This is a genomic window from Pseudomonas sp. EZ-C24, assembly GCF_014525325.1.
GTDB classification, from domain to species: Bacteria; Pseudomonadota; Gammaproteobacteria; order Pseudomonadales; family Pseudomonadaceae; genus Aquipseudomonas; species Aquipseudomonas shirazensis.
The window spans coordinates 241,194-330,834 of record NZ_JACDIU010000012.1; the positions used below are offsets into that span (position 1 = coordinate 241,194).

Sequence of the window (89,641 nt, forward strand, 5' to 3'; positions counted from 1 at the left end):
GTGCTACCAAAGAGCGCGTGACCGAAGCTTTCAAGATCATCCTGTCCGACAGCAATGTCGCGGCCGTACTGGTCAACATCTTCGGCGGCATCGTTCGCTGCGACATGATTGCCGAAGGCATCATCGGCGCTGTGAAAGAAGTCGGCGTCAAGGTACCGGTTGTCGTCCGTCTGGAAGGCAACAATGCCGAACTCGGCGCTAAAGTACTGGCAGAAAGCGGTTTGAACATCATTGCTGCAACCAGCCTGACCGACGCTGCTCAACAAGTTGTCAAAGCTGCGGAGGGCAAGTAATGAGCGTCCTGATCAATAAAGACACCAAAGTCATCTGCCAGGGCTTCACCGGCTCGCAGGGCACTTTCCACTCCGAGCAAGCCATCGCCTACGGCACCAAGATGGTTGGCGGCGTGACTCCGGGCAAGGGCGGCACCACTCACCTGGGCCTGCCAGTGTTCAACACTGTGAAAGAAGCTGTAGAAGCTACCGGCGCTGACGCTTCGGTCATCTACGTTCCAGCTCCTTTCTGCAAGGACTCGATCCTTGAAGCAGCCCTGGGCGGCATCAAGCTGATCGTCTGCATCACCGAAGGCATTCCTACCCTGGACATGCTGGATGCCAAGGTCAAGTGCGACGAACTGGGTGTTACCCTGATCGGCCCTAACTGCCCAGGCGTGATCACTCCGGGCGAGTGCAAGATCGGCATCATGCCAGGTCACATCCACTTGCCAGGCAAGGTCGGTATCGTGTCGCGTTCCGGCACCCTGACCTACGAAGCTGTCAAGCAGACCACCGACGCCGGCTTCGGCCAGTCGACCTGCGTCGGCATCGGCGGTGACCCGATCCCAGGCTCGAACTTCATCGACATCCTGAAGCTGTTCCAGGAAGACCCGCAGACCGAAGCGATCGTCATGATCGGCGAGATCGGCGGTTCGGCTGAAGAAGAAGCCGCTGCCTACATCAAAGCCAACGTGACCAAGCCGGTCGTTTCCTACATCGCTGGTGTTACCGCTCCTGCGGGCAAGCGTATGGGTCACGCTGGTGCAATCATCTCTGGCGGCAAAGGCACTGCAGACGAGAAGTTTGCAGCGCTGCAGGACGCAGGTGTTAAAACCGTGCGTTCGCTGGCCGACATCGGCAAGGCCCTGGCCGAGCTGACTGGCTGGGAAGCCAAGAAGTAATACGCTAGACCCCCCACGCGCACAGAGGCCACCTTCGGGTGGCCTTTGTCGTTTCAGCAGTACCGCAAGTCAGCTCACTGGGGCTGTCGTTCATAACCGCGACAGCCAATTGCATTGGCGAGACACCTCGTCAGCCAGCCGTGCAGTCGGGGTGCAACTTGGTTACACTGTCGCCCACTTTCGTGTCGGCGCCCCAAAAGGGTGCGGGTATGTCAAAAAGGTCTGTCCCACCCGGACGGTCCCATATTTCCCTCATCCAAGGGGAAATCCCTCTCTAAATCCCGATTTCAGTAGTGTGGTATTTCCTTAAATGAAAGTTCTCAAAGGCCAGGATATTCTGGCGCTTGGCTTTATGACGTTTGCGCTGTTCGTCGGCGCCGGCAACATCATCTTCCCGCCGATCGTTGGCTTGCAGTCAGGCCCGCACGTGTGGATGGCAGCCTTGGGCTTCCTCGTCACTGCGGTAGGCCTGCCGGTCATCACCGTGGTTGCCCTGGCCAAGGTCGGCGGCGGCATGGACGCGTTGAGCAGCCCGATCGGCAAGTTCTTCGGTGGCCTGCTGGCGGCGGTCTGCTACCTGTCGGTCGGCCCGCTGTTCGCTACCCCACGTACGGCGACGGTGTCGTTCGAAGTGGGCGTAGCGCCGTTGACCGGTGAAAGCCCGCTGGCGTTGTTCATCTACAGCCTGGTCTACTTCATCATCGTGCTGGCAGTGTCCATGTACCCCGGCAAGCTGCTCGATACCGTGGGCCGCTTCCTTGCACCGCTGAAGATCCTCGCCCTGGCGGCCCTGGGTATCGCTGCGTTTGCGCTGCCTGCCGGGACCATCGGCGAAGCACAGCCGGCTTACGTTGCCGCGCCGTTCTCGCAGGGTTTCATCAATGGCTACCTGACCATGGACACCCTCGGGGCGCTGGTCTTCGGTATCGTCATCGTCAACGCGATCCGCTCGCGTGGCGTAGAGTCGCCAAAGCTGATCACCCGCTATGCAGTCATCGCTGGCCTGATCGCCGGGTTAGGGCTGGCACTGGTGTACATCAGCCTGTTCCGCCTCGGTGCCGGCAGCCATGACATCGCCGCTGACGCTACCAACGGCGCGGCCGTGCTGCATGCCTACGTGCAACACACCTTTGGCTCGCTTGGTAGCGGCTTCTTGGCGGTTTTGATCGCGTTGGCCTGCCTGGTGACTGCGGTTGGCCTGACCTGCGCCTGTGCCGAGTACTTCAGCCAGATTCTGCCGCTGTCGTACCGCACGCTGGTGGTGATCCTGGCCGGTTTCTCGCTGGTGGTTTCCAACCTTGGCCTGACCAAGCTGATCATGTTCTCGATCCCGTTGCTGACGGCAATCTATCCACCATGCATCGTGCTGGTGGCGCTGAGCTTCTGCAAAGGGATCTGGAACTCGCCGGTGCGTATCATGGGTCCGGTGATGGCGGTGTCGTTGTTGTTCGGCATGGTCGACGCGATCAAAGGCACTTCGCTCGCGCACATCCTGCCGGATGCCGTAGCGCATCTGCCGCTGAGCGAACAAGGCCTGGCGTGGTTGGTACCTTCGGCGCTGACCCTCGGCGCGGCGATGCTTTGCGACTGGATGCTGGGCAAGCCGCGCGAGGTCCTGGCGTGAGGCACTGACAGCTTCTGGCGAGCGCTGGCCACAAGCCGCTTGGGCGTTTGCTGCAGCTGAATGACAAAACCCCGTGTCCGTCAGGATCCGGGGTTTTTTTATGCGTGGCTTACAATGTGCAACTAGGAGCGTTCCAGAATCTGCGGGCCAGGGCCTGCTTCACCGAGTACATCACCTGGGTTGCGCAACGGGCAGTCATCCAGCGATAGACACCCGCAACCTATGCAACTGTCCAGTTCGTTCCGCAATCTCGTCAGCCGTTCAATGCGCTCATCGAGGTTGGCCTTCCACTGCGACGACATCACCTTCCACTGCGCCGCGGTGAGTTTGCTGCCGACCGGGTACTGGCTGAACGCTGCGCGGATGGAGTCAAGGGAAATCCCGGTGCGCTGTGCCACTTTGATGATGGCGATATAGCGCAACATGATTGCCGAGTAGCGGCGCTGATTACCTTCGCTGCGCGTGCTCGTGATCAACCCTTTGGACTCATAGAAGTGCAGGGTAGAGACCGCTACGCCGCTGCGCCTGGCCACCTCGCCGACGCTCAATGTCCGGTAGGGGCTAATCGATTCCAGTTCTTTGTCCATGGTGCTTGACCTCAAGATAACTTGAGGTATTAGAGTGCCTCGCGCTGCATTTGGCAAATCTGCGTGCGCGCCGTGGGATCGGCGCGTGCTCCCGTGCGGGCTGGCTGCAATGGCAGCCGTCTGCAGCGGCAACGGGCAATAGCACTACTACGGATAAAGGCACTTCTATGAGTTTGGATAGTTCTGTGTGGCTGTTTCAGTCGCTGTACGCAGTCGGCCTGGCCATTTGGCTGACGATCGCTGTGATCGATAACCTGCGCGGGTTTCGTGAGTTGGTCCACGCGGTGGGGGTGACGATGTCGATGACGTCGCTGCAACAACCACCCGCTATCCATTCGATCCTGTCGGAGCGTGCGCTGACCTCCGTGCGCTGGCATCGCCTGGCCGTGTCCGTGCTGCTGGTGCTGAAGTGCGTTGCTTTGCTTGCGTGCTGGATCGGGTGTTACCTGTTGCTTATCGGCGGCGGCCTGGAGCAAGCCCGTCCTTGGCTCAACGTTGCCCTGAGCGCTTTCACTGGCTGCCTGTTGGCCATGCATCTGGGCGGCCTTTGGTTCGCTTACTGGATTCGCGAAGACGACCTGCAACGCGGTCACCTGGAGTTACTGATCTGGACGTTGGGCAGCTTTTTCCTGTTCAACGGCCGCTGGGCATGAACCGAACCAAGTCCGAGACCAAGAGCCTCTTCGCCATGCATACAAAAACGACCCGTGCCCTCGCCATCGCAGCGTGTGCCCTCATCCTGTGCGCTGCGCTCTACGCAGCGGGTAATTTCAAAGACACTGCAGACACAGCTGGAGTGACTGCATTGACCAAGGTCGCGCTCGCTACCGTCGAGCACGGCAACGCTTCGAGTAGCATCTCCGCAATCGCCGGGCTGGAAGCCGCTCGCCAGGTGCAGGTGCCGGCGGAGGTCGGTGGTCGGGTGACCATGATCTCGTTCACCTCGGGGCAGGCGGTTGCCGCGGGTCAGTTACTGCTGCAACTCAATGACGCACCCGAGCAAGCCGAGCGCATACGCCTTCAGGCACAGCTGCGTAATGCGCAGACAGCGCTCGCACGCACCCGCAGCCTGGTCGCGCAAAACGCCGCGACCCAGGAGCAGCTCGACGACGCACGCGCGGCACATGACATGGCCCTCGGCGCGCTACGGCAGAATGAGGCGTTGATCGCACAAAAGGCTATTCGTGCGCCATTCTCCGGGGTGGTTGGCATCCGCCGTGTGCATGAAGGCCAGTACCTGAACGCTGGTGATGCAATTGTCAGCCTGGTCGACGCGCGCACGCTTCACGCCAACTTCTCGCTCGCCGAGCAAAGCAGCCCAGGCCTCTACGTCGGGCAGCCGGTCGAGCTACTGGTCGATGCTTATCCTGGTCGCAGTTTCCAGGCAAAGGTAAGCGCGATTGATCCGTTGATCGACCGCTCGCGTACGGTCCAGGTGCAAGCCACGCTGACCAACCCCGACAGCCTGCTCAAGGCCGGTATGTACGCGAGCATCCAGGTGGCGCTCGCCGAGAAGCAGCCGGTGCTCACCATTCCGGAAACGGCGGTGACTTACACAGCCTATGGCGACACGGTATTCGTGGCGGAACGCAACGACCAGCAGATGCTGGTGGTCAAGCGTGTCGCCGTCGAGGCCGGCGAGCGGCGCGATGGTCGCGTGGAGATCGACAAGGGCCTGCGCGAAGGAGATCGGGTGGTCACCTCCGGGCAGCTCAAGCTCAGCGATGGCATGGCCGTCGAGGAGGTCACGCATGACACCTTGGCCGCACCAGATCCGCTTGCCAGCGATATCGCACAGGTGTCGCCATGAAATTTACCGATGTTTTCGTGCGCCGCCCGGTGCTCGCCTTGGTGGTCAGCACGCTGATTCTGCTGCTGGGCTTGCTCGCAGTGGGCAAGCTGCCGATCCGCCAATACCCCATGCTGGAAAGCTCGACCATCACGGTCATGACCGAGTATCCGGGAGCATCGTCGGAGCTGATGCAAGGCTTCGTTACCCAGCCGATTGCGCAAGCGGTGTCGTCCGTCGAGGGCATTGACTATCTATCGTCCTCCTCGGTGCAGGGGCGCAGCCTGGTCACCCTCAGGATGGAGCTCAACCGCGACTCGACCCAGGCGCTGACCGAGGTCATGGCCAAGGTCAATCAGGTTCGCTACAAGCTGCCGGCGCAGGCCTATGACCCGGTGATCGAACGCTCGTCCGGCGACTCCACCGCCGTCGCTTATGTTGGTTTTTCCAGCGCAACGCTCGCTACGCCAGCGATGACCGACTACCTGGCGCGGGTGGTGGAGCCGATGTTCTCCACCATCGAAGGGGTTGCCAAGGTCGAGGTATTCGGCGGGCAACGGCTCGCGATGCGGTTGTGGCTGGACGCCGACCGCTTGGCTGCACGTGGGTTGACCGCTGCCGATGTCGCGCAGGCTGTGCGGCGCAACAACTTTCAGGCCGCACCCGGCAAGGTCAAGGGCCAGTACGTGGTGTCGAGCGTGCGGGTCAATACCGATCTTGCCAGCGTCGCCGAATTTCGCGAGCTGGTAATTCACAACGACGGCAACCGCCTGGTGAAGTTGAAGGACGTCGGCACGGTCGAGCTGGGAGCAGCAGCGTCGGAAACCAGCGGCTTGATGGATGGCACGCCCGCGGTACACCTGGGGCTGTTTCCGACCCCGGCTGGCAACCCGCTGGTGATCGTCGCAGGGATCAGGGAGCTGCTGCCGCAGATCCGCCAGACCCTGCCGCCTGGCGTGCAGGTCGAACTGGCCTTCGAGACTTCGCGGTTCATTGAGGCGTCGATCGATGAGGTCATGCATACCTTGCTCGAAGCCTTGCTCGTGGTCGTGGTGGTGATCTATCTGTGCCTTGGCTCGTTGCGCACCGTGTTGATCCCGGTGGCGACCATTCCGCTGTCGATGCTGGGCGCCGCAGGTTTGATGCTGGCTTTCGGCTTCAGCATCAACTTGCTGACGCTGCTGGCCATGGTGCTGGCCATCGGGCTGGTGGTGGACGATGCCATCGTGGTGGTCGAAAACGTCCATCGGCACATCGCGGCGGGCAAGTCACCGGTCGCCGCTGCGTTGATCGGCGCGCGTGAGGTGGCCGGGCCGGTGATCGCCATGACCATTACCCTCGCGGCGGTGTATGCGCCGATTGGGCTGATGGCCGGCCTGACGGGCGCATTGTTCAAGGAGTTTGCTTTGACCCTGGCCGGCGCGGTGGTGGTGTCGGGCGTGGTTGCCCTGACCCTGTCGCCGGTCATGAGCTCGTTGCTGTTGCCAGCCAGACAGCAGGAAGGGCGCATGGCGCATGCCGCCGAGCAGTTCTTTGCTGGTTTGACGCGACACTATGGCCAGCTGTTGAGTATTTCGCTGAGCCACCGCTGGGCCACTGCCGGGTTCGCCCTGCTGGTGTGCGTGAGCCTGCCGCTGCTGTATCAGTTGCCGCAGCGCGAGCTGGCACCCGCTGAGGATCAGGCCAACGTGCTGACTGCGATCAAGGCGCCGCAGCATGCAAATCTGGACTATGTGGAACGTTTTGCCCATAAACTCGATGCCGTCTACGCAAGCATCCCGGAGACCGTCAGCACCTGGATCATCAACGGCAGCGACGGCGTGGCCTCCAGCATCGGTGGCATCAACCTGTCGACCTGGGGCGAGCGCGAGCGATCAGCCGCGCAGATCCAGGCGCAACTGCAGGGCGCCGTCAATGAAGTCGAAGGCACCAGTATCTTTGCCTTCCAGTTAGCGGCGTTGCCCGGTTCTACCGGCGGCCTGCCGGTGCAGATGGTGCTGCGCAGTCCACAGGGCCATGCGCTGCTTTACCAGACAATGGAGGAGATCAAACAGCGCGCACGAGACAGCGGCCTGTTTGCCGTGGTCGACAGTGACCTCGATTACAACAGTCCGGTGGTGCAGGTGCGCATTGATCGCGCCAAGGCCAACAGCCTTGGTATAAGCATGCAGGACATCGGTGAATCGCTGGCGGTACTGGTCGGTGAGAACTACGTCAACCGTTTCGGCCTGGAGGGCCGCTCCTATGATGTAATTCCGCAGAGCGTGGGCAATCAGCGCCTTACTCCGCAGGGGTTGGCGCGCCAGTTCGTGCGCACACAGGATCACACGCTGGTGCCGCTGTCGACCGTTGTGCAGGTAGCGATGCAGGTAGAGCCCAACAAGTTGACGCAGTTCAACCAGCAAAATGCCGCTACCTTGCAGGCCATCCCTGCGGCGGGTGTATCACTTGGCGAGGCCGTGGCCTTTCTCGAGGGGGTGGCGAGTAGCCTGCCGGCCGGCTTCAGCCATGACTGGCAATCCGATGCCCGCCAGTACGTGCATGAAGGCAGCGCGCTGGTGTTCGCGTTCCTCGCGGCGCTGGTGATCATTTACCTGGTGCTGGCCGCACAGTACGAAAGCCTGATCGACCCGTTGATCATCCTGATCACCGTGCCGCTATCGCTTTGCGGCGCATTGCTGCCGTTGGCGCTGGGCTTTGCCACCTTGAACATCTATACCCAAATCGGCCTGGTGACCCTGATTGGTCTGATCAGCAAGCACGGCATCCTCATGGTCGAGTTCGCCAATGAGCTGCAGGCGCATGAAGGGCTGAACCGGCACACGGCCATTCTGCGTGCGGCACAGATTCGCCTGCGGCCGGTGCTGATGACCACTGCGGCAATGGTGGTGGGGCTGGTGCCGTTGTTGTTCGCCAGTGGTGCGGGTGCTAATAGCCGCTTCGGGTTGGGTGTGGTGATCGTGTCGGGGATGCTGGTCGGTACGCTCTTCACCTTGTTCGTGTTGCCCACGGTGTACACGCTGCTGGCCCGCAACCACTCGGCCAGCGCCACGACCCTTCGCGCACGACAACTTGCCGAAGTCGATACTTGTGAGGGCGCAGCGGAGCAGGGGAGCGCATCATGAAAAAACTGTACCCATGGGTCTTGATGGCCAGTGTCAGCGCGGTGCTCGGCTGCGCGGTAGGACCGCAATACGTTCAACCTGTCACGCCGCCGATTGCAGTGCAGAGCAAGCAGGCGAGCCAGTTCAATGCGGCGCTGAGTCAGGCGCCGTGGTGGACGTTCTTCGATGAACAGCGGCTTACTCAGCTTATCTCCACGGCACTGACGCACAACCATGACATTCGCCAGGCCCAGGCCAACCTGCAGGCTTCTCGCGCGGTGTCCGATGAACGCCGCCTGGATCGACTGCCCACCGTCACCGCGCAAGCTGGCTATCTGCGCAGCATCGCGCAACAAGCCGACGCTGACGGTAAGGTCGAACGCAGGCTGAGCGAAAGCTGGCGGACAGGTTTCGATGCTCAGTGGGAGATCGATTTGTTCGGGCGTCTGAACCGCCTGAGCCAGTCGGCACAAGCTCGTTCGCAGGCAATGCAGGCAGAATTGGACTTGATCCAACTGACCATTGCCGCCGAAGTTGCGCGTGCCTATTACGAGGGCCAAGGCGCGCAGCACAGACTGCAACTGGCTCGAGCGCAGGCACAGAGCTGGCAAGAAACGCTGCAGTTGGTCCAGGCCCGCGTAATGTCGGGCAGCGGCTCCCCGGAGGATCTGGAGAACGCCCGCGCCAACCTGTTGCGCAGCGAGGCCGCCATTCCGCCGCTGGCAGTAATGCTTGAGCAAATGCGCTTACGGCTCGATGTGCTGACGGGTTATCGGCCAGGCCACCATTCAGTCAACTTCGACGCGCCATCACCGCCACCTCTGGTCAGGCAATTACCGCTGGGCGACGTTGATCGCCTGATCCGCGCCAGGCCCGACGTGGTGCGTGCCGAGCGCTTGCTGGCAGCGAGCACTGAAGACGTCGGCGCTGCGACTGCCGAACTGTACCCGCGTGTGGACCTGGGTGGCTTCATCGGGTTCATCGCCCTGGGCGGCAACACCATCGGCAGCGCATCACGCGCATTCGAGGTTGCGCCTGGCGTCAGCTGGCCTGCACTGCGCCTGGGCAGCGCGCGTGCGCGCTTGCGCGGGGCGCAGGCGCTATCGGAGGGCGCCCTGGCAGGCTACGAGCAGTCCTTGCTGCAGGCTCAGGAGGAGGTTGAGCACGCTGTTACCCAGCTCACCCAGCAACAAACGCGTGTGGCCAGGATGCTGCAATCGGCCACTCATGGCCAGGCAGCACTCGACATCGCGATGGCGCGCTATCGCGCGGGCTCGGGCAGCTACTTGGCAGTGCTGGAAAATCAACGCGCCCTGTTCGAGATCCAGCAGGAGCTTGCCCAGGCGGAGACAGCCTCGTATGTCCACGTTATCGCCCTTTACAAGGCACTGGGTTGGGGTGCAGCAGGCCCTGGTCATGCGCCGCAGGCGCTCACTGCAGGTGCAGGCGTGTGAGCCGAAGCGTGGCGACCTGGGTGGTTGGTGAGGGGGCGCAGCTTTTGTAGTTCAACGCGTGTCTTTTGCCACATTCGGGCGTCGAAACCGATATCCTTTTGTGCACCTGAACGGTCGAGAACCTGCATGAGCTTTATCCAAAGCAACCTGAGCAACCTGTTGGCAGTCTGCTGGTTTGCCCTGTGCTGGGGTGGTTACACCCGCTACGCAATCTGGAAGGGCCGCGATACGGCCTGCCTGGCCAGCGTTCTGCACCTCTATCGGGAAGACTGGATGCGGCGCATGCTGCTGCGCGACAACCGCATTGCCGATGCCAGTGTGATCGGCAACCTTGAGCGCAATGCATCGTTCTTCGCTTCCAGCACGTTGATCATCCTTGCCGGTATCCTCACGGTGCTGGGGGCGTCGGACCGCGCCGTATCGCTGCTGGCCGACCTGCCGTATGTGCAGGTGGCTTCGCAGGGCATGTCGGAAGTGAAGCTGTTGGGCCTGGCGGCGGTGTTCGTCTACGCCTTCTTCACCTTCAGCTGGTGCATGCGCCAGTACAACTTTGCAGCGGTGCTGGTGGGCTCGGCGCCGATGATCGGCGAGCGCCTGGTCAACGAGCTTGAGCGCAAGGCATTTGCCGCGCGGGCAGCACGGGTGCTGTCACTTGCGGCCAACCAGTTCAACTTGGGCTTGCGCGCCTATTACTTCGGCATGGCCATGTTGACCTGGTTCATCAACCCGTGGCTGTTCATGGTCGTCAGCCTGGGCGTAGTGCTGATTCTTTATCGCCGCGAGTTCCACTCCGATGTATTGGAAGTGATGGTGTTCACGCCGACTGAAAGTGTCCCTGCTGACGCGCCGAAAGAGCCGACCGCGGTGTTGACTGAAACGGTTAATCGTTAAACTTCAGGCATAAAAAAACCCGACAATGTCGGGTTTTTTAATGTGCTGCGATTACGGCTTGACTGGTGCAGTCGGGGCCGGCTCGCCTTTGTCAGCAGCTTCTTCGGCTGCTTTTTGCTGCGCTTCAGCCTGGTCTTTGGCAGCTTCGGCGTTTTCCTTGGCAGCTTCATTCATCTTATCCTGAGCTTCGCCCGCTTTTTCCTGGGCTTGCTCAGCGTGTTCCTGTGCATCTTGAGCCTTGTTTTCGCTTGCCTTGTCGCAAGCAGCCAGGCCCATGGCAGCAGCCAGCATCAGAGCAAAAGCAAAAGGTTTACGCATGGGGTGTCTCTCCTTGGGTGGAATAACTTACTTGAACCTTCGAGTTCAAGTGCGCGAAATTAGTTCCACAGAGATTACAGATATATAAGTGCGCGTCCACTCTGGAATTTTCAACGCGCTTGTGCTGTCACGCCAACGAGGGCTTACCGGTGATCGATTCATCTCTGACGGCCATGGCTGAACGCTTTCTGTCGGCACTCCGGCATTGCCAGTTATTGAACATGCGCGTGCATCAAGCTGATGCTGGCGGCATGACCCTGGTGCTACCTTGGTCGCCGCTGCTGGTTGGCAATCCACAGACCGGTGCAGTCCATGGCGGCGCGCTGACCACGTTGATGGACACCACCTGCGGCATGGCCACTTTGTGTTCTTTGGCGCAGTTCGAAGTGTGCCCGACCCTGGATCTGCGCATCGACTATATGCACCCCGCCGAGGCCGGCAAGGATATCTACGGCCACGCGCATTGTTATCGTGTCACCCGCGATGTGATTTTCACCCGTGGCATGGCCTATCAGGATGACCCCGAGCAGCCTATCTGCCAGGTGGTGGGGACTTTCATGCGCCTGGGTCAGCAGGCCAGGGGTGGTATCCGCTTTGCTGGCAAGCTTGATGGAGGGCAGGGCTGATGATTCCGGCAGACGTTCGCCAGCGCCTCAATCAGGCCCACGCTGTGGGTGATTACGCACCACTGCTGTCATTGATTCCTTATGCAGGGCTCATCGGTATCGAGTGCGAGCGCCAGGGCGAGCAGCTGTTGTTCCGCTTGCCAGCCAGTGCCGACAATGTCGGCAATCCGCTGTTGCCGGCCATTCATGGTGGTGTCATCGCAGGTTTCATGGAGCTCTCGGCAGCGCTCTACCTGCTGGTCTATAGCGAAAGCGCGAGCATTCCGAAAATCATCGATTTCTCCATCGACTACCTGCGTGCCGGCTATCTGCGCGACACCTACGCCAGCTGCCAGCTCTGGCGTCAGGGGCGGCGGGTGACCAATGTCGCGATCAGTGCCTGGCAGGACGATCGCAACCTGCCGATCGCCATGGCCCGTGCTCATTTCAAGATCGAACCGGAAAAGCCCTTGAAATAGTCCGCCATGCCCCCATCTGTTGGACATCCCGCCGTAAACGCCGGCCACCGCGGCCTGCCAGGCGACCATTGCCATCAGATCGGAGTTTTGAAGACCATGAGTGTGGAGACACAAAAAGAAACCCTGGGCTTCCAGACCGAGGTAAAGCAACTGCTGCACCTCATGATCCACTCGCTGTACTCGAACAAGGAAATTTTCCTTCGCGAGCTGATTTCCAACGCCTCCGACGCCGCTGACAAGCTGCGTTTTGAAGCCCTGGCCAAGCCAGAGCTGCTCGAGGGCGACGCCGACCTGAAAATCCGCGTCAGCTTCGATGCCGAGGCCGGCACCGTGACCCTGGAAGACAACGGCATCGGCATGAGCCGTGAAGATGTCATTGCGCACCTGGGCACCATTGCCAAGTCGGGCACTGCCGATTTCATGAAAAACCTCAGCGGCGACCAGAAAAAGGATTCGCACCTGATCGGTCAGTTCGGCGTGGGCTTCTATTCGGCGTTCATCGTCGCCGACCAGGTCGACGTCTACAGCCGTCGTGCTGGTCAGCCAGCTGCTGAAGGCGTGCACTGGTCGTCGAAAGGCGAGGGCGAGTTCGAAGTTGCCACCATCGACAAGCCACAACGCGGCACGCGCATCGTTCTGCACCTGAAGAAGGAAGAACAGGAGTTTGCTGACGGCTGGCGCCTGCGCAACGTCGTGAAGAAGTACTCCGACCACATTGCCCTGCCAATCCAGCTGCCTAAAGAGCAGGCCGAAGCCGCTGAAGGCGAAGCCGCACCGGCGCAGGAATGGGAAACCGTCAACCGCGCCAGCGCCCTGTGGACCCGTCCGCGTACCGAGGTCAAGGACGAGGAATACCAGGAGTTCTACAAGCACATCGGCCATGACTTCGAAAACCCGCTGGCCTGGAGCCACAACAAGGTCGAAGGCAAGCTCGAATACAACTCGCTGCTGTACGTCCCGGCCCGCGCGCCGTTCGACCTGTACCAGCGCGAAGCGCCGCGTGGCCTGAAGCTGTACGTGCAGCGTGTGTTCATCATGGACCAGGCCGAGTCGTTCCTGCCGTTGTACCTGCGTTTCATCAAGGGCGTGGTTGACTCCAATGACCTGTCGCTGAACGTTTCGCGCGAGATCCTGCAGAAAGACCCGATCATCGACTCGATGAAAACCGCGCTGACCAAGCGTGTGCTGGACATGCTCGAGAAGCTGGCGAAGAACGAACCCGAGCAATACAAGGGCTTCTGGAAGAACTTCGGCCAGGTCCTCAAGGAAGGCCCGGCAGAAGATTTCGCCAACAAAGAGAAGATCGCCGGCCTGCTGCGCTTTGCTTCAACCCACGACGACAGCGGCGAGCAAAGTGTGTCGCTGGCTGACTACCTGGCCCGTGCCAAAGAAGGTCAGGACAAGATCTACTACCTCACCGGCGAAACCTACGCGCAGGTCAAGAACAGCCCGCACCTTGAGGTCTTCCGCAAGAAAGGCATCGAAGTGCTGCTGCTGACCGACCGTATCGACGAGTGGCTGATGAGTTACCTGAGCGACTTCGACGGCAAGAGCTTTGTCGATGTTGCCCGCGGTGACCTTGACCTGGGCAAGCTGGATTCGGAAGAAGACAAGAAAGCCCAGGAAGAAGTCGCCAAGGAAAAAGAAGGTCTGGTCGAGCGTCTGAAAGCTGCGCTGGGTGACAGTGTTGCTGAAGTGCGTGTTTCCCATCGCCTGACCGACTCGCCAGCCATCCTGGCCATCGGTGAGCAGGACCTGGGCCTGCAGATGCGTCAGATTCTCGAGGCCAGCGGGCAGAAAGTGCCGGATTCGAAGCCTATCTTCGAATTCAACCCGGCTCACCCGCTGATCGAGAAACTCGATCACGAGCAGAGCGAGGATCGTTTCGGCGAGCTTTCGCACATCCTCTTCGATCAGGCTGCCTTGGCCGCTGGCGACAGCCTCAAGGACCCTGCGGCGTATGTGCGTCGCCTGAACAAGCTGCTGGTCGAGCTGTCTGCTTGAGATAAGCGCTGAATAAGCCCGCTTCGGCGGGCTTTTTTATTACGGTCTTTTGTACCAGGACAAGGAGAAGCTTGATGAGCAAAGCAATCGTCGAATCGTTGGTCTATCACCACGCCGGCAAGGTTTACGAGAGCCGCTTGGTATACGCCCCAGGCGCAGAAGCAAAACCTGCTCTGCTGATGGCGCCGAACTGGATGGGCATCGGCGAAGGTGCCGAGCGCATTGCCAGGGAAGTCGCCGAGAAGGGCTATGTGGTGCTGATCGCCGACCTCTATGGGCAGTCGGTGCGGCCGACCAATGCAGATGAAGCGGGCGCCGCCATGATGCCGCTGAAAAACGATCGTGGTGAGCTGCGCAAGCGCATGCATGCCGCCCTGGCCCAGTTGCTGGGGCAGTCCAGGGCGCTGCTGGCGCCGGGCAAGGTGGCGGCGTTCGGCTTCTGTTTTGGTGGTTGCTGTGCACTGGAGCTGGCCCGCAGTGGCGCTGATCTGAAAGCCACTGTCTCCTTCCACGGCACCCTCGACACACCTGATAGCGCTGATGCCGGCAACATCAAAGGTTCGGTACTGGTGCTGCACGGCGCCAGCGATCCACTGGTACCCCGCGAGCAGCTACCTGCCTTCGAGCAGGAAATGAACGCGGCCAAGGTCGATTGGCAACTGGTCAGCTACGGCGGTGCGGTGCATTCGTTCACCGACCCGGCGGCAAACGTACCGGGCAAGATGCAGTTTGACTGGCGCACCTCGCAGCGCGCGTTCAAGGCTATGCATAATCTGCTCGAAGAAGTGTTCAAACCGGATCCTGCTTCGCTAGCGGGGTAACTCGATCCGCTGGGTTTCTCCGGCTACCACTGGCCATTGCCCGGCTGCCCAGTTGGCCCGTGCCTGTTCGATCAGTGCCGGGTCGCTGGCAACAAAGTTCCAGTTCATCCGCCGTGGCCCATCCAGAGGGGCGCCGCCGATCAGTGCCAGTTGGCATTCACCTTGCGCGTACAGCGTCAGTTCCTCGCCTTCTGGCAGCACCAGCAAGCTGTGCGGCTCGACCGGCTCATCATCGAGCAACACCTCGCCCTCCAGCAGATACAGCGCACGCTGAGTATGTTCAGTGGGGATCAGCAGGCTGGTTGCCGGTTGCATGCCGATGTGCGCGTACAGGGTAGGGGAGAGCACCGGTACCGGCGATTCAAGGCAAAAGCCTTGACCGGCAATCAGACAGATACGCACCCCCAGGGTGTCGCTGACCGGCAAGCTCGCTGCGCAGTGATGGCTGTAGCTGGGCAGTGCCTGCTCGTGTTCACGCGGCGCCGCCAGCCACACCTGCAGCCCATGCAGGCGTGAGCCGCTTGCGACCAGCTCGGCCGGCGTGCGCTCGACATGGGCCACGCCACGACCGGCGCTCATCCAGCTGACCTCGCCAGGCCGCACACGTTGATCAGAGCCAATGCTGTCCTTGTGCAGCAGTTCGCCTTCGAACAGGTAGGTCAGGGTCGCCAGGCCGATGTGTGGATGTTGGTGGATATCCATGCCACTGCCCGCAGCGTAGTCGGTTGCCAGCATATGGTCGAAGAACACAAACGGGCCGACGCTGCGGCACTGCGCCGAGGGTAGCAGCCGCAGAATGGGCTGGCCTGCGATGGTTTCGGCGCGTGGGCGGATGATCAACGGGCGGCTCATGCATGGCTCCAGGCACAGGGCTGAGGCTGCAAGCATAGCGGTTTGCCAGCCATTGCTGAACCGTGGCCACCAGGCGCGGGTCTACTCTGTTCGAATCAGCTCAAGGAAACTGCCATGATCGCCAGAGCACTGGCTGCGGTGCTGGTCTCGGGCCTGCTGTGCCACGCGGCGCAGGCGCGCGACTACCGCTACAGCGATGCCCATCTGCATTACGTCGACTTTTTCCAGGAATCCGAGGGCATGCCGGCCCTGCTTGCGGCGATGGACGATGCCGGTATCGACCAGTCGATGATTTCCGGGGTGTCAGTGGCGAAGAAGTGGCACGAGGACGAACCCAAGCGCCCGCGCTACTACGCCGGTGATGATGCCGATGCCTACTGGTACAGCGCCACTGACGTCTATGTGGCGGCCGCATTGGAAAAGCTGCCGGCCGAACAGCGCAAGCGCTTCCATCCATTCCTGACCGGCTTCAATCCGGTCGACAAGAATGCAGCCAGCCACATCGAGCGTATGCTCGAGCTGTACCCGGGAATGTGGCAGGGCATCGGCGAGGTGTTCACCCGCCATGACGACCTTACTGCGCTGACCAGCGGCGATACGCCGAGGGCCAACAACGAGGCCATGACACGGATTTATCACCTGGCCGCAGAACGTGACCTGCCCGTGCTGATCCACTCCAACATCACCTCCAAGCGCGAGCGCAACCCACTGTACCTGGCCGAGCTGGAAGAGCCCCTGCGCAACCATCCGCACACACGATTCATCTGGGCGCATGCCGGTACCAGCATGGAGATTCATCGCCATCAGACGCAGATGGACTTTCTCTTGCCGGTAGTAACGCGATTGTTGAAGGACTATCCGAACCTGTACATCGACTTGTCCTGGAGTGTGCTCGAGCCGTATCTGCTCGACGATGCAGGCAAGCCGCGCAAGGCCTGGGTCGAGTTGGTCGAGCAGTACCCTGACCGGTTCATGTTGGGTTCGGATGTGGTTGGTCGGTTCGACAGCCTGGGCAAGGAGCTGCATGGCTTCGATCCATTCCTGGATGCCTTGAGCGAAGAGGTGGCGCACAAGGTGGCGCGGGACAACTTCCTGGCGGTGCTGCCCAAGGGGCACTGAGCCGCGCCAGGCAACGCAAACGCCGAAAACAAAAACGCCCCGAACCAGTCGGGGCGTTTTCAGTGCAGCAGTCAGGCCTTATTTGCCTTCCCAGCGCTTGAGCACTAGGGTGGCGTTGGTGCCGCCGAAGCCGAAGCTGTTGCTCATGACGGTGTCGATCTTCGCGTTTTCGATGGTTTCACGCTGGATCGGCAGGTCAGCAACTTCCGGGTCCAGCTCATCGATGTTGGCGGAGCCGGCGATGAAGTTGTTTTCCATCATCAGCAGGCAGTAGATCGCCTCGTGCACGCCAGCGGCGCCCAGCGAGTGGCCGGACAGGCTCTTGGTCGAGCTGATCTTCGGTGCCTTGTCCTTGAACACTTCACGCACACCTTTCATCTCGGCGACGTCGCCGACCGGAGTCGAGGTGCCGTGAGTGTTGAGGTAGTCGATTGGTGTATCAACGGTCGACAGCGCCTGCTGCATGCAGCGGATCGCGCCTTCGCCGCTCGGAGCGACCATGTCGTAACCGTCGGAGGTGGCACCGTAGCCGACGATTTCAGCGTAGATCTTGGCACCGCGGGCGAGGGCGTGTTCCAGCTCTTCGACCACGACCATGCCGCCGCCGCCAGCGATGACGAAACCGTCACGGTCAGCGTCGTAGGCGCGCGAAGCCAGCTCAGGCGTTTCGTTGCGCTTGGTCGACAGGGCGCCCATGGCATCGAACAGGAACGACTGGCTCCAGTGCTCTTCTTCACCGCCACCGGCAAAGACGATGTCCTGCTTGCCCCACTGGATCTGCTCCAGAGCGGTACCGATGCAGTGTGCACTGGTGGCGCAGGCCGACGAGATCGAGTAGTTGATACCCTTGATCTTGAACGGCGTGGCCAGGCACGCGGAAACGGTGCTGCCCATGGTGCGGGTAACCCGGTACGGACCGACGCGCTTGACGCCTTTCTCGCGCAGGGTGTCCAGCGCTTCCATCTGGTTCAGGGTCGATGCGCCGCCGGAGCCTGCTACCAGGCCGGTGCGTGGGTTGGAAACCTGCTCTTCGCTCAACCCCGAATCCTTGATCGCGTCCTGCATCGCCAGGTAGGCGTAGGCAGCGGCGTGACCGACGAAGCGGAACACCTTGCGGTCGATCAGTTCTTCGAGGTTCAGGTCGATGGAGCCGGAAACCTGGCTGCGCAGCCCCATTTCCTTGTATTCCGGGTTGAAACGAATGCCCGGACGGCTCTTGCGCAGGTTTTCGGTGACGGTCTCTTTGTCATTGCCCAGGCACGATACGATGCCCAGACCAGTGATAACGACGCGGCGCATGCGAATAACCCTTAGAAATTGTCAGTGGAGGTGAACACGCCGACCCGGAGGGCTTCGGCCGTGTAGATCTCGCGGCCGTCGACACTGACCGAGCCATCGGCGATGGCCATGTTCAGCTTGCCTTTCAGGACGCGCTTGATATGAATGTTGTAGGTGACTTTCTTCGCAGTAGGCAACACCTGGCCGAAGAATTTCACTTCGCCAGAGCCCAGTGCGCGACCGCGACCCGGCAAGCCCTGCCAGCCGAGGAAGAAGCCGACCAGCTGCCACATGGCATCGAGGCCCAGGCAGCCCGGCATGACCGGATCACCTTCGAAGTGGCAGGCAAAGAACCACAGGTCTGGAGTGATATCCAGCTCAGCGACCAATTCACCTTTGCCGAACTTGCCGCCTTCCTCGCTGATATGCGTGATGCGATCAACCATCAACATGTTGGGGGCGGGCAGTTGCGCGTTACCTGGGCCGAACAGCTCACCGCGACTGCAGCGCAGCAGGTCTTCCCGAGTAAAGGCGTTTTGTTTGGTCATGCGAGCTCCTCAATAATCCCCATGCGGCAGGGGATGAATCTTCCCGGCCATCCCTGAGCACCAAAGGGCTCAAGGCGGCAGCCTACAGATAGACTATTGCGTTGTGGTGAAAGTCACAGTGATCCTGGTAAATGAGTACAGGTGTTCACTGAAACCGGTATTTTCAGGCCCAGCGGCGCGCCTGTCCAGCATTAAGACTGCCGCACTTTAACATTTATCGCCAGTCACGGCTGTCTGGCCGGGTGGCTCGCGGCTGCAAGCGTCAGCGGTATTTCCAGGGTGAACGTCGAGCCTCGCCCCGCGCGGCTCTGTGCGTGCAGGCGGCCGCCCATGCGCTCTGCCAGGGTTCGCGCGATGGCCAACCCCAACCCGGTGCCGCCGTAGCGGCGCGAGATCGAACTGTCGGCCTGCTGGAAGGCAACGAACATGCTTTCCAGATGCTGGTCGTCGATGCCGATGCCGGTGTCGCGAACCGCGCAGGTGAACCATAGCCCACCCGTATCGGCCAATTGCCAGCGCGGCTCGATTTCGACCCTGCCTTGCTCGGTAAATTTCAATGCATTGCCAATCAGGTTGAGCAGGATTTGGCGAATCCGCGTCGGGTCGCCATAGACGCGCATGTGCTCGGCGCCAGCGGGCAACTGCAGGTGCAAGCCCAGGCCACGCTGCTGGGCGCTGTGCTGGAAGGCTTGCACACTGCTGGTGATCAGTTCGCCAAGGCTGAATTCGATGTGTTCCAGCTCAAGCTGGGTGCGCTCGATACGCGAGAAATCGAGGATGTCGTTGATGACTTTGAGCAGATGCCCGGTCGATTCACTGGCGACAGAGGTGTACTCGGCCTGCTCGACGGTCATCTGGGTGGTTTCCAGTAACTGCAACATGCCGAGCACGCCGTTCATCGGTGTGCGCAACTCGTGGCTCATCATCGCTAGAAAGTCCGACTTGGCGCGGTTGGCCTGTTCGGCTTCCTCACGCGCCTGGGTCAGTTGCGCGATTGCCTGACGCTGCTCCTGGCTGGCCTGCTCAAGGGCGCTGGCGAGGTTGTTGATGTGCCGCGCCAGGTTGCCCAGTTCGTTGTCATCGACCACCGGCACCGGGGTATTGAAGGTGCCTTGCTGAATCGCCTTGACGGCAAGCCCCATGTCGCTGATCGGCTCGGCCAGGCTGCGTGCCAGGCGCCGCGCCACCAGGAACGTGAAGAGCAGGGCAAACAGGGCGAGGATGCCGGCCTTGATCACAATCTCCTGCTGGCGCTGGTTGAAGGCATCGTCGGACATGCCGACGATGACCCGGCCCAGGTAATCATCGGTGATGCCCGGCAAGGTGGTCTTGGTGGGTGGCAGGAAGTCACTGTCCAGGCGGATCTGCTGCAGACGGATCGGCGCCTGGAACACCTCGACCCGCTGTGCGCGGTTGGCGCTCTCATCGGCCTGCTCGACATACACCAGAATATTGTTGCGGCCATCCTGAACCTCGAGGAAGCGCACATGGGGGATGCTCAAAGTGGCGCGCATCAGGCTGTCGAGCACTTCATTGTTGCCTGAGATAACCCCGTATTCGGAAGCCGGGGCCAGCTGATTGGCGATCAGTTGCCCGGTGTGATTGAGCTCCTGACGCAAATCCTGAATGCGCACGAAGGTGAAGAAGCTGATCAGCAGCAGCGTCAGCAGCAGGGCCGGCCCCAGGCTGATGATCTGGGTGCGGGTATGGATATCCCAGCTCAGGCGTTTACTCATGGGGTGGACTCTCCTGCGGCCAGGGCCAGTGCGGCGGCCTGCGGGTCGATCGGTTCGAGGCCCAGCGCGCGCGCCACCTGTTGGTTGCCGCTGACGCCGAAATGGACAGGGTACAAGCTGCGTGGCCAGCGAGCTGGCGGCTGATCGAGCAATTGGTCGAGCACTGCCAGCCAGTCGTCCTGGTCGCTATAGGTGCTGGCCAAGGCGCCGGCACGGACAAAACCGGCGTTGGGGCCGATCAGCGCCATTTGCCGGCCGTAGCTACTGAGCAAGACGTTTTTCGCGGTCTTGGCGTTATACAGATCAGGGTCATCCAGGCCGAGCAGTACGTCGCTGTCAGCCAGCACTTGCTGTAGCGGGCGGCTGTCGCGCAGGTCTGGCCAGGGCTGGGCAACGATCTCAAGCCCCAGTGGCCGTGCGGCCTGGCGCAACTCATTGAGCAAAAAGTGGCTGTGCTGGCCATAGAGCACGCCGATTCGTCGTGCCTGCGGCATCAGCAAGCGGGTCAGGCGCAACTGCCGGGCCAACGGTGGATCGTTCCAGAGCAGGCTCAGGTAGCCCGGGCGATCTGCCCCCAGCAGATGTTCGGCCTCGACGCGGCTGACCCGCATGAGCAATGCACGCGGCCCGGCGGATTCGCTCATGCGCCATTGCAGCGCGGCGCGGTCGAGCAGGATCAGGCGCAGGTCACGCGGCAGTTGGCTGGGGGGCGGCAAGCTTGAGACGGGTTGGAAGTGCACCTGATCATTGCCACGGCGAACTTGCAGTGCCTGGGCGAAGCTGCGCATTCCAGCCTGGTCGCTGGCGCCGACCACCAGCACCTCATTGGCCGACAGGGTCGCCAGTGGCCACAGGCAGATCAGCAGCAGACCGAGCAAGCGCGCCATCAGAACTCCAGCTCCGCGCTGACGCTCAGGCGCTGACGACTGTCGTAGCGGTTCTGCGCGAGGGTGATCGGTTCATCGTCCAGACGCTGCTGCCACAGTGCGGCCAGCTCAAGGTTGCTGCGCCGAATGCGCCAGCGCTTGGCCAGGCGCAGGTCAACCCGCTCATAGCGATACTGGTTAAGCGCGTCATCGCCGTAGTAGAACAGCGCACTCGACCAGCCATCGCCCCAGTCGCGCAACCAGCCGGCAGAGCCGCTATTGCGCGCACTGGCTTCGCTGTCGTTGCGGTTGCTGGCCCAGGCGTCGACATAAGCGTAGGTCAGGCGCAGCCGGTCACGCTGGCCAAGGTGCCAATCGAGCTGCAGCTCACTGCCGCTGAAACGGGCCTTGTTGCTGTTGCTGGCGATGTACTGGTTATTGCGCAGCGGCTCGCTGATCATGCCGCTGATTTCGTCGTAGAAGACCTTCAGGTCAAGGTTCAGACCGATTTCGCTGAAGCTGCCGTTGTAGCCCAGTTCACGCGAGCGCATCCGCTCCTGATCGAGATCACCTGGGCCGCGGGTCTTGACGAAGTACTCGCCCCTGCCCAGGCCAGGCTGATAGGGGCTGAGGTTATTGACCGTATAGCTCCAGTTGACGTTGTTCTCGAACATGTCGGGTGAGCGCACTGCTTCGGAATACACCGCACGCAGGCCATGACGCGGGGTGATCAGGTAGTTGACCGCCAGGCGCGGCGTCAGCGAACTGCCGGACAGGCGGCTGTCCTCGAACATGGTTCCGCCCTGGATGATCCAGTGCTCGTCGGCGCGCCATTCCAGCTGGCCGAACAGGCGCCAGGTGTGGTCGCTCAGGGTGCCATTGAAATAGGTCTGCGAGTCAGCCTGGTCATAGCGAAAGTTGGCGCCGCTGAGCAGGCGCAGGTTGTCGGTCAGGCTCAGGGTGTCCTGGATTTCCAGGTCGTAGCGGGTTTCCCGGGTGCTTTGGTCGACATCACCGCACACGACCTGGCTGCCGCCCTGGCTGTCCCACTGGGTCTTGACCTGATCGCGCAGTGCCTGCAGCGCAGGATTGTTGTTGGCCGGCGGGTTGACGATGTTGCGGGCGACCTGCTCGGCGTAGTTCGAGTCGAGCTGCCACAGTCGAGTCAGGGCTGGGCTGAACGACAATGCCGCATCGCAGGCACGCCACACTTGCTGGCGGTCGAAGTGCTGCGCCGAGCCCTGTACATAGAGACTGTGCTGGTCACTGAAATCAATGTTCCAGCGCAGCGAGCCAGCGTAGTCCTTGGCCTTGACGTCTGCGTTGTTGCCACGGGCGGTGACGTAGGGAAACACCGGCTGATAGGTGTAGGGGCGCTGATTGCTGCCTTCCTTGGCCGCCAGTTGCCACTCCAGCGTCTGGTCGCTCGCCAACTGCTGCAGCACGCTCAGGTTGATCCGGTTGAGCCGGCGGCTGTCGCGGTAGTCAGCGCCCGACTGGTCGTGATCGAAGCCGTCATCCTCCTGGCCGGACATTGACAGACGCAGGTCGCCGCCCTCCCAGCCCAAGCCCTGGCTGGCGTAAAAATCGTTGACGCCATCCGCCCCGCGGCTCAGCTTGAGGCGCGTGCCCTGGCTGTCGGCAGGGCTTCGGGTGAGGATGTTGACCACCGCCATCAGGGCATTGGCGCCATAACTGACCGTGTTTGGCCCGCGAAACACCTCGATCCGCTCAATATCCTCAAGTGCTACCGGGATATCGCTCCAGTCGACGGTGGCCAGGCCTGCGCGGTACACCGAGCGGCCGTCGATCAGCACCTGCATGCGCCGCGCCTCGCTGACGTTGCTGCCATGGTAGTTGACCGTCGGCTGGTTGCTGGCGCCGTAGCCGATCATCATGCCCGGCACCAGCCGCAAGAGCTCGGGGATGTCGCGGGCGCCGCTGGCGCGGATCAACTGGCTGTCGAGCACAGTCATGCTGCCCGGTACGCCGGCTGCAGATTGTTTAAGTCGGGTGGCGGTGAGAACTTGCGGCAGGTCCTGGTTGTCAATAAACAGGTCGTCGGCTACAGCTGGCCCGCCAAGCAGGGCAGTCAGTAATAGCAGGCGAGGGAAGGGCGGCGTGCCAGACAACACGTTACAGCCTTGTTTCAGCAGGAAACGCGCATGTTAACCGACCGCCGAGGTTTTTCCAGCAGCCCCATCCATGCTGGCTACGCCGTCAGCGAGTAACAGGCTGACACCGCGTGCCTCTGGTTATGCCGCATCTGGCCCGTATAATGCGCCCGTCGCCACTCAACTTTGGCTTTAACGGACTGGATATGACTGAACAGCAACCTGTTGCAGTTCTTGGAGGCGGCAGCTTCGGCACCGCCGTGGCCAACCTGCTGGCCGAAAACGGCAACCCTGTGCGCCAGTGGATGCGCGATCCGGACCAGGCGCAGGCGATGCGCGTCAACCGCGAAAACCCGCGCTACCTCAAAGGTATCCGCTTGCAGGACGGCGTCGAGCCGGTCAATGACCTGCTGGCCACCCTGCAAGCTGCACAACTGATTTTTGTTGCGCTGCCATCCAGCGCCTTGCGCAGCGTCCTGGCGCCGCATGCCGAGCTGCTGCGCGGCAAGTGCCTGGTGAGCCTGACCAAGGGCATCGAGGCGCAGAGCTTCAAGCTGATGAGCCAGATTCTCGAAGAAATCGCCCCCGAGGCGCGTATTGGGGTGCTCTCCGGGCCCAACCTTGCGCGCGAAATCGCCGAACACGCACTGACCGCCACGGTGGTCGCCAGCGAAGACGAAGCGCTGTGCCTGAGCGTGCAAGAGGTACTGCATGGGCGCACCTTCCGCGTCTATGCCAGTGCCGACCGCTTCGGTGTCGAACTGGGCGGCGCACTGAAAAACGTCTACGCGATCATTGCCGGTATGGCCGTGGCGCTGGGCATGGGTGAAAACACCAAGAGCATGCTGATCACCCGCGCGCTGGCCGAAATGACTCGGTTCGCCGTCAGCCTGGGCGCCAACCCGATGACCTTCCTCGGCCTTGCCGGGGTCGGTGACCTGATCGTCACCTGCTCGTCGCCGAAAAGCCGCAACTACCAGGTCGGCTATGCGCTGGGCCAGGGTTTGTCGCTGGAAGAAGCGGTGAGCCGGCTGGGCGAAGTGGCCGAGGGCGTGAACACCATCAAGGTGCTCAAGGCCAAGGCCGATGACGCCCAGGTGTACATGCCACTGGTAGCCGGGCTGCATGCGATCCTGTTCGAAGGGCGCACCTTGAATCAGGTCATCGAACACCTGATGCGCGCGGAACCGAAAACCGACGTCGACTTCATTTCCACCAGCGGCTTCAACTAAACGCTGAGCACAGCAAGGAGCAATACATGAGCGATACCCCCGAGCGCGTGGAGCGCGAATCGATCATCCTGCGGGTGCTGTGGATGCTCGTGTTCCTGGTGGTCTGGCAGTTGGCCGAATTACTGCTGGCCGGCCTGGTGCTGGTGCAGCTGATCTACCGTCTGGTCTACGGCGCGCCGAGTGCCAGCCTGATGAACTTTGGCGACAGCCTGAGCCAGTTTCTGGCGCAGATCGGTCGCTTTGGCACCTTTCACAGCGATCGCAAGCCGTGGCCGTTTTCCGATTGGCCAACCCCACGCGCACCCGAGGGTGAGGCGCCACACGTTGTAGCGGCCGCGCCCCATCCGGTGCGTGATGAGGAGCCCAAGCTGTGAAACTGTGGATCCTGCGTCACGGCGAAGCCGAGCCACGTGCTAATAGCGATGCCGAACGGCGCCTGACCAGCCACGGCCGCGAGCAGGTCCTGTACAGCGCAGCGCGGCTGCTGGGGCAACCACTGCAGGCGATTCTGGTGAGCCCTTACGTGCGTGCTCAGCAAACCGCTGCATTGGTGCAGGAAACCCTCGATTTTGCTCAGCCGCTGCGTACGGTGGCCTGGCTCACCCCAGAAAGCAGCGTGCGTGAAGCCATCACCGAGCTTGAACAATTGGGCTTTGAGCACGTCTTGCTGGTCAGCCACCAGCCGCTGGTAGGCGCATTGGTCGGCATGCTTGAGCACGGCCATTTGCAACAGCCGGCAGCCATGAGCACCGCCAGCCTGGCCGAGCTGGAAGGGGACTGGCCGTTGCCTGGTTTGATGTCACTGAAAGCCTTGAGTCATCCCGGCTAGCCTGCGGCAACTGGCATTTTTGCCAGTTGCCTGGGCGTTCGGCTGATTACTAGCGTTGATCGCGTGAGAGTCGAACCGTGTAACAGGGAGTAGTGGATGAGTAGTCGACGTCTTGAATTGGTGAGCTCGGTGAGCCCACAGCGTGTGCTGGACAAACTGAACGAGCATGGCGTGCCGGACTTTGCCGAGCACCGTTTGCTGCAGGATTGCGCGGATGCCAGCTTCAATCGCCTGCTGGGCAAGTGCGAAGGCCAATATGAGCTTGAGCAACTGCGCCAGGCGAGCATTCGTATGGCGCATCTGCTGCAGACCAGCTGCCTTGCGCTGCGCCGCTCCAAGCTGGAAGAAGCGGACAAGGCCCAGGCTCGCGAGGCACTCGAGTATCAATTGGCCTACATGCAGGCGTGCCTGCGCCGGTCGATGGCCAGCTTCGATTGAACCGGCGATGACCTGAACGCCCTTGGCGATGACCTATCCGGACGTTGCCGCCGCCGCTGCGCTTGCCGACAATGGGCACTCTTTTCGTGAGAGCAGGCGGCCATGTCGCAGCAAATCTTCTTCGCCCACGCCAATGGCTTCCCCTCGGCCACCTACGGCAAGCTGTTTGCTGCGCTCGCGCCGGACTATCAGGTTCAGCATCTGCTCCAGCACGGCCACGACCCGCGCTTCCCGGTCGATGACAACTGGCTCAACCTGGTCGATGAACTGCTCCACCACCTGGCCCAGCAGCCAGGGCCGGTGTGGGGTGTTGGCCATTCTCTGGGCGGGGTATTGCACCTGCACGCGGCGCTGCGCTGCCCGCACTATTACCGCGGCGTGGTCATGCTCGATTCGCCAGTGTTGACCCGCGCCGATCAGTGGCTGCTGCGCACGGCCAAACGTTTTGGCTTCATCGACCGCATTACCCCGGCCGGGCGTACCCTGAACCGCCGCGCTGTGTTTGCTGATCGGGACAGTGCGCGGGGCTACTTCACTGGCAAGACGCTGTTCCGTCATTTTGACCCAGACTGCCTCGAGGCCTATCTGGAGCATGGCTTGGAAGCAGCTGAGGGCGGCCTGCGCCTGCGCTTCGATCCCGCCACCGAGATCAGCATCTATCGCAGTATCCCGCACTTGAGCCCGGCACCGGCGCGCCAACTGCAGGTGCCGCTGGCCATGGTTCGCGGCGATCGCAGCCGGGTGATCCGCCGTCATCACGCCTTTGCCGTGCGCAGCATGCCGCTGGGCGAATACCACAGCGTGCCGGGCGGGCATATGTTCCCGCTGGAGCGCCCCGCTGATACCGCCAGCTTGATCAAAGGACTGTTTGATCGTTGGGGGCAGCCATGAGCGCGCAGGTCGAGGAAATCCGGCTCAATCTGGGCCACATCGAATTGGCAGCTCATCTGTTTGGCCCGGAGGATGGCGAGCCGGTGATCGCGCTGCACGGCTGGCTGGACAATGCCAACAGCTTCGCCCGGCTGGCGCCGCTGCTGCGCGGGTTGCGTATCGTTGCGCTGGACCTGGCTGGCCATGGCTATTCAGAGCATCGCCCGGCGGGTGCCAGCTATGCGCTGGCCGATTATGCCCACGATGTCGTTCGGGTTGCCGAGCAGCTCGGCTGGCAGCGCTTTGGCCTGCTCGGCCATTCGCTGGGCGCAATCATTTCGGCGCAGCTGGCCGGAGCGCTGCCAGAGCGGATCAGTCGCTTGCTGCTGATCGACGGCGTGCTGCCGCCTACCGGCGCCGAGCAGGATGCTGCGCAGCGGCTGGGCATGGCCCTGCAGGCGCAGTTGCGCCTGGACAGCAAGCGCAAGTCGATCTATCCGAGCCTCGAACAAGGCATCGAGGCGCGTATGAAGGGTATGGTCGCGGTCAGCCGTGAAGCCGCCGAACTGCTCGCTCAACGCGGCCTGATGCCGGTGCCGGGCGGCTACAGCTGGCGCAGCGACAGCCGTCTGACCCTGCCGTCGCCAGCGCGCTTGAGTGATGCGCAGGCCATGGCCTTTGTTCAGCGCATCGAATGCCCGACCTGCCTGGTGGTTGCGGCGGATGGCATGCTCGCGCGGCACACGGCGCTGCTGGAGCAGCTACCCTTCGAGCAGGTGCGCCTGCCTGGCGGTCATCACTTGCACCTGAACGACGAGCAGGGCGCGACCCTTGTCGCAGACTGTATCAATCGCTTCTGCGGGTTTTCTTGACTTGCTTCGGACAAGTGCCGAGGCTTGGCAGGTTGAACAGGGAGACAACCATGGACATGCCTGACATTTACCCCCTCGCCACCCACGCCGCCAGCGGCAAGGGAGGCCGATGAGTATTCGAATTCTGGTTGCCGGCTGCCTGGGTCTTGCCAGCCCGCTGCTGTGGGCCGGCAGCCTGCCAGTGCCGCTGGACGCCAAGATAGTCGATCAGCGCCCGGCGCTGGAGCAGGAGCGGGTTTACCCACTCGGCCCGTTGCGCAAGATCAGCGGCCGGCTGCGGGTTGACGACAAGGTCGAGAGCCGTGGCCAGGTCAGTTCCGTGACCTACCAGCTGCCCGCCGAACGCACCGCACGCGAAGCCTTTACCAGCGCCCGCGAAGCACTGCAGGAGGAGGGCGGTTATCCGCTGTTCTGGTGTGAAAAACGCGACTGTGGCGAAGCCAGCCTGTGGGCCAACGAGGTGTTCAAGAACGCCAGGCTCAACGGTGGCGATGAGCAGCAGGCGTTTATCCTGCTGCGCCGCTCGGCTGAGGAAGCCGATACGCTGGTTGCCTTGTACAGCGTCACCGCGGGCAACAAGCGGGTCTACCTGCACGTCGAAGAGTTCGTTGCCGAGTCGCCATTGGGCGAGCTGCTGCCGACCTCGGCTACGGTCATGCGTGAGCTGCGCGACACCGGCAAGCTTGACTATCCTGACCTGACGGCACCGTTGCCGGCCTGGGTGACCCTGCTCGGTCGCAGCCTGAATCTGGACAGCACTTTGCGCGTCAGCCTGAGTGGCAAGCAGGCTGAAGATTGGCGCGAGCAGTTGGTCAAGATGGGCGTACGCGCTGCACGGCTGGAGGTCGGCACTGCCGAGACCGAGGGGTTGCATCTGGAATTGATTCGTTAAATGAGTGCACCTGTGGCCAACAATGATCGCCTGCTGGTACAGATTCTGCTGTTGGCGCTGCTGGGCGCCGGCTTGTGGGTAATGGCGCCGTTCATCTCGGCACTGCTGTGGGGCGCAATCCTGGCGTTTGCCAGCTGGCCGCTGATGCGCCTGCTCACCCGTTGGCTGGGCGGACGTGAAACCCTGGCTGCGGCGGTGCTGACCACCCTGTGGATTCTGATCGTGGCGCTGCCGCTGGTGTGGCTCGGCTTCAACCTGGCTGACCATATTCGCGATGCCACGGCGTTTATCCGCGATGTGCAGGTCGATGGCCTGCCCGAGGCACCGGCCTGGCTGGGCAGCATTCCGCTGGTCGGTGAGCGCCTGCTAACCTGGTGGAACTCCCTTGACCAGCAGGGTGCGGCGCTGCTGGCATCGGCCAAACCTTACTTCGGCCAGGTCGGCAACTGGCTGCTGGCGCGCAGCGCGCAAATTGGCGGCGGCGTGCTCGAGCTGTCGTTGAGCCTGGTCTTTGTATTCTTCTTCTACCGCGACGGCCCGCGGCTGGCGGCATTTGTCCTGCGCCTGCTGCAGCGGCTGATCGGCGAGCGCGCCGAGTACTACCTGGAACTGGTCGCCGGCACCGTGCAGCGCGTAGTCAACGGCGTGATCGGCACGGCGGCGGCGCAAGGCCTGCTGGCGATGATCGGTTTCCTCATCGCTGGCGTGCCGGGGGCGATTGTGCTCGGTCTGGTGACCTTCATGCTCAGCCTTATTCCGATGGGGCCGCCGCTGGCGTGGCTGCCCGCCACCGCGTGGCTGGTGTGGCAGGGGCACTACGGCATGGCAGTGTTTCTCGGTATCTGGGGCACCTTCGTCATCAGCGGCGTGGACAACGTGCTCAAACCGTACCTGATCAGCCGTGGCGGCAATCTGCCGCTGGTGATCGTGCTGCTCGGGGTATTCGGCGGCCTGATCGCGTTTGGCTTCATCGGCCTGTTCATCGGCCCGACCCTGCTCGCCGTGGCCTACAGCCTGTTGCTGGACTGGAGCCGCAGCACTCAGCCGAGCGTGCAACCCTAGCAGGCTTTACGCTTTCTTTATGCGCTGAACCAGCGCTCGCTCTCGTTCCTTTACGGCCATCCCCCGGACAATCCTTGCAAAGCGGCCCACGCCGCATTCCGGGGAGATTGGCTCATGTACATGCTTGAAGGCGTGTCACTGCTCTTGGCAGTGGCGTTGGCGGTTTACCTGCTGGTCGCGCTGTTGCGCGCCGACCACAGCTAGGGAGCGGCCATGCACAGTTATGACTTCGCCTTGCTGCTGGCGTTTTTTGCCATCGTGCTGCTGCCCGCGCCTTGGCTCGGGCGCTTCTACTACAAGGTCATGGAAGGCCAGCGCACCTGGCTGTCGCCGGCGCTCGGCCCGCTGGAGCGCGGCTGCTACCGGCTGGCGGGCGTCCAGGCCGAGCAGGAGCAGAGCTGGAAGCAGTACGCGCTGGCCCTGCTGACGTTCAACCTGGCCGGGTTTGTCCTGCTGTTCGCCGTGTTGATGCTGCAGGGTTACCTGCCACTCAATCCGCAACGCTTGCCGGGCCAGGACTGGTCATTGGCATTGAACACGGCGGTGAGCTTTGTCACCAACACCAACTGGCAGGCCTACAGTGGCGAAGCGTCGCTTAGTTACCTGAGCCAGATGCTCGGCCTGACCGTGCAGAACTTCGTCAGCGCCGCGACCGGCCTGGCCGTGCTGGTCGCGCTGTGCCGCGGGATTGCCCGGCGTTCGGCGACAACGGTCGGCAACTTCTGGGTCGACATGACCCGCGCCACCCTCTACGGCCTGTTGCCGCTGTGCCTGCTGCTGGCGCTGTTGCTGGTGTGGCAGGGCGTGCCACAGACCTTTGCCGATTACGCCCATGCCGTGACCCTGCAAGGCGCTGACCAGACTATCCCGCTCGGGCCGGCCGCAAGCCAGATCGCAATCAAGCAACTGGGCACCAATGGCGGCGGCTTCTTTGGTGTCAACTCGGCCCATCCGTTCGAAAACCCCACGGCCTGGAGCAACCTGTTCGAGCTGGGGTCGATCATCCTGATCCCGGTGGCGCTGGTGTTCACCTTCGGCCACTACGTCAAGGACCTGCGCCAGAGCCGGGCGATTCTCGCCTGCATGCTGGCGCTGTTCCTGATCGGCGGGGCTACTGCGCTGTGGGCCGAGTACCAGCCCAATCCAGCGCTGATCAGTGAGCAGGTGCAGCAGTCGGCACCGATGGAGGGCAAGGAAAGCCGCTTCGGTACCACCGGCTCGGTGCTCTGGACAGTCACCACTACCGCCGCTTCCAACGGCTCGGTGAACGCCATGCACGACAGCCTCAACCCGCTGACCGGGATGGTCGCGATGCTCAACATGATGGTCGGCGAGGTAATCTTCGGCGGCGTGGGTGCGGGCCTCTACGGCATGCTCCTGTTCGTCTTGATTGCAGTGTTTCTGGCGGGGCTGATGATCGGTCGCACGCCTGAATATCTGGGCAAGAAGCTGCAAGCGCGGGAAGTCCAACTGCTGGTGGCGACCTTGCTGGTGATGCCGCTTGGTGTGCTGGTGCTCGGCGCCCTCGCAGCCAGCCTGCCAGGCCCTGCCGGTGCGGTCAGCAACCCCGGCGCGCACGGCTTCAGTCAGCTGCTCTACGCCTACACCTCTGGCACCGCCAACAACGGCTCGGCCTTCGCCGGCTTTGGCGCCAACACGGTGTACCACAACGTCATGATCGCTTTGGCCATGCTCATTGGCCGCTTCGGCTACATCCTGCCGGTGCTGGCCCTGGCCGGCAGCCTGGCGGCGAAGAACCGCGCACCGCAAGGGCAGAACAGCTTCCCCACCCATGGCCCGCTGTTCACCGGTTTGCTGCTGGTGATCATCCTGCTGATGGGCGGCCTGACCTTCCTGCCAAGCCTGGCCCTGGGGCCGATTGCCGAACAACTGAGCCTGGGTTTCTGAGGAATCAACATGAACATGCCTATTGCTCAAGTCCAGGCGCCACGCCCTGGCACTGATCAGACCCGCTTCGCCGCACTGTGGCGGCCCGCCCTGATCCAGGCGCTGGTCAAGCTCGACCCGCGTCAGCTCAAGCGTTCCCCGGTGATGCTGGTGGTGGCGCTGACGGCGCTGCTGACTACGCTGCTGTGTTTTGCGCCAGAGAGCGGTGTCAGCACTGCGGTAGCGATCCAGATCGCGCTGTGGCTGTGGTTCACCGTGCTGTTCGCCAACTTTGCCGAAGCGCTGGCCGAGGGGCGCGGCAAGGCACGCGCCGACAGCCTCAAGGCCGGCAGCCAGGGCTTGAATGCGCAGCGCCGGCGTGCCGATGGCAGCTTCGAAACGGTTGCCGCCAGCGCGCTACGCAAAGACGATGTGGTCAAGGTGGTGGCCGGCGAGCTGATTCCCGGCGACGGCGAGGTGCTCGAAGGCATCGCGGCGGTCAATGAGGCGGCCATCACTGGCGAATCGGCGCCGGTCATCCGCGAGTCCGGTGGGGACCGCTCCGCCGTCACCGGCAACACCCGGCTGGTCTCCGACTGGCTGCTCATCCGCATCACCAGCAACCCGGGCGAATCGACCCTGGACCGCATGATCGCCCTGGTCGAAGGCGCCAAGCGACAGAAGACCCCGAACGAGATTGCCCTCGACATCCTGCTGATCGGCTTGACCCTGATCTTCTTGATCGTAGTGGTGACCTTGCAGCCCTTCGCCCGCTTTGCCGGCGGCAGCCTGCCGTTGATCTTCCTCGCCGCGCTGCTGGTGACGCTGATCCCGACCACCATTGGTGGCCTGCTTTCGGCTATCGGCATCGCCGGCATGGACCGGCTGGTGCGGCTCAACGTGATTGCCCGCTCCGGGCGAGCAGTGGAGGCGGCCGGTGACGTGCATACGCTGATGCTCGACAAGACCGGCACCATCACCTTCGGCAACCGCCGCTGCAGCGCGCTGCACACAGCGCCGGCGGTAACGGCCAAGGAGCTGGGCGAGGGTGCCTTGCTGGCGTCGCTTGCCGACGACACCGCCGAGGGCAAGTCGATTGTCGAATACCTGCGCCAGTTGCACGACTTCAACGAGCCGAGCGCCGATCAATTCAGCCCGGTGGCGTTCAGCGCCGAGACACGGCTGTCGGGCGTCGACTTCGAGCAGCGCCGCTACCGCAAGGGCGCCGTCGATGCGGTGCTGGGCTTTGTCGGTATCGAGCGCTTGCAGATGCCATCGGCGCTGGCCAAGGAAGTCGAGCGCATTGCCCAGAGTGGCGGCACGCCGCTGCTGGTGTGCGTCGACCAGCGCCTGCTCGGCGTGATCCACCTCAAGGACGTGGTCAAGCCAGGCATCCGCGAGCGCTTCGCCGAACTGCGCAAGCTTGGCATCCGCACGGTGATGGTGACCGGCGACAACCCGCTGACCGCTGCTGCCATCGCCGCCGAAGCCGGCGTCGATGATGTACTGGCCGAAGCCACCCCGGAGAAAAAGCTGGCGCGCATTCGCCAAGAGCAAAACGACGGCCGCTTGGTCGCCATGTGCGGCGACGGTGCCAACGATGCGCCGGCGCTGGCCCAGGCCGATGTCGGCATGGCCATGAACGACGGCACCCAGGCCGCGCGTGAGGCGGCCAACATGGTCGACCTCGACAGCGACCCGACCAAGCTGCTCGACGTGGTCCAGGTCGGCAAGGAGTTGCTGGTCACCCGCGGTGCGTTGACCACCTTCTCGATCGCCAACGACGTGGCCAAGTACTTCGCCATCCTGCCGGCGCTGTTTGCCGCGATCTACCCGCAACTGGGCGTGCTCAACCTGATGCAGCTGGCCAGCCCGCAGAGCGCGATTCTCTCGGCGATCGTGTTCAACGCACTGATCATTGTCGCGCTGATCCCCTTGGCACTGCGTGGGGTGAGGGTGCAGGCAGCGAGTGCCGCCCATCTGCTACGGCGCAATTTGCTGATCTACGGTGTCGGCGGCCTGATCGTGCCGTTTGCCGGGATCAAGCTGATCGACATGCTGCTCAATGCCCTGCACCTGGTCTGAGGAGGCCGTTATGACTACTTACCTTCGCCCGGCCCTGAGCCTGGTTGTATTGATGACAGTGATCACTGGCGCGCTTTATCCGCTGGCGGTGACGGCGGTTGCGCAAGTGGCCTTCCCCACGCAGGCCAACGGCAGCCTGGTGCACGACGAGCAGGGCCAGGTGCGCGGCTCGGCGCTGATCGCCCAACCGTTCACTGGCGATGGCTGGTTCCACCCACGTCCGTCTGCGGCGGCGTATGCCACCGTGGCCAGTGGCGCGAGCAATCTGGCGCCGAGCAATCCGGCTCTGGCCGAGCGGGTCAAGGCAGACGCAGGCACGCTGTATCGCGCCGAGTTGGGGCCGGTACCGCAAGCCCTGCTGACCACCTCGGCCAGCGGTCTCGACCCGCACCTGTCGCCGCAAGCGCTGGCGTATCAGATCCCCCGAGTGGCGGCGGCGCGCAAACTGCCGGTAGAGCGCTTGCAAGGGCTGATCGAAGAGGCCACCCTGCAGCCATTGATCGGCCCACCGGTGGTCAACGTGCTGGCGCTGAATCAGGCGCTGGAGCAATTGACCCGCTGTGCTGATCACCGCAATTGTGAAGGATGAAACATGAGTGACTCTGCCCGCGCCGACGCGCTGTTGGCCAACCTGCCGCGCGCCGGGCGTGGCCGGCTCAAGGTATTTCTCGGTGCAGCGCCCGGGGTGGGCAAGACCTACGCCATGCTCCAGGCCGCCCACGCCCAGCAGCGCCAAGGGGTGCAGGTGGTGGCCGGGGTGGTCGAAACCCACGGCCGGGCCGAGACCGAGGCGCTGCTCGGCGGCTTGCTCCAGCAGCCGCTGCTGCGCAGCCAATACCGGGGAGTCACTCTTGAGGAAATGGACCTCGACGGCTTGCTGCGCGCCAGTCCCGAGCTGGCTCTGGTCGACGAACTGGCCCACAGCAACGCCCCCAACAGCCGCCATGCCAAGCGCTGGCAGGATGTGCAGGAGCTGCTCGCGGCCGGCATCGATGTCTACACCACGGTCAACGTGCAGCATCTGGAAAGCCTTAACGACAAGGTTCGCGACATCACCGGTGTGCAGGTCCGCGAAACCCTGCCCGACTGGGTGCTGCAGGAAGCCTTCGAACTGGTGCTGATCGACCTGCCACCGCGCGAACTGCTGCAGCGCCTGCGCGAAGGTAAGGTCTACGTGCCCGAGCAGGCCCGCGCCGCCATCGATGCGTTCTTCTCGCAGACCAACCTCAGTGCCCTGCGGGAGCTGGCCATGCACACCGCCGCGGCGCAGGTGGATGCCGACCTGGCCCACGGCTATCGCCAGCTTGGCCAGGAAGCGCCGGCCCTGCGTGGTCGCTTGCTGGTCGGCGTCGACGGCGATCAGCAAGCCGAGCGGCTGGTCCGCCACGCCTGCCGCGTGGCCCAGCGCCGGCATTTGCCGTGGAGCCTGGTGCATGTCGACAACGGCAAGCTGCGCGACGAAAGCGCCCGCCAGCGTCTGCAAAGCGCGCAGCAACTGGCTGAGCGGCTGGGTGGCGAGGTAGTGCTGTTGCGCGCCGGCGAAGTCGCGAGGACCTTGCTCCAGCATGCCGCCGAGCGCCGTGCCAGCCTGGTGCTGGTGGGGCAGTCGCGTGATCGTCTGCGCCGGCGCCTGTTCGGTGCCGGTGTCGCTGCGCGGCTGCTGCGCGAAAACCACGGCCTGGAAATCAACGTGCTCGACCGCGAGGCGCAGCCACCCGCACCGCGCACGGCAGCGAAGCGGGTGTGGATCTGGCGGCACTATCTGCTGGCGCTACTCGCCACTGCGCTTGCCGCAGGCCTGGCCTGGGCGGTGTCCAGCGTGCTGGCGTTGCCGAATATCTCGCTGGTATTCCTCGCCGCCGTGCTGCTGGTGGCGGTGCGCAGCAGCCTCGGCCCGGCGCTGGCGTGCGCGGTGCTGTCGTTTGTCAGCTATGACTTTCTGTTCATCCCGCCCAACTTCTCTCTGAGCATTCAGCGCGAAGAGGATGTGCTGACGCTGGTGTTCTTCCTGCTGATGGCCGCGCTCACCGGCAACCTCGCCGCGCGCCAGCGGCGCCAGTTGCAGGCCTTGCGCGAGACCCAGGCGCAGACCAGTCAACTGCTCGACCTGTCACGCAAGCTCACCGTCGCCACCGACCGCCAGGCAGTATTCAGCGCCGCCAGCCAGCACCTCGACGGCTGGCAGGATCTGCACGTATGCCTGCTCGAGCGAGGTAGCGAAGGCCTGCTGCAAGCTGCCAACGGCCAGTTGCCCGGCTTGAGCGACACCGAGCGCGCTGCCGCTGACTGGGCCTGGCAGCACGGCCAGGCCGCTGGCCACGGTAGCGACACCTTGCCCAATGGTCGCTGGTGGTGGTGGCCGCTGTTGGTCGATGAGCAACCGCTGGCCCTGCTCGGCGTACGTCCACGTGACAACGCGGCCCTCACAGCCCAGCGCCGACGCCTGCTGATGGCGCTGGCCCAGCCGCTGGCGCAGGCCCTGGCCCGTGCGCGCCTCGGCGAACAACTCGAAGCTGCGCGGCTGCACGGCGAAACCGAACAGCTGCGCAGCGCCTTGCTGGCCTCGGTGTCACACGACCTGCGCACACCGCTGACCGCTATGCGCGGCGGCATCGATAGCCTGCTTGCGCTCGGCGATGCGATCCCGCCCGACGACCGCCGCGAATTGCTCGAAGGCACCCGCGATGAAGCCGAGCGCCTCGACCGCTACATCCAGAATCTGCTCGACATGACCCGCCTCGGTCACGGCAGTCTCAAGCTCGCGCGTGACTGGGTGGCCCCGGCCGATATCGTCGCCAGCGCCCTGCAGCGTCTGCGCGCGGTGCTGGCGCCGCTGCGGGTCAGCACCGATGTGCCGAGCGAGCTGCCGCTGCTGTTCGTGCACGCTGCCTTGATCGAACAGGCGCTGGTCAACGTGCTGGAAAACGCCGCGCGCTTTTCACCCCCAGATGGCCGCCTGCAACTGCAGGTCGACGTGCGTGATGAGCAACTGTGCCTGGCCGTCAGCGATCAAGGCCCCGGCATCCCCGAAGCTGAACGCGAAAAGATCTTCGACATGTTCTACACCGCCGCCCGCGGCGACCGCGGCGGGCAGGGCACTGGCCTCGGCCTGGCCATCTGCCAGGGCATGATCGGCGCCCACGGCGGCAGCATCCAGGTGGCTGACGGCATCGATGGCCACGGCACCTGCATCACTCTATGCTTGCCATTGCCCCCACAGCCCACCGCCGAAAGCCAGGACTCATGAGCCAAACTGCCACCTTGCTGGTCATCGACGACGAACCGCAGATTCGCAAGTTCCTGCGCATCAGCCTGAGCTCGCAAGGCTACAAGGTCATCGAAGCCGCCACCGGCGGCGAAGGCCTGGCCCAGGCGGCCTTGGCCAAACCCGACCTGATCGTGCTCGACCTCGGCCTGCCAGACATGGATGGCCAGCAGGTGCTGCGCGAATTGCGCGAGTGGAGCTCGGTGCCGGTGATGGTGCTGTCGGTGCGGGCCAGCGAGCTGCAAAAGGTCGATGCCCTGGATGGCGGCGCCAACGACTACGTCACCAAACCGTTCGGCATTCAGGAGTTTCTCGCCCGCATTCGCGCCCTGTTGCGCCAGGTGCCACAGGGTAGCGCCGCGCTGGCCAGTGCCAGCTTCGGGCCGCTGCTGGTGGACTTCGCCTACCGCCGCGTGACCCTCGATGGCAGCGAAATAGCGCTGACCCGCAAGGAGTACGCACTGTTGGCGCAACTGGCCGGGCACCCCGGGCGAGTGATCACCCAGCAGCAACTGCTCAAGGATATCTGGGGGCCGAGCCACGTCGACGATACGCACTACCTGCGGATCGTGGTTGCGCATGTGCGGCAGAAGCTGGGCGATGACCCTACTGCGCCACGGTTTATCGTGACTGAGCCTGGGGTGGGGTATCGGTTGTTGGTGCCGTAAGCCCGTACTTTGCAACACCGCTTCGGCGCTTGATCGCGATTGAGTAATACGAGTTGTGGATACTCGTGAACCGCATTTGCATGCAGTCCCGAGCATTCCGATTCAATTGTGACGAAGATGTGCAGCCTAGAAGTCGACCGTCAACCCCGCATACAACGCTCGCCCATCACCAGGCGAGTGCAGTGAGTCTTTAGCCCCATCCGGGTCATACCAGGCATATTCGTAATAACGGTCGGTGAGGTTCTTGAGCTGCAGGTCAACGCTCAACGTCTCGGTGAACGTGTAAGTCGCTCCGATATTCATCAACACATAACCGCCGTACGTACCTTGAGTGTTTTCCCGCTCAAGATAGTAGTTGGTCTGCCCATTCATCCACGCAGTCAACTGCAACGCTTGCGTCGCCTGGTAACTGATACCGGTATTCCACAAATGATGCGGAACATGGTCAATTTCCTTGCCTTTACTCTGTGGCAAGGCGCTACTCGGCTCGAGGATTTTCGAGTATTGCCATGAATACGAAGCCCACACTTCGGTACGTTCGTCCGGGTGCAGGTTGACCTGCAGGTCGTAACCCCAGCGGCGGGTTTCACCGACGTTGTCGGACTCCCCGCTGGGGTCGTTGAGGCGGCGGCTGACTTCGCCGGTGGCGTCCTGGCGCCAGTAGGCGACGCGGCCATCAACCCAGCTGGCGGGGGTGAACTTTATGCCGGTTTCCCAGCCTTCGTTGATCGACGGTTGCAGGTCTTCATTGCGCGGCGGCACCTTGTAGGCTGCAGCGCCGCTGCCGACCTGGAACGTGCGGCCCCAGTTGGCGTAGACGCTGGCATACTGCCAGGGCGAATAGACCACACTGAGCTTGGGTTGCTTGATCAGCCCGTAGTCGTTGATGTCGGAGGTTTGCCCGGTGAGTTGGTTGGTGAAGTTGCCGCTGATCTTGTCGACGCGATAGGCCGGCACGATCTTCAGCGACTCGATCGGTTCGATCTCGGCCTGTACGTAAGCGCCGACCGTGTTGAAATCGAAGGCCTGGTCGCGGGTCTGTGCCTGGCGTACGCGCTGGACGGTGCGATAGCGCTCGCTGCGGTTGTCCTGCTTCTGCACGTCGCTGCCGCCTTCCAGGGCAAAGCCGTGCAGCCAATCTACTTCTGGCCGCCAGGTCAGCGAGGTGAGGGCGCCGTACTGGGTTTCATAGGCATCGCGCTCTTGCTGCGCGCTGGTGCGCCAGTACTGGGTCCAGCGCCGATCATCGAAGGTATTCAGGTAGGTCTTGGCCGACCAGGCGAGGGTCTCGGCCAGGTCGGTGTCGAAGTGCACGCTGAGCTGGTTCATGCGCCGGGTGCCTTTGTCGCTGGCGTTGAAGTCGTTGCTCATGCGCGGGTGCTGGCGGGCATCGGCTTCGCTCAAGTAACCCGCTTCCTGTGCGTCGGCTTCGTAATGGCGGGCGCTAAGGCCGAGACGGTAGCTGCCGTCGTCGGGGGTATAGAACCACTTGCCGCTGAAGCTGTAGCGCTCGGTATCTGCATGCTCGCGATAGCCGTCGACCTGCTGGCGGGCGAAGAAGTAGTTCTGCGTCCAGTTGCTGGTTTCGATGCCCTTGGCCAGTTGCACTTCACGGGTGTTGAAGCTGCCGTAGCGCAGGCGTGCCTTGTTGTAGTTGCCGCCACTGCGGGTATTGATATTGACGTTGCCGGCGATGTTGTTGAGGCCATAGCGCGGATCGCTGGTACCGCGCACGACCTCGACGCTGTCGATGTCCAGCGGGAACACCGAGTCGATGAAGGGCATGTTGCCGTCATTGGTATTGCTCGGGATGCCGTCGATCAGCAGCTTTACGGCGTTGACTTCGCCTTCCCCATTGAAGCCGCGAAACGACAACTTGCCCGAGGTGGTGCCTTGGTTGAAGCCGGTGAGCATCACGCCCGGTGCACGGTTGAACAGCTCCCAGCTGTAGGCAACGGGCATCTTCTCGAGAATGTCGCCGCCAAGAATATCTACTGAACTGAGCACACTGCTGGTCGCCAGCGGCCCGCTACCGGTGCCGGAGACGGTAACGGCGCCGAGGGTCAGGGTGGAATTGTCGGCAGGCACAGCCTGAGCAATGGCTTGGGACAGTGGGCAGAGCGTGGCGGCACAGGTAATGGCAAGCACGGGCACGACGCTACGTGCAGTACGAAGGTACGCAGGCATGAATAAAGGTTCCTGACAGAAAAGCCGGAGACGACCGTGCTGCGCAGTTCGCGCGCACGATCATTTGCTTGGCGACGATTCAGGTCAGCGGCGGGGCGCGTGGGGTGAGGTTCGGCCACTGCTGGCGCGGCAGCGGCAACTCCGGGCGCTGGCCGAGCAACAGGGCGTCTGGCCAGAAGCGCGGCAACAGGTGTTTGAAGTAGGCGCCTGGCAGCGCCGCTTGGCCGGTATGGCCACAGCAGCAATCACCGGCCTGGGGCTTGATCTCGCCGTGCCCGGAGAAGTCTGGCAACTCCAGCTTGAGTTGCGCCAGCACCGATTTGGGCAAACTCTGCCCGCCATGCAGGCTGCAGAAGCTGCCGAAGATCAGTGATTCATCCAGGGGGGGCTCACGCAGGGCACGGTCGAGCGGCATCGCCAGCAAGTTGAACAACACTGCGCAACAGGCGAGTAGCAAGAGGTAAGGGTGCAGGCGTGACCGCATCGGCGTTACCAGAAAAGTAGGCGCGCATTAAGCCGCATTTGGCTGGGCCTGTAAAAGTGTCTTGATGCGCTATGTTGTCACGGGTGAGCGCGATTGGTGCCGGCTGCTCCAGGCAAAGCCAGGCGTCGAGCGCTCGACACAGGCGACCACTGCGCAGACAATCATGCCTGCCGGCATCGGCTGCGCCCTGGAGCAAACGCCAGGTGCCCAAAGCGGCCGTCAACCACGCCTCTCGCAAGGTTTCGCTAGCTCGACAGCTGCGAACAGGCTAAGCGCCAGCCGGTGAGTTGAGCAAATGCTCAACGCTGGCCCTAAGCTGCTCGATGGTGAACGGTTTGGCCAGCAACCGCGACTGATCCTGCCGCTCAGCGCTGCCGTTCGCGGTATCGACGCAGCCTGAGATGAACAGCACCTTGAGTGTTGGCCGTACTGCCCAGGCGGCTTCGGCGATTTTGTGGCCACTGCTGCCGCCGGGCAAGATCAGGTCAGTAACGATCAGCTTCAGATCAGGCAACTCGGCGATACGCTGCACGACCTGATCAGCGCTGGGCATTTCAGCCACTTCAAAACCTGCCTCGTGAAGCGTTTCGGCAACCAGCTCACGAATAGCGGCTTCGTCGTCGATAACTATTGCCGATCCGCGGCTGCCGCCAGGCGTTGCTTGCAGCAGGTCTGCCTGCTGCGTTTGCGCTACAGGGGCGCTGCCTTGGTAGACCGGCAGGAACAGGCACACCGCGGTGCCTTTGCCCAGCTCTGACTCAATACGAACAGCCCCGCCGGCCTGGCGTGCGAAGTCCTCGACCATCGACAGCCCCAGCCCGGTCCCGGAGCCCAGCGGTTTGGTGGTGAAAAACGGCTCCAGCGCGCGCTCGACAATGCTCGTCGGCATGCCCATACCGGTGTCCGCCACGCAGATCCGTACATAGTCACCCGCTTGCACATGCAGAGTGCCCGGGTCGGTCACCGCCAGCGTACTGACCTCGATTCGCAGCCTGCCGCCTTGAGGCATTGCGTCACGCGCGTTGATGCACAGGTTGAGCAGGGCGTTCTCGAGTTGGTGGGCATCGCAGTGGCACAGCGTGGGTGCGCCAGGGGCGAGCAGTTCGATGTTGATCAGCGGCGTCAGCGTGCGTGCAATCAACTCTTCCATGTTCTTGATCAACACCGCCGGATCGACGCTAGCTGCAACCAAAGGCTGTTTTCTGGCATACGCCAGCAGCCGATGCGTCAGTGAACTGGCTCGTTGCGTGGCGTTTCGGGCGAGGGTGACATAGCGCTCGATCCCTGCCAGGCGGCCTTGGGCGATGCGTTGTTCGATCATGTCCTGGCTGCCGCTGATGATCGTCAACAGGTTGTTGAAGTCATGGGCTAAGCCTCCGGTCAGTTGCCCCAGCGACTCCATTTTCTGGCTCTGCTGCAGCTGCGAACGGACTTGATCGAAGGCCAGCTGGCGCTCGCGGTACAATGTGACATCGCGGGCCACGGCAAAAAACCGACCCTGGCGGCCGGTGATACGCCAGTTCAGCAGCAGAGGCTGGCCGTTGTTGCGTACGCTTTGCGTGTCGAGCTCGGCAATCTGCCGATCATGCAGGTTGCGCACGGAGTCGGATAATTGCGCAGGCGAAATATAGCTGTAGAACGCGCCATCTTTGAGCTGCTGCTCGGTCCAGCCGGTCTCGGCCTGCCAGGCCGGGTTCATCGCCAGCACTTCACCCTGTGCCGACAAGGTGCAGATCAGGTCGGGTGATAGTTTCCAGATGTCATCGCGCTCATCGGTACGCCGCTCGACTTCGTCCTCAAGGTTTTGATTGAGCCGGTCCAGTGCCCTGATGCTGCGCCGAAACAGCGCGCACACCACTGCCATTGCCAACGTCACCAGGCCAAAACTCAGGCTGTTGATCCAGTCGGTCCAGTCGGCGCCAAAGCCGACCGGCCCGATGAAGAAATATTGTGCCGTCAGCACCGCCATGATGCATCCCAGTACCGCTGGCCCCGCGCCGAACCAGAAGCCGATGAACATCAGCCCCGGAATGAAGAACAGGTAGGGCAAGGCTGTAGCGGGCAGTTGCGCTCGCGCGAAAGCGCACGCCACGACCACCACTACGGTGCCCAGATAGCGCAATGCAGGCGAGAGCTGCTTGCGCTCCAGGCGCAGCAGGGCAGCGGCGGTCAATCTAGGCAAACGGGTCAAAAAACACTCCGAACAGTGGTAGCCAGGCATGCAGGTACAGGGCGTATATAGCGCTAAAGCACTGCTTTAGGCGCCTTCCCGGACTGATAGGCTAGTTACGCCTGGTCGTCCAATAGTTTTTTTTACGGTCGGCCGGTGCGAGGTTTGATTGTCCTCGCGCGCTCGGGCTGACTAAGCTGGCAATGTGCCTCATAGGTAAGTCTTTTGGATAGTGCTACAGGAGTTACGGTGGGTAATTCGTCAATTATGCACGATGAGCGGTTGCGTCTGGCCGAGGTCGATCGGCTGACGTCCAACCTGGTCAGTGGCTCGGACCCGGTGCTGAACAGTGTCGTGGCGATGCTCTGTGCCCATTTTCAAGTGCCTACCGCGCTGGTCAGCATCATCGACCGTAACTATCAAGTGTTCAAGGCGCGGGTAGGCATGGTCGCCGAGCGCACGCCCAGAGAGATGTCGTTCTGCGCCCTTGAACTTGAGCAGGATACTGTACTGGAAATCTGCGACGCCTTGACCGATGCGCGCACTGTCGATAACCCGCTGGTGCAGGGTGACCCCTACATTCGCTACTACGCTGGCGCACCGCTGGTGATCAAGCCAGGACTCAACCTAGGGCGGCTGTGCATCATCGACCAGGCGGCACGTCCGTCGTTATCTGAGCGCGACCAGGCGCTGTTGCGCAGCGCGGCGCAGATTGTTGTATCGCGGTTGCAGTCGATCCATGATCAATATTTCTACGACAGTATGACCGGCTTGCCCAACCGGCGCCGTTTCGAAGCCGACTTCGCCGACTGCGCCAGCGTCGCTGGCCAGGTCGCAGTGTTCATCGAGCCTATTTCAGCAGCCGGCATGGACCGCCTGGTGAAGGCACTGGGCATCGAGTTTTTCGCAAGCTTCATGCTGGCCGTGAAAGAGGCCTTGCTGGCAGCCCTGCCGCCGGGGTCGCGCCTGTACCGCCCGAGCACGCTGGGTTTTCTGACCCTGATCGAATGCAATGACGTGGCCTCATCGCCGGCCAGGCTTGACGCTATCGTTGCGGCGCTGAGTGGGCCGTTGCACAGCGGCAATGTGCCGGTGTTCGCCGATGTCGGCATGAGCGTGCTCGAGCCGGATGCAGACACCGATGCATCGCTGGATACCCTGCGTTTGATGGCGAGCATGACCGATGCGGCGCGCCGCAGCGAGCGACGCTGGCTGGTCTATGACCCGCTGGTCGATACCAGCCAGCGCCGCAGTACGGCCTTGCTCATCGCTCTGGAACCGGCGCTGGTAGCTGCCGACCAACTTCGTCTGGTCTATCAGCCAAGGGTTGATCTCAACAGCAAACGCTGCGTGGCAGTAGAAGCGCTGTTGCGCTGGAAGCATCCGACCATGGGCGAAATCAGCCCGGCTGAATTCATCCCATTGGCTGAAACCACTGCTTCGATTCGCGGCATCACCCGGTGGGTGATCTGGCATGTCTGTCAGCAAATGCGCAGGTGGCGGGCGGAGGGGCTGCAGATGACCGTGTCGCTGAATATCTCCGCGCTGGATCTCGCCGATGGGCACCTGTTCGAGTACCTGAGCCGTACGCTCGGCGAGTTCGGCGTGGACCCGCGGCGCATCGAGCTTGAGTTTACCGAAAGCGCTCTGGTCACTGACTTCGACCAGGTGCAGCAACAGCTTCAGCGTTTTCGCACACTCGGGGTGGCGATTGGCATCGATGACTTCGGCAGCGGCTACAGCAACTGGGTCTACCTGCGCATCATCCCGGCCACCAGCGTCAAGCTTGATCGCTCGCTGCTGGCCAACCTGCAGCCGGGCAACAACGATTGGCACATCATTCGCGGGCTGGTCAGCCTGCTGCGCGACCTGCGCCTGACGGTGGTGGCCGAAGGTATCGAGACCGACCTACACCACCATTTGTTGAGTGGCTGGGGCTGTGAGCAGGGCCAGGGCTATTTTTACGCGAAGCCGATGCCGCCCGCAGAACTTGAAACCTGGCTGCAGAAGGACTGCTGCGTGCCGATGACCTGACAAGGACGATGTTCAATCTCACAGCTGCACCTGCAAGATCTTCGACAACCCCCTGCCATTTCGGCCGCGTCGCTAACCACCGAGAACACCATGTTCAACTCAAAGCTAAAAAACCAGCTACAGCGACTGCAGGACGAAATAGACGCGCTGCAGCGCGCGCAGGCCGCAAGAACTCACGAGATGCTGGAAATAACGGTTGATCGGAACCTGCTGATCACCGCGGTCAATCGCAACTTTGCTCGATGGGTTGGGCGTGAACAGTCGCAATTGCTTGGACAATCGCTGGCTAGCATCGCGCCCAGCTATGTCAAAGAGTTGCCATGCTTCAAGGATTTTCAGCAGGCCATGAGCACTGGCACCGGGGTCAGCGACGAGTATCGCTATATCACCGCCGACGGCAGGATGGTCTGGATGAGAGCGGCCTGGTGCCCGGTCAAGTCAGCAGCGGGTGCAGTCACCCATATGTCGGCCTACGGCACCGATGTCACCGCGAGCATCGATAAAGCGCGTGAAAACGACGAGTTCATAAAGGCGCTGTACCGCTCGACCGCGGTCATCGAGTTTGAGCTGGACGGTACTATCGTTGCTGCCAACGACAACTTCTTGAGGACGGTGAACTATTCGCTGGCAGAGATCGTGGGCAAACATCACCGTATTTTCTGTGACCCCAACTATGTCAATTCGCCTGCCTATCAGCAGCTATGGCGCAGCCTCAACGAGGGGCAGTTCGTCGCCGAGCGCTTCCTGCGCTTTGACAAGTCAGGGCGCGAGCTCTGGCTGGAAGCATCCTACAACCCGGTGCGCGACACCCGTGGCCAGCTCTACAAGATCGTCAAATTCGCGGTCGATATCAGCGAGCAGGTCAAGCATGAGCAGGAAGTCAGCGCGGCCGCTGGGGTTGCCTATGACGTTTCTCGCAAAACCGATGACTCGGCGAGAAGGGGGGCGGTGGCCGTAAAGGATACCGTCGAGACGATGAACCGTATCGTCTCGCAGGTCTCCACGGCCTCCGCCGGGGTCGAGGCGCTGGGGCAGCAGTCGCAGTTGATCACATCGATTGTTTCCACCATCGGCGGCATTGCCCAGCAGACCAACCTGCTCGCCCTCAACGCGGCTATCGAAGCCGCGCGCGCAGGCGAGCAAGGTCGGGGCTTTGCCGTGGTGGCCGATGAGGTGAGGAAGCTGGCCGGCCGCACCAGTGCCGCCACTCAGGAAATCGTAGAAGTGGTGCAGAAGAACAACACCCTTGTAGAGGCCGCAGTGGTCAGTATGGGTGAAAGCACGCATCAGGCTGAAATCGGCTTGGCGCTGGCCAGCCAGGCCGGCCATGTCATCACTGAAATTCAGTCGGGTGCGCAGGAAGTGGTAACAGCGGTCGGCCGATTCTCATCGCAGATTGCCGGTCAGTCACACCTGTGAAAGTGTGACCGGTAGCGCCGGCACGCCATCAGGCAGCCGGCTCGACCTCCAGAAACGCCGCTTCCAGCAGCTGCCGGGTGTAGGGATGCTGCGGCGCATGGAAGATCTCCCGCGCGTCGCCTTGTTCCACCACCTGCCCCTGTTTGATCACCATCAGCTGATGACTCAGCGCTTTGACCACCGCTAGGTCATGACTGATGAACAGGTAGGTCAGGTTGTATTTGAGCTGCAACGAACGCAACAGCTCCACTACCTGCCGCTGCACGGTGCGGTCAAGCGCAGAGGTTGGCTCGTCGAGCAGAATCAACGCCGGTTTGAGCACCAGCGCGCGAGCGATGGCGATGCGTTGACGCTGGCCCCCGGAGAACTCATGGGGATAGCGGTGGCGGGTGGCCGGATCGAGGCCTACTTCCTGCAGCGCGGCAATGATCGCCGCCTCTTGCTCTTGGGCGGTGCCGATGCGATGAATGCGCAGGCCTTCGCCGACGATATCGGCGACACTCATGCGCGGGCTGAGGCTGCCGAACGGGTCCTGAAACACCACCTGCATTTCTCGCCGCAGCGGCCGTACCTCCTGCTGGTTCATGCCCTGCAGGTTTTGCCCGTGAAAACGGATGTCGCCCTGGCTCGAGATCAGCCGCAGGATCGCCAGGCCCAAGGTCGATTTGCCCGAGCCGCTTTCGCCAACGATGCCCAGGGTCTGCCCTTGGGGCAGGCTGAAATTGATCCCGTCGACTGCCTTGACGTGGTCTACCGTACGCCGCAGCAGGCCTTTCTTGATCGGGAACCAGACGCGCAGATCATCCACCTCCAGCAGCGGCGCCCCAAGCGGGTTGGCCGCAGGCTGGCCGCTGGGTTCGGCGTTGATCAACATCTGCGTATAGGGATGCTGCGGGGCGGTGAACAGCGTCGTGCACTCGGCCTGCTCGACGATCTTGCCTTGCTGCATCACGCAAACACGGTGGGCGATGCGCCTTACCAGGTTGAGGTCATGGCTGATCAGCAGCAGGGCCATGCCCAGTCGTGCCTGCAGCTCTTTGAGCAGATCAAGAATCTTCAGCTGTACGGTGACGTCGAGCGCAGTGGTCGGTTCATCGGCGATCAGCAGTTCCGGCTCGTTGGCCAGGGCCATGGCAATCATCACCCGCTGGCGCTGGCCGCCGGACAGCTCATGCGGCAGCGCCTTGAGGCGCTTGTGCGGTTCAGGGATGCCGACCAGGTCGAGCAGTTCCAAGGTGCGCGCCGTCGCCTGCTTGCCGGTTAAACCCTTGTGCAGGAGCAGGATCTCGTTGATCTGCTTCTCGATACAGTGCAGCGGGTTGAGCGAGGTCATCGGCTCCTGGAAGATCATTGCGATGCGGTTGCCACGGATGCGCTGCATTGGCTTTTCGCCAAGCTTGAGCATGTCCTTGCCGCCATACTCGATGCTGCCACTGGGGTGGCGCGCAAGTGGGTAGGGCAACAGGCGCAGGATCGAGTGGGCAGTGACCGACTTGCCCGAGCCGCTCTCGCCGACCAGGGCCAGGGTCTCGCCCTTGCGGATGTCGAAACTGATGCCATCGACAACGCGGTTGACCTGGTCACCGCTGAGGAACTCGACCGCAAGATCACGGACTTCGATCAGGTTAGGTTCGCTCATGTCATTTCCTCGGGTCGAAGGCGTCGCGGGCGGATTCGCCGATAAACACCAGCAGGCTGAGCATCACGGCCAGCACGGCGAAGGCACTGATGCCCAGCCATGGTGCCTGCAGGTTGGATTTGCCCTGGGCAACCAGCTCACCCAACGACGGTGAACCGGCGGGCAGGCCAAAGCCGAGGAAGTCCAGCGCGGTCAGGGTACCGATGGCGCCGGTGAGGATGAACGGCATGAAGGTCATGGTCGAGATCATTGCGTTGGGCAGAATGTGCCGGTACATGATCGCGCCGTTGCGCATGCCCAGGGCGCGCGCCGCGCGCACATACTCCAGGTTACGCCCACGCAGGAATTCGGCGCGGACTACATCGACCAGGCTCATCCACGAGAACAGCAACATGATCCCCAGCAGCCACCAGAAGTTGGGCTGGACGAAACTGGCCAGAATGATCAGCAGGTAAAGCACCGGCAAGCCTGACCAGATCTCCAGGAAGCGCTGGCCGGCAAGGTCGACCCAGCCACCATAAAAGCCCTGCAGAGCCCCGGCAATGACGCCGATGATTGAGCTGAGGATGGTCAGGGTCAGGGCAAACAATACCGAAACGCGGAAGCCGTAGATCACCCGCGCCATGACATCGCGGCCCTGGTCATCGGTGCCCAGCCAGTTGTCCGCCGAGGGCGGCGCGGGGGCTGGCACCTTCAAGTCGTAGTTGATGCTCTGGTAGCTGAACGGGATCGGCGCCCACAGCACAAAGCTGTCTTTCTTCTCCAGAAGATCGCGGATGTAAGGGCTCTTGTAGTTGGCTTCGAGCGGGAATTCACCGCCAAAGGTGGTCTCGGGGTAGCGCTTGAACGCCGGGAAGTACCACTCGCCGTCGTAGCGCACGGCAATCGGTTTGTCGTTGGCGATCAGCTCGGCGCCAAGGCTCAGGCCGAACAGGATCAGGAACAGCCACAGCGACCACCAGCCTCGGCGGTTGGCCTTGAAGCGCTCGAAGCGCCGTCGATTGAGCGGGGACAGGGCCATTGGTCAATTCTCCCGGCTGGCGAAGTCGATGCGCGGATCGACCAGGGTGTAGGTCAGGTCGCCGATCAGTTTCACCACCAGCCCGAGCAGGGTGAAGATGAACAGGGTGCCGAAGACCACCGGGTAATCGCGGTTGATCGCCGCTTCGAAACTCATCAGGCCAAGGCCGTCGAGGGAGAAGATCACCTCGATCAGCAACGAGCCGGTGAAGAAGATGCCGATGAATGCCGAAGGGAAGCCGGCGATCACCAGCAGCATGGCGTTACGGAACACATGCCCGTAGAGCACCCGCTGCCGGCTCAGGCCTTTGGCTTTGGCGGTGACCACATACTGCTTGTTGATCTCATCGAGGAAGCTGTTTTTGGTCAGCAGGGTCATGGTGGCGAAGTTGCCGATCACCAGTGCAGTGATCGGCAGCACCAGGTGCCAGAAGTAATCGAGGATCTTGCCAGTGGTGGACAGCTCGTCGAAGTTGTTCGAGGTCAGCCCGCGTAACGGGAACCAGTCGAAGTAACTGCCGCCGGCGAACAGCACGATCAGCAGAATGGCGAACAGAAACGCAGGGATGGCATAGCCGACCACGATCGCCGAGCTGGTCCAGACATCGAAGTGGCTGCCGTGGCGCACCGCCTTGGCGATCCCCAGCGGGATCGACACCAGGTACATGATCAGCGTGCTCCACAGCCCGAGCGAGATCGACACCGGCATCTTTTCGGCAATCAGGTCGATGACCTTGGCATCACGGAAGAAGCTGTCGCCGAAGTCGAGCTGGGCATAGTTCTTGACCATGATCCACAAGCGCTCCGGGGCGGACTTGTCGAAGCCATACATGTGTTCGATTTCAGCGATCAGCGCCGGGTCCAGGCCCTGTGCGCCGCGGTAGTTGGAGCCGGCCACCGAGACTTCGGCGCCGCCGCCGGCGATGCGGCTGGTCGCGCCGTCAAAGCCTTCGAGTTTGGCGATCATCTGCTCGACCGGGCCGCCGGGCGCGGCCTGGACGATGATGAAGTTGATCACCAGGATGCCGAACAGGGTCGGGATGATCAGCAGCAAGCGCCGCAGGATATAGGCGAGCATGTCAGTTGGCCTCGCTCGGCGTGGTCTCTGGCGCAGGCTGCGTGGTCACGGCCGGTTTCACATCAGGCTTGATCCACCAGGTGTCGATGCCGACATCGTACTTGGGCGAGACCTTGGGGTGGCCGATGTGGTTCCAGTAGGCCACCCGCCAGGTCTTGATGTGCCAGTTGGGGATCACGTAGTAGCCCCACTGCAACACGCGGTCGAGGGCGCGGGCGTGGTTGATCAGGCTCTGACGTGAGTCGGCGTTGATCAGTTGCTCGACCAGTTGGTCAATGGCCGGGTCGCGCAGGCCTATGAAGTTGCGGCTACCGGGGTTGTCGGCGGCGCCCGAAGTCCAGAACTCGCGCTGTTCGTTACCCGGCGAGCTGGACTGGGGGAAGCCGCTGACGATCATGTCGAAGTCGCGCGAGCGCAGACGGTTGATGTACTGCGGCACCTCGACCCGGCGCAGGGTCAGCTCGATGCCGAGGTCTGCCAGGTTGCGTTTGAACGGCAACAGCACGCGTTCAAACTCCGTCTGTGCGAGCAGAAACTCGATCACCACCGGCTTGCCCTGGGCGTCGACCATCTTGTCGTCGACGATTTTCCAGCCCGCTTCCTGCAGCAGCTTGTAGGCCTGACGTTGCTGCTCGCGGATCATGCCGCTGCCGTCGCTGACCGGGTTCTTGAACACCTCGGTAAAGGCCTGCTCGGGAATCTTGCCGCGCAGCGGCTCGAGGATTTTCAGTTCATCCGGCGTGGCCGGCTGCGTGGCCGCCATGTCGGAGTTCTCGAAGTAACTGCTGGTGCGGGTGTAGGCACCGTTGAACAGCTGCTTGTTGGTCCACTCGTAGTCGAGCAGCAGGCTCAGCGCCTTGCGCACGCGCACGTCCTGGAACATTGGCTTGCGCAGGTTGAAGACAAAGCCCTGCATACCGGTCGGGTTGCCGTTGGGCAGCTCTTCCTTGATCAGGCGGCCTTCGCGTACGGCGGGCACGTTGTAGGCGTTTGCCCAGTTCTTTGCCGCCACCTCCAGGTTGTAGTCGAACTGGCCGGCCTTGAGCGCTTCAAGGGCAACGGTGCTGTCGCGGTAATAGTCAAAGGTCATGACGTCGAAATTGAACATGCCGCGGTTGATCGGCAGGTCCTTGGCCCAATAGTCCTTGACCCGCTCGAAACGTACCGAACGACCGGCCTTGACCTCGGCAACCCGGTAGGGACCGCTGCCCAAAGGAATTTCCAGGTTGCCACGGTTGAATTCGCGGTTTTCGTACCAGTGCTTGGGCAGTACCGGCAGTTGGCCAAGGATCAGCGGCAACTCACGGTTGTTCTTGTGCTTGAACTTGAACAGCACTTTCAGCGGGTCTTCGGCAATGACCTCGGCGACGTCACCGTAGTACACCTTGTACAGCGGGGCGCCTTGGCTGACCAACGTGTTGAAGGTCCAGACCACGTCATCGGCACGCATGGGGTGGCCGTCATGGAAACGTGCTTCCGGGCGCAGGTAGAAGCGCACCCAGCTGTTGTCCGGGGCCTTCTCTATCTTGCCGGCAACCAGGCCGTACTCGGTAAACGGCTCGTCCAGGCTCTGGCGCATCAGCGTGTCGTAGATGCTGCCGACGTTTTCTGCAGCCACGCCTTTGTTGATGAACGGGTTGAGGCTGTCGAAACCGCCAAAGCCGGACTGGCGAAAGGTGCCGCCTTTGGGCGCATCTGGGTTGACGTAGTCGAAGTGTTTGAAGCTGGCCGGATACTTGGGCGGCTCGTCATACAGGGTCAAGGCGTGCTGCGGGGCAGCCAGCACGGGAAGGCTCAGGCAGGCTAGCAGCAGGCTGCCGGCCAGTTGGCGCAGGCGGTGCGGCATCATTTGGCTTTCTCCGAAGTCTTGAGCCACCAGCTGTTCAGGCCCAGGGTGTAGGGCGGCGTGGTGACGAAGGCGAACCGATTGCGGTAGGCCAGGCGATGATTGTCCAGATACCAGTTGGGGATCATGTAGTAATGCCACGACAGCACCCGGTCCAGCGCACGCGCGGCGGCGACCTGGTCATCGCGGGTGCGGGCAGCGAGCAGGGTGTCGAGCAGGTGGTCGACCACCGGATCTTTGACCCCCGCATAGTTCTTGCTGCCCTTGGTCGAAGCCTGGCTGGAATGGAAGTACAGCCATTGCTCGAGGCCTGGGCTGAGGGTCTGGTTCAGGGTCATCAGGATCATGTCGAAATCAAACTGGTCCAGCCGTTGTTTGTACTGGGCGCGGTCTACCGTGCGCAAGCGCGCATCGATGCCAATGCTCGCCAGATTTTCGACATAAGGTTGCAGGATCCGTTCTAGATTGGGGTTCACCAGCAACAACTCCATCTGGAACTGCTTGCCCTTGGCGTCCACCAGGCGTTGGCCGTCCAGCTTCCAGCCGGCTTTGCCCAGCAGGGCCAGGGCCTCGCGCAAGGTCTGGCGGCTGACGCCGCTGCCGTCGGTATGGCTGACCTGGTAGGGCTCGGTGTACAGCTTGGCCGGCAGTTCGTCGCGGAACGGCGCCAGCAGCAGCCACTCCTTGCCGGTCGGCAGGCCGCTGGCAGCAAACTCGCTGTTTGGGTAATAACTGGTCGAGCGCCGATAGGCGCTGCTGAACAGGGCGCGGTTGGTCCACTCGAAATCCAGCATCAAACCCAGCGCCTGGCGTACTTGCGGGTCGCTGAACGTGGCGCGGCGGCTGTTCATGAACAGCCCTTGGGTCTGGGTCGGGATGCGGTGCGGGATCTGCGCCTTGATCACCTCGCCACGGCGCACTGCAGGGAAGTTGTAGCTGTTGGCCCAGTTCTTCGCCTGATGTTCGATGTAGATGTCGAACTCGCCGGCCTTGAACGCTTCGAAGGCGACCGTGGCGTCGCGGTAGAACTCATATTCGACGCGGTTGTAGTTGTACTTGCCGCGATTGACCGCCAGGTCCTTGCCCCAGTAATCCTTGACCCGCTTGAATACCAGGCGCCGCCCCGGCTGCACCTCGGTGATGCGATAGGGCCCGCTGCCCAGCGGTGGCTCGAAGGTGGTGGCCTTGAAGTCGCGCTTCTGCCAGTAATGCTTGGGCAGTACCGGCATCTCACCCAGACGCAGGATCAACAACGGGTTGCCGGCACGCTTGAACACGAAGCGAATGCGCAACGGCCCGAGAATGTCGACTCGCTGCACTTCCTGCAGGTTGGTGCGGTACAGCGGGTGGCCGTCCTTGAGCAGGGTGCGATAGGAGAACGCCACGTCCGCCGAGGTGATCGGCTTGCCGTCGTGAAAGCGTGCCTCTGGGCGCAGGTTGAACACCACCCAGCTGCGGTCTTCGCTGTACTCGACCGAGCGCGCAATCAGGCCATAGCTTGAGGTTGGCTCATCGCCGGACGGATCGTACATCCCCGTACCGACCATAAGCGTCTCGTTCAGCTCGCTGACACCGTATTGCAGGAAGTTTGGCGTTGTGACCGGGCTCGACCCTTTGAAGGTGTAGGGGTTGAGCGTGTCGAACGTGCCAAATGCCATGGCCCGCAAGGTTCCGCCCTTGGGCGCTTGCGGGTTGACCCAATCGAAGTGGGTGAATGTGGCTGGGTATTTGAGCGTGCCGAACTGCGCGTAACCGTGGCTCTCGCTGACGGTGGCGGCGGCGGGGAAGCTCAAGGCCAGGCTGAAGGACAGCAGGAGGGGACGTATCAAATCGGCATCCGATCCAGAAGGCGTTGGGCTTTGGTCGGGCTACAGTAACAGCTTGGCGGGATTGGAAAAAGAGTGATGCGAGAGGGGGCTGCAAGCGGGGCTGGGTGACAGCCCCGGGAGGATCAATGGCCGAGGTAGACGGTCAGGGTCTGGCCTGGTTTGAGGGCATGCCCGCTGCGCGGATTCCAGCGCTTGAGGTGCTGCATTTCGACGTTGAAACGCTTGGCCACCAGGTACAGTGAATCGCCCTTGCGGACCTTGTACTGAGTCGAGCGCTGCTTGGCCGAAGCAACCCGGTTGGCGGCTGCAGAGGGCGCATTGCCACCGCGCATGGCCAGGACCTGGCCGGCCTTGAGGCGATTGCCGGAGATCTTGTTCCAGCGCTGGATATCCTTGACCGAAACCCGGTTGGCCTTGGCGATGCTGCCCAGGTTGTCACCGCGCTTGACTCGGTAGCTGCGCGTGGCCGGTGCGCTGGCTTCGGCGACAGCGGCTTCGAACACGGCCTTGCGTGGTTGCAGGCTGAGCAACTGTTCAGGGTTCAGGTTGGACAGGCTGGCCGAGAGCAACTGCGCCTTGGCAGTCGGCACCAGCAGTTGTTGCGGGCCGTCGACCGTCATGCGCTTCTTGAATGCCGGGTTGAGCTGGATCAGCTCGTCTTCATCGATATCGGCAAAGGCTGCGACCCGCGACAGGTCGAGGCGGTCATTGATGGCGACGGCGGCAAAGTACGGTTCGTTGGCGATCGGGTTGAGGTTGACGCCATACGATTCAGGCGTTGATACCACCTGCGACAGGGCCAGCAGCTTGGGCACGTAGTCGCGGGTTTCCTGCGGCAGCGGCAGGTTCCAGTAATCAGTCGGCAGGCCGAGTTTTTCGTTGCGTTCGATAGCGCGGCTGACGGTGCCTTCACCGGCGTTGTAGGCCGCCAGGGCCAGCAGCCAGTCGCCGTTGAACATGTCGTGCAGACGGCTCAGATAATCCAGTGCAGCGTTGGTCGATGCTTTGACGTCGCGGCGGCCATCGTAGAAGTTGGTCTGGCGCAGATTGAAGTGGCGCCCGGTCGAGGGGATGAACTGCCACATGCCGGCCGCATGGGCACGGGAATACGCCATCGGGTTGTAGGCGCTCTCGATCGCTGGCAGCAGGGCCAGCTCCAGCGGCATGTCACGTTCTTCGAGGCGCTCGACGATGTAATGCAGGTACAGGCTGCCGCGCTCGCCGGCGGTTTCAACGAAACGCGGGTTGCTGGCGAACCACAGGCGCTGTTGCTCGATGCGCGGATTGACGTCGATGGTGTCCTGCAGCGCGAAGCCCTGGCGCATGCGTTCCCAGACATCCTGGGGCGCCTGCTGCTTGGGCTTGGCCATGATCAACGGGGCCGGCTTGTGCTTGATCCGGGCCTGATAGTTGTGCGCGCGAACGCTTTCGGATTCATCTACCTGACGGGTGCTCTGGCAGCCCACCAAAGTGGCAGCCAGGGCCAGCGCACTGATCTGTGCGAGGCGCGTCAAAGCGACGGATTGCGAGGTTCTGCGGCTACTGGAAGGCATCGGCTGGGGCAGGTATCCGGGTGAAAAAGTTGGGCGATTCTAGGAACCGCTTTTGCCCGGGTCAACCTTTGCCCCTCAATTACGATATATCTTGAGGTTATCAGAAGCCGTCTTTCCAAGACCTCAAGGCAGCAAAAACAGCAGCTTGGCCTTCGTTTGAATGTCCCTTCCATTCGTCTGCTTTTTGTTTAACGGATGTTTCTGCGGTACGCAAAAAAGGGTTGGTGAGGCGTTCCAGGCCAATGCTGGAAGGCAGCGTTATGCGCTCATCTGCGCGCAGTCTGGTCACCTCCTCAAAGCGCGCGAGCACATCCGAATTGCTCGGTTCGACGGCCTTGGCGAAGCGCAGGTTGCTCAGGGTGTATTCATGGGCGCAGTAGACCTCGGTGGCGTCAGGCAGGGCGGCGAGGCGCTCAAGCGAGTTGTGCATCTGCGCAGGCGTGCCCTCGAACAAACGGCCGCAACCGCCGGCAAACAGCGTGTCGCCACTGAACAGCACGGGTGTCGGCGTCTGTGCGGTATAAAAGGCGATGTGGCCAAGGGTGTGCCCGGGCATCGCCAGCACCTCGAAGGTCAGCCCCAGCGCGGTGACCTGGGCATTGTCCTCGAGCGCCAGGTCACGGCCTGGGATCTGCTCGCTGGCCGGGCCGCTGACCCGCGCCCCGGTGGCTCGCTTGAGCTCGGCAACGCCGCCGACATGATCGTGGTGATGGTGGGTGATGAGGATATCCTTCAGCTCCCAGCCTGGGTTGGCCTCAAGCCAGTCCAGTACCGGTTGGGCGTCACCAGGATCGACCACCGCACACTGGCGTTTGGCAGTATCCTGTAACAACCAGATGTAGTTATCAGAGAAAGCGGGTAGTGCATCGATCTGTATCATGTGCGGATCCGAATCATCTGCCGTGGGACATAAGGGCATCTTAGCCGCGATGGTGCGGCGGGAGAACCTTGGAGGGAAGACGCAATGACCGACCAAGCCTTTGCCCAGGCCGACCCTGAATGGGTCGAGCTGATCAGCCTGGCCCGCGAATGGTTTCAAGGCCCTGTTGGGCAGTTGATGCTGCGCGAAGAAGAAAAGTTGCTTGAAACTGAACTCGCGCGTTTTTTTGGTGGTTATCTGGTGCATTACGGGCCAGGGGCGGAGGCGCCGCCGCATGCCAAGCAGGTGCATCGCAATGTGCGCCTCGGTGCGCCGTTGCCAGGGGTTGAAATCGTCTGCGAAGAACAGGCCTGGCCGCTCGCCGAACATGCGGCGGACGTCGTGGTGCTGCAGCACGGGCTGGACTTCAGCCTGTCGCCTCACGGCCTGCTGCGCCAAGCCGCCAGTGCGGTGCGTCCGGGTGGCCATCTGCTGATCGTCGGTATCAACCCATGGAGCAGTTGGGGCATGCGCCACCTGTTCAGCAAAGGCGCCTTGCGCAAGGCACGTTGCATCCCGCCGTCGCGGGTCGGTGACTGGCTCAACCTGCTCGGCTTTGCGCTGGAGAAACGCCGCTTCGGCTGTTATCGTCCGCCGCTTGCTTCACCAGCCTGGCAGCAGCGCCTCACCGGGTGGGAGCGGGTAGCCGGTGGCTGGCAGATGTCAGGTGGCGGCGTCTACCTGCTGATAGCGCGCAAGATGGTAGTCGGCCTGCGGCCACTGCAACCGGCCCGGCGTGAGCCGATGGGCAAACTGCTGCCGCTGCCCCTGGCCAAGGTCAATCGCGACCCGGCCAACCGCGACCATCATCCGGGTCGATAAATTACAGCGAATTAAGGCAGTACATGAGCGAAGAAAGCATCGAGATGTTTACCGACGGCGCCTGCAAGGGCAATCCGGGCCCTGGCGGCTGGGGCGTGCTGATGGTGTACAAGGGCGTCGAAAAGGAACTCTGGGGTGGCGAGCTGGAGACCACCAACAACCGCATGGAGCTGATGGCGGCCATCGAGGGCCTCAAGGCGCTCAAGCGTGAATGCGAGGTTGTGCTGACCACCGACTCGCAGTACGTCATGAAAGGCATCAACGAGTGGATGGCCAACTGGAAGAAGCGCGGCTGGAAGACCGCGGCCAAGGAGCCGGTGAAAAACGCCGACCTGTGGCGCGAGCTAGACGAGCAGGTCAACCGGCACAAGGTCACCTGGAAGTGGGTGCGCGGGCATATCGGCCATCATGGCAACGAACGCGCCGACCAGTTGGCCAACCGCGGCGTCGACGAAGTTCGCGCGCGTCACAAGTAATCCGACGCTGGGGTATACTCCCGGCTCTTTTTTGTCGTAGCAGTTGGAGCCACCGCCCGTGGAGCAGCAGAACACCCGATACGTCGTCCTCGATACCGAAACTACCGGCATGCCGGTTGGCGAGGGTCATCGAATCATCGAAATCGGTTGCGTCGAAGTGCTGGGCCGGCGCCTGACCGGGCGCCATTTCCATGTTTATCTGCAGCCTGACCGCGAGAGTGACGAGGGCGCGATTGGCGTCCACGGCATCACCGACGCATTCCTGATCGGCAAGCCGCGCTTCGCTGAAGTGGCTGACGAGTTCTTCGACTTCATTCAGGGCGCGCAGCTGGTCATCCACAACGCGGCGTTTGACGTTGGCTTCATAAACAACGAATTCGCCCTGCTTGGCCAGCATGATCGCGCCGATATCTCCAAACACTGCGGCATCCTCGATACCCTGATGCTGGCGCGTTCGCGCCACCCAGGCCAGCGCAACAGCCTCGACGCCTTGTGCAAACGCTACGGTATCGACAACTCCGGACGTGAGCTGCACGGCGCGTTGCTCGACTCGGAATTGCTGGCGGATGTCTACCTGGCCATGACCGGTGGCCAGACCAGCCTGTCGCTGGCCGGGCATGGTGCTGATGGCGAGGAGGGAAGGGACAGTGACGGCAGTGAGATTCGCCGGATCGTCGGGCGTCAGCCGCAGCCTGTGTTGATGGCTTCTGCTGAAGAGCTGGAGGCGCATGCTCAGCGTCTCGCGGCGGTGGCCAAGTCTGCCGGCGGCCCGGCGCTGTGGCAGAGTCTGAGCGAGGCCTGATCAGGCCTGCATGCGGGCCCTCCGTGGCCTGCTGGTTGCCGCAAGGCTGAATCAAGGAATGCGGATGATCTCGACGCCACTCTGGGTCAGCTCGAAGCGATCTTCACCCAGGTGCCGAACGCGATCGCCAATAGCCAGTCGATAGCTGGTAATCGGTTCACCATGGGCACTGCCGTCGTCCTGAAAGGTCGATTCCTGGAATTCGTGCACGGGGTAGATTCGGCCTTCGGCGTCACGGGCGTGAAATTGGCCGACCAGTACTGCTGCCATTTTGGGGGGAAACCTCTGAAAAATTGGAGAAATGTCTGCAGTCATAGACCAGTGAAACCGCCGGGAAGTTTTCTTGCAATGGGAAAAAAACCTCGGCGGCGAAACACGGTCATCTATAACTACTAACTCCATCAACCAGCAGAGGTTGTAAAACGCCATGAGCCAGGTGTATTCGGTAGCAGTTGTAGTCGGCAGCTTGCGCAAGGATTCCTACAATCGCAAGGTGGCCAAGGCCCTGGGTGAGCTGGCGTCCTCCAGCCTCAGCTTGAAGATCATCGAGATCGGCGATTTGCCGCTGTACAACGAAGATGTAGAGAGTGCCGGTGCGCCGCAGCCCTGGCAGCGTTTTCGTGACGAGATCAAGCGTAGTGACGCGGTGCTGTTCGTCACACCGGAGTACAACCGCTCGCTGCCCGGTTGCTTGAAGAACGCCATTGACGTTGGCTCGCGGCCTTATGGGCAAAGTGCCTGGGGCGGCAAGCCAACGGCTGTGGTGAGCGTTTCGCCCGGTGCAGTGGGTGGCTTTGGCGCCAACCATGCGGTGCGCCAGTGCCTGGTGTTCCTCGATATGCCATGCATGCAGATGCCCGAGGCATATATCGGCGGGGCGGCGACCCTGTTCGATGATGCCGGCAAGCTCAATGACAAGACTCGGCCGTTCCTGCAGGCATTCATCGACAAGTTTGCAGCCTGGGTGAAGCTCAACCGCGCGGTATAACGCCGCTCCTACGCGGACTGGGGCATTTCGCCTTTGGCCAGGCGCTGGTTGATATCGGCAACGACCTCGGGGAGGTCGTTGATGGTGTCGACCAGGTAGTGCGGTCGCGCGCTTTCAAACAGTGCGTGAATCCGCTGCCGTTCACGCGCGAGTGTGCCCGCATCCAGCGCCTGGTACTCCTCCCAGGTCAGCCCCAAGGCATTCCCTGAGCAGACCAGCGCCACTGTCCACATACCGGCGCGGCGGCCTTCGAGGATACCTGGCACGGTGTCATCAACCTTGACGCAAGCACCGACGTCATCGATGCCCAAGGCAATCACATTGGCCAGCGCCTGCGCCGGCCAAGGGCGGCCATTGGGCGTTTCATCGGTCGCTACCACATGGTCGGCAACATAGCCGTTGCACTTGGCCAACTCGACCACCTTGTCCATGACTACCTTGGGGTAACCCGAGCACGAGCCAATCTTCAGGCCATCTGCACGTAGCCCAGTCAGCGTTTGCAGTGCGCCGGGGATCAATGCCGAGTGCACGGCGATCTTGTCGATTTGCAGTGGCATGAAGCGTTGATAAATGGCGGTCACGTCGTCATCGCTTGGCGTGCGGCCAAATACCTTGCGGTAGCGTTCGGCAATTGCCGGCTGATCGCACAAGGTGCGGATATGGTCCCACTTGCCCATGCCCATCGGCCCGCGGGCCTCTTCAATGGACACTTCGACGTCGAACTCGGCGAACGCCTCAACAAAGATCTGCGTGGGCGCGAACGAGCCGAAGTCGACCACGGTGCCCGCCCAGTCAAGAATGGCGGCTTGCAGGCGGGTTGGGTTGGTGTAGTTCATGTCACAGAGCCTCGCTCAAGAGTTGACTGCTGGTGTGCACCTGCATTTCCCGCAGCACCTGGGCCACGGCATCGACTGCTGCCTGCATGCCCTGCGCACCGACGGCACCGATGCAGCCAACGCGGAAGGTTTCGACCTGGGTCAGCTTGCCCGGGTAGAGGATGAAGCCTTTGGCCTTGACCCGTTCGTAGAAGTCCTGAAATCGGTAGCGTGGATCATCCGGTGCATGGAAGGTGACGATGATCGGCGCCTGAATGGCAGCCGGGAGGAAGCTGCGCAGGCCGATCGCCGCCATACCGTCGAGCAACGTCCGGCAGTTGTCGGCGTAGCGCTGGTGTCTGGCCTGCAGGCCGCCTTCTTCGGTGTATTGCTTGAGTGCCTCGTGCAGGGCGGCGACCACGTGGGTAGGCGGGGTAAAACGCCACTGGCCGGTCTTGGCCATGTAGGCATGCTGGTCGTACAGGTCCATGGCCAGCGATTGGCAGTTACCCTCGGCGGCTGCCAAGGCGGTTTTTTCCGCGAACACGAAGCCCATCCCGGGGACGCCCTCAAGGCATTTGCCGGAAGCGGCGATCAGCGCTTCGAACGGCACTTCTCGAGCGTCGATCGGCAATGCGCCAAACGAGCTCATCGCATCGATGATCAGGTGTTTGCCATGGCTATGCACTACATCGGCGATGGCTTTGAGCGGGTTGAGGATGCCGGTGCTGGTCTCGCAGTGGATCAGCGCCACGTGGGTAAGTTCGGCATCTGCTGCCAGCAGCCGTTCGACATCGGCGGCGGTAGTGGGCTGGTCCTCGGCGGTTTCGAAGGTGCTGTAACGACGGCCAAGCACTTTGCAGATTTTGGCCAGGCGCTGACCGTAGGCGCCGTTGATCAGCACCAGCACCTTGCCGTCGCGCGGTACCAGTGTGCCGATGGCCGCTTCTACGGCGAAGGTGCCGCTGCCTTGCAACGGTACGCAGTGATGGCTGGCGCTGGCATCGAGAATGGCTAACAACTGTTCGCAGACGCTGGCGGTAAGTTGGTTGAAATCACGGTCCCAGGAACCCCAGTCCACCAGCATCGCTTGGCGGGTGCGCAGAGAGGTAGTGAGGGGGCCTGGGGTCAGCAGAATCGGGGCATTGCTCATTGCGTGAATCCTCGCAAGCGGTGGGCTGAGACTGCGAGATCAAGGTTGCAATTGGGCGTGCTATCAATCAAATTGTTTGTTGTTATGCCAGCCATAAGTCAGGCCGATAGCTATGAACCTGTTCCAGTTACGTGCGTTTGATGCTGTTGCCCGTGAAGGCAGCTTTACCCGCGCCGCAGCACGTCTGTTCATCAGCCAGCCGGCTGTGACCGGGCACGTCAAGGCGCTGGAGGAGCACTACCAGATCACCTTGCTGCGGCGTACCGCCCGACGGGTGGAACTGACTGAAGAAGGCACGCGGCTGGCGGCCATTACCCGCGCGATGTTCGGCCTGGCCGAAGAGGCGCAGACTATGCTTGAGGCCAACCGCCAGTTGTTGACCGGGCGCCTGGAGGTGGCCGCCGATGGGCCGCACCGGGTCATGCCAATGCTTGCCCAGTTACGCGCTCGTTATCCCGGTATCACCGTCAACCTGCGCTTGGGCAACGCTCAGGAAACGTTGGCGGCACTACTTAGCGAACATGCCGATGTCGCAGTGCTTACCGAAGTTGAGCCGCGCAAGGGGCTCTATCTGCGTAGCCTTGGCCAGTCGCAACTATGCGCATTGCTGCCGGTTGCGCACCGATGGGCGGCAACTGCAGCTGCTCAGGCGCTGCCGCTGGAGGCTCTGGACAAACAGATCATGGTGTTGCGCGAGCCTACTTCAATTACCCGCCGCACGTTTGACCGCGCCTGCGCTCAGGCGGGGCTGCAGCCGCGGGTGCTGCTTGAGCTGGACAGCCGCGAGGCGGTAACCGAGGCAGTTGCGGCGCAACTGGGTATTGGCATCGTCTCGTCGATGGAAGTCGCGCATGATCCGCGGGTGGTGGCTCGGCCGCTGGCCGGCGACGGGTTGCTTAATCAACACATGCTGGGTTGCCTCGAGCGGCGTCGTGAGTTGCGCTTGATCCAGGCCTTTATCGAACTTGCCGTTGCCCCCTGAGAGACCGGCAGGGTCAGTCAGTTACAGCTCAGAGTGGCAATCGACGGTTTTTTCTACTGCCGGTCTAAGACGCCAGCAGCCTGTTACGGACAGACAATGAGCGAGAAAGACACTATTTCCATGCAGCTGGTGCGCGAAGCGTTGCTGCAGACAAGCACAGACAAGATCGCCGACCATGCGTTGCTGGCGCGCGCGGGCATCGATGCCAAGCAATTGGGGCAAGCCGAGGCGCGGGTGCCTGCTCAGGCCTATGCACGTCTGTGGCGGCTGTTGGCACGTCGTTGCAATGATGAGTTTTTCGCGATGGATGCGCGTGGGCTGCGCCGTGGCAGTCTCGCTTTTGTCTGCCGAGCGAGCATGTTGCAGCCCACTGTCGGAGCGGGCCTGCACACCGTTCTGGATTTTCTTGCACTGATGCTTGAAGACTTGCGGCCGGCATTGGCTGGCGAGCACGGGTTGGCGGAGATCGTGATCCAGGAGCCGCTGCAGGCGCCTCGTCGCGCTTTTACCTATTTCACCTTGTGGATGATAGTGCATGGCGTAGCGTGCTGGCTGGCCGGGCGCCGTATCCCGATCCTGGCCATAGATTTGCGCTGCAGCGAACCGCCGTTCTGCGACGACTACCGCGTCATGTTCTCGCAGAGCCTGCACTTCGACCGACCGCGCACACGTATGGTGATTTCCAGTGAGTGCCTGCAATGGCCGGTCAAGCGCAGCGCGGATGACCTGCAACGTTTTCTTGGTGAAGCGCCCGGCAATATTCTGGTCAGGTATCGCGATCCGGACAGCCTGGCGCGGCGCATCCGCAGTGACCTGTTGCGGCTGCCGCCAGCTGACTGGCTGGATGCCGACAGCCTGGCGCGGCAACTGCATCTGTCCGCTTCGACCTTGCGTCGGCGTCTGGCGGAAGAAGGACAGACATACCAAGGCTTGAAGGACAGTGCGCGGCGCGAGCTGGCAACAGCCTGGCTGACCGATCCGGGCGTCGCGCTGGATGAAGTCGCCGAACGCTTGGGCTTTGCTGATTCCAGCTCTTTTTATAAAGCGTTTCGCAAATGGTTTGGCTGCAATCCGGGACATTACCGGACGCTGATCCTAGGCCGCCACTCCAGTCCCTGATTTCCCCTGCAATTTCGAGGCGCCACGCCCCATGGTTGCTGGATTCCGACTTCAGGATCCAGTCCCAGGCCGCATGCCATCCTCCCTGCAAAAATCGAACAAGCGACTGATCAGTTCATCGGGACTATCCTTGCGGACTGGCTGAGGCGGGCTTCTGCCACGCACCTCTGTGCCCTGCGCGATGCCTATGGCGAGCACATGCACAGCCAGACGCAGATGGCGGCTTTGCTTGCCCGGGTTTACCGTTGCACGATTTTGCCAGTCTCAGGCTCGAGCGTGCTCTGGCAATCCAGATGGAGTTGGCAGTGGACCTGAACCAGGCGTGTTGGCAGGTCGTGCGCCGTCATTTCACCCCTCAATCCTGGCAGCTTGCCGAGCGACGGACCTTATCTGGTCAGCGAACCCGCCCTGCAAAGGTTACTGCAGAACTTCGCGAGAGATGAGTCGTTTTACGAGGGCACTGGTCTGGTCTATCCGGCCGTGCAGGCCACTGGGGCAGGCGTGTAGGTTGTGAGCAGAGACCACGCACGTATCGTCGAGGTTTGCCGTCAGGTAGATGTAGGCAAAGCCTACCAGACTCATCTGGATGAGGTACTGGACGCACGCGCTGCGTCAGCCCTGGCAGAGGATGCGCGTTGTGCATTTGATCTGGCGACCCAGCTTGTGCGGGCGAAGCACCTGCTGCCAGAGGCTGAAGCTAGCCTGAGTCAGCGGGACTTCTGGCAAGCCTACCTGCGGGAGCGCCATGAAACCACGTTCGATGCGCTCATCGCCGAATATGCAGCGCAAGGCGAGCAACTGGATCAGGAGCGTGAGCAACTGACCAGCCAGGACTACACCCAGCGCTGGCAGGATTTGCTTGATGCCCGTGAAGCTGCACTGCAGGCCTTGAGCCTTGAACTGACCCGTGAAGCGCTGGAGCAGGACGCGACGCGCCTGAGCAGTACCTCGCCGGCTCAGGAGTGACCGTTCAGACCAGTCAACCGAGTTGACGCTTTTGGCCATTGCCGGCTGGGCATAGCGGCGCGAACATCGTCGGACCGCACATCAACAATAACCAAGCAGTCCGACGATGCGCATTGCCTGCCCGGTCCATACCGGGCTTCTTGCGGTCGAACCAGCAAGGAACCTACCCATGCATGTACAAGGCAAAAATTTCATTGTTACCGGTGCAGCCTCCGGGCTCGGCGCTGCCACCGCGCAGTCGCTGGTCCAGGCTGGCGCTCGAGTAATGCTGGTCGACCTCAATGCCGAGGCGGTTTCGGCCAAGGCCAGTGAGCTCGGCGACAATGCCCGCTTCACGGTTGCTGATATCTGTGATGAGCAGGCCGCCCAGGCTGCAGTCGCTGCGGCAGTCGCTGCCTTTGGCAGCCTGCACGGGCTGATCAACTGCGCCGGTATCGTCGGCGCTGAAAAAATCCTCGGCAAGCAAGGGCCGCATGGCCTGGCGAGTTTTGCCAAGGTCATCAACGTCAATCTGCTCGGCAGCTTCAATATGCTGCGCCTGGCCGCTGCGGCTATTGCCGATACCGCGGCGGATGCAGATGGCGAGCGCGGTGTGATCATCAATACCGCGTCGGTGGCTGCCTATGATGGGCAAATCGGCCAGGCCGCCTACGCCGCATCCAAGGGGGCGGTTGCCAGCCTGACGCTGCCGGCAGCACGCGAACTGGCACGTTTTGGTATCCGCGTGATGACCATTGCCCCAGGCATCTTTGAAACGCCGATGATGGCCGGCATGACTCAGGAGGTGCGCGACTCGCTGGCCGCCGGCGTGCCGTTCCCACCGCGCCTCGGTCGCCCCCAAGAGTACGCCGCGTTGGCCCTGCACATCATTGAAAACAGCATGCTCAACGGTGAGGTGATCCGCCTCGACGGCGCCCTGCGCATGGCTGCCCGCTAAGGAGAAGCACAGATGACCCTCGCCAACGATCCAATTGTCATTGTGAGTGCCGTGCGCACGCCCATGGGCGGCTTGCAGGGCGATCTGAAGAGCCTGACTGCACCGCAACTGGGCGCCGCGGCAATTCGTGCCGCCGTCGAGCGAGCCGGTGTCGAGCCGGCCAGTGTCGACCAGTTGTTGTTTGGTTGCGTACTGCCAGCCGGCCTGGGTCAGGCCCCGGCGCGTCAGGCTGCCTTGGGTGCAGGGCTGGATAAAAGTACCACCTGCACCACGCTGAACAAGATGTGTGGCTCAGGGATGCAGGCCACCATCATGGCCCACGATCTGCTGCTGGCCGGCAGCGCCGATGTGGTGGTGGCTGGCGGCATGGAAAGCATGAGCAATGCACCGTACCTGCTGGACAAGGCCCGCAGTGGCTACCGCATGGGCCATGGTCGGATGCTCGACCACATGTTCCTCGACGGCCTCGAAGATGCCTACGACAAAGGCCGCCTGATGGGCACCTTCGCCGAAGACTGTGCCCAGGCCGGTGGCTTTAGCCGCGAGGCCCAGGATGCCTTCGCCATCGCCTCGCTGACCCGCGCGCAAACAGCGATCAAAGAGGGCCGTTTCGCTGCTGAAATCGTTGCCGTTGAAGTGACCGAAGGCAAGCAGACGCGGCTGATCAGCGACGACGAACAGCCGCCCAAGGCGCGTCTGGACAAGATCCCGCAGTTGCGCCCGGCATTTCGCGAGGGCGGCAGCGTGACCGCAGCCAACTCAAGCTCGATCTCCGATGGCGCGGCGGCACTGGTGCTGATGCGTCGCTCGCAGGCAGAGCAACGCGGCCTCACCCCGCTGGCGGTAATCCACGGCCATGCAGCGTTCGCCGATGCACCGGCACTGTTCCCCACTGCCCCCATCGGTGCCATCGACAAGTTGCTCAAACGCACCGGCTGGAGCTTGGCCGAAGTGGATCTGTTCGAGATCAACGAGGCCTTCGCCGTGGTCACTCTGGCAGCCATGCAGCAACTCGATCTGCCCCATGACAAGGTCAATGTCCACGGCGGCGCCTGCGCGCTCGGCCACCCGATCGGTGCCTCTGGCGCGCGGATTCTGGTGACCCTGCTATCGGCTCTGCGCCAGAACAACCTGCGCCGTGGTGTGGCTGCGATCTGCATTGGCGGTGGCGAAGCGACTGCGATGGCCGTTGAATGTCTGTACTGAGGTGAACCATGCTGGTAACTGACGAGCAACAACAAATTGCCGATGCGGTACGAGATTTCGCCCAGGAGCGGCTCAAACCGTTTGCCGAACAGTGGGACAAGGAGCACCGCTTCCCCCGTGAGGCGATTGCCGAGATGGCCGAGCTTGGTCTGTTCGGCATGCTGGTGCCCGAGCAATGGGGCGGCAGCGATACCGGCTACGTCGCCTACGCCATGGCGCTGGAAGAAATCGCCGCCGGCGATGGCGCCTGCTCGACGATCATGAGCGTGCACAACTCGGTGGGCTGCGTGCCAATCCTGAAGTTCGGCAGCGAGCAACAGAAGCAGCAGTTTTTGCAACCGCTGGCCAGCGGCGCCATGCTGGGCGCTTTTGCCCTGACCGAACCGCAGGCCGGCTCTGACGCCAGTAGCCTGAAAACCAGAGCACGGCTGGATGGCGACCACTATGTACTCAACGGCAGCAAGCAGTTCATTACCTCCGGCCAAAATGCCGGGGTGGTGATCGTGTTTGCTGTCACCGACCCGGCTGCCGGCAAGCGTGGTATCAGTGCGTTCATCGTGCCTACCGATGCGCCTGGATACCAGGTTACTCGGGTCGAGGAAAAGCTCGGTCAGCATGCCTCCGACACTTGCCAGATCGTCTTCGACGATGTGCGCATACCGCTGGCCAATCGTCTGGGCGAGGAGGGTCAGGGCTACAAGATTGCCCTGGCCAACCTCGAAGGCGGGCGCATCGGTATTGCCTCGCAAGCGGTCGGCATGGCTCGCGCGGCTTTCGAGGTAGCGCGTGACTACGCCCGCGAGCGGCAAAGCTTCGGCAAGCCACTAATCGAGCACCAGGCCGTGGCGTTTCGCCTGGCCGACATGGCCACCCGCGTCGCCGTCGCCCGGCAGATGGTGCTGCACGCCGCAGCGTTGCGCGACGCCGGCCGGCCGGCGTTGCAGGAGGCTTCGATGGCCAAGCTGTTCGCCTCGGAAATGGCCGAAAAGGTCTGCTCGGATGCCTTGCAGACGCTCGGCGGTTATGGCTATCTGAGCGACTTCCCGCTGGAGCGGATCTACCGCGACGTGCGTGTCTGCCAGATTTACGAAGGCACCAGCGACATTCAGCGCATGGTCATTGCGCGCAACCTTTGAAGGAGCAACCTGCATGGCATTCGAAACCATACTGCTGGACATCCACGGCAAGGTCGGCCTGATCACCCTTAACCGGCCGCAGGCGCTGAACGCCCTTAACGCGCAGATCATCGCCGAGATCAACCAGGCGCTGGACCAGTTGGAGCAAGACCCACAGATCGGCTGCGTGGTCCTCACCGGTTCAGCCAAGGCCTTTGCTGCGGGTGCCGACATCAAGGAAATGGCCGAGCTCAGCTACCCGCAGATCTACCTTGACGATCTGTTCAGCGAGTCCGATCGGATCGCCAACCGGCGCAAGCCGATCATCGCCGCGGTGTCTGGTTTTGCCCTGGGCGGTGGCTGTGAGCTGGCGATGATGTGCGACTTCATTCTCGCCGCCGACAACGCCAAGTTCGGTCAGCCAGAAGTCAACCTCGGCGTGTTGCCGGGCATGGGTGGCACCCAACGCCTGACCCGCGCCGTGGGCAAGGCTAAAGCCATGGAACTGTGTCTGAGCGGTCGCTTGATGGGCGCCGAGGAAGCCGAACGCGCAGGGCTGGTGGCACGCGTCATCCCTCAGGCCGAGTTGCTTGAAGAAGCCTTGAAGGTGGCGGCAAGCATCGCCGCCAAGTCGATCCCGATCAGCATGATGGTCAAGGAGAGCGTCAACCGTGCCTTTGAAGTCACCCTCAGCGAAGGTGTGCGCTTCGAGCGTCGGGTGTTCCATGCAGCCTTTGCGACTCACGACCAGAAAGAAGGCATGGCGGCGTTTATCGGCAAGCGCGAGGCGCAGTTCAAGGACGCCTGAACACGGCGCGCGGTCGCAGGCACGGCGCATGCCTGCAACCGCTCCCACTCAGTACCAAGGATCCGCCGCCGACCTGCGACCAAGGAAGCACAGCGTTTCGCCCTTCGCATCATTCAAGCAGGCCTTCGCACTGCTTAGTATCGGCTCATTGCCTGTCGCGCCGACGGGCCATGGACAGTCGAGGCTTTCATGATTTACGCCGCTCCCGGCACCGCCGGAGCCCTAGTGCAGTTCAAGCTGCGCTACGGTAACTACATCAACGGTCAGTTCGTGCCGCCGATCAAGGGCGAGTACTTCACCAACACCTCGCCAGTCAATGGCCAGCCGATTGCCGAATTCCCGCGCTCAGGCGCCGAGGACATCGACGCTGCACTGGATGCAGCGCACGCAGTGGCCGAGTCCTGGGGGCATACGTCGGTACAGGACCGTGCGTTGATTCTTCTGAAGATCGCCGACCGCATCGAAGCGCACCTCGAACAGCTGGCGATCACCGAGAGCTGGGACAACGGCAAGCCAATCCGCGAAACGCTCAACGCCGATGTGCCGTTGGCCGCCGACCATTTCCGCTACTTCGCCGGGTGCATCCGAGCTCAGGAAGGCGGCGCGGCCGAGATCAACCAGAACACCGTGGCCTACCACCTGCATGAGCCGTTGGGGGTGGTCGGGCAGATCATTCCGTGGAACTTCCCGCTGCTGATGGCCGCTTGGAAACTCGCCCCGGCGCTGGCTGCCGGTAACTGCGTAATCCTCAAGCCTGCCGAGCAGACGCCTCAATCGATCACTTTGCTTGCAGAGCTGGTAGGCGATCTGCTGCCCGCCGGTGTGCTCAATATCGTCCACGGCTATGGCCGCGAAGCGGGCGAGGCGCTGGCCACCAGCAAACGCATCGCCAAGATCGCCTTTACCGGTTCCACCCCGGTGGGCTCGCACATCATGAAGTGCGCTGCCGAGAACATCATTCCGTCCACTGTGGAACTGGGTGGCAAGTCGCCGAACATCTTTTTCGAAGATATTCTCCAGGCCGAACCGGCCTTTATCGAAAAAGCCGCCGAAGGGCTGGTGCTGGCGTTCTTCAACCAGGGCGAAGTGTGCACCTGCCCATCGCGGGCGCTGGTGCAGGAATCGATCTATCCGCAGTTCATGCAGGTAGTGCTGGAGAAGATCCGCAAGATCAAGCGTGGCAACCCGCTCGACACCGAGACCATGGTCGGCGCGCAGGCTTCGCAGCAACAGTTTGACCGGATTCTTACCTACCTCGAAGTTGCCGAGCAGGAAGGCGCCGAGCTGCTCACCGGCGGTCAGGTCGAGCGGCTTGAAGGTGAGCTCGCTGGCGGTTACTACCTGCAGCCGACCCTGCTCAAGGGCCACAACGGCATGCGCGTGTTCCAGGAGGAAATCTTCGGCCCGGTAGTCAGCGTGACCACCTTCAAGGATGAGGCCGAGGCGCTGGCAATTGCCAACGATACCGAGTTCGGCCTGGGCGCCGGGGTCTGGACGCGTGATATCAACCGCGCCTATCGCATGGGCCGCGGGATCAAGGCTGGGCGAGTCTGGACCAACTGCTACCACCTGTATCCAGCGCATGCGGCGTTCGGTGGCTACAAGAAGTCTGGCGTGGGCCGCGAAACGCACAAGATGATGCTCGACCACTATCAGCAGACCAAGAACCTGCTGGTCAGCTACGACATCAACCCGCTCGGGTTCTTCTGAACCTGCGGTAACAACCGGTTCTAAAGTAGCAATGGCATTACACCGGAAACGGTGTATCAATAGACGCACCGCAATCCTGTGGTGCCAGAAGAGGATGAACCCATGTGGAAAAAGCCCGCGTTCACTGATCTGCGTATTGGTTTTGAAGTCACGATGTATTTCGCCAACCGCTGAATCTTCTGGGGCCGCTACGCGGCCCTTTCCGCGATAGCAGGCCGCTGCGAGGGCGCGCCGATCCGATTGCAAACCCTTCAGGATGCTTTAGGCTGAGCTTCACCTTCAAAAAGAACAATAGGCGTTGCATGAGCGCGAATCCGAGCCAGTTGCGCAAGTTCGTTTCCCCGGAAATCATTTTTGGTGCCGGCTGCAGGCATCACGTTGCCAACTATGCGCGGACCTTCGGCGCGCGCAAGGTACTGCTGGTCAGTGACCCCGGCGTGCTGGCTGCCGGCTGGGTCGCCGACGTCGAGGCCAGTCTTCAGGGGCAGGGTATCGACTACTGCCTGCTTACCGATGTCTCGCCCAATCCTCGCGTTGAAGAAGTCATGGCCGGCGCCGAGCGCTACCGCAGCGAACAGTGCGACGTGATCGTCGCCGTCGGTGGCGGCAGCCCTATGGACTGCGCCAAGGGCATCGGCATCGTCGTCGCCCATGGCCGGCATATCCTCGAATTCGAAGGGGTCGACACCATTCGCGTGCCGAGCCCGCCGCTTATTTTGATCCCTACAACAGCAGGCACCTCAGCGGATGTGTCGCAGTTCGTGATCATTTCCAACCAGCAGCAACGGATGAAGTTTTCCATCGTCAGCAAGGCCGTGGTGCCAGACGTGTCGTTGATCGATCCGGAAACAACCCTGAGCATGGACCCGTTTTTATCCGCCTGCACCGGCATTGACGCCCTGGTGCATGCCATCGAGGCGTTCGTGTCGACCGGCCATGGCCCGCTGACCGACCCACATGCGCTGGAAGCGATGCGCCTGATCAACGGCAATCTGGTACAGATGATCGCCAGCCCCAACGATATTGTCCTGCGCGAAAAGGTTATGCTCGGCAGCATGCAGGCGGGGCTGGCGTTTTCCAATGCCATTCTTGGCGCCGTGCACGCCATGTCGCACAGCCTTGGCGGGTTTCTCGACCTGCCCCATGGGTTATGCAATGCGGTGCTGGTCGAGCATGTGGTGGCGTTCAATTACAGTGCGGCGCCAGAGCGCTTCAAGGTGATTGCGCAGACGCTGGGGATTGATTGTCGTGGGCTCAATCATGAACAGGTGCGCAAGCGTCTGGTCGATCACCTGATCGCGTTGAAGCATGCGGTGGGGTTTCACGAAACCCTTGGCCTGCATGGCGTCGGCAGCAGCGATATCCCGTTCCTGTCGCGCCATGCGATGGGCGATCCGTGCATTCTGACCAACCCGCGCAGCTCGAGCCTGCGAGATGTCGAGGTGGTCTATGGCGAGGCCCTCTGAGCCTGGCGCCGATGCCCTGGCCGGATTATTGGGGTTGTCCAACCACACGGTGCGCAAGAGCCACTACCCTGAGCTGGCGGTGCGCCTGGAAGAGCTCGAGGCGGAGCGCAATCGCTACACCTGGCTCTTCGAGCACGCCGTGCACGGCATCTTTCAGGCCAGCCTGGAAGACGGCATGCGCGCAGCCAATCCGGCGCTGGCGCGCATGCTCGGCTACGACCACGCGCAGGCGTTGCTGTTCTCGCGCAGCGATCTGGCCAGCTTGCTGTTCGATCGGGGCACCGATGAGTTGGCCGAGATCGTCGCCACCCTCCAGCGCGAGCGCGCTTTGCTGGCCTATGAGACCCGCCTGCGCCGCCGTGATGGCAGCAGTGTCGATGTACTCATGAACCTGCTGTCGCGTCCGGACGAACCCGGCGTGGTCGAAGGTTTCGTGGCGGATATCACCGAGCGCAAGCAGGCTCAGGCACGCCTGCAGCAGCTCAATGACCAGCTTGAACAGCGGGTTGCCGAGCGCACCAATGAGCTGATCGAGGCGCGCGACGCCGCGCAGGCTGCCAACCTGAGCAAGGACAAGTACCTTGCTGCGGCCAGCCACGATTTGCTGCAGCCGTTGAATGCCGCCAGGTTGTTGATTTCGACCTTGCGCGAACGCGACCTGGCCGCAGCCGAAGGCCTGCTGGTCGAGCGTGCGCACCAGGCACTGGAAGGCGCTGAAGACTTGCTCAGCGACCTGCTGGATATCTCCCGCCTGGATCACGCGACCATCCAGCCCGATTTCGACTGTTATCGACTCGATGATCTGCTGTTACCGCTGGAGTCGGAGTTTCAGCCGGTTGCCGAGGCAGCCGGGCTGTCGCTGCGGGTGCGTGGTGGTCCGCCGGTGATACGCACCGATTTGCGCCTGCTGACGCGGATACTGCGCAACTTTCTCAGCAATGCCTGCCGTTACACCGAGCAGGGGCGGGTGCTGCTGGGCTGGCGGCGGCGCGGTGACAAGCTGAGCATCGAAGTCTGGGACAGCGGCCGTGGCATCGCCGCCGAGCGCTTGCAGTCAATCTTTCTCGAATTCAACCAGCTGGATGTCGGCCGGGCTGCCGACCGCAAAGGTGTCGGGCTGGGGCTGGCAATCGTCGAGCGGATCGCACGTATCCTTGAGTGCAAGATCGGCGTACGTTCCTGGCCGGACCGCGGTTCGGTGTTCAGCATCGAGGTGCCTATCTCCAGTCAGGAGCCGGCGCCAGCGAGCCTGCCGATTACGCAGGCTAGTGTCGGCGACCCTTTGCCTGGGCGGCGCCTGCTGGTGCTGGACAACGAGCTGAGTATCCGCCAGAGCATGGCGGCACTGCTCGGCCAGTGGGGCTGCGAGGTGTTGACCGCAGGGGATCTGCATGAATCGCTGCAAGTCCTGCAGGGGCGGCCACCGGAACTGGTGCTGGCGGATTTTCACCTTGATCATGGCCTGACGGGTTGCCATGTTGTTCGCGACCTCAGGGCGCACTTCGCCTGCACGATTCCGGCGGTGATGATCACGGCTGATCGCAGCGAGCAGAGCCTGAGGGCCATGCAGCGGCTGAAGGCACCGCTGCTGAACAAACCGGTCAAGCCAGGCAAGCTGCGCGCTGTGCTCAGCCAATTGCTGGCACAGTGACTGTGGCTGGAGCAGGGGATACTAGTGCACCTTGTACATCATTTCAGACAATTGCCCGGTAATCCCTGTTGCCCGTTGCGCCTTGGCGCCTTAGACTGCCGCCCCCTGTAAAAGAGTGCCGGTTGGCGCTTGAAGAATTCTGTTGCGCAGGCACTGGCCTGAGCGACACCCGAATCGCCCAATGCACATTTTTTCATAGAGAAATCGATGACCAAGGAACAGTTGCTGGCCATGTCGGCCGATGACTACATGAACGCTGCTCAGCTGGAGTTCTTCACCCAGCTGCTGCAAGCGATGAAGGTAGAAACCCACGAGCGCATCGAACAGAGCCGCATCACCATCGAGAGCCTGGATACCCCTTCGGATCCTGCCGACGTGGCGTCGGTCGAGGAAGAGCGTCACTGGCTGGTCAACGGTATCGAGCGCGATCAGCGCCTGCTGCCGCAGCTGGAGATGGCCCTCGGTCGTATTGGCGACGGTGATTTTGGCTGGTGCGAAGACAGCGGCGAGGCGATTGGCCTGCAGCGTCTGCTGATCAGCCCGACCACCAAGTACTGCATCGAAGCGCAAGAGCGCCACGAACAGATCGGTCGCCACCAGCGCCAGATCTGATCGATCGCAGCATGCATGGCCCCACGGAGCGATCCCTGGGGCTTTTTGCATTTGTTCTGCGCTACCTTGGTTGCGGGGCGCCTTGATGGTTGCTCTGCATCAAGTCTGTGCCCGTTAAGCCGAAGGAAGTATAGATAGTGGCGTTATAGTGGCGTTTAATGGGGGGCAATAATGCACTAGAGGATGGACCCTCAACATGATGCGTGACGGATCTGTGCCCACCTGTGACATGCCGCAACCCGCAAAACGCCTGGTACTGCCAGCAATTGCCGTGTTGCAGGGGGCAGCGCTGGCTGCCGTGCTGGCCGCCATGGCGTTTGCTCAGTTGGCGTTCTATCTGGCCCTGCCGCTGGCATTGTTGGTGCTCTGGTTACCGGGCTGGCGACGCAAGGCGGCCCAGCCAGGAAGCGCCGAGCGGTCTTCACCGGCGCACGATGAGCTGACCCAAACCTTGGCGCGCAGCACCAGCCGTAACGCCTTGTCTGCCGCCTCCATGGCTTTTTCGGTACAACAGTTGGCCACTCGGTTGCAGTCACAGCTGGGCGCCGCCGATCAGATCGTTGACAGTGCACAGATCATGATCGGTACCGAGAAAGCCACCTCTCAGCTCAGCCAGCAGGCGTTGCAGGCGGCCCGTTCAGCACATTCCAGCAGCGCGGCAGGGCAGCAGGTACTGGCCGAGTCGATCCAGCGCATGCACCAGTTAAGCGCCCGGGCCACGGCCAGCCGCGAGTTGATCGAAGCCCTGCACCAGCGCAGCGAAGATATCGCTCGGGTCACCTTGGTGATCCAGGCCATCGCCAGCCAGACCAACCTGCTCGCGCTCAACGCGGCGATCGAGGCGGCCAGGGCAGGCGAGCACGGGCGTGGTTTTGCAGTGGTTGCCGATGAAGTGCGCGGCCTGGCCGGGCGAACCGCAGCCGCTACCGGCGAAGTGGGCGCGATGGTCGCCGATATTCAGGCCCGCACCGCTGAGGTGGTCGAGCAGATTCGTAGTCTGGCCGGGGATTTGAGTGCTGACCTGGTTCAGGTCGAGCAAACAGGCGAGCAATTGACCTTGATCGCCAAGCTGGCGGCCTCTGTGGAGATGCAGGTTGACGAGATCGCCGAGGGCACCCAGATCAACCAGCAACAACTGGATAACCTGTTCCAGGCGGTTGGGCAGGTGCGCACTGATCTGGAGCTCAGCGATGGGCAAACGCGCAGTCTTGCCCAGGCAGCGGTGCACATGGAACGACAAGCGGAGGCGCTTAGCGAGCGGCTGGCTGAAGTTGGCCTGGATGACTATCACCAGCGCATTTTTGCGCTTGCCGAGCAGGGCGCGAGGAGTATCGCTGCCCGCTTTGAGCAGGATATCGAGCAAGGTCTGATTAGCGAAGAGGCGCTGTTCGATCGGCGCTACCAACCCATCCCGAACATGCAGCCGCCGCGCTTCACCACCCGCTTTGACCAGTACACCGATGCGGTGCTGCCGCAATTGCAGGAGCCGCTGCTGGCCCAGCATGAGGGGCTGGTCTACGCGATTGCCTGCACTGGCGAGGGCTATGTACCGACGCACAACGCGGCGTTCAACCTGCCCTTGACCGGCGACCCGCTGCATGACACCGCGCACAACCGCAGCAAGCGCAAGTTTGACGACCGCACCGGTATCCGCTGTGGCAACCATCAGCAGCGGTTGCTGTTGCAAACCTACAGCCGCGATACCGGTGAACTCATGCATGACCTGTCGGTGCCGCTGTTCATCAACGGTAGACACTGGGGCGGCCTGCGTCTGGGCTACAAGCCCGAGCCTGGTATGAACTGAACGGAGTTTATTGCCGCTGATGCAATACAGATGTACCAGGGCCGCGCTGTTTGTAGTTTCGGTTGATGCGTATCATGACTACATCGTTAGGTTGCTAATTAAATTCCGGAGGGGATGATGAATAGCCAGATCGATGTCGCAGTGATGATCGGCTCCGGTGTGCCGGCAGCATTGCAGGCGCGTGGCCTGCGGGTCTGCTGGGTTGTGCTGGTGAATGGCGAACGTCGTGGTACCGCCTTTGCCAGTCGCCGTGAGGCGCTGGAATGTCGAGCTGCCTGGCAGGCCCAGCTCGGCCGAACACAGGCAGCCTGAAAGCCTTTTCAGCTCTCCAGAAAGCGCGCCAGTTCACACGCATCGCTGTGCCGGCGCCGAAAACCTCTTACCCGGCCGGTAGCGCTGTCGGTTACGTGAAAAAAGGCGATGCCGGCAGCCACGACCCGAAATCTGGGTCGGTCTGCAGCGCTGGTCAGGCAATAAATGTCGCTTGGGCCTCGACGGATTTCAGTATTTTCGTGCATATTTCTCCCGTGTAACGCGCAGAGGGTTGCCTTGGGCCGTCAGGCCTGGGACCTGTCGCTATCTATTGCATGTCTACCGGCAGTGTTGAAGTCAGCATTTACGCCTGCGTTGTGGGAAAATTGCCGAAATGCGATGTGCGGATCTGGCTGGCACAGCGGGGTTAAAAATCCTGCCTGCTGCGTAGTCGTTATGTACGGGCCGCTCGTGCTCTATTTCATTAGTCTTTCAGCAGCGATCTGAAATGGCTGCGCCGCCGATCAATTCGGGTGTGGCGCTTGTAACCCTGTTTGAGGATTTGAGATTGGCAGTCAGTACTCTTGATACCCATGCGTTATTTGCATTGGGCGACTTGCGTGGCAAGTTGGCCCAGTTGTTTCACGGGCGTTTCGTTTATGTCACCGAGCAAAGCCCCGACGGTTTGTACATGGCCGAAATCGACACCGACAGCTCATTGGTGGTGGATGACAAACAGCGGCTTGAGTTGAAGGTAGGCGATCACTTCCGCGCCGCAGTTCTGCCCAGTCGCGAAGGTGGCAAGCTGGAGCTGCGTTTTCGCGAGATCAAGCTGAATATCTACGGCGGCGACTATGCCTTCGTCAAGGTGGCGGAAGGTGAGGGCATCGTGTTTCGTAACGGCCAGGGCGTGATGTTGGTCTTTGCCGCCCAGCAACAAGTGCAGGAAGGCCTGGGCAAGCTGCTCAAGGCTGTGACCGGCAAGGTCGCCAAGTGGCGCAAGGGCGAGCTGACCACATTCAAGGCCAGTGAGTGAGTGACGATACCTTGTCTGCCCAGGGACGGGCGGAGTTTCACCGCCAGTTCGAATCACAGGCGCAGGCGCATGCCGAGCGGCTGCTGGCCCAGCGCGTAGTGATGGGCAGCGCCTGGCTGAGTTGGGTTGCCGGCCAGTTGTATGAGATTACGCCCGCGCCCTTGGCTGCAATGGTCCGGCGCGAACTGCAGCGCTTGAATCGCTAAGCCCAGGCTGGCTTGGCGGGTATCTCAATTGCCCTGGTTATTGCCGCCGCTGATTTCAGCAGGTACGTCTTCGCCTGCCGCACGTTTACGAAACAGCGCTGCGCGGGCCAGTAGCAAGGTGGTAACCGGCACGGTTATCGACAGCAGAATCGGGATCAGCCAGGCATGCACGATTGGCCCCTGCTTCAACCATGAAAAATACAGGATCGATGCCAGGCTCACGCACCAGGCGCCGATAGTTGAAGCCAGTGCAGGCGGGTGCATGCGTTGGAAGTAGTCTTTCAGCCGCACCAGGCCGATCGCACCAATCAGCGCGAACAGGCTGCCGATCAGCAGTAATGCTGCGGTCGTGAGTTCGAGCCAGAACGGCAGTTGCAGAGCTTCGGTCATTCTATTACCTCACCGCGCAGGAGGAATTTGGCCAGGGCGAATGAGCCTACGAAGCCGAACAAGGCAATCAGCAGTGCGCCTTCGAAATAGGTATCGCTGGCATAGCGAATGCCCAGTACGAGCATCATCAACATGGCCAGGATGTACAGGTAATCCAGCGCCAGGACCCGGTCCTGAGCGGAAGGGCCGCGGAACAACCTGACCAAGGCCAGCGCCATGGCGATGGTGAAGATGAACAAGCTGGCGAGAATGGCGTTGGCGAGCAGGCCTGTCATTCGAATATCTCCATCAGCGGGCGTTCATAGGTGTGCTTGAAGTGTTCGATGAACTGCGCCTCATCACGCAGATCGAACACGTGCAGCAGCAGCATGCTGCGGTCCAGGGCAAGTTCTGACCAGACCGTGCCGGGCACCACCGTAGTGATCATCGACAGAGCGGCCAGGCCGTGTACATCGCGCAGTGCCAGTGGAATGTGGACGAATGCCGATCGTGGCGGCCGGCGCTTTGCCGACAGTACGCTGCGGGCAACGTGCAGGTTGGAGGTGATGACATCCAGGCCAACACGGCCGATCAGTTTGGCAACCACCCACGGCCGTTTCACGTGCGCATGTTGCGGGCGCAGTGGGGCCAGCAGGATGGGGGCGAGAATCGCCAGCAAGGCGCCGAGCAGAAGATTGCCTGGGCTGACCGAGAGATTCAGCAACAGCCACAACGCGAACAGCGCAATGGACAGTAGCGGAGCTGGTAACAGACGGTTCATGGCTGTTCCTCGGTGTTGAAGGAGGTTGGGCCAGGAATCGGCATCGAGCTCATTACTGCCTCGATGTAGGCTTGCGGTGCCTGCAGGCTTGCAGCGGTGTCCTGGGTATAGCGCAGCAGCGGTTCGGCCCTGACGCTTAGGAACAGGCACAGGCCGAGCAGAATAGCGATCGGCAGGCACTCGTAGCGGCGCAGCAGCGGCGAAGGGCGCTCTTCGGGCTTCCAGAAGCGCTGGATGCCAACCCGGCCAAAGGCGATCAGTGACGCCATGCCGGAAAGCACCAGTAACGCGACCAGGCACCAGCCGGCCGCCGACAGTGGCTGCTCCGGCGCAACGCCCAAGCCCAGCGGGTTGAACAGCGCGCTGATCAGGCTCAGCTTGCCGATAAAGCCCGACAGCGGCGGCATGCCGATGATCAACAGCGCGCAGGCAATAAAGCTCAAACCCAGGAATGCCATGGTCCACGGAATGATCTGACCGATTACCGCCTTCTGCTGATCGTCCAGGTTGATGCCCTTGGGTGGATGCAGAGACTCCAGCAGAGGCGGCGACAGGCCTTCGTCATCATCCAGCGGCGTCTCGTTGGCCGAGCGCGAGCGCTCGATCAATTCCGCCAGCAGGAACAACGCGCACAGGGCCAGGGTCGAGCTGACCAAATAGAACAGCGCGCTGCCGGTCAGAATTGGCTGGCCGAAACCTATCGCTGCCATCAAGGTGCCGGCTGAAACCAGAATGCTCAGCGCTGCCATGCGCTCCAGGCGCTGTGCGGCCAGAATCGACACGGCGGCGACCGCCAGGGTTGCCAGGCCGCCGTAGACCAGCCATTCGCCGCCAAAGTGCGCCGACGCGCCGGCTTGCCCGGAAAACAGCAACGTCCACAGCCGCAGCACGGCGTACAGGCCGACCTTGGTCATGATTGCGAATAGCGCGGCAACCGGTGCGCTCGCCGAGGAGTAGGCCGGTACCAGCCAGAAATTCAGCGGCCAGATCCCTGCCTTGGCCAGGAAGGCCATCGCCAGAATGGCTGCGCCGGCGTGCAGCAGGCCACGATCAGCCTCAGGTACCAGCGGGATCTTCAAGGCCAGGTCGGCCATGTTCAGCGTGCCGGTGACACCATAGAGCATGGCTGCACCGACCAGAAACAGCGAAGAGGCGAACAGGTTGATGGCGATGTAGTGCAAGCCGGCTTTGACTCGAGCCCGACCTGAACCGTGCAGGAGCAGGCCATACGACGCTGCCAGCAGCACCTCGAAGAAGACGAACAGGTTGAACAGGTCGGCGGTGAGGAATGCGCCGTACAGGCCCATCAGCTGGATCTGGAACAACGCATGAAAACTCGCCCCGGCGCCGTCCCAGCGCGCCCGGGCGAACAGCAGGGCGCTGACGCCGATCACGCCGGTCAGGCTTAGCATCAATGCCGAGAGGTGGTCGACCACCAGTACGATGCCAAATGGGGCTGACCAGTTACCGGGCAAATAGACACCGATCGACTCGGCCTGGCCTTGGCTGCGCACCCAGTTCAGCAGGGTCAGCGCAATCGCCAGGCCGATGATGCTCGACAGCAGGTTGAGGTGGGCCTTGATCCGGCGATGTTTCTCACCCAGCAGCAACATTATCGCTGCTGTCACCAGCGGCAACAGGATTGGTGCGACGATCAATTGATTCATCCAGCTCATTCTTCACGCTCCCGGCCATCGACGTGGTCAGTGCCGGTCAGCCCGCGCGAGGCCAGCAGCACAACCAGGAACAACGCGGTCATGGCAAAGCTGATGACGATCGCGGTCAACACCAATGCTTGTGGCAATGGGTCTGTGTAGTGCAGCAAGTCTTGCGTCACGCCTTCCTTGATGATCGGCTCCTTGCCGATGAACAGGCTGCCCATGCTGAAGATGAACAGGTTGACCCCGTAGGACAGCAGGCACAGCCCCATGATCACCTGATAGGTACGTGGCCGCAGGATCAGCCAGACCCCGGACGCGGCCAAGACACCGATGGCTACTGCAATTACTTCTTCCATCAGGCGGCTCCTGTCTGGCTGGATTTCTGTGCGCTGCCTGGGCGATAGGCGCGCACTGATTGGTGGGCCAAGGCCGTCAGAATCAGCAAGGTCGAACCTACCACCACGCTGTAAACGCCGATGTCGAAGAACAGTGCACTGGCCACGTGCACGTCACCCAGCAACGGCAGGTGCAGGTGCGCGGTATGGGTGGTCAGGAACGGATAACCCAGCAGCATCGCGCCAGCGCCGGTAAGCGTTGCGCAGAGCAGGCCGGTACCCATCCAGCGCAGCGGCCGCAGGCTCATCTGCGCCTCCACCCATTGGGTGCCCGCCACCATGTACTGCAGGATGAACGCCACCGACATCACCAGGCCGGCGACGAAGCCACCCCCAGGTTGGTTGTGACCGCGCATGAACAGGTACATCGACACCATCAGGGCCACCGGCAGCAACAGCCGCACCAACGCCGCGGGCACCATCATGAAGCCCATTGCCGTGTCGGTGGCATGCCGCGGATTGATCAGGTCGGTAACCACATCCGGGGCCAGCTGGCGCTGCTGCGCCGGCAGTTGCATGCTTTCCTTGGGTGGGCGGAAGCGGCGCAGCAGGGCGAATACGGTCAACGCCACGGCAACCAGCACGGTGATCTCGCCGAGGGTATCGAAGCCGCGGAAGTCCACCAGCATCACGTTGACCACATTGGTCCCGCCGCCCTGGGGTAGTGCACGGCTCAAGTAGAATGAGGAGATATCGTTGGGCGTAGGCCGGGTCAGCATCGAGTAGGACAGCAGAGCCATTCCGCCACCGACCAACACGGCCAACAGCAGGTCACGCAGGCGGCGCAAGCGTGCTCGTTCCAGACTGCCGGGCAGAGGTGAGACACCTTCGATACGGCGTGGCAGCCAGCGCAGACCGAGCAGGATCAGTACCGTGGTAACGACTTCAACCGCCAACTGAGTCAGGGCCAGGTCAGGCGCGGAGAACCAGACAAAGGTGATGCAGGTCATCAGGCCGCAGACGCTGACCATGGTCAGTGCCGCCAGACGATGATATTTGGCCTGCCAGGCAGCCCCGATGGCGCAGGCAATAGCAATCAGCCACAAGGCTACAAACACCCCGGAGCCAGGTATCTTGGGTCGATCACCCCAGCTCAGGCCGCTATACAGCAGCGGCGTCAGGCCAGCGATAAACGCCGCCAGCACGAGCATGAACAGTTGTTTCTGCAAGCGTCGGGTAGTCAGCGCTGCCTCCACGTGACGCGCGATCAGCATCAACCGGACCAGCCCATGTTCGAACAGGCGCTTGCCATTGAAGCGTTCGATCAGTGGCGGATACGGAAACCTGCCTAGGCGCAGTTGCTTGCGCAACAGCAGGTACAGCACCACGCCACCGCACATGGCCACCAGGCTCATGATCAGTGGCGCATTCCAGCCGTGCCAGATGGCCAGGCTGTACTCGGGCAGCGTGCCGCCGACCACCGGTAGCGCCGCTGCGGCGAGCAGGGGGCCGACCGATTGGGCCGGGAAGATCCCCACCACCAGGCAGGTCAGCACCAGCAGCTCGACCGGTGCCCGCATCCAGCGCGGTGGTTCGTGGGGGGTATGCGGCAGGTCCTGGGCAGGTGGGCCGAAGAATACGTCTACGGTAAAGCGCAGGGCGTAGGCAACGCTGAAGGTGCCCGCCAGGGTGGCGATGACTGGCAGCGTGGCTTCAACCCAGGCGGTAGAGGAAATGAACACCGTTTCGGCGAAGAACATTTCCTTGGACAAGAAGCCGTTCATCAACGGCACGCCGGCCATCGACGCACTGGCAACCATGGCCAGGGTCGCGGTGTAAGGGATCAGCCGCATCAACCCGCTGAGACGGCGGATATCGCGCGTTCCGCTCTCATGGTCGATGATGCCCGCGGCCATGAACAGCGACGCCTTGAAGGTCGCGTGGTTGAGGATGTGGAACACTGCTGCGACCGCCGCCAGCGGGCTGTTCAGGCCGAGCAGCAAGGTGATCAGGCCCAGGTGACTGATGGTCGAGTAGGCAAGCAGGCCCTTGAGGTCATTTTGAAACATCGCTGCGAAGGCGCCCAGAAGCAGGGTAATGGCACCCGCGCCGCCGACAATCCAGAACCATTCCTCGGTGCCAGCCAGGGTTGGCCACAGCCGAGCCATGAGGAACACGCCTGCCTTGACCATGGTTGCCGAGTGCAGATACGCCGAAACCGGAGTCGGCGCCGCCATGGCGTGGGGCAGCCAGAACTGGAATGGAAACTGCGCACTCTTGCTCAGCGCGCCAATCAGTATCAGCGGCAGCAATACCGGATACAGCGCATGCTGGCGCACGGTTTCCCCGGCAGCGAGCACTTTGTCCAGGTCATAGCTGCCGACCACATGGCCGAGCAGCAGGGCACCCACTAGCAGGCACAGGCCCCCGGCGCCGGTCACCATCAGCGCCATATAAGCGCCGCGGCGTGCATCAGCGCGGTGGTGCCAGTAACCGATCAGCAGGAACGAGAACAGACTGGTCAGTTCCCAGAAGAACACCAGCTGGATCAGATTGCCGGAAATCACCAGCCCGAGCATTGCGCCCATGAACGCCAGGAAAAACGCGAAGAAGCGCGGCACCGGGTCTTGCGGCGACATGTAGTAGCGCGCATATAGCGACACCAGCGTGCCTATGCCCAGTACCAGCAGCGAGAACAGCCAGGCGAAGCCGTCCATGCGCAGCACCAGATTCAAGCCCAGGCTTGGCAGCCACAGAAACTCCTCGCGGATTACTCCGCCGTGAGCGATCTGAGGGTAGAGCAGCGCTACCTGAACCGTGCCGATGAGGGCCACCAGCCCGGCGAGAATCGACTCGGCGTTCCTAGCGTTGTGCGGCAGGACGGCCGCCAGGCAACTGCCAACGAAGGGCAGAAGCAATAGCACTATCAATGACATAGCGACCTAATCTGGAGGAGTTTGGTAAGGATAATACGTGCCGAACGGTTGATCACCAACACGCAAGCTGTGCCAGAATCCTACAAATGGGGTGTGACAAGCAGTTTTTTTATAACAGCTTTTTACAAAGCATAGCTGTTCTTTTCTCGGTTACTGGCTGGTTTCGCCGTCCACTGGCGCGTTATTTGCCTGCTGAGAACGATCACTGCGGCGGATCTTCAGTTCGCTGACGACCACGGCGATCACGATCAGCAACCCGCCAAGCAAGGCCATCCCGGGCAGACGCTCGCCGGCGAGGCGCCCGACTACGCCCGCCCACACCGGTTCGCCCGCATAGATCAGGGTTGCACGAGTGGGCGAAACCGATTTTTGCGCCCAGTTCATGGCCACCTGAATGATTGCGCTCATCAGGCCAAGGCCGAGGGCGCTGGCCAGCAGTAGCCAGGAAAAATCAGGCAATGATTCTCTGGTCGGCAGGATCATCGCAAATGACAGCAGCGAGGCAGTGGCCAATTGCACCACCGTCACCCTGCGTACATCGACCTGGCCGGCATAGCGGCTGATCAGAATGATCTCTGCGGCTATTGCCACGGCGCTGACCAAAGTCAGCAGTTCGCCTTCACTGAAGTGCAGGCCCGCACTGCTGGGGCCGGCGAGCAGCATCAGGCCGACAAATGCCAGGCAAATGCCGATGCTTGGCATCAAACCGGGGCGTCTGCCCAGCACCAGCCACTGCAATAGTGGTACGAACGGTACGTAGAGCGCGGTGATGAATGCCGACTGGCTGCTGTTGATCGTCTGCAGGCCCATCGTCTGCAAACCGTAACCGAGCATGATGGTGATGCCGATCAAAACGCCGGCCTTGAGTTCGAGCATGGTCAGGCCCGCCAATGCTCTTGCGGAGACCAGGCCCACGAACACGGCTGCCGCAGCGAAGCGCAGGCCGACAAAGAACATCGGGCCGCTGACGCTCATGACGTTGTGCACGATGAGAAAAGTGCCGCCCCACAGCATGGTAATGAACACCAGCACCAGCTCTGCCTTGCTCAGGCGGAAACTGACAGTGGTCTTGGACTGACTGGGGGCTTGGCTCATGGTTGCACGCTCGACAGGGGCGGCGCACAATCGCCGCAAAGTGGGCAGTATACTGCGCAAGGCATACCGATGAGCAATATAGTGCACAAATCCTCGACGCACCGCGCTTCCGTGCTTCAGCACGTCAGTCAGAACATTCGCCAATTGCGTGGCGCGGCGGGTCTCAGCCAGAGTGCCCTGGCCGAGCGCTCCGGAGTCAGTCGGCGCATGCTGGTAGCCATCGAAGGCGGTGAGAAGAACGTCAGCCTGACCACCCTGGACTTGATCGCCGAGGCCTTGGGAGTCGCGTTCAGCCAGTTGATTCAGGCTCCGGAGCAGCGCGATCCGAGCCGTATTGAAGAGCTGGCATGGGCCGGCGAGCATCCCGGCAGCAAAGCCTTGTTACTGGGGAGTAGCCCGGCGCGGCGCGAGGTGGAGTTATGGGAGTGGACGCTGGCCCCTGGCGAATCCTACGCCAGCGAGGCAGATGCCGAAGGCTGGAGCGAGCAGATCTACATCGCCGAGGGTTGCTTGACGCTGATTATCGAAGGTCAGGCCCAGCAGTTGGCGACGGGGCAGTTCCACATCTTTGCCAGCAACCGCCGCTATGCCTATCGCAATGACGGCGAGCTGCCCGTGCGGTTCGTGCGCAATGTGGTGATCTGAAGCTCACTGCTGGTAGGTCGCCAGGCATTCTTCAGTGTTTTGCACCGTTGCGTAAGCGAATGCCAGTGAGGCCATGAACGCTGCATGCACCTGAGCGGCTGGCACTTCCTGGCCATTGAATTCCAGCGCTCGTGTGGCGCACGCATCATGGGCGACTGTGACGCTGTAGCCAAAATCGGCGGCAGCGCGCACTGCAGCATCGATGCACATGTGGCTCATGCTGCCGACAATCGTCATGGCTTGCACTGCATGCTCATCAAGCAGTTCTTTCAGGCCGGTCTCCTGGAAGGCATTGACCTGTTGTTTGAGCAGCAACGGCTCATCACCGAGGGGAGCAGCCTTGGGGTGAATTTCGGCTCCGGCTGAGCCCGGCGCAAAGAATGGCGCGTCGGCGCTGGCAAATTCATGGCGAACATGCACGATCAGGTCGCCGCGCTTGCGCGCTGCATGGAGCAGCAACGCTGCGTTGTCGGCGGCCGCATCAGCGCCGTCGAGGGACCACTTGCCTCCTGGAAAGTAGTCTTTCTGGATATCGATAACGATCAGTGCTTGTTTGCTCATGCTGCCTCCTGCGGCGGGTGCCAGGTTGAACACTAGTTATAGATGCGAATTGCCTGGCAGGTGCGATACCGAAACTTACAGCAATGTTGTTAGCGGCTCTGACGGATGCGGCCCAGGGCCGCCAAGCGCCAGATGATCGTGATTGTTGCGCAGCGGGCACTCCTTCAGCGACATGCAGCCGCAGCCTATGCAGCCGTCCAGTTGGTCGCGCAGCAGAGTCAACTCTGCGATGCGCTGGCTGAGATCGTCTCGCCACCCGGCCGACAGGCGCTGCCAGTCAGCTGCATTCGGGGTATGGTCCAGCGGCAGGCTGGATAGCGCTTTGGCGATGGTGGCTAGCGGGATGCCCAGACGCTGGGCCATCTTGATCACCGCCACCCGGCGCAGCATCGCACGCGGGTAGCGGCGTTGATTGCCGGCGTTGCGGCTGCTTTGGATCAACCCCTTGGTTTCGTAGAAGTGCAGGGCGGTAACCGCGACACCGCTGCGGCTGGCCAATTGGCCAACGCTGAGCTGGCGCTCGGCTTCCCTAGTAGGGGGGGCAGGCATGCTAATTAATCCTTGACCTTGACTTAACTCGAGGTTTTACCCTGCCGGCCATGATGACTGCAAGTACTGCATAAAGGAGATAGCCTGTGGCCGCTGCGATGCATTCCCTATGGTTTACCCAAATGATCGAATATGAAGTGCCGGCTAGCCGTCAGGCTGCTCTGGCCAACGCGCTGGTGTTGCGCAGCGAGCAACTGGCCACGCGCTGGCCGGCGTTGCTGAGGGTAAGCGTTCAAGCCAGCGATGACGGCTGTCGGGTCCTGCAACATTTGCAGTGGCAGACCCGTGAACAGTGGCAAGCGGCCTGCGGCTATTTCACTGATGAGCCATTCCTCGAGCTGCTTCAGCAGCATCAGGCCAGAAGTGTCAACTTCGCCGCGTACCAAGCTGTGCGAAGTCTGGTACGCGGTAATGATGGCGGCCTGCATTGTGAGGTTGGCGCGGTCGCTGATAGCCAACGCTAATCATCTGTTACCTGTGCCGATTGCGAGTGACGGGAGGCTGCTCCATTATCAACGGCTTGATCGCCGATGAAGTCGCTATCGCAGGAGTGTGCATGACATGAATAGCCAGTCCCAGTTGCAGCAGAACGTGCCGACGCGTCTCGCCCGTGTGCGCGAGGTCATGGCCAGCGAAGGCGTGGACGCGCTGTTGGTGCCATCGGCAGACCCGCACCTGTCCGAGTACCTGCCGGGCCACTGGCAGGGTCGTCAGTGGCTGTCTGGTTTTCATGGTTCGGTGGGTACATTGGTGGTTCTGGCGGACTTCGCTGGGTTGTGGGTAGACAGCCGTTACTGGGAGCAGGCTGCAAACGAACTCGCCGGCAGCGGCATAGAATTGATGAAGCTGATGCCAGGTAGTGCGGGCCCGTTCGATTGGCTCGGCAGCAATCTTCAGCCGCAGGCGACGGTTGCCGTTGACGGCGCTGTGCTGTCCTTGACCGCGTCTCGGCAACTTCAGCAGAGTTTGCAGGCCAACGGAATACGGTTGGTGACTGACAAGGATTTGCTTGATCAGGTCTGGGGGACACGCCCGGCGCTGCCGGCTGCTCCAATCTACGAGCACTTGCCGCCCCAGGCCACAGCCACCCGAGCGGAAAAACTGGCCGCGCTGCGCAGCACCTTGAGCAGCAAAGGTGCCGATTGGCATTTCATTGCCACTCTGGATGATATCGCCTGGTTGTTCAATCTGCGTGGCAGTGATGTTTCCTATAACCCGGTGTTCGTCGCATTTGCATGGATTGGTCAGCAGCAGGCGGTGCTGTTCGTCGACCTGAACAAAGTCGATGCCCAACTGCGTCAGGCGCTGACGGCCGACGGTGTCGAGCTGCAGGACTACCACCAGACAGGGCGCTTGCTCGCCTCGATTACGGATGGCAGCACTGTGTTGATCGATCCGGCTCGGGTCACCTGTGGCCTGGTTGGTCGGCTCGGGGCTCAGGTGAAGCTGCTCGAGCAGATCAACCCGACGTCGTTGAGCAAGTCGCGCAAGAGCGATGCTGAACTGGCGCATGTTCGTCAGGTCATGGAGCAGGACGGGGCGGCGCTCTGCGAATTTTTTGCCTGGTTCGAGGCCAACCTTGGCAAGCAACAGATCACCGAGTTGACCATCGACGAGCGCCTGACTGCAGCGCGAGCGCAGCGACCTGGCTATGTTTCACTGAGCTTCTCGACCATTGCCGCTTTCAATGCCAATGGCGCCATGCCGCACTACCGTGCTACCGAGCAGTCCCATGCGGTAATCAAGGGCGACGGGCTGCTGTTGATCGATTCGGGCGGCCAGTACCTGGGCGGCACTACCGACATTACCCGGATGGTCCCGGTAGGTCAGCCGACCCGGGCACAGCGTGAGGATTGCACTCGCGTGCTCAAAGGCATGATCGCGTTGTCGCGAGCGAGTTTCCCGCGCGGCATCTTGTCTCCGTTGCTGGATGCAATTGCGCGGGCGCCGCTCTGGGCTGATCAGGTCGATTACGGCCATGGCACTGGCCACGGCGTCGGCTACTTCATGAATGTGCATGAAGGGCCGCAGGTCATTGCCTATCAGGCCCAGGCGTTGCCGCAAACGGCGATGCAGGAGGGCATGATCAGTTCGATCGAGCCTGGCACCTATCGCCCAGGCAAGTGGGGCGTACGGATCGAAAATCTGGTGGTCAATCGCGCTGCGGGCAAGAGCGAGTTCGGCGACTTCCTTGCGTTCGAGACTTTGACCCTATGTCCGATCGATATACGTTGCCTGCTGGTCGAACGGCTCAATGATGAGGAAAGGCGCTGGCTCAACCAGTATCACGCCCATGTCTGCGAGCGGCTGGCACCTCTGCTGGCGGGTTCTGCACTGCAGTGGTTGCGAGATCGTACGGTGGCTGTCTGAGTCTGCGCTCCAACGTAAAAAGGGCAGCCATTTGGCTACCCTTCAGCGTTATTACTTGCAGATGACGATCATGCTGCGGCTGGTATAGCCAGCCGGGTTGATTCCGAACAGGTAGTCACCCGGTTCTTCATCAGTATCGCCCGAGCGGGCCACTACTCTATAGCCGCGAGTGCTGCACGCACTGGCCGCCTTGGCATTGCACTTTTCCCACGAAGAGGAAAGGCCGGAGCAATTGATGTGTAAACCCTTTTTCCCGCGCTTGACTTCGGTCTGTGCGGTGGCGGCACACCCTGCGATGGCCATTACAGCCAGGATGAGCAAAATACGTTTCATGCCTGTCCTTAAATGTGGGGGCGACTGCATGCCTGCTCCCATCGTCCTCGCCTGATTCTTCCTGAATTTACCTCAGCGTCCGTGTTCGGCACAGTAGATAGCGTAGAGATTATGATTTTGTGACAGCTTAATCAGGCCTGCGGGTCGGTACAACCGCTAAACACGGCAAATGAAAATATTTCTCAATTCAGTCGGCGACGACCGCCGGTGTACGTTCCTTGCGCATTGTCAGCGTGGCTCCAGCAGAAGCGGTGATGATCGCAGCGATAGCCAGCCACTGCCCAGAGGTGAGCTTCTCGCCGAGGAATAGTAAGCCCGACAGCGCACCAAAGGCTGGCTCGATACTCATCAAAGTCCCGAACGTGCGCGCTGGCATTCGGGTCAATGCAACCATCTCCAGGCTGTAGGGGAGGGCCGTTGATAACACTGCCACGCCGAGGGCGATAGGCAGCAGTGCCGGGTTGAGGAGTGCGGTGCCTGCATGAATGACACCGATCGGCGCAACGAACAAGGCGGCGATCACGACACCGAGTGCGGCTGTCTGCACGCCGTGCTCGGCGCCGGCCTTTTGCCCATAAAGGATGTACAACGCCCAGCACACGCCGGCACCAAGTGCGTAGCTGGCGCCAACCAGGTCAACAGCGCTTGCACTTTGCCCAACTGGTATCAGCAAGAGCAAGCCTGCAATTGCCAGCGCAATCCAGAGAAAGTCGATGGCGCGGCGCGAGGCAAAAATGGCCACCGCTAGTGGACCTGTGAATTCCAGTGCCACGGCGATGCCCAGTGGCACTGTGCGCAGCGACATATAGAAGAGCAGGTTCATCCCGCCCAATGCCATCCCGTAGATCAGCACATTGCGCCAGCTGCTGCTGTCCATGCGTGCCCGCCATGGGCGCAGGATGAGCAGCATGATCACGCTGGCAAAAACCAGGCGCAGGGTGGTGGTGCCCTGGGCGCCGATCAAGGGGAACATTCCCTTGGCCAGGGATGCGCCTGACTGGATGGATGCCATGGCTATTAATAGCAGGCCAATCGGGAACAACGTGGTGGCCATGCTGCGGGGCGTGGTGCTCATGATTCGGCAGGGATCCTGTGGTGGGCGCGATGCGCACTATAGTGCGCAGGTTGCTCGATTTGTCGCAAGCACGCTGTGCAGAGTGATCTTTGATGTCAGGCGATGAATTAACGCTTGACGCATTCCTGTGAGCCCTTATAATGCGCCCCACTTCCAGCGTAGTTGGAACGGAAAACTCCTTGAGTTTCAAAGAGTTAGAAGTTTCAGAGGTGCTGCAAGGGCTTCGATCGAAAGATCGTCAGCGGTGAAAAAGGCAGTTGACAGCAGGTTTTAACGCTGTAGAATTCGCCTCCCGCTACGAGAGATCGCAAGCGAGTCAAGTGTTTGAAGTTGAACGAGTTTCTCGCAAAATACTTCGAAA

Annotated in this window: 83 protein-coding genes and 1 pseudogene (1 of these 84 running past the window's edge); 52 read left to right on the forward strand and 32 right to left on the reverse strand. The window is 61.8% G+C overall.

From position 1 onward, the window contains the following. The 3 genes from sucC to brnQ all read left to right on the forward strand — a co-directional run. Positions 1-293, forward strand: the 3' portion of a protein-coding gene (sucC, locus tag IDM28_RS07845) for an ADP-forming succinate--CoA ligase subunit beta (RefSeq protein WP_008091914.1). The gene continues 874 nt to the left of window position 1, outside the view; only the last 293 of its 1,167 coding nucleotides appear in the window; its start codon lies beyond the left edge, outside the window; the stop codon is at positions 291-293. Then, positions 293-1,177 carry a succinate--CoA ligase subunit alpha gene (sucD, locus tag IDM28_RS07850; RefSeq protein WP_101318141.1) on the forward strand — a complete coding sequence of 295 codons (885 nt, stop codon included), beginning with the start codon at positions 293-295 and terminating at the stop codon, positions 1,175-1,177. Before sucC ends, sucD begins: the two co-directional genes overlap by 1 nt. 310 nt (positions 1,178-1,487) lie before the next feature. Further along, a complete protein-coding gene (gene brnQ, locus IDM28_RS07855; protein WP_150573381.1) occupies positions 1,488-2,801 on the forward strand; it encodes a branched-chain amino acid transport system II carrier protein in 1,314 nt (437 codons plus the stop codon). Positions 2,802-2,923: 122 nt separating this feature from the next. Here brnQ and soxR (IDM28_RS07860) read toward each other — a convergent pair whose 3' ends face one another. Further along, on the reverse strand, positions 2,924-3,388 hold the full coding sequence (soxR, locus tag IDM28_RS07860) for a redox-sensitive transcriptional activator SoxR (RefSeq protein ID WP_188035661.1): 465 nt from the start codon (positions 3,386-3,388) through the stop codon (positions 2,924-2,926). A 167-nt stretch (positions 3,389-3,555) separates the two neighbouring features. Between soxR (IDM28_RS07860) and IDM28_RS07865 the strand changes: the two genes are divergently transcribed. The 5 genes from IDM28_RS07865 to IDM28_RS07885 all read left to right on the forward strand — a co-directional run bounded on the left by IDM28_RS07865 (position 3,556) and on the right by IDM28_RS07885 (position 10,626). Next, complete coding sequence (locus IDM28_RS07865; protein ID WP_188035662.1) at positions 3,556-4,041, forward strand: DUF2165 family protein; 486 nt, start codon at positions 3,556-3,558, stop codon at positions 4,039-4,041. A gap of 35 nt (positions 4,042-4,076) precedes the next feature. Next, a complete protein-coding gene (locus IDM28_RS07870; protein WP_188035663.1) occupies positions 4,077-5,198 on the forward strand; it encodes an efflux RND transporter periplasmic adaptor subunit in 1,122 nt (373 codons plus the stop codon). Further along, positions 5,195-8,302 carry a MexW/MexI family multidrug efflux RND transporter permease subunit gene (locus tag IDM28_RS07875; RefSeq protein ID WP_188035664.1) on the forward strand — a complete coding sequence of 1,036 codons (3,108 nt, stop codon included), beginning with the start codon at positions 5,195-5,197 and terminating at the stop codon, positions 8,300-8,302. The genes IDM28_RS07870 and IDM28_RS07875 overlap by 4 nt, the downstream gene beginning before the upstream one ends. Beyond that, positions 8,299-9,735, forward strand: a complete 1,437-nt coding sequence (locus tag IDM28_RS07880) for an efflux transporter outer membrane subunit (RefSeq protein WP_188035665.1) — start codon at positions 8,299-8,301, stop codon at positions 9,733-9,735. The genes IDM28_RS07875 and IDM28_RS07880 overlap by 4 nt, the downstream gene beginning before the upstream one ends. Before the next feature lie 126 nt (positions 9,736-9,861). Beyond that, positions 9,862-10,626: a DUF599 domain-containing protein gene (locus IDM28_RS07885; protein ID WP_150573387.1), complete on the forward strand. Its 765-nt coding sequence runs from the start codon at positions 9,862-9,864 to the stop codon at positions 10,624-10,626. A 51-nt stretch (positions 10,627-10,677) separates the two neighbouring features. Here the strand turns inward: IDM28_RS07885 and IDM28_RS07890 are convergent, their stop codons facing one another. Then, positions 10,678-10,944, reverse strand: coding sequence for a hypothetical protein (locus IDM28_RS07890; protein WP_101318157.1), 267 nt, complete (start codon positions 10,942-10,944; stop codon positions 10,678-10,680). 149 nt (positions 10,945-11,093) lie between these two features. On the opposite strand from IDM28_RS07890, the gene IDM28_RS07895 reads away from it, so the two are divergent. The 4 genes from IDM28_RS07895 (at position 11,094) to IDM28_RS07910 (ending at position 14,853) form a co-directional block, all read left to right on the forward strand. After that, positions 11,094-11,570 (forward strand): PaaI family thioesterase, encoded by a 477-nt coding sequence (locus IDM28_RS07895; protein WP_150569693.1) that lies wholly within the window; start codon positions 11,094-11,096, stop codon positions 11,568-11,570. Beyond that, a complete protein-coding gene (locus IDM28_RS07900; RefSeq protein WP_101318160.1) occupies positions 11,570-12,028 on the forward strand; it encodes a PaaI family thioesterase in 459 nt (152 codons plus the stop codon). Before IDM28_RS07895 ends, IDM28_RS07900 begins: the two co-directional genes overlap by 1 nt. 96 nt (positions 12,029-12,124) lie before the next feature. Further along, on the forward strand, positions 12,125-14,032 hold the full coding sequence (gene htpG, locus IDM28_RS07905) for a molecular chaperone HtpG (RefSeq protein ID WP_101318162.1): 1,908 nt from the start codon (positions 12,125-12,127) through the stop codon (positions 14,030-14,032). Positions 14,033-14,106: 74 nt separating this feature from the next. Then, positions 14,107-14,853: a dienelactone hydrolase family protein gene (locus tag IDM28_RS07910; RefSeq protein ID WP_188035666.1), complete on the forward strand. Its 747-nt coding sequence runs from the start codon at positions 14,107-14,109 to the stop codon at positions 14,851-14,853. Here IDM28_RS07910 and IDM28_RS07915 read toward each other — a convergent pair. After that, the gene (locus tag IDM28_RS07915) at positions 14,842-15,705 is read right to left on the reverse strand and encodes a pirin family protein (RefSeq protein ID WP_188035667.1); all 864 of its coding nucleotides are present in this window, start codon (positions 15,703-15,705) and stop codon (positions 14,842-14,844) included. The genes IDM28_RS07910 and IDM28_RS07915 overlap by 12 nt on opposite strands. A gap of 114 nt (positions 15,706-15,819) precedes the next feature. Between IDM28_RS07915 and IDM28_RS07920 the strand changes: the two genes are divergently transcribed. Next, a complete protein-coding gene (locus tag IDM28_RS07920; protein WP_188035668.1) occupies positions 15,820-16,824 on the forward strand; it encodes an amidohydrolase family protein in 1,005 nt (334 codons plus the stop codon). A 78-nt stretch (positions 16,825-16,902) separates the two neighbouring features. Here IDM28_RS07920 and fabB read toward each other — a convergent pair whose 3' ends face one another. The 5 genes and pseudogenes from fabB to IDM28_RS07945 all read right to left on the reverse strand — a co-directional run bounded on the left by fabB (position 16,903) and on the right by IDM28_RS07945 (position 23,387). Further along, positions 16,903-18,123 carry a beta-ketoacyl-ACP synthase I gene (gene fabB, locus IDM28_RS07925; RefSeq protein ID WP_101318171.1) on the reverse strand — a complete coding sequence of 407 codons (1,221 nt, stop codon included), beginning with the start codon at positions 18,121-18,123 and terminating at the stop codon, positions 16,903-16,905. A gap of 11 nt (positions 18,124-18,134) precedes the next feature. Beyond that, positions 18,135-18,650, reverse strand: coding sequence for a 3-hydroxyacyl-[acyl-carrier-protein] dehydratase FabA (gene fabA, locus IDM28_RS07930; RefSeq protein ID WP_101318173.1), 516 nt, complete (start codon positions 18,648-18,650; stop codon positions 18,135-18,137). Between the two features lie 227 nt (positions 18,651-18,877). After that, positions 18,878-20,386: pseudogene (locus IDM28_RS07935) on the reverse strand (ATP-binding protein); the annotation flags it as partial. Continuing rightward, positions 20,383-21,273: an ABC transporter substrate-binding protein gene (locus IDM28_RS07940; protein WP_188035669.1), complete on the reverse strand. Its 891-nt coding sequence runs from the start codon at positions 21,271-21,273 to the stop codon at positions 20,383-20,385. The gene IDM28_RS07940 and the pseudogene IDM28_RS07935, both read right to left, overlap by 4 nt. After that, positions 21,273-23,387 carry a TonB-dependent receptor plug domain-containing protein gene (locus tag IDM28_RS07945; RefSeq protein WP_188035670.1) on the reverse strand — a complete coding sequence of 705 codons (2,115 nt, stop codon included), beginning with the start codon at positions 23,385-23,387 and terminating at the stop codon, positions 21,273-21,275. Before IDM28_RS07945 ends, IDM28_RS07940 begins: the two co-directional genes overlap by 1 nt. Before the next feature lie 185 nt (positions 23,388-23,572). Between IDM28_RS07945 and IDM28_RS07950 the strand changes: the two genes are divergently transcribed. From IDM28_RS07950 to IDM28_RS08015, 14 genes are all read left to right on the forward strand, one after another. Beyond that, a complete protein-coding gene (locus tag IDM28_RS07950; RefSeq protein WP_150569687.1) occupies positions 23,573-24,598 on the forward strand; it encodes an NAD(P)H-dependent glycerol-3-phosphate dehydrogenase in 1,026 nt (341 codons plus the stop codon). 26 nt (positions 24,599-24,624) lie between these two features. Further along, complete coding sequence (locus tag IDM28_RS07955) at positions 24,625-24,972, forward strand: DUF4389 domain-containing protein (RefSeq protein ID WP_101318181.1); 348 nt, start codon at positions 24,625-24,627, stop codon at positions 24,970-24,972. Beyond that, a complete protein-coding gene (gene sixA / locus IDM28_RS07960) occupies positions 24,969-25,427 on the forward strand; it encodes a phosphohistidine phosphatase SixA (RefSeq protein ID WP_188035671.1) in 459 nt (152 codons plus the stop codon). Before IDM28_RS07955 ends, sixA begins: the two co-directional genes overlap by 4 nt. A 96-nt stretch (positions 25,428-25,523) precedes the next feature. Then, positions 25,524-25,865, forward strand: a complete 342-nt coding sequence (locus tag IDM28_RS07965; RefSeq protein WP_101318185.1) for a hypothetical protein — start codon at positions 25,524-25,526, stop codon at positions 25,863-25,865. Between the two features lie 102 nt (positions 25,866-25,967). Next, on the forward strand, positions 25,968-26,756 hold the full coding sequence (locus IDM28_RS07970) for an alpha/beta fold hydrolase (RefSeq protein WP_188035672.1): 789 nt from the start codon (positions 25,968-25,970) through the stop codon (positions 26,754-26,756). Next, complete coding sequence (locus IDM28_RS07975; RefSeq protein ID WP_188035673.1) at positions 26,753-27,607, forward strand: alpha/beta hydrolase; 855 nt, start codon at positions 26,753-26,755, stop codon at positions 27,605-27,607. The genes IDM28_RS07970 and IDM28_RS07975 overlap by 4 nt, the downstream gene beginning before the upstream one ends. Before the next feature lie 109 nt (positions 27,608-27,716). Beyond that, complete coding sequence (locus IDM28_RS07980) at positions 27,717-28,499, forward strand: DUF4892 domain-containing protein (RefSeq protein ID WP_188035674.1); 783 nt, start codon at positions 27,717-27,719, stop codon at positions 28,497-28,499. Between the two features lie 12 nt (positions 28,500-28,511). Continuing rightward, positions 28,512-29,561 carry an AI-2E family transporter gene (locus IDM28_RS07985; protein ID WP_101322976.1) on the forward strand — a complete coding sequence of 350 codons (1,050 nt, stop codon included), beginning with the start codon at positions 28,512-28,514 and terminating at the stop codon, positions 29,559-29,561. 114 nt (positions 29,562-29,675) lie between these two features. Further along, positions 29,676-29,765 (forward strand): K(+)-transporting ATPase subunit F, encoded by a 90-nt coding sequence (gene kdpF / locus IDM28_RS07990; RefSeq protein WP_101318193.1) that lies wholly within the window; start codon positions 29,676-29,678, stop codon positions 29,763-29,765. A gap of 9 nt (positions 29,766-29,774) precedes the next feature. Beyond that, positions 29,775-31,469: a potassium-transporting ATPase subunit KdpA gene (kdpA, locus tag IDM28_RS07995; protein WP_101318195.1), complete on the forward strand. Its 1,695-nt coding sequence runs from the start codon at positions 29,775-29,777 to the stop codon at positions 31,467-31,469. Between the two features lie 9 nt (positions 31,470-31,478). Further along, entirely contained in the window at positions 31,479-33,533 is a 2,055-nt protein-coding gene (kdpB, locus tag IDM28_RS08000) for a potassium-transporting ATPase subunit KdpB (RefSeq protein WP_188035675.1), read from the forward strand. 10 nt (positions 33,534-33,543) lie between these two features. Continuing rightward, positions 33,544-34,122, forward strand: coding sequence for a potassium-transporting ATPase subunit KdpC (gene kdpC, locus IDM28_RS08005; protein WP_150569681.1), 579 nt, complete (start codon positions 33,544-33,546; stop codon positions 34,120-34,122). Between the two features lie 3 nt (positions 34,123-34,125). Beyond that, positions 34,126-36,780, forward strand: coding sequence for a sensor histidine kinase (locus tag IDM28_RS08010; RefSeq protein ID WP_101318200.1), 2,655 nt, complete (start codon positions 34,126-34,128; stop codon positions 36,778-36,780). Beyond that, complete coding sequence (locus IDM28_RS08015; RefSeq protein ID WP_188035676.1) at positions 36,777-37,466, forward strand: response regulator; 690 nt, start codon at positions 36,777-36,779, stop codon at positions 37,464-37,466. The genes IDM28_RS08010 and IDM28_RS08015 overlap by 4 nt, the downstream gene beginning before the upstream one ends. A 126-nt stretch (positions 37,467-37,592) precedes the next feature. On the opposite strand, the gene IDM28_RS08020 is transcribed toward IDM28_RS08015, so the two are convergent. The 3 genes from IDM28_RS08020 to IDM28_RS08030 form a co-directional block, all read right to left on the reverse strand. Continuing rightward, positions 37,593-39,653: a TonB-dependent receptor gene (locus IDM28_RS08020; RefSeq protein WP_188035677.1), complete on the reverse strand. Its 2,061-nt coding sequence runs from the start codon at positions 39,651-39,653 to the stop codon at positions 37,593-37,595. A 79-nt stretch (positions 39,654-39,732) separates the two neighbouring features. Then, on the reverse strand, positions 39,733-40,137 hold the full coding sequence (locus IDM28_RS08025) for a DUF2946 family protein (RefSeq protein ID WP_150569677.1): 405 nt from the start codon (positions 40,135-40,137) through the stop codon (positions 39,733-39,735). A 268-nt stretch (positions 40,138-40,405) separates the two neighbouring features. After that, a complete protein-coding gene (locus IDM28_RS08030) occupies positions 40,406-42,328 on the reverse strand; it encodes an ATP-binding protein (RefSeq protein ID WP_188035678.1) in 1,923 nt (640 codons plus the stop codon). A gap of 228 nt (positions 42,329-42,556) precedes the next feature. Between IDM28_RS08030 and IDM28_RS08035 the strand changes: the two genes are divergently transcribed. Both IDM28_RS08035 and IDM28_RS08040 read left to right on the forward strand, forming a co-directional pair. Beyond that, positions 42,557-44,341, forward strand: coding sequence for a GGDEF and EAL domain-containing protein (locus IDM28_RS08035; protein WP_259077274.1), 1,785 nt, complete (start codon positions 42,557-42,559; stop codon positions 44,339-44,341). 90 nt (positions 44,342-44,431) lie between these two features. Beyond that, positions 44,432-45,760 (forward strand): PAS domain-containing methyl-accepting chemotaxis protein, encoded by a 1,329-nt coding sequence (locus IDM28_RS08040; protein ID WP_188035679.1) that lies wholly within the window; start codon positions 44,432-44,434, stop codon positions 45,758-45,760. Between the two features lie 28 nt (positions 45,761-45,788). Here IDM28_RS08040 and IDM28_RS08045 read toward each other — a convergent pair whose 3' ends face one another. The 7 genes from IDM28_RS08045 to gloB form a co-directional block, all read right to left on the reverse strand. After that, positions 45,789-47,399, reverse strand: coding sequence for an ABC transporter ATP-binding protein (locus tag IDM28_RS08045; protein ID WP_101318214.1), 1,611 nt, complete (start codon positions 47,397-47,399; stop codon positions 45,789-45,791). A 1-nt stretch (position 47,400) separates the two neighbouring features. Beyond that, positions 47,401-48,420, reverse strand: a complete 1,020-nt coding sequence (locus IDM28_RS08050; protein ID WP_101318217.1) for an ABC transporter permease — start codon at positions 48,418-48,420, stop codon at positions 47,401-47,403. A gap of 3 nt (positions 48,421-48,423) precedes the next feature. Continuing rightward, a complete protein-coding gene (locus IDM28_RS08055; protein ID WP_101318219.1) occupies positions 48,424-49,497 on the reverse strand; it encodes a microcin C ABC transporter permease YejB in 1,074 nt (357 codons plus the stop codon). A gap of 1 nt (position 49,498) precedes the next feature. Then, positions 49,499-51,346, reverse strand: coding sequence for an extracellular solute-binding protein (locus IDM28_RS08060; protein WP_188035680.1), 1,848 nt, complete (start codon positions 51,344-51,346; stop codon positions 49,499-49,501). Then, entirely contained in the window at positions 51,343-53,172 is a 1,830-nt protein-coding gene (locus tag IDM28_RS08065; RefSeq protein ID WP_150569672.1) for an extracellular solute-binding protein, read from the reverse strand. Before IDM28_RS08065 ends, IDM28_RS08060 begins: the two co-directional genes overlap by 4 nt. Before the next feature lie 122 nt (positions 53,173-53,294). Continuing rightward, entirely contained in the window at positions 53,295-54,725 is a 1,431-nt protein-coding gene (locus tag IDM28_RS08070) for a lytic transglycosylase domain-containing protein (RefSeq protein ID WP_188035681.1), read from the reverse strand. Between the two features lie 100 nt (positions 54,726-54,825). Next, positions 54,826-55,605, reverse strand: a complete 780-nt coding sequence (gene gloB, locus IDM28_RS08075; RefSeq protein WP_181108340.1) for a hydroxyacylglutathione hydrolase — start codon at positions 55,603-55,605, stop codon at positions 54,826-54,828. A gap of 84 nt (positions 55,606-55,689) precedes the next feature. Here gloB and IDM28_RS08080 point away from each other — a divergent pair, with 84 nt between their 5' ends. From IDM28_RS08080 to dnaQ, 3 genes are read left to right on the forward strand one after another with little or no spacing between them, the layout of a single operon-like run. Further along, a complete protein-coding gene (locus IDM28_RS08080) occupies positions 55,690-56,466 on the forward strand; it encodes a class I SAM-dependent methyltransferase (RefSeq protein ID WP_101318228.1) in 777 nt (258 codons plus the stop codon). 23 nt (positions 56,467-56,489) lie between these two features. Beyond that, positions 56,490-56,942 (forward strand): ribonuclease HI, encoded by a 453-nt coding sequence (gene rnhA / locus IDM28_RS08085; RefSeq protein WP_101318230.1) that lies wholly within the window; start codon positions 56,490-56,492, stop codon positions 56,940-56,942. Positions 56,943-57,000: 58 nt separating this feature from the next. Continuing rightward, positions 57,001-57,744 carry a DNA polymerase III subunit epsilon gene (dnaQ, locus tag IDM28_RS08090; protein ID WP_224785558.1) on the forward strand — a complete coding sequence of 248 codons (744 nt, stop codon included), beginning with the start codon at positions 57,001-57,003 and terminating at the stop codon, positions 57,742-57,744. 51 nt (positions 57,745-57,795) lie between these two features. On the opposite strand, the gene IDM28_RS08095 is transcribed toward dnaQ, so the two are convergent. Continuing rightward, positions 57,796-58,014, reverse strand: a complete 219-nt coding sequence (locus IDM28_RS08095) for a hypothetical protein (protein WP_101318276.1) — start codon at positions 58,012-58,014, stop codon at positions 57,796-57,798. Between the two features lie 157 nt (positions 58,015-58,171). Here IDM28_RS08095 and IDM28_RS08100 point away from each other — a divergent pair, with 157 nt between their 5' ends. Continuing rightward, entirely contained in the window at positions 58,172-58,732 is a 561-nt protein-coding gene (locus tag IDM28_RS08100; protein WP_101318278.1) for an NADPH-dependent FMN reductase, read from the forward strand. A gap of 8 nt (positions 58,733-58,740) precedes the next feature. Here IDM28_RS08100 and phnX read toward each other — a convergent pair whose 3' ends face one another. Beyond that, the gene (phnX, locus tag IDM28_RS08105) at positions 58,741-59,568 is read right to left on the reverse strand and encodes a phosphonoacetaldehyde hydrolase (protein ID WP_101318280.1); all 828 of its coding nucleotides are present in this window, start codon (positions 59,566-59,568) and stop codon (positions 58,741-58,743) included. A 1-nt stretch (position 59,569) separates the two neighbouring features. Further along, the gene (locus tag IDM28_RS08110) at positions 59,570-60,700 is read right to left on the reverse strand and encodes a 2-aminoethylphosphonate--pyruvate transaminase (RefSeq protein WP_150569668.1); all 1,131 of its coding nucleotides are present in this window, start codon (positions 60,698-60,700) and stop codon (positions 59,570-59,572) included. 112 nt (positions 60,701-60,812) lie between these two features. Between IDM28_RS08110 and IDM28_RS08115 the strand changes: the two genes are divergently transcribed. The 16 genes from IDM28_RS08115 (at position 60,813) to IDM28_RS08190 (ending at position 76,570) form a co-directional block, all read left to right on the forward strand. Next, entirely contained in the window at positions 60,813-61,682 is an 870-nt protein-coding gene (locus tag IDM28_RS08115) for a LysR substrate-binding domain-containing protein (protein ID WP_188035682.1), read from the forward strand. A gap of 96 nt (positions 61,683-61,778) precedes the next feature. After that, entirely contained in the window at positions 61,779-62,801 is a 1,023-nt protein-coding gene (locus tag IDM28_RS08120) for an AraC family transcriptional regulator (protein ID WP_150569666.1), read from the forward strand. 510 nt (positions 62,802-63,311) lie between these two features. Then, complete coding sequence (locus IDM28_RS08125) at positions 63,312-63,767, forward strand: hypothetical protein (RefSeq protein WP_150569665.1); 456 nt, start codon at positions 63,312-63,314, stop codon at positions 63,765-63,767. A 169-nt stretch (positions 63,768-63,936) separates the two neighbouring features. Beyond that, positions 63,937-64,704 (forward strand): SDR family NAD(P)-dependent oxidoreductase, encoded by a 768-nt coding sequence (locus IDM28_RS08130; RefSeq protein WP_150569664.1) that lies wholly within the window; start codon positions 63,937-63,939, stop codon positions 64,702-64,704. A 12-nt stretch (positions 64,705-64,716) separates the two neighbouring features. Further along, positions 64,717-65,910: an acetyl-CoA C-acyltransferase gene (locus IDM28_RS08135; RefSeq protein ID WP_181108347.1), complete on the forward strand. Its 1,194-nt coding sequence runs from the start codon at positions 64,717-64,719 to the stop codon at positions 65,908-65,910. Between the two features lie 8 nt (positions 65,911-65,918). Next, entirely contained in the window at positions 65,919-67,046 is a 1,128-nt protein-coding gene (locus tag IDM28_RS08140) for an acyl-CoA dehydrogenase (protein WP_101318294.1), read from the forward strand. Between the two features lie 13 nt (positions 67,047-67,059). Continuing rightward, positions 67,060-67,833 carry an enoyl-CoA hydratase gene (locus IDM28_RS08145; RefSeq protein ID WP_101318296.1) on the forward strand — a complete coding sequence of 258 codons (774 nt, stop codon included), beginning with the start codon at positions 67,060-67,062 and terminating at the stop codon, positions 67,831-67,833. 189 nt (positions 67,834-68,022) lie between these two features. Further along, positions 68,023-69,543 carry an aldehyde dehydrogenase family protein gene (locus tag IDM28_RS08150; protein WP_150569662.1) on the forward strand — a complete coding sequence of 507 codons (1,521 nt, stop codon included), beginning with the start codon at positions 68,023-68,025 and terminating at the stop codon, positions 69,541-69,543. Between the two features lie 102 nt (positions 69,544-69,645). Beyond that, positions 69,646-69,717 carry a pyrroloquinoline quinone precursor peptide PqqA gene (gene pqqA, locus IDM28_RS08155; protein ID WP_009394664.1) on the forward strand — a complete coding sequence of 24 codons (72 nt, stop codon included), beginning with the start codon at positions 69,646-69,648 and terminating at the stop codon, positions 69,715-69,717. 128 nt (positions 69,718-69,845) lie between these two features. After that, the gene (gene ercA, locus IDM28_RS08160; RefSeq protein WP_101318300.1) at positions 69,846-71,009 is read left to right on the forward strand and encodes an alcohol dehydrogenase-like regulatory protein ErcA; all 1,164 of its coding nucleotides are present in this window, start codon (positions 69,846-69,848) and stop codon (positions 71,007-71,009) included. After that, positions 70,993-72,660, forward strand: a complete 1,668-nt coding sequence (locus IDM28_RS08165) for a NahK/ErcS family hybrid sensor histidine kinase/response regulator (RefSeq protein ID WP_150569660.1) — start codon at positions 70,993-70,995, stop codon at positions 72,658-72,660. The genes ercA and IDM28_RS08165 overlap by 17 nt, the downstream gene beginning before the upstream one ends. Positions 72,661-72,867: 207 nt before the next feature. Further along, the gene (locus IDM28_RS08170; RefSeq protein ID WP_101318304.1) at positions 72,868-73,272 is read left to right on the forward strand and encodes a TraR/DksA family transcriptional regulator; all 405 of its coding nucleotides are present in this window, start codon (positions 72,868-72,870) and stop codon (positions 73,270-73,272) included. A gap of 577 nt (positions 73,273-73,849) precedes the next feature. Beyond that, positions 73,850-75,076: a methyl-accepting chemotaxis protein gene (locus IDM28_RS08175; RefSeq protein WP_410524657.1), complete on the forward strand. Its 1,227-nt coding sequence runs from the start codon at positions 73,850-73,852 to the stop codon at positions 75,074-75,076. Positions 75,077-75,193: 117 nt separating this feature from the next. Then, positions 75,194-75,388: a hypothetical protein gene (locus tag IDM28_RS08180; protein WP_150569658.1), complete on the forward strand. Its 195-nt coding sequence runs from the start codon at positions 75,194-75,196 to the stop codon at positions 75,386-75,388. A gap of 508 nt (positions 75,389-75,896) precedes the next feature. Beyond that, positions 75,897-76,364 (forward strand): hypothetical protein, encoded by a 468-nt coding sequence (locus IDM28_RS08185; protein WP_150569657.1) that lies wholly within the window; start codon positions 75,897-75,899, stop codon positions 76,362-76,364. After that, positions 76,361-76,570 (forward strand): hypothetical protein, encoded by a 210-nt coding sequence (locus IDM28_RS08190; RefSeq protein ID WP_188035684.1) that lies wholly within the window; start codon positions 76,361-76,363, stop codon positions 76,568-76,570. Before IDM28_RS08185 ends, IDM28_RS08190 begins: the two co-directional genes overlap by 4 nt. Positions 76,571-76,594: 24 nt before the next feature. Here the strand turns inward: IDM28_RS08190 and IDM28_RS08195 are convergent, their stop codons facing one another. From IDM28_RS08195 to IDM28_RS08225, 7 genes are all read right to left on the reverse strand, one after another. After that, on the reverse strand, positions 76,595-76,960 hold the full coding sequence (locus IDM28_RS08195) for a Na+/H+ antiporter subunit G (RefSeq protein ID WP_101318312.1): 366 nt from the start codon (positions 76,958-76,960) through the stop codon (positions 76,595-76,597). Next, positions 76,957-77,235: a K+/H+ antiporter subunit F gene (locus IDM28_RS08200; protein WP_101318314.1), complete on the reverse strand. Its 279-nt coding sequence runs from the start codon at positions 77,233-77,235 to the stop codon at positions 76,957-76,959. The genes IDM28_RS08195 and IDM28_RS08200 overlap by 4 nt, the downstream gene beginning before the upstream one ends. Further along, positions 77,232-77,720, reverse strand: coding sequence for a Na+/H+ antiporter subunit E (locus IDM28_RS08205; RefSeq protein ID WP_150569654.1), 489 nt, complete (start codon positions 77,718-77,720; stop codon positions 77,232-77,234). Before IDM28_RS08205 ends, IDM28_RS08200 begins: the two co-directional genes overlap by 4 nt. Beyond that, positions 77,717-79,396: a monovalent cation/H+ antiporter subunit D gene (locus tag IDM28_RS08210; protein WP_150569653.1), complete on the reverse strand. Its 1,680-nt coding sequence runs from the start codon at positions 79,394-79,396 to the stop codon at positions 77,717-77,719. The genes IDM28_RS08205 and IDM28_RS08210 overlap by 4 nt, the downstream gene beginning before the upstream one ends. Then, on the reverse strand, positions 79,393-79,737 hold the full coding sequence (locus IDM28_RS08215) for a Na+/H+ antiporter subunit C (protein ID WP_043213881.1): 345 nt from the start codon (positions 79,735-79,737) through the stop codon (positions 79,393-79,395). Before IDM28_RS08215 ends, IDM28_RS08210 begins: the two co-directional genes overlap by 4 nt. Then, the gene (locus IDM28_RS08220; RefSeq protein WP_150569652.1) at positions 79,737-82,652 is read right to left on the reverse strand and encodes a monovalent cation/H+ antiporter subunit A; all 2,916 of its coding nucleotides are present in this window, start codon (positions 82,650-82,652) and stop codon (positions 79,737-79,739) included. Before IDM28_RS08220 ends, IDM28_RS08215 begins: the two co-directional genes overlap by 1 nt. Positions 82,653-82,802: 150 nt before the next feature. Then, positions 82,803-83,747, reverse strand: a complete 945-nt coding sequence (locus IDM28_RS08225) for a DMT family transporter (RefSeq protein WP_150573052.1) — start codon at positions 83,745-83,747, stop codon at positions 82,803-82,805. Between the two features lie 81 nt (positions 83,748-83,828). Between IDM28_RS08225 and IDM28_RS08230 the strand changes: the two genes are divergently transcribed. Continuing rightward, positions 83,829-84,392: a helix-turn-helix domain-containing protein gene (locus IDM28_RS08230; RefSeq protein WP_150569826.1), complete on the forward strand. Its 564-nt coding sequence runs from the start codon at positions 83,829-83,831 to the stop codon at positions 84,390-84,392. A 3-nt stretch (positions 84,393-84,395) separates the two neighbouring features. Here IDM28_RS08230 and IDM28_RS08235 read toward each other — a convergent pair whose 3' ends face one another. Together IDM28_RS08235 and soxR (IDM28_RS08240) are read right to left on the reverse strand one after the other, a co-directional pair. Next, complete coding sequence (locus IDM28_RS08235) at positions 84,396-84,953, reverse strand: cysteine hydrolase family protein (protein ID WP_188035685.1); 558 nt, start codon at positions 84,951-84,953, stop codon at positions 84,396-84,398. A gap of 75 nt (positions 84,954-85,028) precedes the next feature. Next, complete coding sequence (gene soxR / locus IDM28_RS08240; RefSeq protein WP_150569649.1) at positions 85,029-85,502, reverse strand: redox-sensitive transcriptional activator SoxR; 474 nt, start codon at positions 85,500-85,502, stop codon at positions 85,029-85,031. 122 nt (positions 85,503-85,624) lie between these two features. On the opposite strand from soxR (IDM28_RS08240), the gene IDM28_RS08245 reads away from it, so the two are divergent. Both IDM28_RS08245 and IDM28_RS08250 read left to right on the forward strand, forming a co-directional pair. Further along, positions 85,625-85,966 carry an antibiotic biosynthesis monooxygenase gene (locus IDM28_RS08245; RefSeq protein ID WP_262500026.1) on the forward strand — a complete coding sequence of 114 codons (342 nt, stop codon included), beginning with the start codon at positions 85,625-85,627 and terminating at the stop codon, positions 85,964-85,966. A 97-nt stretch (positions 85,967-86,063) separates the two neighbouring features. After that, on the forward strand, positions 86,064-87,872 hold the full coding sequence (locus IDM28_RS08250) for an aminopeptidase P family protein (protein ID WP_188035687.1): 1,809 nt from the start codon (positions 86,064-86,066) through the stop codon (positions 87,870-87,872). Between the two features lie 51 nt (positions 87,873-87,923). Here IDM28_RS08250 and IDM28_RS08255 read toward each other — a convergent pair whose 3' ends face one another. Both IDM28_RS08255 and rhtA read right to left on the reverse strand, forming a co-directional pair. Continuing rightward, complete coding sequence (locus IDM28_RS08255) at positions 87,924-88,205, reverse strand: hypothetical protein (protein WP_101318332.1); 282 nt, start codon at positions 88,203-88,205, stop codon at positions 87,924-87,926. Between the two features lie 187 nt (positions 88,206-88,392). Next, a complete protein-coding gene (gene rhtA, locus IDM28_RS08260) occupies positions 88,393-89,280 on the reverse strand; it encodes a threonine/homoserine exporter RhtA (RefSeq protein ID WP_188035688.1) in 888 nt (295 codons plus the stop codon). Between the last annotated feature and the right edge of the window lie 361 nt (positions 89,281-89,641).

Coding starts and splice junctions, on each gene's coding strand:
- IDM28_RS08200 (WP_101318314.1), bottom strand. CDS start 77,235: ATGACAGGCCTGCTCGCCAACGCCATTCTCGCCAGCTTGTTCATCTTC.
- phnX (WP_101318280.1), bottom strand. CDS start 59,568: ATGAACTACACCAACCCAACCCGCCTGCAAGCCGCCATTCTTGACTGG.
- IDM28_RS07865 (WP_188035662.1), top strand. CDS start 3,556: ATGAGTTTGGATAGTTCTGTGTGGCTGTTTCAGTCGCTGTACGCAGTC.
- IDM28_RS07910 (WP_188035666.1), top strand. CDS start 14,107: ATGAGCAAAGCAATCGTCGAATCGTTGGTCTATCACCACGCCGGCAAG.
- soxR (WP_150569649.1), bottom strand. CDS start 85,502: ATGCCTGCCCCCCCTACTAGGGAAGCCGAGCGCCAGCTCAGCGTTGGC.
- IDM28_RS08015 (WP_188035676.1), top strand. CDS start 36,777: ATGAGCCAAACTGCCACCTTGCTGGTCATCGACGACGAACCGCAGATT.
- kdpF (WP_101318193.1), top strand. CDS start 29,676: ATGTACATGCTTGAAGGCGTGTCACTGCTCTTGGCAGTGGCGTTGGCG.
- IDM28_RS08215 (WP_043213881.1), bottom strand. CDS start 79,737: ATGGAAGAAGTAATTGCAGTAGCCATCGGTGTCTTGGCCGCGTCCGGG.
- IDM28_RS08130 (WP_150569664.1), top strand. CDS start 63,937: ATGCATGTACAAGGCAAAAATTTCATTGTTACCGGTGCAGCCTCCGGG.
- IDM28_RS07970 (WP_188035672.1), top strand. CDS start 25,968: ATGTCGCAGCAAATCTTCTTCGCCCACGCCAATGGCTTCCCCTCGGCC.
- IDM28_RS08135 (WP_181108347.1), top strand. CDS start 64,717: ATGACCCTCGCCAACGATCCAATTGTCATTGTGAGTGCCGTGCGCACG.
- IDM28_RS07975 (WP_188035673.1), top strand. CDS start 26,753: ATGAGCGCGCAGGTCGAGGAAATCCGGCTCAATCTGGGCCACATCGAA.
- IDM28_RS08025 (WP_150569677.1), bottom strand. CDS start 40,137: ATGCGGTCACGCCTGCACCCTTACCTCTTGCTACTCGCCTGTTGCGCA.
- IDM28_RS08165 (WP_150569660.1), top strand. CDS start 70,993: ATGGCGAGGCCCTCTGAGCCTGGCGCCGATGCCCTGGCCGGATTATTG.
- gloB (WP_181108340.1), bottom strand. CDS start 55,605: ATGATACAGATCGATGCACTACCCGCTTTCTCTGATAACTACATCTGG.
- IDM28_RS07890 (WP_101318157.1), bottom strand. CDS start 10,944: ATGCGTAAACCTTTTGCTTTTGCTCTGATGCTGGCTGCTGCCATGGGC.
- IDM28_RS08050 (WP_101318217.1), bottom strand. CDS start 48,420: ATGGCCCTGTCCCCGCTCAATCGACGGCGCTTCGAGCGCTTCAAGGCC.
- IDM28_RS08060 (WP_188035680.1), bottom strand. CDS start 51,346: ATGATGCCGCACCGCCTGCGCCAACTGGCCGGCAGCCTGCTGCTAGCC.
- IDM28_RS08175 (WP_410524657.1), top strand. CDS start 73,850: ATGATCGGTACCGAGAAAGCCACCTCTCAGCTCAGCCAGCAGGCGTTG.
- IDM28_RS07870 (WP_188035663.1), top strand. CDS start 4,077: ATGCATACAAAAACGACCCGTGCCCTCGCCATCGCAGCGTGTGCCCTC.
- IDM28_RS08070 (WP_188035681.1), bottom strand. CDS start 54,725: ATGCCTTCCAGTAGCCGCAGAACCTCGCAATCCGTCGCTTTGACGCGC.
- IDM28_RS07955 (WP_101318181.1), top strand. CDS start 24,625: ATGAGCGATACCCCCGAGCGCGTGGAGCGCGAATCGATCATCCTGCGG.
- IDM28_RS08010 (WP_101318200.1), top strand. CDS start 34,126: ATGAGTGACTCTGCCCGCGCCGACGCGCTGTTGGCCAACCTGCCGCGC.
- IDM28_RS08255 (WP_101318332.1), bottom strand. CDS start 88,205: ATGAAACGTATTTTGCTCATCCTGGCTGTAATGGCCATCGCAGGGTGT.
- IDM28_RS08140 (WP_101318294.1), top strand. CDS start 65,919: ATGCTGGTAACTGACGAGCAACAACAAATTGCCGATGCGGTACGAGAT.
- IDM28_RS08220 (WP_150569652.1), bottom strand. CDS start 82,652: ATGTCATTGATAGTGCTATTGCTTCTGCCCTTCGTTGGCAGTTGCCTG.
- rhtA (WP_188035688.1), bottom strand. CDS start 89,280: ATGAGCACCACGCCCCGCAGCATGGCCACCACGTTGTTCCCGATTGGC.
- kdpC (WP_150569681.1), top strand. CDS start 33,544: ATGACTACTTACCTTCGCCCGGCCCTGAGCCTGGTTGTATTGATGACA.
- brnQ (WP_150573381.1), top strand. CDS start 1,488: ATGAAAGTTCTCAAAGGCCAGGATATTCTGGCGCTTGGCTTTATGACG.
- IDM28_RS08045 (WP_101318214.1), bottom strand. CDS start 47,399: ATGAGCGAACCTAACCTGATCGAAGTCCGTGATCTTGCGGTCGAGTTC.
- IDM28_RS08180 (WP_150569658.1), top strand. CDS start 75,194: ATGAATAGCCAGATCGATGTCGCAGTGATGATCGGCTCCGGTGTGCCG.
- IDM28_RS08245 (WP_262500026.1), top strand. CDS start 85,625: ATGATCGAATATGAAGTGCCGGCTAGCCGTCAGGCTGCTCTGGCCAAC.
- IDM28_RS08110 (WP_150569668.1), bottom strand. CDS start 60,700: ATGAGCAATGCCCCGATTCTGCTGACCCCAGGCCCCCTCACTACCTCT.
- IDM28_RS08210 (WP_150569653.1), bottom strand. CDS start 79,396: ATGAGCTGGATGAATCAATTGATCGTCGCACCAATCCTGTTGCCGCTG.
- IDM28_RS08235 (WP_188035685.1), bottom strand. CDS start 84,953: ATGAGCAAACAAGCACTGATCGTTATCGATATCCAGAAAGACTACTTT.
- IDM28_RS08195 (WP_101318312.1), bottom strand. CDS start 76,960: ATGACCGAAGCTCTGCAACTGCCGTTCTGGCTCGAACTCACGACCGCA.
- IDM28_RS08055 (WP_101318219.1), bottom strand. CDS start 49,497: ATGCTCGCCTATATCCTGCGGCGCTTGCTGCTGATCATCCCGACCCTG.
- IDM28_RS07920 (WP_188035668.1), top strand. CDS start 15,820: ATGATCGCCAGAGCACTGGCTGCGGTGCTGGTCTCGGGCCTGCTGTGC.
- IDM28_RS07950 (WP_150569687.1), top strand. CDS start 23,573: ATGACTGAACAGCAACCTGTTGCAGTTCTTGGAGGCGGCAGCTTCGGC.
- IDM28_RS08040 (WP_188035679.1), top strand. CDS start 44,432: ATGTTCAACTCAAAGCTAAAAAACCAGCTACAGCGACTGCAGGACGAA.
- IDM28_RS08225 (WP_150573052.1), bottom strand. CDS start 83,747: ATGAGCCAAGCCCCCAGTCAGTCCAAGACCACTGTCAGTTTCCGCCTG.
- fabB (WP_101318171.1), bottom strand. CDS start 18,123: ATGCGCCGCGTCGTTATCACTGGTCTGGGCATCGTATCGTGCCTGGGC.
- IDM28_RS08095 (WP_101318276.1), bottom strand. CDS start 58,014: ATGGCAGCAGTACTGGTCGGCCAATTTCACGCCCGTGACGCCGAAGGC.
- IDM28_RS07885 (WP_150573387.1), top strand. CDS start 9,862: ATGAGCTTTATCCAAAGCAACCTGAGCAACCTGTTGGCAGTCTGCTGG.
- IDM28_RS08100 (WP_101318278.1), top strand. CDS start 58,172: ATGAGCCAGGTGTATTCGGTAGCAGTTGTAGTCGGCAGCTTGCGCAAG.
- IDM28_RS08145 (WP_101318296.1), top strand. CDS start 67,060: ATGGCATTCGAAACCATACTGCTGGACATCCACGGCAAGGTCGGCCTG.
- rnhA (WP_101318230.1), top strand. CDS start 56,490: ATGAGCGAAGAAAGCATCGAGATGTTTACCGACGGCGCCTGCAAGGGC.
- IDM28_RS08205 (WP_150569654.1), bottom strand. CDS start 77,720: ATGAACCGTCTGTTACCAGCTCCGCTACTGTCCATTGCGCTGTTCGCG.
- IDM28_RS08120 (WP_150569666.1), top strand. CDS start 61,779: ATGAGCGAGAAAGACACTATTTCCATGCAGCTGGTGCGCGAAGCGTTG.
- IDM28_RS07915 (WP_188035667.1), bottom strand. CDS start 15,705: ATGAGCCGCCCGTTGATCATCCGCCCACGCGCCGAAACCATCGCAGGC.
- IDM28_RS08170 (WP_101318304.1), top strand. CDS start 72,868: ATGACCAAGGAACAGTTGCTGGCCATGTCGGCCGATGACTACATGAAC.
- ercA (WP_101318300.1), top strand. CDS start 69,846: ATGAGCGCGAATCCGAGCCAGTTGCGCAAGTTCGTTTCCCCGGAAATC.
- IDM28_RS07875 (WP_188035664.1), top strand. CDS start 5,195: ATGAAATTTACCGATGTTTTCGTGCGCCGCCCGGTGCTCGCCTTGGTG.
- IDM28_RS08250 (WP_188035687.1), top strand. CDS start 86,064: ATGAATAGCCAGTCCCAGTTGCAGCAGAACGTGCCGACGCGTCTCGCC.
- sucD (WP_101318141.1), top strand. CDS start 293: ATGAGCGTCCTGATCAATAAAGACACCAAAGTCATCTGCCAGGGCTTC.
- IDM28_RS08080 (WP_101318228.1), top strand. CDS start 55,690: ATGACCGACCAAGCCTTTGCCCAGGCCGACCCTGAATGGGTCGAGCTG.
- IDM28_RS08020 (WP_188035677.1), bottom strand. CDS start 39,653: ATGCCTGCGTACCTTCGTACTGCACGTAGCGTCGTGCCCGTGCTTGCC.
- IDM28_RS08150 (WP_150569662.1), top strand. CDS start 68,023: ATGATTTACGCCGCTCCCGGCACCGCCGGAGCCCTAGTGCAGTTCAAG.
- fabA (WP_101318173.1), bottom strand. CDS start 18,650: ATGACCAAACAAAACGCCTTTACTCGGGAAGACCTGCTGCGCTGCAGT.
- IDM28_RS07940 (WP_188035669.1), bottom strand. CDS start 21,273: ATGGCGCGCTTGCTCGGTCTGCTGCTGATCTGCCTGTGGCCACTGGCG.
- kdpB (WP_188035675.1), top strand. CDS start 31,479: ATGAACATGCCTATTGCTCAAGTCCAGGCGCCACGCCCTGGCACTGAT.
- IDM28_RS07900 (WP_101318160.1), top strand. CDS start 11,570: ATGATTCCGGCAGACGTTCGCCAGCGCCTCAATCAGGCCCACGCTGTG.
- IDM28_RS07980 (WP_188035674.1), top strand. CDS start 27,717: ATGAGTATTCGAATTCTGGTTGCCGGCTGCCTGGGTCTTGCCAGCCCG.
- IDM28_RS08115 (WP_188035682.1), top strand. CDS start 60,813: ATGAACCTGTTCCAGTTACGTGCGTTTGATGCTGTTGCCCGTGAAGGC.
- IDM28_RS07965 (WP_101318185.1), top strand. CDS start 25,524: ATGAGTAGTCGACGTCTTGAATTGGTGAGCTCGGTGAGCCCACAGCGT.
- IDM28_RS07880 (WP_188035665.1), top strand. CDS start 8,299: ATGAAAAAACTGTACCCATGGGTCTTGATGGCCAGTGTCAGCGCGGTG.
- htpG (WP_101318162.1), top strand. CDS start 12,125: ATGAGTGTGGAGACACAAAAAGAAACCCTGGGCTTCCAGACCGAGGTA.
- soxR (WP_188035661.1), bottom strand. CDS start 3,388: ATGGACAAAGAACTGGAATCGATTAGCCCCTACCGGACATTGAGCGTC.
- kdpA (WP_101318195.1), top strand. CDS start 29,775: ATGCACAGTTATGACTTCGCCTTGCTGCTGGCGTTTTTTGCCATCGTG.